109 protein-coding genes, 1 tRNA gene and 7 pseudogenes are annotated in these 112,636 nt (G+C 67.0%); 61 read left to right on the plus strand and 56 right to left on the minus strand.

Annotated elements, in window-relative coordinates; all coding sequences use genetic code 11:
* Positions 1-183 precede the first annotated feature (183 nt).
* The 7 genes from AB0N89_RS02105 to AB0N89_RS02135 are packed head-to-tail and all read right to left on the minus strand — an operon-like array spanning position 184 to position 7,614.
* A complete protein-coding gene (locus tag AB0N89_RS02105; protein WP_364199260.1) occupies positions 184-1,383 on the minus strand; it encodes a 3-deoxy-7-phosphoheptulonate synthase in 1,200 nt (399 codons plus the stop codon).
* A 27-nt stretch (positions 1,384-1,410) separates the two neighbouring features.
* Positions 1,411-2,820 (minus strand): amidase, encoded by a 1,410-nt coding sequence (locus AB0N89_RS02110; RefSeq protein WP_364199262.1) that lies wholly within the window; start codon positions 2,818-2,820, stop codon positions 1,411-1,413.
* Positions 2,820-3,833, minus strand: coding sequence for a class I adenylate-forming enzyme family protein (locus tag AB0N89_RS02115; protein ID WP_364199264.1), 1,014 nt, complete (start codon positions 3,831-3,833; stop codon positions 2,820-2,822). The genes AB0N89_RS02110 and AB0N89_RS02115 overlap by 1 nt, the downstream gene beginning before the upstream one ends.
* Complete coding sequence (locus AB0N89_RS02120) at positions 3,830-4,132, minus strand: acyl carrier protein (protein ID WP_364199266.1); 303 nt, start codon at positions 4,130-4,132, stop codon at positions 3,830-3,832. Before AB0N89_RS02120 ends, AB0N89_RS02115 begins: the two co-directional genes overlap by 4 nt.
* Complete coding sequence (locus AB0N89_RS02125) at positions 4,129-4,536, minus strand: hypothetical protein (RefSeq protein ID WP_364199268.1); 408 nt, start codon at positions 4,534-4,536, stop codon at positions 4,129-4,131. The genes AB0N89_RS02120 and AB0N89_RS02125 overlap by 4 nt, the downstream gene beginning before the upstream one ends.
* Positions 4,537-4,564: 28 nt before the next feature.
* Positions 4,565-6,301, minus strand: coding sequence for a prenyltransferase/squalene oxidase repeat-containing protein (locus AB0N89_RS02130; RefSeq protein WP_364199270.1), 1,737 nt, complete (start codon positions 6,299-6,301; stop codon positions 4,565-4,567).
* Complete coding sequence (locus AB0N89_RS02135) at positions 6,298-7,614, minus strand: phenylacetate--CoA ligase family protein (RefSeq protein WP_364199272.1); 1,317 nt, start codon at positions 7,612-7,614, stop codon at positions 6,298-6,300. The genes AB0N89_RS02130 and AB0N89_RS02135 overlap by 4 nt, the downstream gene beginning before the upstream one ends.
* Before the next feature lie 390 nt (positions 7,615-8,004).
* Here AB0N89_RS02135 and asnB point away from each other — a divergent pair, with 390 nt between their 5' ends.
* Genes asnB through AB0N89_RS02175 form a run of 8 tightly spaced genes read left to right on the plus strand, consistent with a single transcriptional unit; the run spans position 8,005 to position 15,185 of the window.
* On the plus strand, positions 8,005-9,834 hold the full coding sequence (gene asnB, locus AB0N89_RS02140) for an asparagine synthase (glutamine-hydrolyzing) (protein ID WP_364199274.1): 1,830 nt from the start codon (positions 8,005-8,007) through the stop codon (positions 9,832-9,834).
* A gap of 20 nt (positions 9,835-9,854) precedes the next feature.
* Complete coding sequence (locus AB0N89_RS02145; RefSeq protein WP_364199275.1) at positions 9,855-10,919, plus strand: ornithine cyclodeaminase; 1,065 nt, start codon at positions 9,855-9,857, stop codon at positions 10,917-10,919.
* Positions 10,920-10,956: 37 nt separating this feature from the next.
* A complete protein-coding gene (locus tag AB0N89_RS02150; RefSeq protein ID WP_364199277.1) occupies positions 10,957-11,967 on the plus strand; it encodes an iron-containing redox enzyme family protein in 1,011 nt (336 codons plus the stop codon).
* Positions 11,967-12,245, plus strand: a complete 279-nt coding sequence (locus AB0N89_RS02155; protein ID WP_364199279.1) for a CDGSH iron-sulfur domain-containing protein — start codon at positions 11,967-11,969, stop codon at positions 12,243-12,245. The genes AB0N89_RS02150 and AB0N89_RS02155 overlap by 1 nt, the downstream gene beginning before the upstream one ends.
* Before the next feature lie 57 nt (positions 12,246-12,302).
* Complete coding sequence (locus AB0N89_RS02160; protein ID WP_364199721.1) at positions 12,303-13,289, plus strand: pyridoxal-phosphate dependent enzyme; 987 nt, start codon at positions 12,303-12,305, stop codon at positions 13,287-13,289.
* 14 nt (positions 13,290-13,303) lie between these two features.
* Positions 13,304-14,227, plus strand: a complete 924-nt coding sequence (locus tag AB0N89_RS02165; RefSeq protein WP_364199281.1) for an ornithine carbamoyltransferase — start codon at positions 13,304-13,306, stop codon at positions 14,225-14,227.
* A gap of 33 nt (positions 14,228-14,260) precedes the next feature.
* A complete protein-coding gene (locus tag AB0N89_RS02170; protein ID WP_364199283.1) occupies positions 14,261-14,881 on the plus strand; it encodes a LysE family translocator in 621 nt (206 codons plus the stop codon).
* 4 nt (positions 14,882-14,885) lie between these two features.
* Complete coding sequence (locus AB0N89_RS02175; protein WP_364199727.1) at positions 14,886-15,185, plus strand: hypothetical protein; 300 nt, start codon at positions 14,886-14,888, stop codon at positions 15,183-15,185.
* Positions 15,186-15,614: 429 nt separating this feature from the next.
* On the opposite strand, the pseudogene AB0N89_RS02180 reads toward AB0N89_RS02175, so the two are convergent.
* A pseudogene (locus AB0N89_RS02180) lies at positions 15,615-15,869 on the minus strand (aldo/keto reductase); the annotation flags it as partial.
* Here AB0N89_RS02180 and AB0N89_RS02185 point away from each other — a divergent pair.
* The gene (locus AB0N89_RS02185; protein ID WP_364199723.1) at positions 15,757-16,419 is read left to right on the plus strand and encodes a response regulator transcription factor; all 663 of its coding nucleotides are present in this window, start codon (positions 15,757-15,759) and stop codon (positions 16,417-16,419) included. The pseudogene AB0N89_RS02180 and the gene AB0N89_RS02185 overlap by 113 nt on opposite strands.
* Here AB0N89_RS02185 and AB0N89_RS02190 read toward each other — a convergent pair.
* Positions 16,389-17,723: a UDP-glucose/GDP-mannose dehydrogenase family protein gene (locus AB0N89_RS02190; RefSeq protein ID WP_364199285.1), complete on the minus strand. Its 1,335-nt coding sequence runs from the start codon at positions 17,721-17,723 to the stop codon at positions 16,389-16,391. The two genes, AB0N89_RS02185 and AB0N89_RS02190, sit on opposite strands and share 31 nt — an antisense overlap.
* Before the next feature lie 195 nt (positions 17,724-17,918).
* Here AB0N89_RS02190 and serC point away from each other — a divergent pair, with 195 nt between their 5' ends.
* From serC to AB0N89_RS02220, 6 genes are read left to right on the plus strand one after another with little or no spacing between them, the layout of a single operon-like run.
* Positions 17,919-19,082 (plus strand): phosphoserine transaminase, encoded by a 1,164-nt coding sequence (gene serC, locus AB0N89_RS02195; RefSeq protein ID WP_364199287.1) that lies wholly within the window; start codon positions 17,919-17,921, stop codon positions 19,080-19,082.
* Complete coding sequence (locus AB0N89_RS02200; protein WP_364199289.1) at positions 19,075-20,229, plus strand: FAD-dependent oxidoreductase; 1,155 nt, start codon at positions 19,075-19,077, stop codon at positions 20,227-20,229. The genes serC and AB0N89_RS02200 overlap by 8 nt, the downstream gene beginning before the upstream one ends.
* Positions 20,230-20,268: 39 nt before the next feature.
* Positions 20,269-21,039 (plus strand): class II aldolase/adducin family protein, encoded by a 771-nt coding sequence (locus tag AB0N89_RS02205; RefSeq protein ID WP_364199291.1) that lies wholly within the window; start codon positions 20,269-20,271, stop codon positions 21,037-21,039.
* Complete coding sequence (locus AB0N89_RS02210) at positions 21,032-21,544, plus strand: NUDIX hydrolase (RefSeq protein WP_364199292.1); 513 nt, start codon at positions 21,032-21,034, stop codon at positions 21,542-21,544. The genes AB0N89_RS02205 and AB0N89_RS02210 overlap by 8 nt, the downstream gene beginning before the upstream one ends.
* On the plus strand, positions 21,541-22,245 hold the full coding sequence (locus AB0N89_RS02215; RefSeq protein ID WP_364199294.1) for an HAD family hydrolase: 705 nt from the start codon (positions 21,541-21,543) through the stop codon (positions 22,243-22,245). Before AB0N89_RS02210 ends, AB0N89_RS02215 begins: the two co-directional genes overlap by 4 nt.
* Positions 22,235-23,485 carry an MFS transporter gene (locus AB0N89_RS02220; RefSeq protein ID WP_364199295.1) on the plus strand — a complete coding sequence of 417 codons (1,251 nt, stop codon included), beginning with the start codon at positions 22,235-22,237 and terminating at the stop codon, positions 23,483-23,485. Before AB0N89_RS02215 ends, AB0N89_RS02220 begins: the two co-directional genes overlap by 11 nt.
* Here AB0N89_RS02220 and AB0N89_RS02225 read toward each other — a convergent pair.
* On the minus strand, positions 23,407-24,189 hold the full coding sequence (locus AB0N89_RS02225; RefSeq protein WP_364199297.1) for an AfsR/SARP family transcriptional regulator: 783 nt from the start codon (positions 24,187-24,189) through the stop codon (positions 23,407-23,409). The two genes, AB0N89_RS02220 and AB0N89_RS02225, sit on opposite strands and share 79 nt — an antisense overlap.
* A 304-nt stretch (positions 24,190-24,493) precedes the next feature.
* On the opposite strand from AB0N89_RS02225, the gene AB0N89_RS02230 reads away from it, so the two are divergent.
* Positions 24,494-25,537 carry a class I SAM-dependent methyltransferase gene (locus AB0N89_RS02230; RefSeq protein WP_364199299.1) on the plus strand — a complete coding sequence of 348 codons (1,044 nt, stop codon included), beginning with the start codon at positions 24,494-24,496 and terminating at the stop codon, positions 25,535-25,537.
* Here the strand turns inward: AB0N89_RS02230 and AB0N89_RS02235 are convergent.
* From AB0N89_RS02235 to AB0N89_RS02245, 3 genes are read right to left on the minus strand one after another with little or no spacing between them, the layout of a single operon-like run.
* Entirely contained in the window at positions 25,525-25,953 is a 429-nt protein-coding gene (locus tag AB0N89_RS02235) for an NUDIX domain-containing protein (RefSeq protein WP_364199301.1), read from the minus strand. The genes AB0N89_RS02230 and AB0N89_RS02235 overlap by 13 nt on opposite strands.
* A gap of 35 nt (positions 25,954-25,988) precedes the next feature.
* Positions 25,989-26,756, minus strand: coding sequence for a class II aldolase/adducin family protein (locus tag AB0N89_RS02240; RefSeq protein WP_364199303.1), 768 nt, complete (start codon positions 26,754-26,756; stop codon positions 25,989-25,991).
* A gap of 17 nt (positions 26,757-26,773) precedes the next feature.
* Complete coding sequence (locus tag AB0N89_RS02245) at positions 26,774-27,958, minus strand: glycosyltransferase family 4 protein (RefSeq protein WP_364199304.1); 1,185 nt, start codon at positions 27,956-27,958, stop codon at positions 26,774-26,776.
* A 439-nt stretch (positions 27,959-28,397) separates the two neighbouring features.
* Here AB0N89_RS02245 and AB0N89_RS02250 point away from each other — a divergent pair, with 439 nt between their 5' ends.
* The 6 genes from AB0N89_RS02250 (at position 28,398) to AB0N89_RS02275 (ending at position 32,662) form a co-directional block, all read left to right on the plus strand.
* Positions 28,398-29,069, plus strand: coding sequence for an HNH endonuclease family protein (locus tag AB0N89_RS02250; RefSeq protein WP_364199306.1), 672 nt, complete (start codon positions 28,398-28,400; stop codon positions 29,067-29,069).
* 105 nt (positions 29,070-29,174) lie between these two features.
* A complete protein-coding gene (locus tag AB0N89_RS02255; protein WP_364199308.1) occupies positions 29,175-29,669 on the plus strand; it encodes a hypothetical protein in 495 nt (164 codons plus the stop codon).
* Positions 29,670-29,934: 265 nt separating this feature from the next.
* The gene (locus AB0N89_RS02260; RefSeq protein WP_364199310.1) at positions 29,935-30,147 is read left to right on the plus strand and encodes a hypothetical protein; all 213 of its coding nucleotides are present in this window, start codon (positions 29,935-29,937) and stop codon (positions 30,145-30,147) included.
* Positions 30,148-30,678: 531 nt separating this feature from the next.
* Complete coding sequence (locus AB0N89_RS02265; RefSeq protein ID WP_364199312.1) at positions 30,679-30,822, plus strand: hypothetical protein; 144 nt, start codon at positions 30,679-30,681, stop codon at positions 30,820-30,822.
* A gap of 75 nt (positions 30,823-30,897) precedes the next feature.
* Positions 30,898-32,154 carry a hypothetical protein gene (locus AB0N89_RS02270; RefSeq protein WP_364199314.1) on the plus strand — a complete coding sequence of 419 codons (1,257 nt, stop codon included), beginning with the start codon at positions 30,898-30,900 and terminating at the stop codon, positions 32,152-32,154.
* A gap of 7 nt (positions 32,155-32,161) precedes the next feature.
* Positions 32,162-32,662: a hypothetical protein gene (locus tag AB0N89_RS02275; RefSeq protein ID WP_364199316.1), complete on the plus strand. Its 501-nt coding sequence runs from the start codon at positions 32,162-32,164 to the stop codon at positions 32,660-32,662.
* Here AB0N89_RS02275 and AB0N89_RS02280 read toward each other — a convergent pair.
* Complete coding sequence (locus tag AB0N89_RS02280; protein ID WP_364199318.1) at positions 32,655-34,067, minus strand: MFS transporter; 1,413 nt, start codon at positions 34,065-34,067, stop codon at positions 32,655-32,657. The two genes, AB0N89_RS02275 and AB0N89_RS02280, sit on opposite strands and share 8 nt — an antisense overlap.
* A 4-nt stretch (positions 34,068-34,071) precedes the next feature.
* The gene (locus tag AB0N89_RS02285; RefSeq protein ID WP_364199319.1) at positions 34,072-35,697 is read right to left on the minus strand and encodes an NAD(P)/FAD-dependent oxidoreductase; all 1,626 of its coding nucleotides are present in this window, start codon (positions 35,695-35,697) and stop codon (positions 34,072-34,074) included.
* Between the two features lie 212 nt (positions 35,698-35,909).
* On the opposite strand from AB0N89_RS02285, the gene AB0N89_RS02290 reads away from it, so the two are divergent.
* A complete protein-coding gene (locus AB0N89_RS02290) occupies positions 35,910-36,506 on the plus strand; it encodes a response regulator transcription factor (protein ID WP_364199321.1) in 597 nt (198 codons plus the stop codon).
* A 25-nt stretch (positions 36,507-36,531) separates the two neighbouring features.
* Here AB0N89_RS02290 and AB0N89_RS02295 read toward each other — a convergent pair whose 3' ends face one another.
* The gene (locus AB0N89_RS02295) at positions 36,532-37,032 is read right to left on the minus strand and encodes a hypothetical protein (protein WP_364199323.1); all 501 of its coding nucleotides are present in this window, start codon (positions 37,030-37,032) and stop codon (positions 36,532-36,534) included.
* Between the two features lie 286 nt (positions 37,033-37,318).
* Here AB0N89_RS02295 and AB0N89_RS02300 point away from each other — a divergent pair, with 286 nt between their 5' ends.
* Positions 37,319-37,519: a hypothetical protein gene (locus AB0N89_RS02300; protein ID WP_364199325.1), complete on the plus strand. Its 201-nt coding sequence runs from the start codon at positions 37,319-37,321 to the stop codon at positions 37,517-37,519.
* A 56-nt stretch (positions 37,520-37,575) separates the two neighbouring features.
* On the opposite strand, the gene AB0N89_RS02305 is transcribed toward AB0N89_RS02300, so the two are convergent.
* On the minus strand, positions 37,576-38,484 hold the full coding sequence (locus AB0N89_RS02305; RefSeq protein WP_364199326.1) for an IniB N-terminal domain-containing protein: 909 nt from the start codon (positions 38,482-38,484) through the stop codon (positions 37,576-37,578).
* Between the two features lie 268 nt (positions 38,485-38,752).
* Between AB0N89_RS02305 and AB0N89_RS02310 the strand changes: the two genes are divergently transcribed.
* The 3 genes from AB0N89_RS02310 (at position 38,753) to AB0N89_RS02320 (ending at position 42,834) form a co-directional block, all read left to right on the plus strand.
* Positions 38,753-41,134, plus strand: a complete 2,382-nt coding sequence (locus tag AB0N89_RS02310) for a helix-turn-helix transcriptional regulator (protein WP_364199328.1) — start codon at positions 38,753-38,755, stop codon at positions 41,132-41,134.
* Positions 41,135-41,357: 223 nt separating this feature from the next.
* The gene (locus AB0N89_RS02315; RefSeq protein WP_364199330.1) at positions 41,358-41,618 is read left to right on the plus strand and encodes a hypothetical protein; all 261 of its coding nucleotides are present in this window, start codon (positions 41,358-41,360) and stop codon (positions 41,616-41,618) included.
* A 214-nt stretch (positions 41,619-41,832) separates the two neighbouring features.
* On the plus strand, positions 41,833-42,834 hold the full coding sequence (locus tag AB0N89_RS02320) for a ferritin-like domain-containing protein (RefSeq protein WP_364199332.1): 1,002 nt from the start codon (positions 41,833-41,835) through the stop codon (positions 42,832-42,834).
* Positions 42,835-42,905: 71 nt separating this feature from the next.
* On the opposite strand, the gene AB0N89_RS02325 is transcribed toward AB0N89_RS02320, so the two are convergent.
* Positions 42,906-43,370 carry an ATP-binding protein gene (locus tag AB0N89_RS02325; protein WP_364199334.1) on the minus strand — a complete coding sequence of 155 codons (465 nt, stop codon included), beginning with the start codon at positions 43,368-43,370 and terminating at the stop codon, positions 42,906-42,908.
* A 395-nt stretch (positions 43,371-43,765) separates the two neighbouring features.
* Between AB0N89_RS02325 and AB0N89_RS02330 the strand changes: the two genes are divergently transcribed.
* From AB0N89_RS02330 to AB0N89_RS02340, 3 genes are all read left to right on the plus strand, one after another.
* Positions 43,766-44,434: an alpha/beta hydrolase fold domain-containing protein gene (locus AB0N89_RS02330; protein ID WP_364199336.1), complete on the plus strand. Its 669-nt coding sequence runs from the start codon at positions 43,766-43,768 to the stop codon at positions 44,432-44,434.
* 236 nt (positions 44,435-44,670) lie between these two features.
* Complete coding sequence (locus tag AB0N89_RS02335; RefSeq protein WP_364199337.1) at positions 44,671-44,895, plus strand: hypothetical protein; 225 nt, start codon at positions 44,671-44,673, stop codon at positions 44,893-44,895.
* Entirely contained in the window at positions 44,895-46,688 is a 1,794-nt protein-coding gene (locus AB0N89_RS02340; RefSeq protein WP_364199339.1) for a hypothetical protein, read from the plus strand. Before AB0N89_RS02335 ends, AB0N89_RS02340 begins: the two co-directional genes overlap by 1 nt.
* On the opposite strand, the gene AB0N89_RS02345 is transcribed toward AB0N89_RS02340, so the two are convergent.
* Positions 46,627-48,732 (minus strand): catalase, encoded by a 2,106-nt coding sequence (locus tag AB0N89_RS02345; protein WP_364199340.1) that lies wholly within the window; start codon positions 48,730-48,732, stop codon positions 46,627-46,629. The genes AB0N89_RS02340 and AB0N89_RS02345 overlap by 62 nt on opposite strands.
* A gap of 123 nt (positions 48,733-48,855) precedes the next feature.
* On the opposite strand from AB0N89_RS02345, the pseudogene AB0N89_RS02350 reads away from it, so the two are divergent.
* Positions 48,856-49,913: pseudogene (locus tag AB0N89_RS02350) on the plus strand (FUSC family protein).
* Between the two features lie 72 nt (positions 49,914-49,985).
* On the plus strand, positions 49,986-50,657 hold the full coding sequence (locus tag AB0N89_RS02355) for a PhoU domain-containing protein (RefSeq protein ID WP_364199341.1): 672 nt from the start codon (positions 49,986-49,988) through the stop codon (positions 50,655-50,657).
* Positions 50,658-50,716: 59 nt separating this feature from the next.
* Here AB0N89_RS02355 and AB0N89_RS02360 read toward each other — a convergent pair whose 3' ends face one another.
* The 6 genes and pseudogenes from AB0N89_RS02360 to AB0N89_RS02385 form a co-directional block, all read right to left on the minus strand.
* Positions 50,717-51,280, minus strand: a complete 564-nt coding sequence (locus tag AB0N89_RS02360) for a hemerythrin domain-containing protein (RefSeq protein ID WP_364199342.1) — start codon at positions 51,278-51,280, stop codon at positions 50,717-50,719.
* A gap of 63 nt (positions 51,281-51,343) precedes the next feature.
* Positions 51,344-51,960, minus strand: a pseudogene (locus AB0N89_RS02365) (DUF6766 family protein).
* Between the two features lie 153 nt (positions 51,961-52,113).
* Positions 52,114-52,398: a hypothetical protein gene (locus tag AB0N89_RS02370; protein WP_364199344.1), complete on the minus strand. Its 285-nt coding sequence runs from the start codon at positions 52,396-52,398 to the stop codon at positions 52,114-52,116.
* Positions 52,399-52,472: 74 nt separating this feature from the next.
* Positions 52,473-53,084, minus strand: a complete 612-nt coding sequence (locus AB0N89_RS02375) for an NAD(P)H-dependent oxidoreductase (RefSeq protein ID WP_364199346.1) — start codon at positions 53,082-53,084, stop codon at positions 52,473-52,475.
* A gap of 26 nt (positions 53,085-53,110) precedes the next feature.
* A complete protein-coding gene (locus tag AB0N89_RS02380) occupies positions 53,111-54,214 on the minus strand; it encodes a glutamate--cysteine ligase (RefSeq protein WP_364199348.1) in 1,104 nt (367 codons plus the stop codon).
* Positions 54,215-54,488: 274 nt separating this feature from the next.
* On the minus strand, positions 54,489-54,644 hold the full coding sequence (locus tag AB0N89_RS02385; RefSeq protein ID WP_364199350.1) for a hypothetical protein: 156 nt from the start codon (positions 54,642-54,644) through the stop codon (positions 54,489-54,491).
* 249 nt (positions 54,645-54,893) lie between these two features.
* Between AB0N89_RS02385 and AB0N89_RS02390 the strand changes: the two are divergent.
* Positions 54,894-55,280 (plus strand): annotated as a pseudogene (locus AB0N89_RS02390) (alcohol dehydrogenase catalytic domain-containing protein); the annotation flags it as partial.
* A gap of 68 nt (positions 55,281-55,348) precedes the next feature.
* On the opposite strand, the gene AB0N89_RS02395 reads toward AB0N89_RS02390, so the two are convergent.
* The gene (locus tag AB0N89_RS02395; RefSeq protein WP_364199351.1) at positions 55,349-55,759 is read right to left on the minus strand and encodes a DUF6292 family protein; all 411 of its coding nucleotides are present in this window, start codon (positions 55,757-55,759) and stop codon (positions 55,349-55,351) included.
* Between the two features lie 132 nt (positions 55,760-55,891).
* Between AB0N89_RS02395 and AB0N89_RS02400 the strand changes: the two are divergent.
* Positions 55,892-56,913: pseudogene (locus AB0N89_RS02400) on the plus strand (biotin carboxylase); the annotation flags it as partial.
* Positions 56,914-56,938: 25 nt separating this feature from the next.
* On the opposite strand, the gene AB0N89_RS02405 reads toward AB0N89_RS02400, so the two are convergent.
* The gene (locus AB0N89_RS02405) at positions 56,939-57,604 is read right to left on the minus strand and encodes an HAD family hydrolase (protein ID WP_364199353.1); all 666 of its coding nucleotides are present in this window, start codon (positions 57,602-57,604) and stop codon (positions 56,939-56,941) included.
* A 95-nt stretch (positions 57,605-57,699) separates the two neighbouring features.
* Here AB0N89_RS02405 and AB0N89_RS02410 point away from each other — a divergent pair, with 95 nt between their 5' ends.
* A complete protein-coding gene (locus tag AB0N89_RS02410) occupies positions 57,700-57,921 on the plus strand; it encodes a helix-turn-helix domain-containing protein (RefSeq protein WP_364199354.1) in 222 nt (73 codons plus the stop codon).
* 340 nt (positions 57,922-58,261) lie between these two features.
* Positions 58,262-58,699 (plus strand): hypothetical protein, encoded by a 438-nt coding sequence (locus tag AB0N89_RS02415; RefSeq protein ID WP_364199356.1) that lies wholly within the window; start codon positions 58,262-58,264, stop codon positions 58,697-58,699.
* A 26-nt stretch (positions 58,700-58,725) separates the two neighbouring features.
* On the opposite strand, the gene AB0N89_RS02420 is transcribed toward AB0N89_RS02415, so the two are convergent.
* The gene (locus AB0N89_RS02420) at positions 58,726-59,331 is read right to left on the minus strand and encodes a response regulator transcription factor (RefSeq protein WP_364199358.1); all 606 of its coding nucleotides are present in this window, start codon (positions 59,329-59,331) and stop codon (positions 58,726-58,728) included.
* Positions 59,328-60,491: a histidine kinase gene (locus AB0N89_RS02425; RefSeq protein WP_364199359.1), complete on the minus strand. Its 1,164-nt coding sequence runs from the start codon at positions 60,489-60,491 to the stop codon at positions 59,328-59,330. The genes AB0N89_RS02420 and AB0N89_RS02425 overlap by 4 nt, the downstream gene beginning before the upstream one ends.
* A gap of 139 nt (positions 60,492-60,630) precedes the next feature.
* Between AB0N89_RS02425 and AB0N89_RS02430 the strand changes: the two genes are divergently transcribed.
* On the plus strand, positions 60,631-61,101 hold the full coding sequence (locus AB0N89_RS02430; RefSeq protein WP_364199361.1) for a hypothetical protein: 471 nt from the start codon (positions 60,631-60,633) through the stop codon (positions 61,099-61,101).
* 45 nt (positions 61,102-61,146) lie between these two features.
* Positions 61,147-62,541 (plus strand): S8 family serine peptidase, encoded by a 1,395-nt coding sequence (locus AB0N89_RS02435; protein ID WP_364199363.1) that lies wholly within the window; start codon positions 61,147-61,149, stop codon positions 62,539-62,541.
* A 508-nt stretch (positions 62,542-63,049) separates the two neighbouring features.
* Here AB0N89_RS02435 and AB0N89_RS02440 read toward each other — a convergent pair.
* From AB0N89_RS02440 to AB0N89_RS02475, 8 genes are all read right to left on the minus strand, one after another.
* Entirely contained in the window at positions 63,050-63,205 is a 156-nt protein-coding gene (locus AB0N89_RS02440; protein WP_364199350.1) for a hypothetical protein, read from the minus strand.
* 150 nt (positions 63,206-63,355) lie between these two features.
* Complete coding sequence (locus tag AB0N89_RS02445) at positions 63,356-63,628, minus strand: GlsB/YeaQ/YmgE family stress response membrane protein (RefSeq protein ID WP_364199365.1); 273 nt, start codon at positions 63,626-63,628, stop codon at positions 63,356-63,358.
* A gap of 56 nt (positions 63,629-63,684) precedes the next feature.
* On the minus strand, positions 63,685-64,257 hold the full coding sequence (locus tag AB0N89_RS02450) for an alkaline shock response membrane anchor protein AmaP (protein ID WP_364199367.1): 573 nt from the start codon (positions 64,255-64,257) through the stop codon (positions 63,685-63,687).
* Positions 64,254-64,781, minus strand: coding sequence for a DUF6286 domain-containing protein (locus tag AB0N89_RS02455; protein ID WP_364199369.1), 528 nt, complete (start codon positions 64,779-64,781; stop codon positions 64,254-64,256). The genes AB0N89_RS02450 and AB0N89_RS02455 overlap by 4 nt, the downstream gene beginning before the upstream one ends.
* Positions 64,778-65,182, minus strand: a complete 405-nt coding sequence (locus AB0N89_RS02460; protein WP_364199371.1) for an Asp23/Gls24 family envelope stress response protein — start codon at positions 65,180-65,182, stop codon at positions 64,778-64,780. The genes AB0N89_RS02455 and AB0N89_RS02460 overlap by 4 nt, the downstream gene beginning before the upstream one ends.
* A gap of 5 nt (positions 65,183-65,187) precedes the next feature.
* The gene (locus AB0N89_RS02465) at positions 65,188-65,364 is read right to left on the minus strand and encodes a hypothetical protein (RefSeq protein WP_364199372.1); all 177 of its coding nucleotides are present in this window, start codon (positions 65,362-65,364) and stop codon (positions 65,188-65,190) included.
* On the minus strand, positions 65,361-65,693 hold the full coding sequence (locus tag AB0N89_RS02470) for a hypothetical protein (protein WP_364199374.1): 333 nt from the start codon (positions 65,691-65,693) through the stop codon (positions 65,361-65,363). Before AB0N89_RS02470 ends, AB0N89_RS02465 begins: the two co-directional genes overlap by 4 nt.
* Positions 65,690-66,160 (minus strand): Asp23/Gls24 family envelope stress response protein, encoded by a 471-nt coding sequence (locus AB0N89_RS02475; protein ID WP_364199376.1) that lies wholly within the window; start codon positions 66,158-66,160, stop codon positions 65,690-65,692. The genes AB0N89_RS02470 and AB0N89_RS02475 overlap by 4 nt, the downstream gene beginning before the upstream one ends.
* Before the next feature lie 200 nt (positions 66,161-66,360).
* Between AB0N89_RS02475 and AB0N89_RS02480 the strand changes: the two genes are divergently transcribed.
* The 4 genes and pseudogenes from AB0N89_RS02480 (at position 66,361) to AB0N89_RS02495 (ending at position 71,111) form a co-directional block, all read left to right on the plus strand.
* Positions 66,361-66,705, plus strand: a complete 345-nt coding sequence (locus AB0N89_RS02480; protein ID WP_364199377.1) for a DUF1731 domain-containing protein — start codon at positions 66,361-66,363, stop codon at positions 66,703-66,705.
* Between the two features lie 38 nt (positions 66,706-66,743).
* Positions 66,744-67,091: pseudogene (locus AB0N89_RS02485) on the plus strand (TspO/MBR family protein); the annotation flags it as partial.
* A gap of 102 nt (positions 67,092-67,193) precedes the next feature.
* A pseudogene (locus tag AB0N89_RS02490) lies at positions 67,194-68,129 on the plus strand (diacylglycerol kinase family protein); the annotation flags it as partial.
* Positions 68,130-69,092: 963 nt separating this feature from the next.
* A complete protein-coding gene (locus AB0N89_RS02495) occupies positions 69,093-71,111 on the plus strand; it encodes a hypothetical protein (protein ID WP_364199379.1) in 2,019 nt (672 codons plus the stop codon).
* 728 nt (positions 71,112-71,839) lie between these two features.
* On the opposite strand, the gene AB0N89_RS02500 is transcribed toward AB0N89_RS02495, so the two are convergent.
* The 4 genes from AB0N89_RS02500 to AB0N89_RS02515 all read right to left on the minus strand — a co-directional run bounded on the left by AB0N89_RS02500 (position 71,840) and on the right by AB0N89_RS02515 (position 75,646).
* Positions 71,840-72,361 (minus strand): hypothetical protein, encoded by a 522-nt coding sequence (locus AB0N89_RS02500; RefSeq protein ID WP_364199380.1) that lies wholly within the window; start codon positions 72,359-72,361, stop codon positions 71,840-71,842.
* Positions 72,362-72,399: 38 nt separating this feature from the next.
* Entirely contained in the window at positions 72,400-73,524 is a 1,125-nt protein-coding gene (locus AB0N89_RS02505; protein WP_364199382.1) for a helix-turn-helix transcriptional regulator, read from the minus strand.
* 663 nt (positions 73,525-74,187) lie between these two features.
* Entirely contained in the window at positions 74,188-75,273 is a 1,086-nt protein-coding gene (locus tag AB0N89_RS02510) for a Shedu anti-phage system protein SduA domain-containing protein (protein WP_364199384.1), read from the minus strand.
* A gap of 163 nt (positions 75,274-75,436) precedes the next feature.
* On the minus strand, positions 75,437-75,646 hold the full coding sequence (locus AB0N89_RS02515) for an ArsR family transcriptional regulator (RefSeq protein WP_364199385.1): 210 nt from the start codon (positions 75,644-75,646) through the stop codon (positions 75,437-75,439).
* A 471-nt stretch (positions 75,647-76,117) separates the two neighbouring features.
* On the opposite strand from AB0N89_RS02515, the gene AB0N89_RS02520 reads away from it, so the two are divergent.
* Together AB0N89_RS02520 and AB0N89_RS02525 are read left to right on the plus strand one after the other, a co-directional pair.
* Positions 76,118-78,100 (plus strand): hypothetical protein, encoded by a 1,983-nt coding sequence (locus AB0N89_RS02520; protein WP_364199387.1) that lies wholly within the window; start codon positions 76,118-76,120, stop codon positions 78,098-78,100.
* A 392-nt stretch (positions 78,101-78,492) separates the two neighbouring features.
* Entirely contained in the window at positions 78,493-78,867 is a 375-nt protein-coding gene (locus AB0N89_RS02525; protein WP_364199389.1) for a hypothetical protein, read from the plus strand.
* A gap of 146 nt (positions 78,868-79,013) precedes the next feature.
* Here AB0N89_RS02525 and AB0N89_RS02530 read toward each other — a convergent pair whose 3' ends face one another.
* Together AB0N89_RS02530 and AB0N89_RS02535 are read right to left on the minus strand one after the other, a co-directional pair.
* Complete coding sequence (locus AB0N89_RS02530) at positions 79,014-79,883, minus strand: hypothetical protein (RefSeq protein ID WP_364199391.1); 870 nt, start codon at positions 79,881-79,883, stop codon at positions 79,014-79,016.
* Positions 79,884-80,006: 123 nt separating this feature from the next.
* Positions 80,007-81,185, minus strand: a complete 1,179-nt coding sequence (locus tag AB0N89_RS02535; RefSeq protein ID WP_364199393.1) for an HNH endonuclease — start codon at positions 81,183-81,185, stop codon at positions 80,007-80,009.
* Here AB0N89_RS02535 and AB0N89_RS02540 point away from each other — a divergent pair.
* On the plus strand, positions 81,180-81,962 hold the full coding sequence (locus AB0N89_RS02540) for a NaeI family type II restriction endonuclease (protein WP_364199395.1): 783 nt from the start codon (positions 81,180-81,182) through the stop codon (positions 81,960-81,962). The two genes, AB0N89_RS02535 and AB0N89_RS02540, sit on opposite strands and share 6 nt — an antisense overlap.
* A 47-nt stretch (positions 81,963-82,009) precedes the next feature.
* On the opposite strand, the gene AB0N89_RS02545 is transcribed toward AB0N89_RS02540, so the two are convergent.
* Together AB0N89_RS02545 and AB0N89_RS02550 are read right to left on the minus strand one after the other, a co-directional pair.
* A complete protein-coding gene (locus tag AB0N89_RS02545; RefSeq protein ID WP_364199397.1) occupies positions 82,010-82,870 on the minus strand; it encodes a helix-turn-helix transcriptional regulator in 861 nt (286 codons plus the stop codon).
* A 200-nt stretch (positions 82,871-83,070) separates the two neighbouring features.
* Positions 83,071-83,421 (minus strand): helix-turn-helix transcriptional regulator, encoded by a 351-nt coding sequence (locus tag AB0N89_RS02550; RefSeq protein WP_364199399.1) that lies wholly within the window; start codon positions 83,419-83,421, stop codon positions 83,071-83,073.
* A 365-nt stretch (positions 83,422-83,786) separates the two neighbouring features.
* Here AB0N89_RS02550 and AB0N89_RS02555 point away from each other — a divergent pair, with 365 nt between their 5' ends.
* Positions 83,787-84,068, plus strand: coding sequence for a hypothetical protein (locus AB0N89_RS02555; RefSeq protein ID WP_364199401.1), 282 nt, complete (start codon positions 83,787-83,789; stop codon positions 84,066-84,068).
* A gap of 188 nt (positions 84,069-84,256) precedes the next feature.
* Positions 84,257-85,729 carry a helix-turn-helix transcriptional regulator gene (locus AB0N89_RS02560; RefSeq protein ID WP_364199403.1) on the plus strand — a complete coding sequence of 491 codons (1,473 nt, stop codon included), beginning with the start codon at positions 84,257-84,259 and terminating at the stop codon, positions 85,727-85,729.
* Here AB0N89_RS02560 and AB0N89_RS02565 read toward each other — a convergent pair.
* The 3 genes from AB0N89_RS02565 to AB0N89_RS02575 all read right to left on the minus strand — a co-directional run bounded on the left by AB0N89_RS02565 (position 85,718) and on the right by AB0N89_RS02575 (position 88,146).
* Positions 85,718-86,068 (minus strand): signal peptidase I, encoded by a 351-nt coding sequence (locus tag AB0N89_RS02565; RefSeq protein WP_257487374.1) that lies wholly within the window; start codon positions 86,066-86,068, stop codon positions 85,718-85,720. The two genes, AB0N89_RS02560 and AB0N89_RS02565, sit on opposite strands and share 12 nt — an antisense overlap.
* Complete coding sequence (locus tag AB0N89_RS02570) at positions 86,065-87,621, minus strand: transcriptional regulator (protein ID WP_364199405.1); 1,557 nt, start codon at positions 87,619-87,621, stop codon at positions 86,065-86,067. The genes AB0N89_RS02565 and AB0N89_RS02570 overlap by 4 nt, the downstream gene beginning before the upstream one ends.
* A gap of 144 nt (positions 87,622-87,765) precedes the next feature.
* A complete protein-coding gene (locus AB0N89_RS02575; RefSeq protein ID WP_364199407.1) occupies positions 87,766-88,146 on the minus strand; it encodes an XRE family transcriptional regulator in 381 nt (126 codons plus the stop codon).
* A 344-nt stretch (positions 88,147-88,490) separates the two neighbouring features.
* Here AB0N89_RS02575 and AB0N89_RS02580 point away from each other — a divergent pair, with 344 nt between their 5' ends.
* The 5 genes from AB0N89_RS02580 (at position 88,491) to AB0N89_RS02600 (ending at position 93,877) form a co-directional block, all read left to right on the plus strand.
* The gene (locus AB0N89_RS02580) at positions 88,491-88,826 is read left to right on the plus strand and encodes a WhiB family transcriptional regulator (protein WP_364199409.1); all 336 of its coding nucleotides are present in this window, start codon (positions 88,491-88,493) and stop codon (positions 88,824-88,826) included.
* On the plus strand, positions 88,823-89,152 hold the full coding sequence (locus AB0N89_RS02585) for a hypothetical protein (RefSeq protein ID WP_364199410.1): 330 nt from the start codon (positions 88,823-88,825) through the stop codon (positions 89,150-89,152). The genes AB0N89_RS02580 and AB0N89_RS02585 overlap by 4 nt, the downstream gene beginning before the upstream one ends.
* Entirely contained in the window at positions 89,149-89,850 is a 702-nt protein-coding gene (locus AB0N89_RS02590; protein ID WP_364199412.1) for a hypothetical protein, read from the plus strand. Before AB0N89_RS02585 ends, AB0N89_RS02590 begins: the two co-directional genes overlap by 4 nt.
* Positions 89,843-91,972 (plus strand): cell division protein FtsK, encoded by a 2,130-nt coding sequence (locus tag AB0N89_RS02595; protein ID WP_364199413.1) that lies wholly within the window; start codon positions 89,843-89,845, stop codon positions 91,970-91,972. The genes AB0N89_RS02590 and AB0N89_RS02595 overlap by 8 nt, the downstream gene beginning before the upstream one ends.
* Before the next feature lie 147 nt (positions 91,973-92,119).
* A complete protein-coding gene (locus AB0N89_RS02600) occupies positions 92,120-93,877 on the plus strand; it encodes a recombinase family protein (RefSeq protein ID WP_364199415.1) in 1,758 nt (585 codons plus the stop codon).
* On the opposite strand, the gene AB0N89_RS02605 is transcribed toward AB0N89_RS02600, so the two are convergent.
* Positions 93,859-93,942: transfer RNA gene (locus tag AB0N89_RS02605), tRNA-Leu, on the minus strand. The genes AB0N89_RS02600 and AB0N89_RS02605 overlap by 19 nt on opposite strands.
* Positions 93,943-94,216: 274 nt before the next feature.
* On the opposite strand from AB0N89_RS02605, the gene AB0N89_RS02610 reads away from it, so the two are divergent.
* On the plus strand, positions 94,217-95,239 hold the full coding sequence (locus tag AB0N89_RS02610; protein WP_364199416.1) for an LLM class flavin-dependent oxidoreductase: 1,023 nt from the start codon (positions 94,217-94,219) through the stop codon (positions 95,237-95,239).
* Positions 95,240-95,281: 42 nt separating this feature from the next.
* Positions 95,282-95,938 (plus strand): S1 family peptidase, encoded by a 657-nt coding sequence (locus AB0N89_RS02615; protein ID WP_364199418.1) that lies wholly within the window; start codon positions 95,282-95,284, stop codon positions 95,936-95,938.
* On the opposite strand, the gene AB0N89_RS02620 is transcribed toward AB0N89_RS02615, so the two are convergent.
* Positions 95,931-96,275, minus strand: a complete 345-nt coding sequence (locus AB0N89_RS02620) for a hypothetical protein (protein ID WP_364199420.1) — start codon at positions 96,273-96,275, stop codon at positions 95,931-95,933. The two genes, AB0N89_RS02615 and AB0N89_RS02620, sit on opposite strands and share 8 nt — an antisense overlap.
* Positions 96,276-96,449: 174 nt before the next feature.
* On the opposite strand from AB0N89_RS02620, the gene AB0N89_RS02625 reads away from it, so the two are divergent.
* Positions 96,450-97,289, plus strand: coding sequence for an LLM class F420-dependent oxidoreductase (locus AB0N89_RS02625; RefSeq protein WP_364199422.1), 840 nt, complete (start codon positions 96,450-96,452; stop codon positions 97,287-97,289).
* A 63-nt stretch (positions 97,290-97,352) separates the two neighbouring features.
* On the opposite strand, the gene AB0N89_RS02630 is transcribed toward AB0N89_RS02625, so the two are convergent.
* Positions 97,353-97,490: a hypothetical protein gene (locus AB0N89_RS02630; RefSeq protein ID WP_364199424.1), complete on the minus strand. Its 138-nt coding sequence runs from the start codon at positions 97,488-97,490 to the stop codon at positions 97,353-97,355.
* 318 nt (positions 97,491-97,808) lie between these two features.
* Here AB0N89_RS02630 and AB0N89_RS02635 point away from each other — a divergent pair, with 318 nt between their 5' ends.
* On the plus strand, positions 97,809-99,437 hold the full coding sequence (locus AB0N89_RS02635; RefSeq protein WP_364199425.1) for a GMC family oxidoreductase N-terminal domain-containing protein: 1,629 nt from the start codon (positions 97,809-97,811) through the stop codon (positions 99,435-99,437).
* Between the two features lie 17 nt (positions 99,438-99,454).
* Positions 99,455-101,029 carry a succinic semialdehyde dehydrogenase gene (locus tag AB0N89_RS02640; RefSeq protein ID WP_364199427.1) on the plus strand — a complete coding sequence of 525 codons (1,575 nt, stop codon included), beginning with the start codon at positions 99,455-99,457 and terminating at the stop codon, positions 101,027-101,029.
* Here the strand turns inward: AB0N89_RS02640 and AB0N89_RS02645 are convergent.
* A complete protein-coding gene (locus AB0N89_RS02645; protein WP_364199429.1) occupies positions 101,026-102,306 on the minus strand; it encodes an MFS transporter in 1,281 nt (426 codons plus the stop codon). The genes AB0N89_RS02640 and AB0N89_RS02645 overlap by 4 nt on opposite strands.
* A complete protein-coding gene (locus AB0N89_RS02650; protein ID WP_364199430.1) occupies positions 102,303-103,964 on the minus strand; it encodes an amidohydrolase in 1,662 nt (553 codons plus the stop codon). Before AB0N89_RS02650 ends, AB0N89_RS02645 begins: the two co-directional genes overlap by 4 nt.
* 209 nt (positions 103,965-104,173) lie before the next feature.
* Between AB0N89_RS02650 and AB0N89_RS02655 the strand changes: the two genes are divergently transcribed.
* Positions 104,174-105,079 (plus strand): Lrp/AsnC family transcriptional regulator, encoded by a 906-nt coding sequence (locus tag AB0N89_RS02655; RefSeq protein WP_364199432.1) that lies wholly within the window; start codon positions 104,174-104,176, stop codon positions 105,077-105,079.
* Here the strand turns inward: AB0N89_RS02655 and AB0N89_RS02660 are convergent.
* Together AB0N89_RS02660 and AB0N89_RS02665 are read right to left on the minus strand one after the other, a co-directional pair.
* Positions 105,076-106,611, minus strand: coding sequence for an AMP-binding protein (locus AB0N89_RS02660; protein ID WP_364199434.1), 1,536 nt, complete (start codon positions 106,609-106,611; stop codon positions 105,076-105,078). The genes AB0N89_RS02655 and AB0N89_RS02660 overlap by 4 nt on opposite strands.
* Before the next feature lie 16 nt (positions 106,612-106,627).
* Positions 106,628-107,476, minus strand: coding sequence for an SDR family NAD(P)-dependent oxidoreductase (locus AB0N89_RS02665; protein WP_364199436.1), 849 nt, complete (start codon positions 107,474-107,476; stop codon positions 106,628-106,630).
* A 119-nt stretch (positions 107,477-107,595) separates the two neighbouring features.
* Here AB0N89_RS02665 and AB0N89_RS02670 point away from each other — a divergent pair, with 119 nt between their 5' ends.
* Complete coding sequence (locus tag AB0N89_RS02670; protein WP_364199438.1) at positions 107,596-108,219, plus strand: TetR/AcrR family transcriptional regulator; 624 nt, start codon at positions 107,596-107,598, stop codon at positions 108,217-108,219.
* A gap of 162 nt (positions 108,220-108,381) precedes the next feature.
* The gene (locus AB0N89_RS02675) at positions 108,382-109,119 is read left to right on the plus strand and encodes a hypothetical protein (RefSeq protein WP_364199440.1); all 738 of its coding nucleotides are present in this window, start codon (positions 108,382-108,384) and stop codon (positions 109,117-109,119) included.
* Between the two features lie 166 nt (positions 109,120-109,285).
* Here AB0N89_RS02675 and AB0N89_RS02680 read toward each other — a convergent pair whose 3' ends face one another.
* A complete protein-coding gene (locus tag AB0N89_RS02680) occupies positions 109,286-109,525 on the minus strand; it encodes a hypothetical protein (RefSeq protein ID WP_364199442.1) in 240 nt (79 codons plus the stop codon).
* A gap of 607 nt (positions 109,526-110,132) precedes the next feature.
* Here AB0N89_RS02680 and AB0N89_RS02685 point away from each other — a divergent pair.
* Entirely contained in the window at positions 110,133-111,371 is a 1,239-nt protein-coding gene (locus AB0N89_RS02685) for a DUF222 domain-containing protein (protein WP_364199444.1), read from the plus strand.
* Positions 111,372-112,636: the final 1,265 nt, after the last annotated feature.

Consider the following 112,636-nt stretch of genomic DNA (forward strand, 5'->3'; position numbering starts at 1 on the left):
TCGGACCCTCCTCTTCCGCCTCGCCGACTGACAGGACACGACCTGGCCGCGATCATTGCCCGGCAGCATCGTACGCCACTGTCGTACGGCCCGTGCCCATAAAAAAGGCGGGTGTTCCGAAGATCACCCGCCATTACCCAAAACCCGGCTCAGCCGCGAACGACCTTGCCCGCCGGGCGCGGATCAGAGCGATCGGGTGAAATGCCGGACGACCCGCTGCGCCTGATCCGGGTTCAGCCGGGGGTCGCAGGCCGACTCGTACCTGTCCAGGTCGAGGGCGCCGGACAGCTCCGCCGCCGTGTCCACGCATTCGGTCACCGGGTCGGGGCTCACTTCGAGATGGAGCCCGCCCGGGTGGACGCGGTGCTCCCGCAGGATCCGGCAGAACCGGGCGATCTCGGCCTGGATCTCGGTCACCACCCGGGTCTTCTGGCCGGCCGTGGTCTTCTTGGTGTTGCCGTGCATGGGATCGCACAGCCACGTCACCTGCCCGGCGCGCGTGCCGAGTGCCGTCACCAGCGCGGGCAGCCGGTCCGCGATCTTCTCCGCGCCCATGCGGATGATGAGGCTCAGCCTGCCCCGGCGATGTCCGGCGGCCAGCCGGTCGACGATGGCGATCAGCTCTTCCGGTGTCGCGTTCGGGCCGATCTTCACGCCGACGGGATTGGTGATCTGTTCGGCGAACGCGAGATGCGCGTGGTCGAGCTGCCGGGTGCGCTCACCGATCCACACCATGTGGGCCGAGGACGCGTAGTTGCCGCCCCGGGCCGGGTCCGGGCGGAGCAGCGCGTGTTCGAAGTCCAGCAGGAGGGCTTCGTGGCTGATGTAGGTCGGCGCCAGCAACGAACTGATCCCGCTGCCGCCCTCGAGAAGCAGCAGTTGCCGCATGAACAACGCGTCCAGGCCGCTCGCCGCGAGGTCGTAGGCGGTCAGCATGCGCGCCGGATCGGCTCGCCTGGCCACGGCCGTGGGCGTCACGCCGTTCACTGCGTCGCCGCGGTAGACCGGGATCTCCGTGCCGTCCGCGAGGACTTCCGTCGCGCAGGAGCGGGGTTTGGCGAACTGCCCGGCGAACCGGCCGATGCGGACGGTCGGGACCCCGGCGGTTTCGGCGGTTTCGCAGAGATGGTGCAGCTGGGAGGCCTTGGCCTGGACCCGGTGCCGCTCCGAGTCGGAGAACAGCTCCGCACAGTCGCCTGCCTGGATCACCACGGCTTCCCCGCGGGCGACGAACTCGAGTTCACCCGCCAGCGCGTAACAGGAATGCGCGTCGACGAGCGGAGGTCTGGTGCGCAATTCGTTCCGCACGGCGGCGAGCTCCTCCGGTGCGGACCAGTCGGGTTGGTGGGCGGCGGCGATTGCCGGCATTGTCCGGGGGATCATCGCGGTCTCCTGGTCGGGTGGTGGTGATCACGCGGGGCGAAGCTCCGGCGGTTTCAGCCGGAGCTGTACCCGCCGGGCCAGGTCGATCAGCCGTTCTTCACTGCCGGGCGGCCCGACGATCTGCACCCCGAGCGGCGCGCGGTTCCTCCGGCTGAGCCGGGCGGGCACGGCGATGGCGGGCAGTCCGGCGAAACTGGCGATCGGGGTGTACCCGATGCGCCGGTCGTAGTCGGCTTCGCCCGGGGCCGGGATGGTGGTGGCGGCCGGGCTTCCGGTCCGCAGATCGGGTGGGGGAGAGGGATCCAGCGGCAGCAGCCAGGCGTGCATGCCGTCCCCGAAGCGGGTGGCGTTCGCCTGACGGCACGAGTGCATCGCGTCGAGGATCTCCATGTACTCGGCGTCGGTCACTCGTGCGCCGACCTCCAGCGCCTGTTCGGTGCTCCGGTGCACCGGCACGGTGATCCAGTGCCGCCACTGCCGGTAGCCGTCCCACGCCTGCCGGGCGCAGAGCTGCCAGGCGTCGCCGCGGCGTCGCCAGAGATCGTCCCCCACCCGGAGGTCGGTCAGCTCGTGGCCGTCGTCGGACAGCGCGACGCGGACCAGGTCCAGCGTCTCCAGCATCTCGGGATCGCACGAGCCGTCCCGGACGTCGGTGGGCACGCCGACGCGGTACCGGGCGGGCACCGGTCGCCCGGCCTGGCCGAGCAGGGCGCGAAGCCCGAGACGCTGCCACAGGAACGCGAGGTCCTCGGCCGTGCGCGCCACCCAGCCGACCGCGTCCATCGGTGGTGACAAAGGGAAAATGCCGTGCAGTAGCCCGGGATCGTGCGTCATCCGCAATCCGACGGTGCCGCAGTGCCCGGCGGGCCAGCGCACCGAACCGAGGACGTCGGTGCCCATCGCGAGATCGCAGAGACCGGCCGCGACGGAGACCCCCGAACCCGTACTCGAACCGGCGGGGTCGATGTGCGGGAAGTAGGGATTCACGCAGCCCGAGCCGACGCCGATGTTCAGCTCCGTGCTCACGACCTTGCCGATCACCTGGTCCTCGGCGCCGTCGAGCCGGGAAAGCGCCCTCGCCGACGCCACCGGATGGTGCCGGTAGTGCCGCAGGCCCAGGGAAGTCGGCAGACCGGCGACGTCGATGGTGTCCTTGACACCGATCCGGATCAGCGGTGTCCCCGGTCCCGGGCCGCGTCGTGAGGTGACCGCGCGGTAGCGGGCGTCGGCCACGGAATGCCAGGTTTCGTTCTGCTCCGCCCATTTCCGGTCGTCCCACTCACCCCGGTCGTGCAGGTCGCAGCGTTCGGCGAGCGGTAGTTCGAGCAGATCGGGCAGTTCCGGGCGATCGTCCGGGTAGGCGATTCCCGCGTGGTCGGCGTAGCCGCCGAGCGAAGTGGCGGGATCGGACGGGCGCGGACGGGGTGCCGCGGCCATCAGCTCGCTCCTTCCAGCGCCGCCCTGGGTTCCTGCTGGGTGAGCGCGTACAGGGCGGTGACCGCGATCTTCCCGGTCGCGGTCCGGGGGATGCGCCGGACCTGGTGCACCGCTCGCGGCGGGGTGACGTCGTGCATGACTTTCCGCAACCGGGCGAAGATCTGCCGGTGGGAGAGGTCCTGATCGAAGCTGTAGAACAGTTCGTAGTGCTCGGCGCGGACGGGATCGTGCACGGGCAGGCAGGCCACGTCCAGACCGTCGACCGAGTTCCGCAGCGCGGTCGCGAGTTCCTCCAGGTTGACCCGCTCGCCGTTCACCTTGATCAGCGCGGAGGCCCGCCCGTGGAACTCGAAGGACCGGTCGTCGCGGTGGATCACGTCGGGCAGCTGCCACGTGTCCGGCCGGGCCGCCATGTCGCTGCGGCGGGCCAGCCGCGGGCTGCGGATGTTGAGCCACTGTCCCGGACCCGCGCTCGGATCGGCGAACTCGACGTCGGGCAGGAGCCGCCACCGTCCCGTCCCGGTGCCCGGCGGTGTGATCTCCCGGTGTGCGATCCCGCCGGTTTCGGTGGACCCGAACAGTTCGAACGCGCGGAAACCGGTGCCGGACAACGCGGCCAGCACCTCACCGGTGGCCTGCACCGTCGGCCCGGTCCCGTGCAGGGCGACCGCCGAGGGGAGTGCCTTGAGCTGGCCGAGCAGATGACGCAGCACCAGCCAGCTCGACGGCAGGCAGACGAACAGCGTCCGTTTCTTCTCCACCTCGGGCGGCAAGCCGGTGGGCGCGTGGGTGAGATGGTGCACGGGAACGCCGCGAAGCTCCGGCAGGACCTGGGCGAACAACCGGCCGAACAGGTGCTCCACCGGCGCGAAACTGACGATCTGCTCGACCTCGCCGACGAGTTCGTCCGCGATGAGCCCGGCCTCGGCCCGGAGCTGGTCCGGGGTGCGCAGCCAAACGGCGGGGGAACCCGTGTGCCCGGACGTGCGGAATGCGATTTCCGGCGCCGTCATCGAGACCCTCCGAAAACGGCCCGGTCCTCCAGCTGGGAATGGACGAATTCGGCGATGCGGTCCAGCTGCGCGAAGGTGTAGCGGACGTCGTGCTCGACGAAGTCGACCTCGATGCCGAACTCCTTTTCCATCGCGGTCACGCATTCCATCGCGCCGAGACTGTCGTAACGGTCGCCGAGCGTTTCCGGGAGCGGAGTGTCGGCGGGCAGGCCGTCGATCTCCGGGCCGAACAAGCCGGCCAGCACGGTCCGGGTCCGGGTCTGGAGCGAGTCGAGGGTGGGCACGGAAGATAAGGTCATCGGTTTCCCCTCAGTGTGGCGTCCGCGCGACGAAGTCGTCCCTGGGCGCCGAAGTACACGGATTCCTTGGGTGTCGGCCGGAATTCCAGATAGAGGAACGGAGTTCCGGCGGTCATGCCGAGCGAGTCGGCGAGCACGGTGGCGAGTTCGTCGTAGAAGGCTTCGTCTCGTCCGACGGACACACAGCAGACGACACTGGCGTGGTGCAACCCTTCGTCTTCGTGTGGCAGGGCTTCGACCGGAAGGCCGCCGACGAACACCGTGCCCTCCTCGGTCCGTTCGAACCGCACGACCACATGCCTGCGGTCGCTGTCGTGTTCGCCGAACCACCGGGTCAGCCGGACGGCGATGGCCCGGCGTTCGGCAGTGGACAGCGCGAGCGTGCGAATGGTGATGGTGGGCATGATTTCCCCAGGATGGAAGGGTTTTCCTTCAGGACAGGGTGAGCGCGGGCAGGTCCGCCCGGAGTCCCTCGATCCGTTCGCGGAGCAGTGAGCCGAGACAGTCGGCCAGCGCGCCGCCGCCGGTCGGCGCGAGCGGGGTCCACCCGATGCCCTCCGGCCGGACGAGCCGGTCGAGGAAGACGGTCAGCCGGGCGGAATCCACGAAGATGCCCTGCCGGTCCGCGGTCACGACGGCTTCGTAGGTGCTCAGCAGGTCCGGCATGCGCGAACCGACGTTGGCGAAGCCGCCACTGGGCACCCGATGGCGTTCGAGCAGAGCGGCCAGCTCGCCGGACGCGGCCTGGCCCAGTTGTTCCCGGATCCGCAACGCCTGCAGCCCGGCCCTGAGCGTGGGAGGCGCCCCCGGGACGTGCCGATGGCCCTGTTCGTCACGGCAGCCCAGGACGAACTCCGCCAGGCGCGCGGTGTCCAGTACCTCGGAGACCGGAATCCCGAGCAACCGCAACGCTTCCACCGCCGCCGCGGTGGAGACCAGATCCGATCCCCGGCCTTCCCAGTAGCCGAAGCCACCGTCCGGGTTCTGCAGATCCGCCAGCCAGTCCGCGATTCCGGCCGGCGCGGTGGGGTCGGCGTCGGCCGCTCCCGCGGCGAGCGCCCACAGGGTGCACCGCACTTCGCTGCCCCGGGCGGGCATGTACATGACCCCGCCCTCGTTCGGCAGGCGGCATCCGGCGAGCCAGCTGCGCCACTGCTCCTGCCTCGGGTCGTCGGCCGCCGTCGTCAAAGCGGTCGCGGCGGTGCTCAGCGCGTCCCCGGCCTGGTCGGGTTCGCGGTAGGTGAAACCGCCGGAGGGGCAGGAGAGCTCGTGCAGCCTGCGCAGTACGGACCCGGCGTGCGGGCCGGTGTCCGCGCCCAGCGACCGGATCGAGCCGATCGCGCAGAACGATGCCCAGACGTCGGCCACGTCGTAACCGGCCCAGCGGACGAACGCGCCGTCGGCCGTCCGGCGGTCGAGCACCCAGTCGAGGCAAGACCGCCGGTCCGCCGGGGCCGCGCCCAGCGCCTCCAGCGCGGCTGTCGCCCGATAGGTGGCCCACAGGCACGGGACGTCCGCCGACGGACCGAACCGGAAACCGCCTTCGGCCTGTTGCTGATCCCGCAGCCAGCGCACGAGCGCGGGACCGTCCCAGGGAAGCGGCAGCTCCGGTTCCACGGTCCGCAGGGCCCGCCAGGACATCACCCCGTAGAAGCAGGCGCGGACGTCGGAATCGGCGGCACCGGCGTGTTCCGGCGACCAGCCGAGACCACCGTCCGGCGCCTGCAAGGCGCGAAGCCAGCTCACCAGCCGATCGAGGTCCGGCGGGGCGTCCCCGCACAGTTCGACCACGCTGCGCACCGAGAAATGCGTGGCCCAGACGTCGGGGGCCTGGCCGGGCAGCATCGCGTACGCGTCACCTGACCAGGTCTCGCGCAGCCAGCCCCGTGTCGCGTCGAGTTTGGGGATCTCGGCGCCGAGTTCGGCCATCGCCTGGGTGCAGTAGAACGTCGCCCACGCGTCGGAGGCCATGCCCTTGCTCCAGGCGTAGCCGCCGTCGGTGTTGCGCCGGCTGCTCAGATAGTCGATCGTGGCCGCGCGACCGGGGAGATCGCCGGTCCGGTCCAGCCAAGCGGCCGTGCGGACCGCGGCGTAGGTGCACCACAGGTCGGCTTCACCGGTGGAGACGGCGATCCCCTTCGGCGCGTGGGGAGCGAGGCGCGCGGTCATCCGCCCGCTCCCAGTACCCGGAAGTTGGATCGCTTCCAGCTCTTCTGCGACGCGCCGCTCTTGGTGCTCGCGGGCAGCTGGTTGACGAAGAGCACCTCGTCCCATTCCAGGCCGAGCACCTCGCGGGACGAATGCTGGAGGCGGTCGGCCATCGTGGCTTCCCCCGCCCGGTCCCAGTGCACGTCCCGTTCCAGGATCAAGCGGGCGAACGCGCCGGGCGCGTCGGTCTCCATCAGATAGCCGGTCGCCTCGGTCTCGCCGTAGACCACCTCTTCGACCGCGCGCACGGTGAGCTTCGCGCCGCGCACGGCCACGGCGTCGGAACCGCGTCCGACCACTTCGATCACCGGGGCGCGGTCACCGCAGTCACACTGGGCGCCCAGGCGCACGTCGTCCCCGGTGTCCAGGCGCAGCACGCACCGGGCATGCAGGTTGAGCGGGGTGACCACGAGCCGTCCGGCGCCGGATTCCGGCAGCGGGCGGACCGTTCCGTCGTCGTCGGCGAGTTCGAAGTAGTTGGTGGCGGTCAGCAGGTGCAGGCGGTCCCGGGCACAGCCGGCGGCGAGGGTGCCGGTCTCCGTGCTGCCGTAGCTCGCGTCCAGCGCGGAGGCGTTCCACCACCGGCCGAGGCGGGTCCGGAACGGCGCGGTGCTGACTTCGCCGAGCAGCATCATCCGATTCACGCCGGCGCTCAGTTCCGCCAATAGCCCGCGTTGTTTGACCAGTCTGCTGAACTGCAGTGCCACACCGGGCGCGGCGAAAACAGTGGTCGGCCGGAAGGACCGGCACAGACCGATCAGCCGGTCCCAGTCGGAGATCCCGGTGGCGAACGGATAGGCCCGTGTATGGGGGCGCCCGAGGTACTCGCAGACACCCACGATAAGGTCCGCCACGGGAACGATGTCCGACGGCAGCATAATCAATACGCGTTCATTTTCCGGTAACAGATCGCGCCAGGCTTCGGCCACCGAAACGGTGTTCCAGATTATGTCCTCCGCCAGCCGAGGGGTCGGCGTCGGAAGTCCGGTGGTCCCGGTGGTTTCATAATATTTGGCCGCCGCGTCGATCGGGGTCGCCAGGAATTCATAAGGGGTTTTCTTGAGGCGATGCTTACTGGTGGTGCCGAGCTTCTCGAACTGGGCAAAGGAGTACTCCGGGAGGCCGGCGTAGGCCTCGGTCTGTCCGGCACGCTGCCACGTCTCGGATAGTTTTCGCAGGTAGAAGCCCTTGTCGGGCAGGCTCCGCTGCTGGTCGCGGATCTCGTCGCCTGCGTGCCGCACCAGGCGCAACCGATCACTGCTGTTGATGATCAAGGACAATTCCTCCCCAGGAATTAACTCAGTCGATGATCCCCTTGTGTCCCCATGGCGATTCGAACGCCGACGAAGTTTAGCATTAAACGCCAACTTCACGCAAGTTGTCCGGCGAGACAACGCGACCTTTGTCTCCATCGCCGCCGACGTCACTCTGGTGGCGGTACGGGCCCTGTTGGGCGCTGAGTACAGTCCTCGACCAGATGAATTATCGGCAGTTGCCGTCGTGCGTTCGTCTGCACTATATCGCCGACATGGTCGGTCAAACACCCTCTTTCGTCCACCCCGTCGCGCCGAGCCAATGGCACGTGTCGCGAGGGTGAACGACTCGTCATGGCAGCGTGCGAGGGAATCGAGCAGACCCAGCATGCCTCTAAGACAGGGAGCGTCATGTGCGGAATCGCCGGCTGGATCGATCTCAGCCGTCCCAACGAGTGGAAAGAAGCGGATCTCGAACGCATGACCAGCACGCTGGCCCGCCGCGGGCCGGACGACGAACGGCTGTGGTCGGACCGGTATGTGGGACTCGGTCACCGCAGACTGGCCATCCTCGACGTGCGCCGCGGTGTGCAGCCGATGGTCGCGGGCGCGCCCGAGGATCCGCACGCCGTGCTCTGCTACAGCGGCGAGGTCTACAACTTCCGCGAATTGCGGGCGGAACTGGCTTCACGCGGCCATGTCTTCCGCACCCACGGCGACACCGAGGTGGTGCTCAACGCCTATCTGGAATGGGGCGAGAGCTTCGTCGAACGCCTCAACGGGATGTTCGCCTTCGCGCTGTGGGATCCGCGCGTGCGGAAGCTGCTCCTGGTCCGTGACCGGCTGGGCATCAAACCCCTCTACTACGCGCGGTCCGGCGACGCGGTGTTGTTCGGGTCCGAACCGAAGGCGGTGCTGGCCCATCCGGAGTTCACCGCCCGGCTCGATCACCAGGGGCTCGCCGATCTGCTGGGCCTGGTCAAGACTCCCGGCGTGACCCCGTTCCACGACCTGTACGAGGTGCCGCCGGGGCACGTCCTCACCGTCGACGGCCACGGCAGCAGGCTGTCCCGGTACTGGAAGCTGCCGACCGCTCCGCACGAGCAGGACATCCCGGACACGGTCGCCCATGTCCGCGAACTGCTCGTCGACATCGTGCGCAGGCAGTTGATCACCGACGTTCCGCTGTGCACCCTGCTCTCCGGTGGCCTGGATTCGAGCGCGCTGACCGCCATCGCCACGGCCGTCCTCGACAAGGCGGGCGAAGGCCCGGTCCGGTCGTTCTCGGTCGACTTCGTCGGCAGCGCCGAACACTTCCGCGCCAGTGCCTTCCGGCCCGAACGGGACAATCCGTACGCCCTCCAGGTCGCCGGGCATCTCGGGACGGCACATCGGACCATCGAGCTGCCGGACGAAGCCCTCACCCAGGACGGGAACCGGGACGCGGTACTCGGTGCGCACGACCTCCCGCTCACCTTCGGCGACGTCGACACCTCGCTGTACCTGCTCTTCGCGGCCATCCGTGAGCAGTCGACCGTCGCGCTGTCCGGTGAGTCCGCGGACGAGGTGTTCGGCGGCTACAACTGGTTCCACGATCCCGACGTCGTCGCCACGGCGGACTTCCCCTGGCTCAGCACCATGCAGTTCGTCCCCGAGCACATGCTGACCGCCGAGTTCCGCGAGCACACGCGGTTCGGCGAGTACCGGGCCGACCGCTACCGGCAGGCGATCGGCGAGGTCGAGTACCTGCCGGGAGAGGACGCCGAAGACCGGCGGATGCGCGAGTTCGGCCATCTGCACCTCACGCGCTGGCTGCCGGTGCTGCTGGATCGCAAGGACCGGCTCAGCATGGCCGCCGGACTCGAAGTGCGGGTGCCCTTCTGCGATCACCGGCTGGTCGAGTACGTGCACAACATCCCGTGGAAGATCAAGACCAGCGACGGCAGGGAAAAGAGCGTGCTCCGCGGCGCGTCGGCCGGTCTGCTGCCCGATTCGGTCCTGAACAGGAAAAAGAGCCCGTATCCGACCACCGCCGACACCCGGTACGAACAAGATCTGCGACGGCGCGTCGGCACCCTCCTCGCGGAGAACCGTTCGCCGGCACTGGACATCGTCGACGCGGGCGCGCTGCGCGAGTTGCTGAGCAGGCCGGACGGCCACTTCGACACCCAGCTCCGGCGCAACCCGCTGGAAACCGTGCTGAGCCTCGCCCAGTGGTACCGGGAGCAGTGGAACTCGTGACCAGACCGCCGGGAGGAAAGATGGAGAACCTGTGGCTCGCCGACGTGCTCGCGAGGCCCGCCCCGGAGTCGGTGCGGTTCCTCAGCCGGGCCGACGTCGTGGAGTGCCTGGGGAGGATCGACGTCGTGGCCGCGGTCAAGGACGCGCTGGTGAGTCATCACTTCGGCCGGTCGATCCTGCCGAGCGAGGCGTACCTGTCCTGGACCAACCGGCACGGCGCCTACAGCCGCTCGATCGGCATGCCGGGCGCGGTGCTCGAAAACGGCGCCGAGGGCGCCTACGGCATGAAGATCATCAACGCCAGCGTGTCGAATCCGGAGTTCGGCCTGGAAAGGGCCGGTGGGCTCGGACTCTGCTTCGACGCGCGGACCGCGCGGGTCACCGCGGTGATGGAGGTCGGCGTGCTCAGCGCCGTGCGGACGGCCGCCGTCACCGCGATCGCCGTCGAAGCCGCCGGGTACCGGGCGACGCGCTCGCTGGCCGTCGTCGGGTGCGGGACTCAGGCGCGGGTGCATCTCGCCCTGCTCCTCACGCGATGCCCGGAGCTGAGCCGGATCACCCTGTGCGACGTGCGGGGGCCGGTGGCGGAAAGTCTCGCCGCCGAACTCGCCGCCCGGCATCCGGGAGTCTCGTTCTCCGTCGCGGCCACACCCGCCGAGGCGATGGCCGACGCGGAGACGGCGTTGTTCCTGACCACCGTCGCCGAGGGGTACGTCCAGCCGGAGTGGGTGCGGCCCGGGTCGCTCCTGGTCAACGTCTCGCTCGGCGATCTGACCGACGAGGTCCTGGCCGGCGCGTCCGCCCTCTTCGTGGACGACGTCCAGCTGATCGTCGAAAACCCCCGGCGTCCCTTGGGCCGCCTGGTCAACGAAGGGCGAATCGCAGCGAAGGCGCAGGAAGACCGGCCCTCGATCACCGCGACGCTCGGCGAACTGCTCGCCGGCGACACCGTCGCGGAGCGGCCGGACACCGGCTACGTCGTCGTGAACCCTTTCGGGCTCGGCATTCTCGATGTGGCGCTGTTCGGCGCGGTCCTGCGCCGGGCGAGCGGCGCGGACATCGGGCAGGCGCTGGAGCTCGTGTGATCCGGAAGTTCCACCGCCATCGATTCAGGGAGTTCAGGTGCGGTTGCCCAACCATCGCGGTCCGGTGAGCGAAATCCTCGTCCGTGTCTTCCGGCGTTCTCCGGAGGACGGCGACGAAGCAGTCCTGGGAGCCATTTCGGCGATCGAGGTGGAGTCCATCTCCGACGAGGACCTGCAGCTGAGTTTGTTCTTGTGCTACGGCCCCCAGTACTGCCTTTTCGGCGAAGCGGCGCAGACCTGGGAATGGGATACCTCACTGGTCGAGTTGCGCAAGCGGCTCGAAGCCCGCTTCGCCCGTGAACTACGGGAAACCGCCGGCCCGCTTCCGGTGGTGGACGTGGAAAAGCTCCCCGGGTTCCTGATGGAACTCGGGAAACCGAGCCCGGGACGGTCTCTTTCGCGGTACCTCAAGCAGGACGCCACGATGGAGCAGTTCCAGGAGTTCCTCATGCACCGGTCCGTCTACAGTCTCATGGAGGCGGACCACCACAGCCTCGTCATCCCGAGGGTGCGCGGTGGCGGTAAACCGGCCCTGGTGGAAATCCAGGCCGACGAGTACGGTGGCGGAATTCCGGGTCGCCTGCATTCCCAGTTGTTCGAGCTGACCCTCGCCGAGCTCGGCATGCGCACCGAATTCGGCGCGTATTTCGAGGACGTTCCGGCTTGTTCGCTGGCGAACGTCAACGTGATATCCTATTTCGGTACCTACGGTCGTCACCGGGGAGCGCTGCTCGGAAATCTCGCGATGACGGAAATCGGCTCGCATTACGTGAATCGCAATTTCCGGAACGGTCTGCAGCGGTTGAACGGGTCGGACGACTCGTGGTTGTTCTTCCAGGAGCACATCGTGGCCGACGCCGTCCACGAGCAGCTCGCCGCCTACGACATGTGCGGCAAGTTCGTGCGGGACAACCCGCGTGAGCTGTCCGACATGGTCTTCGGTGCCGTCGTGACGGCCGAACTGGGCGCACGGGCCAACGAGCACCTGCTGTCCTCCTGGGAACGCGGGGATTCTTCTCTCCGTGTCGTGACTTCGGCGGCGGGCTGATGGCGGGCCGGGAATCGGATCGGGAAGTCCTCGCCGGGCAGCAGAACGGGTCCGCGGCGCGGAAGCCCGCTCCGGCCACGGTCGTGGTGTGCGAGGACGGGCCGGTCATCATCCGCGGCGACTACGACCTGCGCAGTCAGACCGACGAGCCGATAGATCCGCAGCGAAAGACCATCGCGCTCTGCCGTTGCGGACGTTCACTGCAGAAGCCGTTCTGCGACGGAAGCCATATCTGGGCTAGGGGCGTGACCCATGGAGATCGGTCGAACCGGACGTGACCAGTGAACTGGTACAAGGGGGAGGGGAAGACGTTGCCGAGTGAACTGCACGGCCCGGTGCCGGGGAGGACCCCGATGCTGAACGCCGTGACGAGATATCGCGGCAGAACGACGAATCTCTGGCTGAAACTGGAACAGGAGAACCCGTTCGGGTCCATCAAGGACCGAGTGGCGTACTCCCTGCTCTCCTCGATCTTCGAGTCGGGGGTGCTCTGCGGCGGGATCATCGAGTCGACGTCCGGGAATCTCGGCGTCGCGCTGGCCAGGTACTCCCAGATCTGCGGGGTGGAGTTCACCGCGGTCGTCGACCCGCGGACGTCGCGCAAGCTCGTGCGGCAGATGCGGAGCGCGGACGCGAAGATCGTGGAAGTGACGAATCCCGACGAGACGGGCGGCTACCTGCTTTCCCGGCTGGCCTACATCCGTGACCGGATGGCGGTCGAAGACCTGCTCGTGTGGCCGAACCAGTACGAGAACCCGGCCAATCCCCGCGCGCATTCCGAGGGGACCGCTCCGGAGATCGCTTCCGCGGTCCCGCACGGAGAACTCGACGTCTTCCTCGGCGTGTCGACCGGGGGGACGGTGCGCGGGTTCACCGACTACGTCAAGCACAACGGCTTGCCCTGGCGTTGCGTCGCGGTGGACGAGGTGGGCTCGGTGGCGCTCGGCGGCCCGCCGGCGTCCCGCAGCCTCAACGGGATCGGCGCGAGCCGGACCTCGTCCTTCGTGGACGGACGGGATTGCCTGAACGTGAAGGTGACCGCGGCCGAAGCGGTGGCCGCGTGCGACTGGGTCGCGAGTGAACTGGGCGTCCGGGTCGGCGGCAGTTCGGGCGCCGCGGTCGCCGGTGCCCTGCGGTGGATCGGCGAGGGTCTCGGCGCCGAGCACGTGGTCGTCGTCTGTCCCGACGGCGGCGATCGCTACGAGGACACGATCTATTCGCCGGACTGGCGCCGCGCGAAAGAGCTCACGTCGAGGGCGGACCGGGAATTCCCCGAGGTGTGCTCGACGCGGGTCGTGGACAATTCGCTGGTCTTGATCTGACGGGGGTACGCAGCATGGTCGGTTTTCTTTCTCTCGATGACGTCGACACCGAGGAGCTGCACGGAATCGTCGAGCGTTCCGCCGACGTGCTCGATCGGCCGGAGCCGTTGGCACAACGGCTTTCCGGCAAGGTTCTCGGCGTCTACTTCGCCAAGACCTCGACGCGCACGCGGACGGCGTTCACCTCGGCCGCGTTACGGCTCGGGGCCTCGGTCATCCCGTACGGCCCCGGCGATCTCCAGCTCAACACCGGCGAGTCCTTGCACGACACCGGCCGGATGTTCGGCGCGATGCTCGACGGTCTGGTGATGCGCACAGCGGGCCCGTTGGAGGACATGCGACTGGTGGCCCACAGCAGCGGTTTGCCGGTCGTGAACGCGATGGCGGCGCAGGAACATCCGACTCAAGGCGTCTGCGACGCGGCGTCGATGCTTCGGCACTTCGGCCAGGTGGACGGCCTGTCGGTGCTGTATGTCGGCGAAGGGAACAACACGGCCGTAGCGCTGGGAAAGATCCTGAGCACCTATCGTGGTGTCACAGTGGTTTTCGCCACGCCGAAGGGCTACGGACTCGACGCCGCGCTGCTCGGTTCGTTGCAGGACAAGGGCGCGGCCTCGGGCTCCCGTTTCCTCGAGACCCACGACCTCGACGCCGTCGACATCACCGCCGACGTCGTCTACACGACTCGGTGGCAGACCACGGGGACGGCCAAGCCGAGCGCGGACTGGCGGGAGGACTTCCGTCCGTTCCATGTGGACGACGAAGTCATGGCCCGGTGGCCGAAGGCGGTATTCATGCACGACCTGCCCGCGCACCGCGGTGACGAGGTCAAGGGATCGGTGCTCGACGGGGACCGCTCGATCGCCTGGGAACAGGCGCGGATGAAGTACGGCAGCGCGGTGGCGATCCTGCAGTGGATCTACCGCGACGCTCGATGAACAACTCGTGTGTGAACAACGCGGGGGGACCGCTTGACGACAGCTACTTTGCTCGCTTTCACGGCCGCGGCCGCGGTCATCGTCATCGTGCCGGGGCCGGATCAGGCGTTGCTGCTCCAGACGAGTGCCGCCGCCGGACGTCCGGCGGCGGTGCGCACCGCGGGCGGTGTCCTGCTCGGCATCGTCCTGTGGGGCGTCGCGTCGGTCGCGGGGCTGGCCGCGCTGCTGGCCAACGGCAGCGTGGCCTTCCGGATCGTGACCGTGATCGGCGCGGCCTACCTGATCTGGCTCGGGATCACGGCCTTGCGGTCGGCGGTGACGGCGGCCGCGTCCGCGCCGGAACACGAAGATCGCGGGAGCAAGGGCTTCTTCCTGCGTGGGCTGCTCGTGAATTGCCTGAACCCGAAGATCGGCCTGTTCTACCTGTCGATACTTCCGCAGTTCCTCCCGGGCTCGGCCGCGTCGGCCCTGGGCGCGGAACTCGTGCTCTTCGCCATCTACGTCACGGTGAGCGCCCTGTGGTTGTTCGGGTTCGCGTTCGCGGCCGGAAGTCTCCACCCGTTCCTGAACCGGCCGCGGGTCAAACGATCGTTGGATTCGGTGGTGGGCGTGATCTTGCTGGGACTCGGAGTCGTGGCCTTGGTGGGAGTGTGACGGTGTGGTCGTACAACAAGAAGAATCGGCGCTGTGGCAGGAGAAGTTCGTCGAAACCGGCAGCGAGGTGGGGCGTGCCGTCGACGCTGTCGAACGGGCTCGGGGCGTGTTGCGGATGTCCGGTGATCCGCTGATGGCCGCGGTCGACAGCGCCCTCACCTGTGCCGTGTCGCTGATCGAACTTCGGCAGCGCGGAACGCAATGCGACATCGACACGCTTCACAACGCGCTGGACGCTGCCCGTGCACTGGTGGGCGAAGTGACCTTCGCCGTGCGGGACAGCTATCCGGGTTCGGGTTCTTGACGAACGGGTTGTGAAGCTCCTCTGAAGTGTGATGGCCCTTCCCTCGCGGGAAGGGCCATCACGTGCCGAGAAGGTCAGTGATCCCAGCGAATACCGGCAGGCGGAAAGCAGGATTCCGTATCGATCCGAGGCGGTCGCCGACCATGCGATCGTCGATCGGACACCATTCCTCGAAACAGGGAGCGAAACAGGCTCAGGCCACCGCAAGCTTCGAACTGAGCGGGCCGCCGGAAGACTTCCGATGAGGGCGATCAAGCAGCCGGATGCTCTCGCAGGGTCTCCGAAGGCTTCATTCGTGGCGCCGGCTAGCCCCGAGCGACCTCGGCGGTGTGCGGGGGTGTAGCGCTCACCCGCCACCTGGCTGCTCAGCGGGTCGAGCGCGGCCAGCGCTTCGGCGTCCAGGACGAGCTCCAGCGCGGCCGCGTTCTGCTCCAGCCGGCCCGGGCTGCGGGAGCCCGGAATGGTCGCCACCGCCACCCCGAGCCGCTCGGCCTGGGCGTACACCCAGGCCAGCGCCACCTGGGCCGGGGTGGCACCGAGCCGGTCGGCCACCTCGCGCACGGTCCGCGCGATCTTCTCGTCGGCTTCGCCCGCCTCGCCGGTGAAGCGGGGGTTGGTGCGCCGGAAGTCCTTCTCTCCCAGCGTGGAGCGGTCCAGGGTGCCGGTCAGGAACCCTCGCCCCAACGGCGAGTACGACGGCATCGAGGTGACCAAGCTCCTCGCAGGGCGGGGCGTCCCGGACCCGATCGAGGTAGTCGTGATCACGACATTCGACCTCGACGAGTACATCCATGGCGCGCTCCGGGCCGGCGCCCGAGGCTTTCTGCTCAAGGACGCCGGGACGGCGCTGCTCGTCCAGGCCGTCCATGCAGCCGCCGCCGGCGATGCCCTGATCGCGCCGAACATCACCCGGCGACTGCTGGCCACGCTCGCCGCCAGGGAACCGTCGAGCCGGCGGACCCAACCGATCGAGCCGCTCACCGAACGCGAGGAGGAGGTGCTGATGCTGGTCGCCCGCGGCCGCACGAACGCCGAGATCGCCGCCGAGCTCTTCATCGGCTTGACGACCGCCAAGACCCACGTCGCCAGCCTGCTGGCCAAAATCGGCGCCCGGAACAGGGTCGAGATCGCGATGTGGGCGTACGACACCGGCCGGGCGGGGGACCCGCGGCCGGGCACGGAGGACTCGATGTGCCGAGACCGCTATCGGCGGGCGGGACGTCCGAGCGCGTGAAAACTCCAGCCCGCCTCGTGCCACCGCCTCGCGTCCAGGGTGTTGCGGCCGTCTATGACCTGGCGTGCGGCGACCACGGCGCCGATCACCGCCGGGTCGAGTTCGCGGAACTCCGGCCATTCGGTGAGATGCAGGAGCACGTCGGCGCCGATCGCCGACTCCAGCGCGGAACTCGCGAAGGTGAGGTTCGGAAAACTCTTGTACGCGTTGTCCGCGGCCTTCGGGTCGTACACGGTCACCTCGGCGCCCTGGAGCTGGATGGAAGCGGCGACGCTGAGCGCGGGTGAATCGCGGATGTCGTCCGAGCCGGGTTTGAACGCCGCGCCCCAGGCGGCCACCCGTTTGCCGCGGAAGGAACCGCCGCATCTTTCGCGGGTGAGGTCGACCATCCGGCGCCGTCGGCGGAGATTGACGGCGTCGACCTCGCGCAGGAAACCCAAGGTGTGACCGACGCCGAGTTCGCCGGCGCGGACCTGGAAAGCCCGGAGGTCCTTGGGCAGGCAGCCGCCGCCGAAACCCAGGCCGGGCAGCAGGTACTGTCCGCCGATGCGCGGATCGTGGGCGAGCGCGCGGGCCAGGTGGGTGACGTCGGCGCCGGTGCTCTCACAGACCTCGGCCATGGCGTTGATGAACGAGATCTTGGTGGCCAGGAACGCGTTGGCGGACACTTTGACCAGTTCCGCCGTGGGAAGATCGGTGACCACCAAGGGGACGCCGCGGTCGAGGGGGATCCGGTACACCTCGCGCAGCAGCGATTCGGCACGCGGCGAACTCACACCGAAGACGAGCCGCGCGGGGTCGAGCGTGTCGCCGATGGCGAACCCCTCGCGCAGGAATTCCGGATTCCAAGCCAGTTCGACGTGCGCGCCGGCGGGCGCGTTCTCTTTCAGGCGGTGAGCGAGCCGCTCCGCGGTCCCGACCGGGACCGTCGATTTCCCGACCACCAGGCTCGGCCCGCGCAGAACGACGGCCAAGCGATCGATCGCCTCGTCGAGGAAACGGAGATCGGCCGCCCTGTCCGTCTTCTTCTCCGGCGTTCCGACGCAGAGGAAATGCAGGGTGAGCGCGTCGGCGGTGAACCTTTGGACATCGCTGTACGAGGAAGTGAATCTGAGCCTGCCGGATTTCAGATGACGGCGGACGAGACGCTCGAGGCCCGGCTCGTAGAACGGGGGTGTGCCGGCGGAGAGCGCGGAAATCTTCTCCGGATCGGTGTCCATGCCGAGGACATCGAATCCCATTTCGGCCATGCAGGCCGCGTGCGTGGCACCCAGATAGCCGGTCCCGAGAACGGTTATTCGCATGACTGATATCCCCTCGGTGGCTTGGGTTGCCGGTCCGATATTGCTTCGTTCCGCTTGCCGGGGTCAAGCCGTAATTCGCCGATGATCAACCATTTTTCACTGTTCCACACGACTTCCACAGGTCATCCACAAATGTCCCACAGAGAAGCACCGGTGAACGTCGACGGTCGCGGAAAGGCTCTACGATCCGGTGCTGTGCCCGACGATCGAGTAGTGGATTTCAGCCTTCCTGACGGCCTCTTGCCCGCCGACGGCAGATTCGGCTGTGGCCCGGCGAAAGTGCGACCCGAACAACTGGACGCGCTCGCCTCGCGCGGCGCGGGCTTCCTGGGGACCTCGTACCGGCGGGGCTCGGTGCGCGCGTTGCTCGGCAGGGTCCGCGCCGGCCTGCGGGAGCTGTTCGCCCTGCCCGAGGAGTACCAGGTGGTGCTCGGCAACGGCGGTGGCACGGCCTTCTGGAACATCGCCACCCACGGACTCATCCGGCACCGCGCCCAGCACCTGTCCTTCGGCGAGTTCTCCGGCCGGTTCACCTCGGTCGACAGGGGCACGCCCTGGCTCGCCGAGCCTTCGGTGATCGAGAGCCCGCCGGGAACCCACCCGGAGCCGCGCGCCGAGCCGGACGTCGACGCCTACGCGCTCACGCAGAACGAGACCTCGACCGGCGTGGCCATGCCGATCCGGCGAGTGCCCGGCGCCGAGGGCCTGGTGCTGGTCGACGGGACCAGCGCCGCGGGCGGCATGCTCGTGCGGCCGGAAGAATTCGACGTCTACTACTTCGCTCCACAGAAGTGCTTCGGCGCCGACGGCGGACTGTGGATCGCGCTGATGTCCCCGGCGGCGGTGGCCCGCGCCGAGGAGATCGCGGCGAGCGGTCGTTATCTCCCCGAGTTTTTCAGCCTGCCCGCCGCTCTCGAGCATTCGGCGCGGGACCTCACTTTCAATACCCCCTCGGTGGCGTCGCTGTTCTTGTTCGCCGAGCAGATCGACTGGCTGCTCGGTCTCGGCGGGCTCGCCGGCGCCGCGGCCAAAGCGGCGAAAACGGCTGAGCTGGTCTACGGCTGGGCCGAGGATTCGCCCTACGCGACGCCGTTCGTCGCCGACCCGGCCCAGCGCTCGCCGGTGGTCGCGACCGTCGAGTTCGCCGGACACGTCGACGCGGCGGCCATGGTCGCTGGGCTGCGAGCGCACGGAATCCTCGACCTGGAGCCCCATCGCAGCTTCGGCTGGAACCAGATCCGCGTCGGCATGTTCCCGGCGATCGACATCGCCGACGCCGAAGCGCTCCTGTCCTGTATCGACCACGCCGTCGCACTGCTCGGCGACACCGCCGGGCGAGGAAGGAGAGCCAATGCCTGAAGCACCTACCGCGGTGGTGATCGGCGCCGGGATCGTCGGCGCGTCCATCGCGCACAGCCTGGTCCAGCGAGGATGGTCGGTCACCGTCGTCGAGCAGTACACGCCGGGACACGTGCGGGGCTCCAGCCACGACACCTCCCGGGTACTGCGGCTGTCGTACGGCGGAGGTCGCGACATCGACGCCTGGTACACCCGCCGCGCCTGGCGGGCCAGGGAACTGTGGCAGGAGATCGGGGCGGAGGAGGGAATCGACCTCTTTCACAACGTCGGCGTCGTGTGGTTCGCCCGAGGGGACGCCGAATTCGAGGAACAGAGCGCCCGCGGTCTCGAAACGCTGGGACTGCCGGTCGAGCGGCTCGAACCCGAAGCCGCCCGCGACTTCTTCCCCGACGTGCGTTGCGACGACCTCGAATTCGTGCTCCACGAGCCGAGCAGCGGGGTGTTGCGGGCCCGGCTGGGCGTACTGACCCTGATGCGCCGGACACTGCGGGCGGGAGCCCGGCTGCGCGTCGCCCTCGCCCGGCCGGACTCACGGGGCCGGGCGATCGTGGACGGCGAGGTGCTGCCCGCCGACCGCACGATCTGGGCCTGCGGCCCGTGGCTGGGCCGCTGGTTTCCGCAGCTGGTGGACATCGAGTCCATCCGGCAGAACGTCTTCTACTTCGGCGTCGAACCGCGGTGGCGCACGCCGGGCTTGCCGGTGTGGGTCGATGGCGGCGCGTACGGGGCCGGGGATGTCGACGACAGCGGTTTCAAGGTCGGTGGTGCGCTCGGAGCCGCACCGGTCATCGATCCCGACCTGGCCGACCGCCGTCCCGATCCGGAGGCGGAGAAGGCCGCCCGCTGGGCGCTGGGGCACCGGTTCCCGGCGTTGGCGGAGGCGCCGCTGGTGTCCCGACACGTCTGCCAATACGAACTGACCGCCGATCAGCACTTCCTGCTCGCCCCGGTGCCCGGTTCGGAGGGTGCCTGGCTGGCCGGAGGGGGCGGGCACGCGTTCAAGTTCGGGCCCGCTTTCGGCGAGTACACCGTCGACCTGATCGAGGGCGGCGAGCAACCGCTGCCCGAGTTCGGGCTGGGACCGCGGGAACGGTTCCAGAGCAAGGAGAACACGACACCGGGACAACTGGCTCGCCTGCACCGCTGAGTCTCCCGGTCCGGAAAACCCTGATGAAGGAGAGAGAGCATGTTGTACGAAGCCGAGCGGCAGCTGCTGGTGGAAAGCATCAACGACATGGCCCGCTGGGGTTTGATCGAGACCACCGGCGGCGGTTTGAGCGTGCGGGCCGACAACGGTGACATCATCGTCACCGCCACCGGTTCGGCCTTCGCGCGCTGGAAGGTCACACCACGCGACATGACGGTGATCTCGGCGACCGGCGAGCTGCGGGAACGCACCGGAGGGGTGGCGCCGGTGGGCGCGCTGATCCACATGGCCGCCTACGAGATGTTCCCGGACTGCCGGGCGATCGTGCACGCGCACAGCGCCTACGTGCTCGCGTTCGCCTCACTGGGCATGGGCATCCCGTCCTGCGTCAACCAGCTCGACACCCTGGGCGAGGTGCCCTGCCTGATCGCCGACGACACCGCGGTCAAGGGCGGGGTGCTCAGCGGGGAGTCGGAGCGGCCTGAGGTCGAACTGCCCGACGGCATCGCCCAGCGGCCGGAGATCGCGGCCGTGGACACCTATCAGCTCATACCGCAACTGAAGGAGAAGCTGGGCCCGCGGGCGGACGAACTCAAGCGGCACGGCCTCGCGTGTGTCCTGTATCGCCATGGCGCCTTCACCTTCGCCCGTGGCCTGACCGAAGCGGTGGAGAACCTGGCCAGAGTCGAGATGAGCGCGCGGACGGCGGTCTTCCAGGCGATCCTGCGCGGCGGGCTCGCCGGGATCGAACCCAACCTGCTCTTCCCGAAACCGGGACTGTCGGTCGAACAGCAGCTCGCGGATGTCTGACGGCTCCGCCGAGAGCGCGTACTACGCGCAACTCGCCCGGACCAGGGGAGCGGCCGGAGCGGTGCAGCTCGACGGCGCCGGCCGCGTACTCCTGGTCCGGCCCGGGTACCAGCCGGTCTGGGACCTGCCGGGAGGCGTGATCGAGGCAGGTGAGTCCCCGATGACGGCGTGCGTCCGCGAAGTACGGGAGGAACTGGGCTTCACACCGGTGCTCGAACGGCTGGTCGGGGTGGTGTGGTTCCCGCCCCGGCCGCGCCGTGCGGCGTCCAACCTGTTCGTGTTCGCCGGCCGCCTGTCCGAGACCGTGAGGGCGTCGATCGAGCCGGATCCCGGCGAGATCGCCGAATTCGGCTTCTTCCCGGTGTCGGACCTGCCGGAGGTGGAACCGCACACCGAACGCCGGGTCCGCTCGTGCGTCGAGGGCTATCTCGGCGGCGAAACGGTCTACTACGAAGAATCCACGAAACCTACCTGGTACGGCGATTCCGGGGAGGCGAAGGAATGAAGCCCCGTGCACCGGTCGACACCGTGCTGCTGGACGCCGGGGGTGTACTGATCATGCCCGCCGCCGAGGCCGTGCTCCGGAGTCTGCGGGACGCCGGGGCGCGGGCCGACCTGGCCCTGATCGACCGCGCCCATTACGCGGCCACCGCGGTGAACGATCGGTTCCCGCCGCGGAACCGTTTGTCGTACCTGAAGGCGTTCGCCCAGGCGTGCGGGGTCCACCCCGACCGGGCGGAGCGGGTGATCTCCGAACTTTCCACCGCCTACGATGGTCCTAAGTGGACTCGCCAACTCTCCGGGGCCGCGAAGTCGTTACGCACTTTGAGTTTGGTGCCGGTCTCGCTCGGAGTGGTGTCCAATTCGATCGGGGTGGTGGCCGAGCAGCTGCGGGGGGCGGGTATCTGCCAGGTGGGGCCCGGCGCCGGGACCCCGGTGTCCCTCGTGATCGACTCCGCGCTGGTCGGCGTCGCGAAACCGGATCCCAGGATCTTCCACCTCGCGTTGCGGGAAATGGGCGCCGAGCCGGAACGGACCGTCTACGTCGGTGACACCGCCCGGATCGATGTCGACGGCGCGCTCGCCGCCGGCATCCGGCCCTTGCACCTCGACCCGCATCGTGACTGTCCCGATCCGCCGGGGAGGCACGAACATCTGCGCGGTCTCGGCGACCTGGCCGCGTGGGTGCGCGCTCATGGGCACTGACGACGTCCGCGCACCGAACCGCTGGGTGCTGCTCACGGTGAGCCTGATCGCCTGGGCCGTCGGTGCCACCGCGGTGTTTCACCTTTCTTTGGTGCTGCCCGCTTTGCGTACCGCGACCGGAATGTCGCTGGCGCTGGGGGGCGCGCTGGTCGGGGTCGCCAACGGCGGGCTGACAGTTGCCATGCTGGGCTGGGGTGTGGTCGCCGACCGCTTCGGTGAACGCCGCGCCATGGCGTGCGGACTGGCCCTGTGCGCTCTGTTCCTCTGCGTGGCCGCGGCCACCGACAGCGTCGTGGCCCTGTTCGCCGTTTTCTCTCTCGTCGGGATGACCGCGAGTTCGGTGTACGCGCCGAGCGGGCAGGCGGTGGTGCGGCGGTTCCCCGCCCGGCAGCGGGCCTTGGCCCTCGGTCTGACCCAGACCGCGACACCGCTCAGTTCGGCGGTGGCAGCGGCGATCGTGCCGGGGGTCGCGGCCCGCTACGGCCTGGCGGCCGTCTGGCTCGGGATGGCCGGGCTCTGCCTGCTGGCCTCAGTGCTGGTGGTGCTGTTCGGCCGGCAGCCGCGGCCGGCCGCGAGCCCGGCGGACACGGTGTCCGGCGGATCGGGGAAGGTGCCGTGGCGGCGGATCTATGGGGCCTGCGCGGTGCTGATACTGCCGCAGTCGGCGCTGCTCACGTTCAGCGTCAGCTATCTCGTCGACGATCGGGGCTGGCACCCGGTCCAGGCGGGATGGCTGCTCGGCGGGGCACTCCTGCTCACCACGCTCACCCGGCCGCTGGCCGGCCACCTCGCGGACCGCCTCGGCGCTCCGATGGGAGTGATGCGGATCTTCGCCTTCGGCAACGCCGTCGTGCTGGCGCTCGTCGTGATCGGCGCGGTGACCGGGACCTGGCTGGGCACGGTGATGGTGCTCTTCGCCTGCGTCTCGACGGTCACCGGCTATGGGCTGGCCTCCACGGCCGTCGCCGGATTCGCCGCGCGGGCCCGGCTGGGACGGGCGCTGGGGGTGCAACACACCTTGCAGAGCCTGGTGACCACTTTCGGCCCGGTGGTGTTGAGCGCCGTCATCGGCAGAGCCGGATACGCGGGGGCGTTCGCCGTGATCACCATCGCTCCGCTCGCCGGCGGGGCGCTGCTGCCGGTGACGGCCGAACGGGCAGGTCAGTCCCGCCAGCAGTGTTCGAGTACTTCGGTGGACGGCGCGTCGGCGAGGATGGCCTGGTGGACTCGACGCAGATAGGTGGAGGGTTCCACCCCGGTCTGCGAGACCAGGGTCCGCCGCGCGTCCAGATAGGCGCCCAGCGCCTCGCCTTTACGCCCGGATCTGTACAGCGCGAACATGTACTGCGACCAAGTGAGTTCCGAGATCGGGGAAGTCGTGACCAGCTCGCGCAGTTCACCCACCACCTCCTTGTGCAGCCCCATCCGGAGCCGTGCCTGGATGAGGTCGTTCAGCACGTCGATCCGGCGCCCTTCCAAAGCGGTGATGGGCGCCGCCAGCGCGGGGGTGACGCGGACGTCTTCGAGTGGTTTTCCACGCCACAGAGCCAAAGCGCTGCTCAGGCAGTCGACGGCGAGTTCGTGTTCGGATCGCCGCAGCGCGGCCCGGCCCTGTGTCGCGAGCCTGTCGAAGACGGACAGGTCGAGTTCGTCGGAGCGCACACGCAGCAGGTACCCGGGCATCCTGGTGATCAGCCTGTCCCGGCCGGCGTCGCCGGCGGACTCGAGCAATCGGCGGAGACCGGCGACATAGCTGTAGACGTTCGCCGTCGCCGAGCGCGGAGCCGGGCCGTCCCACAGCATCCCGGTGAGCCGGTTCACCGAGACGATATGGTTGGCGTTGAGCAGTAATACACTCAGCAGTGCTCGTTGTTTCGGTGTGCCAAGGCCACCCGCCCGAGTCGTCGGGCCGGCTTCGACGGGACCCAGAACACGGAAATCCATTGGTCATGCCCCCCATGCCCCCGGGAACCGCCCGGGGATCGAACTGGCGACTGCGCGTCCACGTTGTGACACTTTGTGCCAGAGTGTCACAACGTGGGGGTTCGTGCAACGCGCCCGAACTGCCGTTTTCAACCGAATGGGCCTTGACCGCGCGGTGTGCCGCGCGTTCACGGCGTAGTCGGCACTTTCTCGCCGAGTATACCCCCGGGATTCGGAGTCGGAATACATTTCGGGGCCGTTCTGGATGACGTAAGCTGACCATCGGGGCTATTCATTGCGAAATCTTCTTCGCGGAAGGCGTGTCATGATCTTCACCGATGAGGAACTCCTGCGGATCCCGCAGGATCGGATGGCGGCCGCATATATGGAGTACAGGCGGTCCGGATATGAGTTCGTGTATCGCGCGGCCTTGGAGAACGGCGTGCTCGGCGAACTCGTCACGCCGGGGACCGTAGCGCAATTCGTGGTCAGACATGGTGTCGTGCCGGGAAAGACGGTGGTGGCAGAGCTGCTTCTCGAAGCGCTGAACAGGTGTGGAGCGGTTCGCCGCGTCGGCGATCGGCCCGCGCGTTTCGCCGCGGTGACCGATTATGTTCCACCGCGATCGATCGACGATGAGCTGATCCGTTTGGCCACCGGGAAACCGAGTTACCGGGAACTCGGCTACAGCGGGAGTTTCGGTCGTGTGGTGGCGTCGCTGACCTGTGAAGGAAAGCAGGCACTGTCAGGTTTCGACGCCTCGAACGCCGATCTCTGGGATCAGGGAATGCAGCTTCCGTATTATCGGTACGCGCGATTGTGCGCGGTGCGCACCCTCGTTTCCGCCGGTGTCGATTTACTCGATCTGGCTTCCGGAACCGGATTGGGGTTGCTGGAACTCGCGCGTCACGCGATCGGCGGATCCCAGGGCCGGTTCGTCGGGGTGGAGGTCAGTCCCGATTTCGTCCGGGTCTCAGCAGAACGAATCGCCGGTACCCCTCGGATCCGCGTCGTCCAAGGGGATCTGGAACACCCCCTCGCGCTTCCCGGAGCGCGGCGTTTCGACGGTGCGATGCTGGTCGGCGCCTACCACTATCTGCGGGATTCGGCGCCGTTGTGGCAGAGCCTGGCGCGGCTGGTGCGGGCCGGTGGCGTGGTGTGCCTGGCGATGGCGTACTTCCGCACCGGCAGCTATGACCAGGAGCTGGTCGATCTCCGTTACGCGCAAAGGCATCCGGTCGCGCGTCCGCGCACCCGCGCGCAGGTGATCGCCGAGGCGGGGGCGGCGGGTTTCGAGCTGGAGCGCGAATTCTGGTTCGGCTGCTTCGGCTGGCTCGCCTTCCGCGGGACGGCCGCTCAGAACGCGTAGGGCAGCGCCTCGTGGCCGAATTCCAGGTAGGCCACCCGGCCCGTGTCACGCGCCCGGCGGCAGGCCTCGATCCGCCGGGCGATGTGCGGGGCCATCAGTTCCCGGAACCCGAGCGTGTCGACGAACCGGCAGTCCGACAGCTCGTCGGCGGGAAGCCGGATCGCGGGGACCAGCTCGTCCGGGATCCGGCCGTCGAAGACGAACACGTTCGCGTCGTCGCGGCCGTCCCGCGGCGGTATCCAGTCGACCCCGGCGAGTGGGCCGAGCACCGGGGCGATCCCGAGTTCCTCAAGCAATTCCCGCTCGCACGCCGTGAGCGGCGACTCGCCCTCCTCGATCACCCCGCCGGGCAGGCCCCAGCCCGGTTTGTAAGTGGGTTTGACGACGAGAATGCGCCCGCGGTCGTCGAAGAGCATGCCCGCGGACGCACCTCTGGTGCCCGGCCGCGTGCTCAGCGGCTGCTGCCCGAGTAGACGCCGTCCGACCAGGTGGCGCCGGGGTGGTGCACCGCGTCGGGTTTGATCCCGCTGATCCCGCCGTGAAGGGTGGCCTGGAACAAAGCGGTCCGGGCGCTGACCTCGATCCGCGTCAGGTTCTCGACGGCCTCGTCCAGGTGGCGGGCGAAGACGAAGACGCCGTGGCGGTAGACCACGAAGCCGAGGCCGTGCCGGTTCAGTTCGGCGGCGCGGGGGCCGAAATGCTCCAGCATCTGCGGGTTCACCGTGTGAACGTAGCCCGCGATCACGTCCGGGCGCGACCCCATGCATTCGGCGACGTCGATGGTCACCCGTCCGGCGAGGACGTCCTCCTTGACCGAGGGATCATCGGAGGAGAAGCAGGGCACCTCGCCCATCGTGTCGAGCTTGTTGGTGCAGGAAGGCACGCCGAGCCCGAGCGAGGCGAACGCCAGGCTGTACGGCGCGTGGGAGTGCACGATCGCGTTGCAGTCCGGGAATTCCCGGTAGATCGCCAGATGCAGTGGCGCGTCCGGGGGCGCCAGATCAGTGGCGCGTTCGACGATCGCGCCCTCGGGGCTGTAGACCATCAGGTTGCGGGCGGTGATATCCCATCGGACGAACGCGGAACTCGCGGTGGTGCTGACGATGTTCCCGGTGCCGGCCCGGACGCTGACCGAACCGCCCGCCGGGTCCAGGGTCCCCCAGCGGGTCATGTCGCTGACGGCCCGGATGATGTGGTTGCGTTCGGCTTCGTGACCCATCTGGTGATCCTTTCGATCTATGCCGTCCGGTCAGGTACCGGCGGCCGCGGGAGGTTCCGGTTCCCCGCCCGAACCTCCCGCGCGAGCCGGGCGTAGGCGAGGAAACAGCGGGTCTGGGAGAACGATCGGGCGTTGATCCGGGCGCGGCAGCCGAGGGCTTCGAGCCTGCTCTCCGACCATCCGGCGGCTTCGGCCAGCGCGGAGGCGAGCCCGGCGGGATCGTCGGCGGAATAGACGAGTCCGGTGACTCCGGGTATCACGAGCTCGGTGCTGCCGCCTCGATCCGGCACGATCTGCGGGATCCCGGCACCCCCGGCTTCGAGCACGGAACGGCCGAAACCTTCGATGTCGCACGCGGCGACGAGGACGTCGGTGGCGGCAGGCCAACGGTGGTCCGGGACCTCGCCCCGGAAGCGGATGTCGCGGCCGGGACGGAGCCCGTCGGCCAGCCGCCGCAGCTCCGGTAACGCTGAACCGGTCCCGTAGATGTCGAGGCACGCGTGCGCGGCGAGGTCGTCCGGTAACAGCGCGAAGGCCCGGATCACCTTGTCGATCAGTTTCCACGGCTCGGTTCGGGCGACCACGGCGAACCTGCGTGGCGACAACGGATCCCGCGGTCCCCGGTACAGGCCGAGGCGGACGGCGTTGTGAATGGTGATCGCTTCGACTGGTTTCGCGGACAGTTCCCTGATACTGCTCGTCGCGGCCCGGCTGACACCGACCCACCGGCTCGCGCGGGAGAGCACGTCCCAGTCGAGTTCGCCAGGGAGCCGGGGGACCAGCCGCCGTCGCCGAAGATCTACGGTGCGCAGACGCTGGTCCGCCACCAGGATTCCCCGCAATATCGAGACGACCGGCACGTGGAACGACTCCGCCGCGACGATGTCGACCATCGCCGTCCGGTGCGCCCCGATGAGCACCGTTCCGGCCGGATCCTCATCGAGTTCGGCGCACAGCGCCCGTTCGTAGGCGTCGTGATCCGCGACCTGCCGGACCCGGACGCCTCGCGGATCGGGCGCGGGCGCGCGGCCGCCGTTCCACCAGATGACGACGACCTCGATCCCCAAGAGCGCGCGGAGACCCCGGGCCAGCTCGACTGTCGATCGCTCCGCACCACCGGACGCCGTCGTCAGCCAGGTGAGCACCACACGCCGCAAAGGCGCTTGGCTCGCCGGTGATCGCGGAACCCATCGTGTGGCCATTGGGCTCACTCTGCCAACCGGATCCACAGCAGACCCACGCGAACACCACAAAGATCCTACAATTCTTGCAGGCGTTCGGTGTGTCCACCGTGGACCACAAGGGAACAGAGCACTGCCCGCCTGCTGCTCCGACCGGTACCGGTGCGGGAGCGGTCGCGATGAGGTTCTGTGCCACCGGCTCTTGAGACCTCGGTTGCGACCATGCTCCGGGTCGACTTTGACCGCCGGGCGGAAGAGGCCCGGCAGTCCGTGCGGGCGCTGGTGCGGTTGCCGAGGCGCGACACGATGCACGCGGGATCCGCCTGGAATGACGCACAGGGGCCTACCAGGCCGAGGTGGAAAGAAAAGTTGCGCTGTTCGCCGGTCACGCCGGAGGCACGGCTGCCGTTTTACTGCTCTCTGCAGGGGAATGACGTCAGTTTCGACAGGGAGGAACAGCGTGGTCAGCGAAAGGTGGACGTTCGCGCGGGCGGGGGTCGCGGCCGTGCTGCTCGCTTCGGTGATCTCGTGCGGGGTACCTCCGGCTACGCCGTCTGCTCCGGCGGGCAAGTCGGTCGCCGGGGAGGCGCCTGCGGTTCCCGTGGCCGAGGCACGGAAGCTGCTGGGCACGGTGCAGGTCGCGGTGCGCGGGGTGCTGGACGGGTATGACCGGGACAAGTTCCCGCACTGGAAGACCGTGTCCGGCCGCTGCAACGTCCGGGAGGAAGTGCTCAAACGCGCCGGCGAGAACGTCGAGGTCGACGCGGACTGCGCTCCGACGTCGGGGTCCTGGCACAGCCCTTACGACGGCGAGACGTGGCGGAAGGCCTCCGATGTCGATGTGGACCACGTGGTGCCTTTGGCTCATGCCTGGGTCAGTGGCGCGAAGTCGTGGGATCAGGCCAGGCGGGAACAGTTCGCCAACGACCTGACCCGTCCGCAGCTGCTGGTGGTGACCGACAACGTGAACCAGGAGAAGGGCGACAAGGCACCGGATGAGTGGAAGCCACCACTGGTGTCGTTCTGGTGTGCCTACGCGACCGCCTGGATCGTCGTCAAAGCCGGGTACGGCCTGTCGATCACCGTGCCGGAACGAACCGCGCTGGCGGGCATGCTCGACCGGTGCCGGTGAGATGATCTGCTCAGACGAGTCCCGGTCTCGGGAGAGGACCCCCGTCGGCTTGGGGGATCCCACGTAGTCCTGGGGCCGATGCCACGTGGATGAGGAGGCGTGACCATGAGGCGGCAGATGAGCCGGCGGATGGTGAGCATGGCGGTGGGTGAGTTGGTCAGTGTCGTGGTGTTCTTCGTCTTCTTCGGGCTGGCTGAGGTGCCACCGACGGCCGCGAACGTGTCGGGGTTCCTGCTCGCCGCGGTCATGCTGGTACAGGGCAGCGTCTACTGGATGGGTAAACGCCGCCAACTCGAAGGTCGCCGTGGCGCCGTTACCTTCGTGGTTCGCGTGTTGCGGGTGCTGGCGCCGGTGAACGTGGCGCTGATCGCGATCGGTGTCGTTCCGATCCTGATGGAGGCGCCGTCGGGATCGTCGGGTCGTTTCTGGCTGGGCGCCGCGTTGTGGCTCCTTGCCGTCGCCGAGTACGTCAACTATTTCCATGTTCAGCTGGCCTACGGGCGCCGGGCGGATCGCGTCTGGATCCTTCGCAATCGACGGCTCAGGAGATCTCATCTGGCTCGCGACATCTCGCGACTCCGATCTGCTGGGCAGGTTTGAATCTGGTCAGGGACGCAACAATTTGTCGTGCCGGTGGAGTTCTGTTCACCGGTTTCGCGATATGGTCACTCGTCAAGGGGTGATGAAATTTCGCGGATGATGTCGCGTGGTGGAACCTCCTCGGGGAGATGGAGTCCACGCCTGCCGACCATTCAGGGAACTTCACCCGGTTGCTTCGGAACGCGGCCTCTCGGGTGGCTGCGCCGCCGCCCGTCGCGCTGAGCCCGGATACCTGGCGCGGGGTGTGGGCAAGGCGGCGGGGATCGTGGCCGGAGTATTCACCTCCGAGGCCGTGAGCGACCATGTCCAGTCCTACGGTGGCGGTGACACCGACGCCAAGGTCGGCGGGGCCCTCGCCGCCGGCTCGGTCAACGGCGCCGTGGAGCACACCGTCGCCCACGGGACCGAATGGCTCCTCGACCGGTTCGACAAGCTTCCGCCGGAAGCGCAGGACCGTCTCATCGAGTTCCAGACCTAGTACTGACCCTCGGTCCGCTCGCGCGCCAACGGACTCCGCGTCGTGACAGCGGAGAACCTCGATACCGGCTCACCGGTTCTCTGAGGATTGGCGCTTCGCTCACCCGGGCGACCGGCCGATCACGGTCGTCGCGGGGGGATCCGGTGCTGCCGAGAGGGTTCTTGCGTCCTCTCGGGGAAAGCACTGATCACGACAGGAAACTCGAACCGTGGCCGACCGGGTGCCCGAGCCGCGGGCGCGCGCCCCGAGTCAGGTGTCGTCGCCGGAACCCGATCACCCCGGCCCGGGGGTGATGTGGAACCACGGGTCTTCGGTCTTGCACATCGGGGGCAGAGAAGCAACGAGCATTCGAGCGAATCGACTGTCCGTGGCGGATTCTTCGAAGGCGACTCAGGCTTTCACGAGGATTTAACCGGTCTTCTGTCTGCGCTCAATGACAAAGTGTGTTTGACAGAGTCTTTGCAATGCCTTTACTTTGGTGGGGCGATGATCAATCCGCATCGCGTTCCCCGAGCACCTCGGAGGCAGGGTATGAACGAACTGGTCAAGAAAATCGCCCAGGACGGTGTGTGGACCAAGTGGGTCGCCGCGAACTCGGCGCCGGCCGCGAACAAGGACGGCTGCATTTCGCGGGCCAAGGAGGGGTGCATTTCGCGCTCGCAGAGCCGCTCCTGACAGACTCCCGGGCCGGTGGCCGGCGATCGCGACGCGGTCGCCGGCCACCGGTGCGGCATCACACGACGGGTGACCATGACGAGCCAGTTCACGACCGACGTGGCCGAGATGATCGACCAGGTCCGCGATATCCCGCTCTACCGTGATTCCGTACGGACCGGGGATTTCCCGGTGCTGGAGAAGTCCGCCATCGCGGACGGGTTCCCGGACAACTGGATGACGCCGAAACTCAGGGCGGCGCTCGACTCGGGGGAAGCCGAGTTCGTGCTCTCCACGGGCACGAACCACGCGCGAATGCAGTTGATCCGGCCACCGTACTTCCTGCTCAAATCCTATTACCGGCTTTGGAGCGAGCATCCCGCGCTCGCGCGCACCTGGGAGCTCGGCTGTTCGAGGGTGTCGATCACCACGGTGCTCGCGACCGAACACGTGGCGAGGGTCAACGCCAAGGCCCGCGGTGAGACAGCCGCCGAGCACCCGGCCCTGGCCGATCGGCGCCTCGACGACCGCACCGTCTATCTGAACCAGACGCTGGATCCGGCGTTGTGGCGCCGATCCGACGTGGAGCGCATGCTCGACGAGATCGAGCAGACCCGGGCGGCCCATCCGGAGGGGCGTTACCACCTGGACTGTTCGAGTTATCACCTCGCGCACCTCGTGCTCAAGGCACGCGCGTGGGGCCTGGACGACCGGTTCCCCGAGCCGGACAGCATCATCCACGCCTACGAGTACACCCCGGACAACGTCTCCCGGTTCCTGCGCGCGCGGTTCGCCTGCCCGATCGTCGATCTGTTCGGCAGCACGGAACTGGGCTATCTGTATTACAGCGACGGTCAGGCCGCCTATCGTCCGTACCTCGACCAGATGAAGGTCGAGCTCATCCCGGTCGAAGAGGGCAGCACCCTGTTCAGCGTGATCGTCTCCAGCGTCCGCAATCCGTACATGCCGCTCATCCGCTATCGGTCCGGGGACTGCGCGCGAACCGTCGACGGCAGCCCCGACCCCACCCGGATTTCACGGTTCTGCGGCAGGGAGAAAGAACTCGTCCGGGTCGGCGGCACGCTCGTCTGCCACGGCGATCTCGACCGCTGGACAGGCGAATGCGCGCCTTCGATCTTCCTCTATCGGCTCCGCGTCGGTGAGGGCTCCGACGCGGAGCTGGAATACACCACGTTCGACGGGGAGCCGATCGACGCGGCGGTTTCCGCCACGCTCGTCGACGCCCTGTCGGAAAACCTGGAGCTCTCCGTGACGCCGATCTGGCGTGAACACATCCCGATCGGGAAATCGGGAAAGTATGCCTGGCTTCATCCCGAATCCCGAAACGCTTAGGAGAATCGTGCCCCTTGTCTCCGAGACCGACCTGCGTTCTCTGCTCGGTGAGTCGCTGTACACCGAGGTGGTCGAGTACTTCACCGTGAAGACCGGCGAACCGGTCGAGTACGTGGAACGCCAAACACTCGAATGTCTTCGCTACCTTTATCTGGTCTCCGCGCACCAGGACGAACTCGCGGGCCTGTTCCTGCCGGTCGAGCAGGAGATCGACGAGATCTGGCACTACCTGATCCTGCAGACCAGCGAGTACCGGGAACTGTGCGAGCGGCTTCCCGGGCGTTTCTTCATCGAGCATCGCAGCATCAGCTATGGCGAGTACCAGGAGGAACCGCCCCGAGAACAGGCGGCGGCCGAGGCCCTGCGCTGGATTCCCTTGTACGTCAGCGAATTCGGCCCGTTCGACGATGGCGCTCTGCCGCACTGGACGATGGTGCGGTTCCTCGTCGAGGAACTGGGCATGTCCCTGGAGCAGATCGCCGACCTGGAGTCGGCCACGGTCAGCTGAGGGCCTTGCCGCGGAAGACGTATGAAACCGCGACGCAGGTGAGCAGCTGGGCCACCAGGACGAAGCCGAAAGCCGTCGCGTGGCCGTGACTCAGCGCCACCGAGAACACGGTGCCGAGTACGGCCACACCGACGGCCATCGACCCCTGTTGCGTGGTCACCAGCACTCCGCCCCCGACACCCGCGTAGGCGCTGGGCACCGCGCCGAGCACCGAAATGTTCGCGGCGCCCACCACCAAGGCCTGCCCGAACCCGATCAGCGCCAGCCCCGGCAGCGCGGTCCACACCGCGCCACCCAGCCAGCCCAGCGGCAACGCGGCGAGCAGCCAGGCCACGCCGAGTGCCTGGACCAGCGCGCCACCGGGAACGACCTTGGCGCCGAATCCGGCGCGCAGCGACGGAACGGTGAACGAACCGATCAGGAACGCCAGCGACATCGGGACCACGGCGAGCCCCGCGGACAACGGGGAGAGGCCGAACCCGTGCTGCAACGTCAAAGGCAGGGCGAACAGGAAACCGCCCCACGCGGCGAGGAAGGGGCCGAGCATCAGCAGCCCGCCACGCACCCGCGGCTCGGTGAGGACGGCGGGCGGCAGGAGCGGCACCATGCCGGTCCCGGCCACCCGCTTCTCCGTGCGCCACAGGACGACGGCGGCCACCGGCGCCACCAGCAGCGGCACGATCACCCACCACGGCCAGCCGAGCACCGGGCCGCGGTTCACCGGCACGAGCACCAGCAGCACCAGCGCGCCGAGCAGCGCCGTACCCCTCAGGTCCACACCGACCGGGTGGTCCGACCTGGACTCGGGCACCAGCAACGAGGTCAACGCCGCGGCGGCCAGCCCGAGCGGCAGGTTGATCAGGAACAGCAGGCGCCAGGACATGCCCCAGAGATCCATCTGCAGGAGGACGCCCCCCAGGAGAAGCCCCAGGATCGCGGCCAGTCCGCTGACCGCGGCGTACCGGCTCATCGCGCGGGCCCGGCGTTCGGTGGCGACGGCCGCCTGGATGGTGCCGAGGACCTGAGGCGGGATCAGCGCCGCCGTGGCGCCTTGCGCGATCCGCGCGGCGACCAGCCACCCCGCCGACGGGGCGAGCGCGCACAACGCCGACGTGAGCACGAATCCCAGTAGCCCGAACACCAGCACCCGACGTCGCCCGAACGCGTCGCCGAGCCGTCCGCCGAGCACGAGCAGCAAGGTGAACGCGATGCCGTAGCCCGCGACGACCAGTTCGAGATCGGCGTTGCCCGCGCCGAGATCCCCGGCGATCGTCGGCAGCGCGACGTTGACGATGAAGGAGTCCATCATCGGCAGCAATGTGGCCAGCAGCACGACACCGAGCCCGAGGGAGGACAAGAGGGAATGTCCGGCGCGCCCGGGCGGAATGGTCGTCCGATCACTCATCGCGTCACCGGCCAGGCCCGCTTCCGCGGGAGAGGGCGAACCCGCGGTAGCCGTCCGCGGCCACGGAATCGCAGATGCGGCGGTAGACGTCGAGCCCGCCGGCGTACGGCATGAACACCCGCGCCTTGCCGTCGATGTTGGCACCGAGATAGTAGGAGTCGGTGTGCTGGTAGAGCGTCCGGCTCGCGGCCGCGGCCACCTGGCAGGCCCAGTCTTCCTGGGATTCCGGCTCGGCCTCCGCGACGAGCAGGTCCGCGGAGCGCAGGGTCACCAGCAGGTCTCTTACCCAGCCGACGTGGTGTTCGATCGCCCGGAGCATGTTCGACAACACCATCGTGCTGCCGGGACCGGTGATCGTGAACAGGTTCGGGAAGCCGGCGACCGCCAGGCCGAGATAGCTCTTCGGCCCTTTCTCCCACTCCCGGGTCAGCGACGAACCGTCCCGCCCGGTGATGTTCATCCGCGTGAGCGCACCGGTGAAGGCGTCGTACCCGGTGGCGAAGACCAGTACATCGAGTGGGAAGGTCTCGCCGGCGGTGCGGACCCCGCCCGCGATGATTTCCTCGATGGGCTCCGCGCGAAGGTCCACCAGCCGTACGTGGTCCCGGTTGAAGGTGGCGAAATAGTCGTCGCTGACGCAGAGCCGTTTCGTGCCGATGGGGTATCCCTTCGGCACGAGCCGTTCCGCGGTCTCGGGATCGGTCACCGTCGCGCGGATCTTGTCCCGGACGAAGTCGGCCAGCAGCGCGTTCGCTTCGAGATCGCGTCCGGTGTCGGTGAAGGCGGCCACGATGGACGTTCCGCCGAGGGCCCAGCGTTCCTCCAACACGGCCAGCCGGGTGGCGGGGCCGGTGTCCAGGATCGGTTTCCCGGTGCCCGGCACCACGTGCCCGAACCGGGTCGTGCTCGCGAGAGCCACTCGTTCGTCGTACTTCGCGGGCTCGGCGGCCTGCTCGGCTTCGGTCAGCGGGCGGTTTCCCGCGGGCACGCTGAAGTTCGGTGTCCGCTGGAAGACCACGACATCGGCGGCCTTCTCGGCGATCTCCGGGAGCACCTGGATCCCCGAAGATCCGGTGCCGATGATCCCGACGCGCTTGCCCGCGAGATCGACCGGTTCGTGTGGCCAGCGGCCGGTATGGAAGCTTTCGCCACGAAACCTCGAGATCCCCGGGATTTCCGGTGTGTGCGCGGCGGACATGCAGCCGACGGCGGTGACCAGGAAGCGGGTCCGCACCGTGTCTCCGTGCTCGGTGCGCACCGACCAGACGCCGGCCGAGTCCTGGAAGTCCGCGGCCACGACCCTGGTGCCGAACGTGATGAGCGGCAGCAGCCCGGCGCGGTCCGCGAAGTGCTCGGCGTAGCGCAAGATCTCCGGCTGGGCGGCGAACCGCTCGCTCCAGACCCAGTCGCGGTGCAGCGTCCGGTCATGGAGGAAGCAGTAGTCGACACTCTCGATGTCACACCGCGCGCCGGGATACCGGTTCCAGTACCAGGTTCCGCCGACACCGCTACCGGCTTCGTAGGCATGGCAACGGAAGCCTGCCTTTTTCAGCTCGGAAAGCAGGTGCAGCCCGGCGAATCCGGCGCCGATCACCAGGACGTCGTAGTCGATTCGCCCGCGGTCACCCAAGAGGTCCTCCTTCAAGCGCCTCCGGAGCGCCCTTGCCCTGTCGTCCTGGCCGACCCTACCGGTGAAAAGGATCTTTTGGACAGATCGGTCACCCGACTGTCGAAGTCCTGCGGCTTTTCGTGCGCTACGCTGACGCCGTGGAACGAGCCGCCCGCCCGTCCCCGCCGGCCATTACGGGCGCCGAGCCACGTCAGGCGGGGGAGGGCGATCCGGTGACCAGGGTCTTGATCTGTGACGACCGGCGTCACGTCCGGGAAAGTCTCACCCGCGCGGTGGCCGGCGTGCCCGGTGTCAAACACCTCGACTGCGTCGCGCGCGCCGACGAGCTCTCGATCCGGTATGCCCGCGCGCGGGCCGATCTGGTCCTGATCGGCACCCGGCGAGCCGCGCCGGACGGCCTCGAATCCGCACGGTCGCTCATCGCGGCCCATCCCGGCGCCAACGTCGTCGTGTTCGGTGAACCGGACGACGTACCGGCGATCGTGACCGCCATCGCCGACGGTCTGCGCGGCTACTTACGCTGGGAGGTCTCGCGGCCGGAAGTCATCGCCCTGTTCGCCGCCACACTGGCGAAAGTGTCGATCCCTGCCCCGCGAGAACCTTCGACGTCCGGTGTGAAGCTGAGCGAGCGTGAACTCCAAGTGCTTCACGGGGTGAGTGAGGGAAAGAGCAACGAGGAGATCGGCCGCGAGCTGTCCCTGTCCGGGAACACGATCAAAACCCACGTCCGTGGGCTGTTCGGCAAGCTCGGCGCCCGCGATCGAGCGGAAGCGGTCGCGCAGGGTTTCCGGTGTGGCTTCGTGAGCTGACGTCACCCCGGCCGGCGTCCGCGCCTCAGTCGTGAGCGGCGTGGTAGTCGATGGTGCAGTCGGCCAGTCGCCGCGCGGCGTCCGACGCGTGGGTCGAACACAGTGATCCGGTCACCCCGTCCTGGTCGGTGGCCGTCGCGGTGGCCGGTTCAGCGCAGGGGGTGTGGAGCCGGTCGTAGTCCCAGGTGTGGGAGCAGCCCTCGGTGGTGCACCAGGACCGGTCTCCGAGCGAGCGCAAGGTGACGCCGTGGACCGGGCAGATGCCCCAGGGGACGTCGCACAGGTTCGGATCGCGGGCCACTCGGACGCGGGCGAGGTGGTCGGCGCTCCGGCTGATCTCGTCGGTGCATTCGGCCAGTTCGCCGGTCGCTTGGAACAGGGGCCGGGCCAAGCGCCGCAAGTGCGCGTCTGGGGTGGTCCGCAGTCGCGCGGCCATCTCCGCGGTCCGTTCGGCGAGGTCGTCGGCTTCGGCGGCCAGCGCCCGCAACTCGGCCGGCATGGGTTCCGGGGTCTTCGGCTCAGGCATCTTGGTCCCTGCTGGGTGATCGGGCTTTGGTCGGCGAGGAGGCTGCTGGTGCTGATGGCGGAGCGGCTGCCTCCAGAGGGGCACTGTGTCGTAGTGCCCGGGATCCGGTTCCCTGCCTGTCAGGTCTTCGGATCCGTCGGGGGATCGTGCCTCGGCGAATCGGCTTCGTTCATCATGTCTCCTGTTCCCCTCAGGCGGATCGCGCGAACGGGACGCGCGCGGTCGCGGCTGCCTGCAGGTACCCCGGAAACCGTCCGGTCAATCCGTGTGTTCGCGCGGGCGGTGCGTGATCGGCAGATCCGATCCCGGCACCGGGAGCTGCGTTCGTGACGACGAAGTGCTCGCCTCGCTCGAAAACGACACGCGCCTCGCACCAAAGATCGAGGACGTGACCGAAGAACTTGCCCGCCAGGTCGAAACGAAGCGGCTGAACCAGCTTGCCTGTGCCGCGCCGTTCGATGTCACTCGTTCGGTCCGCGGCGGATGAGAGGGCGGGGCGCCGGTTCGACCGGCGCCCCGCCCTGTGATCGTGCTCGCCGAGGATCAGTCGGTGATGTGGAGGTCGTTGCCGGAGCCGACGGTGAGGTGGCTCAGGTCGGCGGCGATGCCGCCGCCGAGTGCGCCGTTGCCGACGTTGCTGACGACGTCGTGGACGTCGTTGACGGAAGCCGCGTGCGAGCCGATGTCCCCGATGTGGTTGGTGACGTCGCCGACGTGGTTGGTGACGTTGCCGACGGCCGAGTCGTTCGCGACGTCGTCGAGGTGGGAGGTCACGCCGGACACCTTGCCGGCGATGTCGCCGACGCCGTGGGCGGTCACGTCGCCGATGGTGTGCTCCAGGCCGGTGTTCACGCCCAGGGTGCTGGTGAGGTCGCCGACGGTGGAGCCGACGCCCTGGGTGCCGTCGATCGCCGAGTCGAGACCGGAGACGTCCTGCAGCCCGGAAGTGAGGTTGCCGCCGTCGAGCGCGCCGGTGACGTCGCCGCCGGTGACGTTGCCCGCGACATCGCCGACGGCGCCGGTGACCGCGCCTACCGGGGCGATCTCCTCGCCGCCGATGTTGTCGATGTTGCCCGCGAGGTCGCCCGCCGCGGTGAAGGGCGCGGCGGCGTTCTGCGTGATCGCGGTCATGCCGCCGACGGCGCCGAGCACGTTGTTCTCGGAGGTGGCGTCGCCGAGGGCGAGGTTCTGGGTGAGCGCCTTGAGCTGCTCGATGGCACCGGCCTGGCCGTTGGTGATCGAGTCGAGGTCGAGGCCGTTCTCGCCGCCGAGGGTGTTGGTGGGGGCGTAGTCGAGGACGAGCGGCAGGATCTCGTGCAGGTCCGCGCCGGAGATGTCGCCGAGGCCGGCGTCGTTCAGTGTCTGCTGCGGGTTGTTCCCGAAGGAGTCGCGAGCCGACGGGTCGTTGAGCAGGTTGAGCGTGAAGTCGTACAGGGACTGCGTGGGGTTCATCGACCGGGCTCTCTGTGGGGACCGTTGTTCCTTGGACGGACCGAAGCTAAGCCCCGGCCCGGGGACGGGACATCGGGTACGACACCTAACGGTGATCTTGTGAACCACCGAGGGGGTCTGATCACCCGTTAGGGGATTCCGTTGGTTTGTGACCGGCGTCTCATTTGTCGACTGGGGGTCACGACGCCCATCTATCGGGACCGCCGGTCTCGAATCCTTCGTGGGTGACCACTTCCGGGGCACCGTTTCGAGGGAGGTACTCGGCGTCATGGACGAGCTGTTGCCGTCGCAGCTGAGAGAGGTGCTGGCCGCGATCGACACCGACCCGGAGGCCGGGGTCCGAGTTGTCCTGTCTGGGCCACCCGGGTACGGGAAGTCGACGGCGCTGGCCGCGGTCGCGCGTCACTATCGCGCCGGCGGCGCCACCGTCCTTTCCCGCGAGGACCTGAGCGCGGCGACGGCCACCGACGCGGTGGTCCTGATCGACGACGTCGACACACTCACCGCCGGTGAGCGGGACCTGCTGGTGGGCCTGGCGGCCGGTGTCTCCCGGCTCGTGGTCACGCATACTCCGGGCGCGGCGGGGTTCGTGGCCGCGGAGCTGCTCACCCCGGCCACCCGGCACATCCGCCTGCCCGCCTGGACCGTGGGGGACGTGGCCCGGTTCGCGGGCCGGTCGCTCACCTCCGAGCGCGCGGCGGCCGTCCGGCGGGCGACCTCGGGGGTACCAAGACTGGTGGCGCGCTGCCTCGCCATACCCGTCGTCGACGAGCTGATCGACGAACTCCGCGGCGAGCTGGACCAGCTGGGCGAACCGGGAACGACCTACTTGATCGTCGCCGGTGTCGCGGGAGGCCGGGACATCGAACTGCTCGCGATCGCCTTGGGCGGATCCCGCGACGACGTCTCGGCGGTCGTCGAGCGGGTCCGGGGTGCGGGACTGCTCGACGCCGACGACGCCGTCCCGCCGGTGGTCGCACGGGCGGTGCGCGCCCACGTCGGTGTCGACCGGGCGTTGACCGTCCTGGTGCGGATGCTCGAAGCCCTGCTCGCCGGGGGACAGCCGGTCCTGCCGATCGCTCGTGAGCTGCAGCGGCTCGGGGCCGGGGGAGCGGTCGTGCGGGCGGGTCTCGAAGCCGCGGCCGCCGAAGTGGTCTTGGACGACCCCGCCATCGCGACCGATCTCTACGCCGCGGCGGTGCGGGGTGGCAGCTCACGGACGCGACTCGCGCCTGCCTGGGCGCGAGTGGCTGTCCTGTCGGGACAGCTCGACCTCGCGTTGCGGCTGGGTGACGAACTGCTCGGCTCGGCCGACCCGGTGGCGCGGCGCCGTGGCGCTCTCGTCGTGGGGACGGTCATGGCCCGGCGCGGCGATCTCGCCCGTGGCGCTGAACTCTTGCGCTGGTCCGGCGAGCCGGGAGCGCTGCTGCTCGCGGACCTCGCCGGCATCGCGCTGGGCGAGGTCGCCGCCGACGGACAGACCGTGGCGGAAGAGCCTGTTCCGGCGTTCGGGCATGTCGCCGGGCGGATGCTCGACGGGATCCGCGAGTCCATCACCGGGCGGTCCGGAGCCGCGCTCACGACCCTGCTGGCCTCCTCGGACACGGCCGAGGCCACCGGTATGGCACATCTGCTGCCGGATTCCCCGGCCGCGCTCACCGCGACAGTGGCTCTGCACGCGGCCGAATTCGATCTCGCCCACGGCGTCCTGACCCGCGCGGCCGCCGATGATCGGCACGAGCTTCTGCTGGGCTGGACCGCGATGCTCCGCGGCGACCTCGCCACGGCCGAGACACACCGTTCGTCCCTGCAAGAGCAGACCGGTCGGCTGTCGCCGCGGGACGAGCTCTTCCTGCGCGCCCTCGAACTCGGACTGGCCCGCCGCGCCGACACCCCGGACGCGACCCGCGAGGCCTGGGCGGGTGCCTACGAGGCGATGATGAGACAGCCGGTCACCCTGTTCTCCTTGCTGCCCCTGGGAGAACTGCTCATCGCGGCGGCACGGGTCGACGAGGGATTCCGCGTCGCCGCCCACCGCGAACAAGCCTTCGAACTGCTCGACCGGCTCGGCAGACCGGCGCTGTGGTCGGCCTGGCTGCACTGGTCCGTGTTCCATGCCGCCGTCGTCTCCGGCGACCGGGATACGGCCGGCGACGCGATCGAGAACCTCACCGGGCACTCCACGAGCGGGCGCCTGCTTCCCGCGTTCACCGCCGCGGGTACCCAGTGGCTCGCGGTCCTGGACGGCGTCATCGATGTCGAGGCGGTACTGGCCGGGGCGAGGCTGCTTCACCGCGCCGGGCTGAGCTGGGACGCCGCCCGGCTGGCTGGGCAGGCCGCGATCCGTGCCACCGACCGAACCGCCATGACGACCCTGCTGCGCGCGGTCAAGCGATTCCCGTCCTCGGCGATCGGCGTCGCCGAAAACGCGACGCCCGCCCCCGCCGAGCTCCCCACTTTGACCCCGCGTGAAAGCGACATCGGGCGCCTCGTGGTCGAGGGCCACACCTACCGGGAAATCGGCGATCTCCTGCACATCTCCGGAAAGACCGTCGAGCATCACATGGCCCGCGTCCGAGCCAAACTGGGCGCCCATGACCGGCGCACGATCGCCGCGTTGCTGAGTGGGATGTTCGGCGAAAGGCAATGACAGCCACTCCGAGCTCGACGGTGCTTTTCGAGCCGGGCGGTAGGAAATTCGGCTATGGGGGTCCTAAATTCTTCCTGAGGGAATCTCCGGCGTCACCCACAGGCGTGATCATTTTCCCGGCGCCCACTCCTTGGCGTCCCTGCTGCGAATTGTTCATGGTCCGGATCAGGGCGTGACCGTTTTGACGAGGGTCGAATTCGATGTTCGCCCGAGGACAAGGAGCATGATCGTGAGCACTGTTCGCCGTCGCATCATCGCCATCGTCGCATTGCCCGCAGCGGCATTCGGCATCCTGCTGGCGGGCGCTGGAACCGCCTCGGCGGCACCGGCCGCCTCAGCACCTGCCGACCACGGCCATCATCACCACCACCACGGTCTCGGCCTCAATCTGAATCTCAGCGTCCTGCTGGGCCTGCACGGTCACGGCATCGGCTGGGACCACGACGGGTGCGACGACCACGGTGGTCTGCTGGGTCTCGGCTGATCCGGGCCGGCGGGTGGCCTCGCACGATGTTCGGTTCGTCGTGCGAGGCCACCCGCCGGGAGCGGGATCCGGATCGGACCAAGCTGTCCGGCCGGCGAGCACGAAAGCAGACTGTCCACGTAGTTCAGCTCTGCCCGCCGGCGGCAAAGGTCCGGCGGACGGGGTGCGCCCGTCGTCGTGCGTAGCCAGGACACGGGCGGGAAGGAGATCGTACGTGTTTGGCAAACGCTATGCCGCATCGATGATCAACCGGAGTGCGGAGAATCAGCAGGACCGGCGCCGATTCCTGCGCGCCGCCGGAGTAACCGGCCTGGGCGTGGTCGGTGTGGGGGCGCTCGGCGGAATCGCCGGCCCTGTCGCCTCCGCGGGAACCGTCCGGCAGGCCGCGGGCGAAGCGGCGTCCGAAGGCGTCAGCGACGGCGCCGTACTCAACTTCGCGCTCAACCTCGAGTACCTCGAAGCGGAGTTCTACCTGCACGCCGTCACCGGCAAGGGGCTCGCCGACTCGCTCACCACCGGAACCGGCACCCGTGGCGGGGTGACCGGTGGCCGTGCTGTGAAGTTCAAGACCAAGGCGGCGAAGCAGTACGCCCAGGAAATCGCCGGCGATGAAAAGGCCCATGTCGAGTTCCTGCGCACCGCTCTGGGCTCGGCCGCGGTGAGCCGTCCGGCCATCGACCTGCAGTCCAGTTTCACCGCCGCGGCACAGGCCGCGGGTCTCGTCCGGAAAGGACAGAGCTTCGACGCGTTCGCCTGCGAGGAGAACTTCCTGCTCGCCGCGTACCTGTTCGAAGACCTCGGCGTCACCGCGTACAAGGGCGCCGCTCCGTTGATCACCAACAAGACCTACCTCGAAGCCGCCGCAGGGATCCTGGCCGTCGAGGCGTACCACGCCGCGAACATCCGTTCCGCGCTCTACCAGCACTCCGGCGGCATCCTCGGGCTCGGTCTGCTCGGCCGCGATCTGCGGGAGGCGAGCGTGAAGCTGTCCGACGCCCGGGACAGCCTCGACGGCAAGACCGATCTCGACCAGGGAGTCGTGGATGGACAGGGGCGAGCGAACATCGTCCCGACCGACGTCAACGGCATCGCCTACAGCCGCTCGCCGGGTCAGGTTCTCAACATCGTCTACCTGACCCCCAAGGCCGCCACTTCCGGCGGCTTCTTCCCCAAGGGTGTCAACGGAGAGGTGAACACCAGCGACCCGAACGGCTGATCACACGTCTGACCGGTCCGGGTGGAAGACGCAGTCCACCCGGACCGGCCGGACACAGTCCAGCAAGGACTTCAGCGCTCATCGTGCCTTCGTGCGGGAACGAGCGCCCACACCACTTTTCCGTTTCCCTCGGGCCGGGCACCCCACTCCAGCGACAGGTGCGTGACGAGAAGAAGCCCGTGATAGCCGTGAACCGATCCGCTGCCGGATCTCGTCTTCAGGCTCTCGAGGTCCGGGTCGTCGTCGGTGACTTCGATCAGGACACCACGGATCTGCCTGGTGATCCGGAGTTCACCGGGCGTGGTCGTGTATCGGTAGGCGTTGGCGACCAGTTCGTCGAGTACGAGCAGTACCGCGCCCAGCGAATCTTCTTTGCCGTGACCGAATCCCAGGCAGCCGGCCACCGTCGAGCGCACACGGCGTTGCTCGGGTCGCTTCGCCAGGGCGAGCTTGATCTCCGCTGTCCAGGCCACGCGTTTGATCAGCCGGTCGAGTTCGAAGTCGATGTCTTCCGGGAAATCCGAGTCCTCGCGCATCCCGCTCCCTCGTCGGCACAGGTCTACGAGTTTTCGGGGCAACGACGGAAGCGGGCGGGTGGCGTCACTCGTTCGGTGCGACCAGCGATAGGCCGGAAACGGCCACGCGTCCCGCGGCAGCGCTTTCATCCCGGTCATCTCACTCCATGGCCACGGCGGCGACTGGAACCCGTCTGGGCACCGTCCGGATACGAATCACGTGTATGAGGCTCGGGGACAGGCTCACGGCGATGGCCATGCACGCGTCGGCGCGGTGGACCGTGCGATACGGGGAACCGTTGCGGTTCGCCGGGGGTGATCTGCCGAAGCCGGAGGTCGTCCGTGTCCCGACCCGGCATGGCCGAGTCCGCGTGTATGTCCACCGCCCGCCGGCTTCACCCTTCGATGGTGCGTACGTGCACTTTCACGGCGGTGCCTGGCTGATGCGCTACCCGGCCATGGACGACTGGTGGTGCCGCTATGTCGCGGCCACGACGGGTTTGACGGTGTACAACGTCGACTTCCGGTGCGGTCCTTATGCCGCGTTCCCGGTGGCGCAGCACCAGTGCTTCGACGTCGCGTCCTGGGCGGCCGGCGGGGCGAGGGTGGTGGTCGGGGGTTTCTCTTCCGGCGGCGGGCTCGCGGCGGCCGTCTGCCTGCAGGCCCGGGACGGGGGCGACTGGCTGCCCGCGCTGCAGATGCTCGGCGTGCCCGCGCTGGATCTCGCGAGCGATCCGGATCCGGCCGCGGGCGGGATGATCTCGCCGGGTCTGCGTGACCTGGTCCGCCGGGTGTACTTCCCGGACCCGTCGACCCGGCGTCATCCCTACGCGTCACCTTTGCTGGCCACTGATCTGACCGGATTGCCGCGCGCAGTCATTCTCACCGGCGAGCACGACGCTTTGCGCGGGGACGGTGACCGGTACGCGGCCCGGCTGCGCGAAGCCCGCGTCGACGTCGTGTACGACCAGACACCCGGGGTGGATCACTACTTCCTCACCGACGACCCCGTCCGGGCCCGCACGACCATGGCCTGGGTGGCTGACGAGATCCGCCGGGCTGTTTCAGACGCCGACCCGGAATGACGTCGCCGCTCGCACGGGGCCTTCGAAGATGCCCGTGGCGTTACACGAGATCGGAAAAATCACTCGGTCGGGTCCGCTATTCGACTTTGGGTACGAATTTCGCGCCCGGGTAGTTCGGTAGTGGGAATCCGGAATTCACTCGAAGTTGCGTGGTAGCGGTCTCCTGCCAGGCGGGAAATCGTTTCTGGCAGACTGGCCGATCTGGTCGGGCAGGGGGACGAAACCGAAAGGGTGCCATGATTGTCCAGCTGAGTGTGCGTTCGGCGAATACGGACGACGACCTTGTCGCCCTGCAGCAGGTCCGAGCCGCTGTCGCCGAAGGAGAACCGGGTGGCGCGTTCGAAACGATTTCCGCCGGCGCCGACTCGGGCGGCGTCGGCATCGAGATCGACGCCAGTCGGATCAAGGACATCGACGCACTCGTGAAAAGAATCCCCGACGGGATCGATGGCGCCGCCTGATGATCGACTACACCGGATCCAGTGCCGTACTCATCGGCGTTTCCCACTGCGAGGACGAGAATGTCCCTGAAGTTCTTTCGGCCGCGCGGAGCCTCCAGGAGATGCGGGCGCTCCTGACCGACCCGGACCTGTGCGGCTGGCCGGAAGATCGCGTCACGGTCATCGGGAATCCACTCACTGCGAGCGAGCTCGCCCAGCGCCTGGGCGAGCTCGCCGAGCAGACCACGGGAACGCTGCTGATCTACTTCGTCGGACACGGCGCGCTGGCAGATACGGGGGAACTCTGCCTCGTCGTCGGCGAAACCGAGATCGCGTGCCCGGATCTGACCCACCTGAAGTTCCGCCATTTCCGGTCAGTGGTGGTCGACAGCCCGGCGAAGTCCAAGATCGTCATCTTCGACTGCTGCTACTCCGATAAGGTGATCGCGAAGCTGAGTGCGGACGACACACTGCTCGCCGGCTGGACCGAAATCTGGGGCGCGTACACACTCGCGGCCGCGGACAGACAGACGCGGACACCGCCCGCGGACAGCGAGCAAGGCACCCTGTTCACCGAGGCATTCGTCGGGGCGGTGCGCAAAGGACTGCCCGGGGACCTGAAGACCCTGACCTTCCACGACATCTATCCACAACTGCTGCAGCGAGCCTTGGCAGCCGAACTTCCCCAGCCGAGTCAAGGCGGAACCGACACCATTCTGCGGTATCCGTTCTCCCGTAACGCCGCTTTCGGCAAGGCCGCCGGACTCGCGCCGGAACCGACGCCCGAACCTGTTCTCGAACCGCCGCCTCACCACCCTCGCCGACGCCGTCGCGCCTGGGGCGTCGGCATCAGCGTGCTCGTCGTGTCGGTGGCCGTGGCCTGGTACGCCCTCACGCCGGAACGGAAAGACAAGAACACGCAGAACGCGATCCCGTCGTCAGCGGTCCCGGCGACGACGGGAGCGCCGGCGCCGGTCAGCTCCGCGCCGCCGACGGCCGGATCACCGACAAGCAAGCCCTCGACGTCCGTCCGCGCCGCCGCGGCCGCCGCGCCCGGAGACCTCGACGCGGTCAATTCCGGTGGGCAGGTCACGGTGAGCTGGACCGCGCCAGACCTGGCGGGCGGTCAGTTCGTGTCCTACCAGGTCAGCGGCACCGGACTCGGCGAGAGGTCCGTGACGACCACGGACACGACCTACACGGGCGTGCCCGGCGGTTCGAACATCACCTTCACTGTCTGGGCCATCACCAAGACCGTCACCGGGCAACGACTCACGGGAGCTCCCGCGGTGAAGAAGCTGGCGATCCCGGCGTCACCGCAGATCACCATCAGCCGCGGCGCCGATACCGGCAGTGCGAAATGCGAGAAGCCGGATTGCTCGTGGATCAACGCCCGGTTGACCGGCTTCCAGCCAGGGACCACCTACCAGATCTACCCCTACGCCAACGGGCTCGTCTTCAGCGAACCGTGCGTGGCCACGGCGGACGCGAACGGTTCGGCCACGTGCGACGACGTCCGCTACGACGTGCCCGACACCAACGTCTTCGAATACGTGAACACACCGTCGGGCCGGATCCAGTCCAACGTCCTCCACTGGGAACGCCGATTGCCCGGAGCCGACGTCCACGACACCTCGGTGTGGCGGCGAGGCCAGGTTGTGCCTGAAGGCCCGCCTGGTCGATGTGGCTGGTCAGGTCCCGAGTCCGCGGCGGAAGCCGTGGGCGACGGCTCGCCTCAGCCGGGAACACCCGTCAAGCGGGGATCGCGTCGGTCTTGCGCAGCCAGGAGCGATGTTCGCCCAACTGCGCGATGAACGAGGCGAAGAAGCCGTCGGGGAGGCTCGATTCGGCCGCGGTGGTGGTCACCACGCCCTGGTCGATCAGCGTTTCCCTGTCGTCGGCCAGCTTCGAGGTCACCCCGGCCCGGCGCAGCAGATCCAGACCGGAGCCGAACGCGGCCACCGGCTTCCCGTGCTTGTAGGCCTCGGCGACGAAGTGCACCGCGTAGCCGTCGCGTTCGAGGACGGAGATGGAAGCCGGGCCGCACGGTACGACGACGGCGTCGTAGAGCACCGAGGCCATGGTGTTGAGCTGCCGGTCGGGCCGCAGCGGATCGCCCTCGCCACCGGGCCTGAGTTCGGCCTCGGTGGGGGACAGGACTTCGGCGATCGCGCCTTGCTCGGTCAGTGCCTCGACGACGCGGCCGACGCCGATCGTGTCCACGCCGTCGGCGGCGAGTACGGCTACCTTCCGGGTGGTCGCCGCACCGGAGGGCTGATTGAGCTGGGAAAGCGCGGGGGAGGTGCGGTCGTGGTGCGGGGTGGCCGGCGCGGCGGGCACGCTCACCCCGATTCCCTCGGCCACCCTGGCCGCCAGGTCGTGGTCGACGTTGTTGAGTTCGGTGACCGTCCTGGCCCGGACCTCCCGGTCCCCGACCTTGCCGAGTTCGAACCGGAACGCGGCGACGATGTGCTCGCGTTCGACCGTGGACATGCTGTTCCAGAACAGTGTCGCCTGGCTGTGGAAGTCCTTGAAACTCTCGCTGCGTTCCCGGATCTTGTGGCCCGAAACGGCTTCGGTGTAGTGCCGGAAGACGTCCGAATCGGCGATCGCCGGGCAGCCGCCGCCGAGCGAGTTCGGGAAGTAGCTCGTCCGTCCCTTGTGGACCCGGTGCTGTCCGTGCCCGTCGCGCTGGTTCGTGTGCACCGGTGCGATCGGCCGGTTCACCGGGAGCTGGGAGAAGTTGGGACCGCCGAGCCGGATCAGCTGGGTGTCGAGGTACGAGAAGTTCCGTGCCTGCAACAGCGGATCGTTGGTGAAGTCGATGCCGGGGACGATGTTCGCGGTGTGGAAGGCGATTTGCTCGGTCTCGGCGAAGAAGTCGTCCGGGTTGCGGTCGAGAACCATCCGTCCGACCGGCCGTACGGGCACCTGTTCTTCGGGGATGATCTTGGTGGCGTCGAGCAGGTCGAAGTCGAAGTCGTGCTCGGCGTCCTCGTCGACCAGCTGGACACCCAGTTCCCACTCCGGATACTGCCCGGCCTCGATCGCGTCCCACAGGTCGCGCCGGTTGAAGTCGGGATCCTTGCCCGCGATCTTCTGGCATTCGTCCCACACCAGGGAATGCGTGCCGAGGACCGGCTTCCAGTGGAACTTCACGAAGGTGCCCTTGCCCTCGGCGTCGACGAGCCGGAAGGTGTGGACGCCGAAGCCCTGCATCATCCGGTAGCTGCGCGGCAACGCCCGATCGGACATCAGCCAGAGCACCATGTGCAGGCTCTCCGGTTGCAGTGAGACGAAGTCCCAGAACGTGTCGTGGGCCGACTGGGCCTGCGGGATCTCGTTGTGCGGCTCGGGTTTGACCGCGTGCACGAAGTCGGGGAACTTGATGCCGTCCTGGATGAAGAACACCGGCATGTTGTTCCCGACCAGGTCGTAGTTTCCCTGACGGGTGTAGAACTTGGTCGCGAAGCCGCGGACGTCGCGGACGGTGTCGGCCGAGCCCCGTGACCCGGCGACGGTGGAGAACCGCACGAACACGGGGATCTTCTCGCCGCTGGTGAGGAACTCGGCGACGGTGAGGTCCGCGAGCGTGTCGTCGTAGGCCTCGAAGAAGCCGTAGGCACCCGCGCCGCGCGCGTGCACGACACGTTCGGGGATGCGCTCGTGGTCGAAATGCGTGATCTTCTCGCGCGCGTGGAAGTCTTCGAGCAGGGTCGGGCCCCGGGCCCCCACCGTCAGCGAGTCGTCGGTGTGATCGACCCGGACGCCCTGTTGTGTCGTCAACGCGGTGCCGTCCGGATCCACCCGGTTTCCTCGCAGTTGGTCGTCCTTCGCGTCTTCTCGATGCTGTGCCACAGGTCCCGTCCCTTCACGATCGTGGGTTCCCTCGCGGCTACCCCCGCTCGCCGCCGGTAAACGGATACGTGTGCGGGACGGGGACTCCGGGTAACCGCCTTCCGAGATCACGAGGGAGGTGCGATGGGTGACGTCCGGAACCGCTGGACGGCGCCGTTCGGGTGGGTCGCCAGGGTGTTCCGCGTTCCCGGGGAGGAACGCCGGAGTCTCGTCCAGACCGCGAAGGCGGCGGCCGCGGCGGTGATCGCGTGGGTCGTCGCGACCGCTGTTCTCGATCTGCCACAACCGTTCCTGGCGCCGTACGCGGCTGTGTTCCTCGTACAGGCCACCGTCTACCGGTCGCTGCGCGGCTGGGCGCAGCAGGTCGGTGCGGTCGCGTGGGAGTACTGCTCGCGGCGGGAGCAGGTCACTTCGTCCCGTCGGTGACGGTCGCGCTCGGGCTGGTCGTCTTCAGCGGCCTGCTGATCGGCTCGTGGCGGGGGTTCGGCGACTCGGGTGTGTGGGTCGGGGTCACCGGCATGCTGCTGATCTCCTACGGCAGTGCGACCGAGCCCGTCCTGCTCGCGGACAGGCTGCTGGAGACCGCCTTGGGGGCGGCGATCGGCGCGGTGCTGAACGCGGTGATCCTGCCGCCGCTGCACGGGGAACGCCTGCGCGCGGCGACGTCCCGCCTGGCCTCGGCGATCGCCGGCGTCCTCGACGAGACCGCGGCACTGGTCCGCGGTGGCGAGCCGCCCGAAGCGGCCGATCTCCTGCACGACCGGATGCTCGACGTCCGCAGCCTGGTCGCCGAGGCGGAGGACGCCATCGGCTGGACCCAGGAAGGCCGGTACCTGAACCTCCGCGGACGGCGTGAGGCCAGGGAGGAGCCGCTGGCGAACCTCGTCTCCCTGTGGCCGCCGCTCGCCCAGCTGATCGACGCGGTGAGCGAGGCGGCCCGGAGCGAGCAGCCGTTCCGGCACCCTGGCGAGTACGCGCGCGGGGTGGTCGGCGACCTGCTCGAAGCGCTCGCCGAGGTAGCTCGTTCGGGTGATCCGGACCGGCTCGATCGATGCTGCAAGCTGGTCGAGGAGGTCGACCACCTGCTCGTCACGCCCACGACCGAGGTCACGACGTCGATCGGCCTGGGGGCGATGGCGCTGCCCGCCCGCCGTCTCGTGCAGCGGATCCACGCCGATTAAGCCGGCGCGGCGGCGGGTAACCACACTGGTGATCAATGACGACAAGCGGCTCGGTGCCGCGAAGGTGCTGACATGAGGGAACGATTCCACGGTGAACTGAGCGTCCTCGGCGACCTCTTGACGACCATGTGCGGCATGGCGCGCGAGGAGCTCCGCCTGGCCAACCGGGTGTTTCTCGACCGGGACACCGAGGCGGTCGCCGAACTGGCGACGGTCGAGGCGAAGCTGAACGCGGCGCGGACCGAATGCGAAGAAACCGCGCAGAAGCTGCTCGCCCTGCAAGCTCCCGTCGCCGGTGACCTGCGGGCCGTGCTCGCGGCGGTGTTCTGCGCCGACCGGCTGGAGCGGATGGGCGACCTGGCCCAGCACATCGCCGAGCAGGCGGCGCGGGAGCCCGAGTTCGCCGTCCCCGGCCATCTCGCCGGCCGTTTCGGCGAGATGGCCGGTCTGGTGAGCTTGATGGCGGAAGACCTCGGCGCGGCCGTCGAAGGGCCGACGGCCGAGGTGTTCCACTCGCTGGCCCGGACCGATGAGCGCGTCGACGCGCTGTACGAGGAGCTGATGACGCTGGTCACAGGTCCGGAGTGGACAGACGGCGTCGCGCCCGCGATTTCGGTGGCCCTGCTGGCACGGTTCTACGAACGCTTCGCCGACCAAGCCGTCTCGGTGGCCCGCCGGGTGGATTTCACGCTCACCGGGGAACTGCCGGAATCCTCCGTCCGGGACGCTCCCGCCGAGCTTTGAGCGCTAGTGTGAAGGCCCCTTCTCTCGGCTGAGCCGAGAGAAGGGGCCTTCACGGGAAATCAGGTGGTGCGGCCTTCCAGCGCGTCCCGGATCTTGTCGATGAAAGCCGTCCCCGGCCCCAGGATCCGGTTGGCGGGCGGCTGGTCAGGAGCGGCGGGATGCGGCCGGGTCGGCGCGATCTCCTTGGCCCGCAACACCTTCTCACCCAGCTCCCGCAGATCTTCCGGAGAACAGGCTGCCTGGAGCTTCGGGAGCAGGTCGCTCTCTTCCTCTTCGATGTGGTGCCGGACGTCCTCGATCAGCTTGGAGACGAGTTCGTCGAACCGTTTGTCCTTGGGTTCCAGGCCGATGAGCTCGCTCATCACTCGTTCGGCTTCGGCGTGCTCTTCGAGTTCGTGCCCGACGACGTCGTCCCCGTCCGGGATGTGCTTTCGCGCGGCGGGATACATGTGCTGTTCCTCCGCGACCGAATGCCGGACGAGTTCGGCGATCACGTGGTCCGCGAGGTCCTTGCGGTGCTGATCACCGCCCTTGCCGGACTCGAGTTCCTTGAAGATCCGTTCGAAGGCGCGGTGATCCTCGGTGATCACCGAGACGAGGTCGTGGTTCGTGGTGGTGGTCATGGACAACTCCTGTCCGTGGTCGTCAGTCCGACCTCCACCGAGTACCCGCATCCGGCTGTTCAATCACCCGGATTCGTCGGTGGCCCGATGCGGCGCGCCGACGGGTTTCGATTCGGGGGAGCCACGTTGGCGCAGGTACAAGCTGAACACCGCCATCGAACCGATGGCGAGGAATTCCGACTGCCAGTTCTGGAGTGCGCGGTTCCAAAAGTCCGAGGACGCCAGGTAGCCGAACCACGACACCGGATCACCGAATTCGACGATCTGCTCGGCGTTGTAGGTGCTCATCCCGGCGATCGATTGGGCGAGCCAGGACAACAGGAAGAGTCCCAGCATCACCAGTCCGAGTGACATCGAGAAGACTCCCCGCCGCCAGCCGTCCGCCCGCGCCCAGTTCGGCGAATCGACCGTCGCGTGCCGCCCGACCTGCTGGTCCTCGTCCGTTTCCAGGCCGGCCCGGCCGAGGGGTTGGATTCGGGGGAGCCCCGTTGCAGCAGCCACACGGTGGCGAACACGTACAGGAAGAACTGGAGGTATTCCGATTGCCAGTTTTCGGCGACGTCGACGGCGAAAGCCGCGGAGGTCACGTAGTCGAGCAGACCGACGGGTTCGGCGGCGTGACTGAGCCGCCCATCGTTGTAGTCGGCCAGACCGGACAGTGTCTGTCCCGCGAGACTCACCAGGAACAGCAGTCCGAAAACCAGCGAAAGCGCGTTGTCACGAAGAAAGCGTCGCTGATCCGACCCTTCACCGGTGCAGCAGACCCAGCATGACGCAGTAACCGAGTACGGCCACGACGAAGACGAGGTAGACGGTGAACACCGGACGCGCTTTCATGGGCCACCCACCGCGCAGTCGTAGACTTGCTCGTTGCGGTGGTGGCACCCCGCGCCGGTGATCAGCCAGCCGGTGGCGGACTCGTGCAGGAAGAGGGTGTCGCGCGCGGTCTTCACCTGGGCTTCTTCGCTCCAGACGGAAACCGTCTCGGGCGCTCCGACCGGAATTTTCGCGGTGGCGAGACCATGTTCGCAGCTTTCCGGCGTCCAGGACTGCCGTGACCGGGGCGCCAGCAGGGCGCACGCCCGCTCGCTCCCGTGCACCCGGCGAGCAGCAGGCATGCGCTGAAGCCAGGGTTCTGCCGATCATGGCGGGGGGATACCCCGCCATCCGGTCGCCTGCACCTAGCGGTCGATCATGACGCGGGGTACTGGTTGTCCCGGAGAAGGTTCGCCAGGTGGACGGCGTTGGCCGCCAACGTCGAGTTGGTCGACTCGACCGCTTCGGGCGTTTCTTCGAGGTCGTTGTAGTCGCCGCCCTTCATCGCCTCGCCGTTCCAGTAGGTCCCGCCCTGCGCGGGCACCGTGAAACCGGTGTCGTTGAGGGCCTGGAACAGATCGGCGGTGATCTTGTGCGCGCCGTCCTCGTTGCCGACGACGGCGGTGACACCGACCTTGCCGAACGTCGTGGGCCTGCCCTCATCGTCCGTTTCGGACAGTTCGGCGTCGAGCCGTTCCAGGACACGCTGGGCCACACTGGACATGTGGCCGACCCAGGTCGGCGTAGAGATCAGCAGGATGTCGGCGGCTTGGATCTTGCGACGGATTTCGGGCCAGGCGTCGCCTTCGCCCATGTCCGCTTCCACACCCGGCTTGACGTCGTGGTCGACCACGCGCACGAGTTCGCCGGTGGCGCCGTGTTCGGCCAGCTTGTCGAGCAGTTGCCGGGCGATCAGCTCGCTGCTGGACGGCGCGGGTGACGGTTTCAGCGAGCAAACCAGTGCGAGGGCCTTCAAGGGCTGGGTCATCGTGTCCTCCTGTCCATGCCCGCGGGCTACCCGGACGAAGATCCCCGGAAACCCGGCCGCTCGGCCAGCAGGTCCACGACGTCCTCCGCGCGTCGCCGTTTCTCGAATCGTGCCCGTTGACGGTCGGCGCCGCTGCCGTCGGTGCTCAACCGGGCGCAGCCGTCGCGGACGAACTCCAGGTCACCGGTCTCTTCGAGAGCATCGGCGGCGAAGGCGACGACGTCGTCGAGTACGTCGTTGGCCGGGGCGAGGTCGCCGGTCCGGAAATGCGGGCAGCGACCGGAAAGCCCTTCACGCGACGCACGCCAGATCTGTGCCCGCAAGACCTCGTTGGACAGGTCCGCGGGATGCCTCTCCGAAGCGAGGATCGTGCCGGCCAGGCCGCGGATCAGCATCGCGAGCAGAACCGCTTCGCCGGGAGTGGCCGCGACGTCGGCGAACCGGAACTCCACGGTCGGTTGCTTCTCGGAAAGCCTTACGTCCCAATAAACCATCGCGCGATCGAGGATGGCGCCCGCGCGGAGCCAGGCGTCGACGATGCTCTCGTAGTGGTCCAGCGAGTCGAACCGCGGCGGCGAACCGGCCGAAGGCCAGCGGTTCCACTGCTGGTATCGCCAGCTCGCGTACCCGGTGTCGTATCCGTCGCAGATAGCGGAGTTGGCGGTCACGATCAGCAGTGCGGGCAGGAAGGGCCGGATGTGGTTGATCACCCGGATCCCGGTTCCCCGGTCCGGGATGGCGATGTGGACGTGACAGCCGCAGGTGTGCGACGTCCGCGCGGTCGCCCCGAAATGCTCGGACATCCGCTCATAGCGCGGATTCGGCGTGATGGTCGGCAGAGCCGTCTCCGCCAGTGGTGCGCAGCCGCTGGGCAACAGGCGGCAGTCTCGGCGGGCGGCGGTCCGCGCCAGTTCGGCCCGCAGCGTCGTCAGCTGACGCTCGGCTTCGTCGCGGGTCGTGCAGATGTCGGTGGCGGATTCGGCCTGGGACCGGGTGAGCTCCTGCTGGAGTTCGCCTTCCTTCTCGTCCGCGGCGTCCACGACGGCGTCACCCGCCGGGGAAAGATGGCCGTCCCGGTCCACCACGAAGAACTCTTCCTCGACCCCGAAAGTGAGCACGTCGTCGGTCACAACCGCTGATACCCGTGGCTCACCGGGCACAAACTTCGCTTTCGCAGGTCGCGGGCGGGGGCATTCAAGGGCCATGAGGCCCAAGGTCGTTGCCGTCGGTCACGCGCTCGCCCAGGCCCAAGCGAACAGCCTGGTGATGGCCATCGAGCTACGCGCTTCGCAGCGGGTGCTCGGAGAACTCGCGTCTTCGTGACCCACGCGGTCAGCCGACCGGTCGAACGTGGCCCCGGTCCGAGGGAACCATGGACCGGGGCCATCGCAGGACGAGGAGAAATCAGAACCAGTGGGCGCGACCGCCGACCTTGCGGCCTGTGCCGCCGAGGATCGCCAGAACGACACCCGCGACAGCGAGAACGGCGCCGATGGTGGTCAGCACGGGAATGCCGACGATCAGGCCGATCACGAGGATGATGACTCCGAGCACGATCATGGTTGTTCTCTTTTCTTGCGCGGCAGGAAAACCTGCTGCTGCGGTGGGGACTCGCTTCTTGTGCCCGTGGCGGCGGCACGCCAAACCCGTGGACCGAAGGGGAGACCGCGACGCCCATCACACCGGTCCGTCATCCCCTCACCTCAGCTGCTCGACAGAATGGTGGTTGCCGTTCCGTACTGAAGAAGTGTAGGGCGCTGATCACCGGGTAGCCGATTGATGTCATCGACTTGAGCGAAGGAGCCGATTATAAAGGCAGTGGTGTACCAGGGGCCGCGCAGTGTCGAGGTGCGTGACGTTCCCGAGCCGAAGATCGAAGAGGCGACCGATGCCATCGTCAAGATCACGACGACGAACATCTGCGGTTCGGACCTGCACATGTACGAAGGGCGCACGAACGTCGAAGAGGGAAAGATCCTCGGTCACGAGAACATGGGCGTGGTGGTGGCGGTGGGACCTGGGGTCACCCGGGTCAAGGAAGGCGATCGGGTGTCCGTCCCGTTCAATATCGCGTGCGGATCCTGTCGCAACTGCGAGCGCGGCTGGACGTCGTTCTGCCTGCGGGCCAATCCGATCGAGGGGATGGATGGCGCCGCGTACGGCTACGCGAACATGGGCCCTTACACCGGTGGCCAGCGGTTGTTCGACCTCCATCCGCGCGTTCCGGTGTATCCGCTGCTGGTGGAGGCGGTCCGGGAACTGGCCTAGGCCGGAAGGGCGGCGGCGTATCCGGCCAGACGGCCGGCGAGGTCGGAGCAAACCGGGAACGGGGAATCGTCCTTGTCTCCCTTGGGTTCCCCCGCGTAGGCGTCTCGCGTGTACGCGGCCACCACCCGTGGCGAAGGGAGGACCTCGGCGCCGAGGCGTTCGACCACGACCAGGTCCTCCCGGCTGTCGGTTTCGAGAGCGAGGGCCCAACCTGTGCGTTCGTTCCACACCAAGGCGACGTCACAGCCAGGGTGGCCGGGGAGCCGCCGGTCCAGGGCGATGTAGGCCCCCGCCGTCGGATCGAGCTGAGCGTAGTAGGCGTTCCCGCTCAGCCTCAGTTCCTCGATCACGAGCCGTACGTACCGGTGCAATCCCCGGAGGGCCACTTCACCGAACTCGGATTCCATGCCGTTCGTCCCTTGTTCGTCTCGTCGCGACGCGGCGCCGACTGCTCGACGCGGCAACGGGAATCACCCGTCCGAGCGCAGAATGACCCGGGCCAGGCCGGTTCAAACCCCGATTTTTGTCGCGCTGCCGGGCCGTTGCTCGCCGAACGGTATGGTCTGCCGCACGTCCCGCTGGAGGCTGTCCTCAAGTGCGAGCACAAGTATTGGAGCTGGATAGTGCAGCGCGAGGTGGCCGACGAAATCCCGGACTTCGGCATCGTCGACCTCGAAGCCGGCTGGCCTGCCGCACCGGAGGGCGTGGGATTCCCGATGTGGCTGAAGCCGGTGAAGTCGTTTTCGTCCGAACTGGCCTTTCACGTCGCCGACGAGCACGATCTGGCCGCCGCGGTGGCCGAGCTTCGCGAAGGCATCGGCCGGGTGGGGGATCCGTTCGACCACGTGCTGGGCAAGGTCGACCTGCCTCCGGAGATCGCCGAGGTCGGCGGCGCGGCCTGTCTCGCCGAGGAAGAGCTGCGTGGTGTCCAGGCGGCGGTCGAAGGATATGCCTATAAAGGACAGGTGGTGGTTTACGCGGCGCTGGACTCGGTCGACTATCCGGGCCACTCGTCGTTTCTGAGACACCAGTATCCCTCGCAGCTGCCCGAAGATGTCGTCGAGCGGGTGATGACGCGGATCGGTTTCGACAACGCCACGCTCAGTATCGAGTTCTTCTACGACCCCGAATCGGGCAAGCTGGGTCTGCTGGAGATCAACCCGAGGCACTCGCAGGCACATGCGGAGTTGTTCGAGTTCGTCGACGGCGTGGCCAGCCACGACCTGATGGTCCGGCTGGGGCTCGGCGAGCGTCCCGAACCCCGTGGCGGCAACGGTGACTACCGGATCGCCGGGCGCTGTTACCTGCGCAGTTTCTCCGGTGACACGGTCGTCGTCCGTGTGCCGACCGAGCCCGAGATCGCCGCGTTGGAGCGTGAACTCGCCGGAACGGTGATCGACGTCGTCCCGAAGGCGGGCGAGCGTCTGTCGGACTTGCCCCGCAGGACAGTTACAGCTACGAGCTGGCTCAGATCCTCATCGCGGCGCAGAGTGTGCGCGAGCTGGAGGAGAAGTACGACCGGTGCGTCGAAGGCCTGCGGTTCGAGTTCGCCGCGCTGTGACACCTGACCAGGGCACTTAACCTTTTCACGCGAGCGGCGTCTGGTCCAAGGCTGTCGTGAGGTCGGCGGGTGTGTCGTAGAGGGCGACGGCGCCGGCTTCGAGGAGTTCGTCGTCTCCGAAGCCTCCGGAGCGGACGACGATCGCCGGCATCCCGGCTTTGCGCGCGGCCTCGACGTCCCAGACGGAGTCGCCGATCATGACGGCAGGGGCGTCGGGTGGTGCGCCGATTTTCCGCAGGGCGGTGTGGAGCAGGTCGGGTGCGGGTTTGGAGGCGTCGACGTCGGCGCTGGTGGTCCAGTCGTCGGCGATATCGCGGGCGTCGAGTTTGTCCAGGTAGACGTCGACGTGGCGTTGCTGTCCGGAGCTGGCCAGGACGAGCGGGTGGCCGCGTTCCTTGATCGCGAGCAGCAGGTCGCGGGCGCCGGGCAGCAGCGACATTTCCTCGAGCAGCGCGTCGGTTTCCTCGCCTTGTAGTTCCCGCGCGCGGTCGCCGACCCGTCGTTCGAGGTCTTCCCCGCCGAGAGCGGTGAGCAACTGGTCCCCGCCCATGCCGATCAGCCGGTGCAGCCGCCACACCGGATAGATCTCGCCGACTCGGCGCAGTGCGCGGTACCAGGCGAGTGCGTGCTGGTAATTGGAGTCGATGAGCGTCCCGTCGATGTCGAGGACGGCGATAGGGGAGTCGGTCACAGAAGGTGATTACCCGCGGCCGTGGTGCTCTAACCACGGCGACCGCGACATCACCGTGGCCGACATCGCCGCCGCCGCGTACGTCACTCCGCACGGTGCAGCTGGCCTTCCGCCGCCACCTCGGCACCACCCCCATGGCCTACCTCCGGCGCGTCCGGCTCGACTACGCCCACACCGACCTGCGGGCCGCCACGCCCGGCCAGGACACCATCACCCGGATCGCCGCCCACTGGGGATACGGCCGCGCGAGCGTGTTCGCCGCCCGCTACCGGGAAACCTTCGGCGAATTGCCCTCACACACCCTGCACAACCGATAGCCCGAGGCGTCAAGCCCGCACGACATCGAGGGCGCCCCCACCGAGTCCAACTCGGGCACATCGTCGACCGCGGAACCTTCAAGCCGCCATAGTGACAGATAGCGTGGTCAGCGACACCAGCGCAGAAGTGGGAACGGGTATTACATGGTTCGTGGGGACGCCGCGCTTGTGAACGACCGGTATGCGGTATGACAGCGCGTAGCCCGCTTTAGTAAACCGATAGCTGGTCGCGGGCCAGGCTCCAGCCGCTGAGGAGGTCGATATCTTTTGGGGTGTCGGGATGGGACGATGCGACGGTGGTCGGGAATGGCCGTGACACCGTCGTGGGGAAGGGCGCAGGATGTTCGGTTCGAAGAAGAAGGTCAACGACCTGATGGCGCAGCTCAGGCCCGACTTGAGTCGGGAAGCGCTCGGTGTCGGGCCCGACTTCCCGGGCGTCGCCCCGAACCCGCTGCTGAGCAGTGATGCGCGCAGGCGCACCGCGGAACTGCGTACGGGGGCGCTTGCGCTCGGCGTTCTCGTCGGCTGGCGGGAAGTCAACAGCAATCCGCGTGTGGTCTTGATGTTCGACGTGGAGACCGCCGGCGGTATTTCGTTCCGCGGTATCGCGGACGAGGACCTCACGATCACCGAGCTCACCCGGCTCGCTCCAGGACAGACGTTCCCCGTGCGCTTCCGGCCGGCCGTCATGGACCATTACGTCGCCCTTGCCCGGGACGCGGACCCCGCCAGGGTGCAGCAGCTTTCTGACGAGATCGCGCGCCGCAAGCGGGCTTGACCTGAAGCTTTTGGCCGGATCGCCGGTCAGAGCCAGCCGTTGACTTCCGCGAGCCGTGCCGCCTCCGCGCGGGTGCGGGCCTGGGTCTTGCCGATCGCCGACGACAAGTGGTTGCGCACGGTGCCTTCGGTGAGCCCGACGGCCGCCGCGATGTCCGCCACCGTGCCGCCTTCGGCGGTGGCTCGCAGGACGTCGGCTTCGCGGTCGGTGAGCGGACTGGCGCCGCTCGCCAAGGTCTGGGCGGCCAGCGCCGGGTCGATGAAACGAAGCCCGGCGTGGACCCGGCGTATGGCGTTCACCAGCTGTTCGGGTGTGGAATCCTTGACCACGAACCCGGCCGCTCCCGCCGTCATCGCTCGTGACAGGTAGCCGGGGCGGCTGAAAGTAGTGCAGATGAGCACGCGGCACCCCGGTAGGGCTCGGCGCAGTTCGGCGGTGACGGAAAGGCCGTCGCGGCCGGGCATCTGCACGTCCACCAGGGCGATGTCGGGCGAGGTGCGCTTCGCGGCGGACACGACCTCGGTGCCGGAGCCGACTTCGGCGACCACGTCCAGGTCTGATTCCATGCGCAGCATCGAGGCCAGCGCGCCGCGGACGAGGGCCTGGTCGTCGGCCAGCAGAATGCGGATCACGCCGGGCTCGCTTCGGCCGGGGAAGGGCCGTGGGCGATCAGACGGAAGCCGCCACCGGGGGATTTGCCGTACTCGAGGGTGCCGGACGCCGCGGTGAGCCGCTCGGCGAGGCCGGTCAGGCCGTGTCCGGGGGCCACGGGCTCGGACAGGGTGCCGTCGTCGGTGACTTCCACCCAGTCGCGGCCGAGCCGGACGCGGCAGGTGCGGGCGTCGGAGTGCCGCAGGACGTTCGTGACCGCTTCCCGCACCACGTAACCGAAAACGCCCTGCAGCTCGGATCGCACCTCGTCGGCCGCGGTGGGCAGTTCGGCGAGTATGCCGGCGGCTCGCAGGGCCACTCCGGCACCGGCGATCTCGTTGGCCAGTGACACCACGCGATAGCCGGAGACGGTGGCTCTCACGTCGGTGAGTGTTTGCCGGGACAGGGTTTCCAGATCGCGGATTTCGGTGAGCGCGGGTGCCGGGTCGCCGGCGGATTCCAGGATCCGCCGGGCCAGGGACAGTTTCACGGTCATCGTCGAAAGGCTGTGCCCGAGGACGTCGTGGAGGTCTCGTGCGACGCGTTCCCGCTCCTGGTTCACCGCCATCCGCCGGACCTGCTCGCGCGCGGCCCGCAGCTGTCCGATGGTGAAGTTGAGCGCGAACACGACGCCGAGTGCGGCGGTGACGAGGACGAGCGTGGCCACCGGACCCCACGCCACGTGGCCGTCCCGCAGCTGCATCCAGCCGATCTGCCCGACAGCCACGGCGGACCCGAGCGGAAGGGAGACACGCAAGGGCAGCACCATCAGCCCGACCGCGATGGCGTAGGTCAGATCGGTCAGATACGCGGGCGTGGCCAGCAGCAAGGCGGGCGCGACGCCGAGGGCGAACATCGCGGCCACGATCGCGATCCGCCGCTTCCGCGGCGCGAGCGGACCGAACCACGGCCCGAGCAGGCAGGTGACGCCATAGCCGACGACGAACGCGATCGCCGTCCCGGCGAGCGGTTCGTCCGCGCGGGCGGCGATCTCGGTGATCCGCGCGATCAGGAACAGCGACGAAAGACTGGTGATCGCGACGACCGTGCCGCGGCCACGGCGGTTGCCGCGACCGTCCTTCCAGAAGTCCCAGTCCGGCCACTGCCGGACGGAGAACTCGTCGGGTTCTCGTTCACGCACGTCGGCCATGCTACGGCTGCGGTTCCCCATGCCGATCATGGTCCGGTCCTCGGCGGGCCGATGCCTCGCTCATCCGTCACCGGACGGGGTATGACAGATGGCAGGGGTCCGCGCGGGCGGACGATGATCCAGTAGGAACATGTTGACCGCGAGGAAAACCAGTTCGCTGGGCCATGAGTACACGCTCACCCGCGACGACTCGGAAGTGGGCACGTTCTCTTTGCGGAAGGGCCGCGTCGGCGCGCGGATCGTCTTCGACGGGGCGGAATACCGAGTCCGGAGGCATCGGTTCAGCGGGGTCCACGAACTGCTCGCTCCGGATGGGACGGTCCTGGCGGCCACCGGCCGGGTGAGCCGCAGCTGGACCCTCACTGTGTCCGGGCGGGACTTCGAGTTCCGGCGGACCGCGGCGGCCGACCGGGAATACACGATGCTCGGCCGCGACGGCGCGACGGCGGGGACCGTCAGCCGGAGCGGGTCGGCCGTGTCGGGCGACCTACCGGGACTGACGCCGGAATCGCAGGTTTTCGTGCTCGTGGTGGTGCTCCTGCGCCGACGTCGCAAACGTGCCGCGGCGGCGGTCCGCGGTGGCTTGCTGTCCGGAGGCTGAACGACCGGACGCACCGCACTACAGGACGACCGGAAGGAATCCACAATGTACAGAACTCGAAACAAGCGGCGGAGAAGCGGACGGTCGGTGTTCGCCGGTGTCGCCGTTCTGACGGCGATGACCCTCACGGCGCCTCCCGCCTCCGCGGCCGGCGATCCGCCCCGGGCCCAGGGCAGTCAGGCGGTCTGCGGTGGCACGCTAGCGATGTTCGGTTGCCGATCACAGGTCGCCACGGTCGACGGGGCGATACTGCGAGGCACCAAGCCGATCGGCTGGGGAGCCGACGATCTTCGGGCCGCCTACGGGCTTCCCGCGCGGTCGCCCCACCGTGGCACCATCGCGCTGATCAACGTCGGCTCGTATCCGACGCTGTCGGACGACCTCGCCGTCTATCGGAAACAGTACGGGCTTCCCGCCTGCGGCCCCGGCGACGGTTGCTTCCGGCAGATGGACTTCACCGGAGGCCCGGCCCTGCCCGCTCCGGGCACCGACGACGAGAAGCTGATCGCGCAGGGCTCGGCCATCGAGACCGCCCTTGACGTGGACATGGCTTCGGCCACCTGCCCGTCCTGCCGGCTGCTGTCGGTGCAGATCCCGATCGGGAACGGGCCGACGGACCCCACCAACGCCGCCGGTTACGACCGTTACGCCGCCGCGTTCGGCAAGGCGGTCCGTACCGCGATCGACGCGGGTGCGGATGCCGTCAGCATCTCCTATGCGCTTCCTGGCAGCGAGAACACGCTGCACGGTCCGATCGCGGAGGCGCTCGACCACCGTGGGGTGGCGATCACCGCGGCGGCCGGGGACCTGGGCTTCAACGGGAACGGCAACACCGGGCCCGGTGTCACCATTCCCGGCTTCACCGGGAGCGCCGCCGTGTGGCCGCAGGCGCTGCCCACCGTGACCGCGGTCGGAGGCACCACGCTCGTCGGCAAGAATCATCGTTACCTGCAGGGCGCGTGGGCGCAGGGAGGTTCCGGCTGCACGCCCGGCGTCACCCCACCGGAAGATCAGCCCGCGACGGTTTCGGCGCTGTGCCGGGGTTCCCGGGCGAGTACCGACGTGTCCGCGGTCGCCGAGAACCTCGCGATGTACACCTCGTACCGGCCGGCGGATCACGCGGAGGCCGGCTGGCTGGTACTCGCCGGGACGAGCGCCGCGGCCCCGCAGATCGCGGGAATGTACGCGGCAGGCGGGAAACTGCGGGACGTGCACGGGCCCAACACGCTGTACCGGGCGCCGTCACCCGCTTTCTCCGACATCGAATCCGGTGCCAACCTCATCCCACCGTTCAGCGGAACCGACGGCCATTGTTCCGCCACCCGGGCGCAGAAGCCGGACGAGTCCCTCACCCGGTTCGACGACCGCATGTGCCGAGCGGGGCGAGGTTGGGACGGACCCACCGGCCTCGGTGTCCCGCACGGCCTGCTCGCGTTCTGAGCCGCCGCACTCCTGAAGGACATTCCGCGGCGTGGCCGGCCCGAGGCAGCGGTGGTGTCCGTCGAGTGGTGCCGCGCGGCCTCTCGTCTCGACGGGCATGACCTCGACATCGCCGGACATGGCAGCCGCCGGGGGAGTGGGCAGGCTTGGTGGTTTCGGTCTCGGCGAGGTGTGGATCACTGCATGCAGGGGTATACGGGCGCTGCCGCGCGGTCGCGTGCGGCGGTCAAGGGTGGCGCCGGTTGAGCCAGCAGCCGGCGCCACCGCTCAAGGCTGGAGCCCCGGTTCTCGGATTCGGCTGACGAACCCAACGAACGCGGGTACCCGGATCGGGGTGTGGCCTACCGCGTTGGCGGCGAACCACCGGCGTAGCCGAGTCGCGGACGAAGCGTCGCGTGGTTCGAAGTCCGACCTGGGAAGGTTGGCCGAGCTGTAGCGTTCTATGAGGTCGAACGTGGCCCCGGTCCGAGGGAACCATGGACCGGGGCCATCGCAGGACGAGGAGAAATCAGAACCAGTGGGCGCGACCGCCGACCTTGCGGCCTGTGCCGCCGAGGATCGCCAGAACGACACCCGCGACAGCGAGAACGGCGCCGATGGTGGTCAGCACGGGAATGCCGACGATCAGGCCGATCACGAGGATGATGACTCCGAGCACGATCATGGTTGTTCTCTTTTCTTGCGCGGCAGGAAAACCTGCTGCTGCGATGGGGACTCGCTCCTTGTTCCCCTGGCGGCGGCACGCCAAACCCGTGGACCGAAGGGGAGACCGCGACGCCCATCACACCGGTTCGTCATCAGGGATCGCGATCGCTCAGGCGCGGGGCCGACTCTTACGGCCGGTGACCTTGTTGTAGAGGACCAGGACGATGATCGCGCCGATGATCGATCCGATCCATCCGGCAGGCTGGAAGCCGCGAAAGCCAACGGTGAGCAGTCCGAACAGCAGTCCACCCACGACCGAGCCGACAACGCCCAGGACGATCGTCCGCAACAGCCCGATGTCGTCCTTGCCCGGCACGAGGGCTCGCGCGATGAAACCAGCGATCAGTCCGAACAGGATCCAGCCGAGAACAGTCCAGAGCATCATTCCACCTCATGATCAATTGGGGACTGCCTCATCGAGTGAGGCAGGTGATTTCCTTACAGCGCGCGGGCCCCCGGCTTGGCGGAGAAGCGAAACTCGATGGTTGCGGGCAGGGTGTCGATGTCGAGTGCTTGACGAAGCCGGGGGAGGCCATCGGTGTCGATCCGGTGCCGGATCTGGGTGAGGTCACCGCCTTGCTCGGCGCTGATCACCAGCGCCACGGCGGGAGTGTCGCGGGTCCCGGCGAGGGTGGCGTGCGCGGCGTGGACGCCGGGATAGGTCGTCACCTCGGTGACGAAGGGCTCGATCGCGGTGCTCGCGGCCAGTTCGGTGCGGCCGAAGGCGGGATCGGTCTCGAAGTTCCAGGTGTGGGTCTTGGGTTTGCGGGTCAGCTGTGCCAGGAGCCATCGGAGCATGAGCAGGCCCAGTACGACGGCGGCAGCGGCGGCGATGTAGAGCGTCCAGGTGGGCGCCTGTTCTGTTCCGGCCACCAAGGTGGATTCGGGCCGCACGACGGTGACCGTGCCGAAATGAGTCAGCAGAGCGAACGCGCCTGCCGCGACCAGCAGAAGCCCGGCCAGGGCAAGAACGGTGCGATTGACGCGGGCGGGGCGATTGAGACTGGTCACGACGCCTTCCTGACCGCACGGATCTTGACCCTGACCGTCGGGCGGACAGCGGGGTCGATCTGGTCGAGGCGCTCTTCCACCGACCGGCGAACGGCGTCGGCGAGGCCATCGATGGTCGTCCGCCCCGTGGTCACGGTCGCGGCGATCGTGCGAGGTTTGAGTTTCACCCTCGCGTCTGACACACCGTCCACCGCGGAGGCCGCGACGCGCAGAGTGGAGCGGTAGCTCCGGCGCGAGGCACCGGAGTCCAGATCGCCCCGCAGCGGCAGGACGACGGGCTTGCCCGGGATGATCGCGGCCAGGACCAGGATCAGCCCCAGCAGTACCGCGGCCGCGCCGACGATGGCTGTCACGGTGTCGGTCCAGCGTGTGCCGTGCAGTGCGGCGGCGACGGTGTCGTAGCGGATCCAGGGAGTCTCCCCGAGAAGCATCTGGATCGTGACGACCGCGACGAGAGCGCAGGCGGCGAGCAGGACGAGCGCGGTGAGGGTCGCGGGGACGCTTCGGCGTGGGTGGCGTTTCACTGAACCCTCCTGGTCTCGGTGGTGGCGGTGTGCAGCGCGGTGACAGTGATGTCCACGCGCGACACCGTGAGTCCCGTGAACTCTTCGACACGGCGCATCACGTGCCGGCGCACTCGCTCGGCGGTGCGAGAGACCGACATCGGATAGCTGATGGAGATCCTGAGGGCGAGCGTGGCGGCCCCGCCGTCGACCTTCGCGGTGACCTTGACGCTGTTGCCGGGATCTTCCGCGCCGACGGTGACTCCGAGAACGCGGCTCGCGGTGCCGCCGACGCCGTCGACCTCGGCCACGGCGTGCGCCGCGATACGTTCCACAGTGCTGTCGGAAATGGTGAGTAAGCCCCGGTCGCCGGAATCGTCTGGCTCCGTTTCGATGACCGGGTCGGGCAGGGTGGCGCTCACGGTGATCAGCCCCTGTCGCGGCCGGTGAGCTGCGACAGGTCGAGCTTGCCGTCGAGGACACGGCCGACCAGCAACCCGAGCGCGCCAAGGACCAGGACGATGAAAAAGGCGCCGAACCCGCCGAAGGCGGCGGCGAGCCCGAGGGCGAGACCGGTGAACAGGCCGAGTTGCGTGGAATTCACTGGTTCTCCTTGGCAAGGGTGGTCATGTCGGGATCCCTGACCGTTGCGCCGGCCGGAGAGGCGAGATCGCCGATCCACACGTGGACCGGTCGGTCGATCGGTCCCACCGCGGTGCGGACGTCGTCGCTGATCTCGACGGCGGTCGCGGGGTAGCGGCCGATGACGCCGACGGTGATCTCGTCGTCGCGGACGCGGATCCCCGGGATCCGGCGTCCGCGCAGGAGGGTGGCGATCTCGCCGAACCGCCCGCTGTGCAGACCCGCGATGCGGCTCCGGGCCCGCACAGCGGTGGCGATGCGGTCGGCGTCGACCTCGACGCCGAGGCTCACTGAACGCGGCCGGTGTCGGACTTGCCGTCCTCGGCCTCGTCGTCACCCGGTATGTGCACGTCGGAGACATTGATGTTGACCTCGACCACTTCGAGCCCGGTGATCTGCTCGACCGCGCCGATGACGTTTCTGCGCACGGCACGCGACAGGTCGGCGATGGACACGCCGTACTCGACGAGAATCTGCAGGTCGACCGCGGCCTGCTTCTCGCCGACCTCGACCGACACACCTTGGCTGGCCGACGCGGTGGCGCCGGGGATGCGCTCACGGATCGCGCTGAACGCCCGGGCAGCGCCACCACCCAGGTCGTAGACACCGGAGATCTCGCGGGTAGCCAATCCGGCGACCTTCGCCACGACGGTGTCGGCGATAGTGGTGGCGCCCCTGCTCGGCTCCAACGCGCTCGTGCCGGACTTCTCGACCGCGGTCGACTGGCCGGATTCCTTGGTGGTGGACGAATTCGTCATGACGTCTCCTCGGATCGGTTCCTGCGGTGTCTCGTCGGAAGCTCTCGGTGTTCCATTTTGCTTCGACATCACCTAGGACCCGGCTTTGAGAAGATCGTCACGACCCGATCGTGTGACCCCGGTCCCAGGCAGCTGACGCAATAAGGTGACATCTCGGTGGTCGTCTCGGTACCGGCACGCAGTGGATGCCGTGGATCGGCTTGGACGATCTGACCGACATCCACACCCGGACGCTCACCGACGACACGATGACCGGACCGGTCAATGCCGTCGCGCCCGAGCCGGTCCGCAACGCCGACTACACGCGGGCGCTCGGACGGACTCTCCGGCGCCCGCCCCTGATGCGGGTTCCCGAGCTCGGGCCCCGGCTGCTGCGCGGCCGTGCCGGAGCGAGCGAACTGGCCCTCGCCAGTCACCACATGCGACCGGAACGCCTGATCGAAGCTGGGCACGTCTTCCGTCATCGGGAGCTCGCGGACGCGCTGTCCCACCACCTCGGCACCACGACGTCCACTGGTATGAGAGAACAGGAGGAAACCACGTGACCACGGTTCACGGCGGTTCCCGCGGAATCCCCGCCCCGGTGGTGGCCGTCGCCGCGGCAGGCGCCCTCGTCTCGGCGCAGGCCAAAACCATCTACAGTGGACTCGTACTCCCTTCCTGGGCGCCTCCGCCTTGGCTCTTCGGTCCGGTGTGGACCGTCCTCTACCTGATGATCGCCGTCTCCGGATGGTTGTTCTGGCGAGCGAACGACAACGAACGCGGGCTGGGCAGGTACGCCGCTGCTCTGGTCGCGGCGTTGACCGCGCTGGTGCATCGCGGGATCCACCGTGTGCTCGCGGCGACCACCGTGGTCATGGCGCTGGCCGCCACCGTCGCGTTGCCCGACGTGCGCTCGTTCGTGCTTCTGGCGGTCATACTCGGGTTGCTCGCGTTCTCCACGGCGGCGGTGAAGGTGGCGGTCGCCCACGATCTGGCCCCGGCCGTCACCACCCGGCCGGCCGGTCCGGCGAACCACGGCGTACTGCTGATGAATCCCCGGTCCGGCGGAGGAAAGGTGGAACGTTTCGGGCTCGTGGGAAGGGCACGCGAACTCGGGATCACCCCGGTCGTGCTCCAGCGCGGCGACGACCTGCGGGCCCTGGCCGAACACGCCGTGGCCGAGGGCGCCGACGCCATCGGCATGGCCGGCGGTGACGGGTCGCAAGCTCTGGTCGCCGACGTCGCCAGGCGACACGACATTCCGTTCGTCTGCGTACCCGCAGGCACTCGCAATCACTTCGCACTCGACCTCGGACTCGACCGGTCCGATGTGACGGCCGCGCTCACTGCCTTCGGTGACGCCCTCGAACGGCGCGTCGACCTCGCCATGCTCGGCGATCGCGTGTTCGTGAACAACGCTTCGCTCGGCGTGTACGCCGCCATCGTGCAGACCGAGAGCTACCGCGACGCCAAGCCGGCCGCCGTCGAGGAACTCCTTCCCGACCTGCTCGGCCCGGACGGTCAGGACTTCGACCTGCGCTTCACCCGCCCGGACGGGAGCAGCGCCGACCTCGTGCTCGTGTCGAACGGCGCCTATCGCCTTCGCAGCCTCAGCGGGTTCGCCACCAGGAGCCGCCTGGACACCGGCGTGCTCGGCGTCGCGACCCTGACGGTGAACCGCGCGCGGGACGTGCCGGCCCTCATCGTGGCCGAAGCAGGTGGCCGCCTCGGCCGCTTCCCTGGCTATCAGGAGTGGACCACCCGCGAGTTCGAGGTCGATTCCGGGCAGCCCCTGGTCGACGTCGGCATCGACGGCGAGCCCCTGCGGCTGCCACCGCCCTTGCGATTCCGCTCGCTTCCCGGCGCGCTTCGAGTGCGCATTCCCATCGGCACACCGAGTACCGCACGCGCGGCAGTGACCCCGGTCGGCATCCGGCAAGTGGTCACGGCCTTGTTCCGAATACTCGCAGGACATCCGGCGCGGTGAGCGCGTCGCTATCGATGCGCTCACCGCGGCCGCGCGTGTCCTGTCGGATGCCGGTCTGCGGTCGACGAGGTCGATGCCTGCAGATCAGTGCCTCGGTATGGGCTGCCGCTATGCCGCCGGAGGGCGGTCATTGGCCTCTGAAATAGAAGAAACCTTCACTCGGTAGTGTTGAGTGAAGGTTCTAGCAACTGGTGAGATCTCACCTAAAGCGGTGTCCGAGGGGCGTGTTGCTCACTAACCACACGCCTCTCATTGACGTGACACCTGGTAGTTACTAGAGAGCGTCGGCCGCCAGAGAACATCGACAGCCAGCAGACGAGCACATCTGCGTCAGGGGACCTGCCCGAGCTCGCGCTGTTCGAAGGGACCTGAAGCCGGAAAAACCTGGTAGCGCACTGCACTGTAGCTGACCGGTTGGCCACTCCAGCGCAGCCCTAGAGTTAGTCAGCGCGCACTATCCGCTTCAACGCCATCGCCCAGCACATCGGCAAACGGATGGGCGACCGAGCATCACGCCGCGAATTGAGCGTCCTCTGTGTCAGACAGCGAGCCGCATGAAGCCAGAGCCCGGTACGTCGACCACAGCGACATACTTCACCTCGGCGGCTCATTGTCCGAACATAACGTCCATCGAGAAACAGGACGCACACCCTCGTGCGGGCGAGCATCCGTTCGACTGCCGCTTGTCCCGGCACAACCGCTCGGCTTCGTCGACGATTGGCACCACGGCGTTGCCAGCGCGTCTGACGAAGTTTGGTCGACGTGGGGCCGGCCAGCGCGTCCGCGCCGGAGGTCGTGACGGGGCGTTTGAGCTGATGGTGCGGGGTTCCCGGACCGGTCAGATAGCACCCGTAGACCTTGCCGCCGACGACCTGCCGGATGTCGGCCACCAGATGGGCGGTGATCCAGTCGCAAGTGTCGGCATGGCCGACCGCTGGACAAACCTGCCGTTAGAGTCGAGACATGTCATTGGTGCGTGACCATGCCGACTGGATCCGACTCTGTGACGAGGGCCGCCTAAGCGACAGCCAGCAAGTTCTGCTCGAGACTGTCCTGGCAGCGTGCGACCCAGAGGTAGTTCTTACTCGGCATGTTGCGGGCACCGGCGCTGCGCTCACTGCAATTGCCCGGGTTGAGTCCGCGCTGGAATCCAGGGCGCGGCCAAGCCGGGTGAAACCGCAGCCATACGCGAGCGTGACTCTCGACTTGATCTCCACAGCGCTGGCGGTGTTCGAATCGACGAGGTCGGTGTTCGTGCCAGGCACGCTTGACAGCGCAATCAGTGTGCTGAGCGCTCTCGATGCGGGCGGTCAGGCAGGGTTAAAGGCTGCTACTGACTGTGCAAACGCGGCCATGCTCTTGGCGGCTCGTATAGCCGAGTTGCGGAGCGCCGTTCGCGATCATCTCGCGGCTGCTTGGCGGGGAGCGGTGACAGTGAAGCAAGCGGAACGGCTGGCGCTGGAGATGGCCGCGCTCTGCGTGATGGAGAACCGGTGGCATCCGCAGCTTACTAGCGACGTACGCACTGCGTTAAGTCAAGGATCGATCGACGCCGAATATTTGGCAGAAGTCCTGCTGCCCGCCGAGAGGGACTTCCGGGTAGCAGTCGTTGTCGAAGGCACCTCCAGCTTGGAATCGCTGGCCAGGTTGATGGACCCATCCGCAGATCCGATAGAAATTATGCCTGGCGAAGCGTTGGTTGGATGGGGCCACGGAAAGAGTGACCTGCAGCGGCTGGTCGACCTGGCGGACGCTGCGTCTATTGCGCGCCGCGACTGGTCGGGCGATCAGGCGAACGGGCATGTGCTGCTGACCTTCACGGTCCGCGCTCGCGACTCCGGCGGTGCCATCCTGCTCGGTCGGCGGCAGGCATCAGAGTTGCTCGACCAGTATGTTGCGGGACAGCGGATCGCAGAGATCAGACTGCGGGCCGAGAGTCTTGCCTATGAACCGGGGACCGGGCGCGTGCTGAGGCTCGCGATGCCTGTCCTGGGAACAGGCCGGGTGCGGCCGCTGAGTACCACCTGGCCACCGGCACTGCGAGAGAGTTTGCGGACTTCGCACATCGCCCGGATTACGGAGGCCCCGATGGCGTCTGCCGGCCTGTGCTGGGCCGCCCTTGAAGCACTCGAGGTTAAGCCGAATGGGAAAGAAAAACTAGCCCGCGCGCTGAGTCTGCAAGCTCTCCGCCAGCAGGTTGTGGACCTGCACCAACGAACACGCACCGCCGTCGCGGCAGCGCTAAGAGCTACACGTGCCGCTCACTCCAAGGCAAATGCCAGTTATCAAGAGCTGGCCCGTGCTGTCGAGTCGGCGAGGAGGGAGAAGTCTTCGGCCCTAGCGGAGAAGGCGGCAATGGCTCGTTCCACAGAGCGTGCCCGCTACGAGGAGTTGGAGCGTGCGCTTGAAGCCGAAGCGCTCCTCGCGCAGGTGGATGTGTGGACTGGTGTCGGGCACGACGGGCGACTGCGTGATCCGAGTCGGTGGTTCGATGTGCTCGCAGCACCAGCCGATGCGGAACCGGAGCTGCGCGCTGCCGCTGATGCCACTGCGTGTCTTGCTGACTGCCTCCGCGGGCAGGCTGCATCTCGACTACGGGCCTGGCTAGGACTATTGGCTACTCCCAAAGCCCTCGCCGGATGGATCGAAGGGACGGCGGCCCGGTGCGAAGGACACCTCGAATGGCTGTATGCGCTGCGCAACATCGCACTGCACGACGGTCGGTTCGAATCCACCACGGACATCCTGGACGCCCACGCAGGGCGCGCTCTCCTCGACTTGGCACTCGAGTTCCTGGGCAACTGGTACGAGCAGGCGACCAGCGTAGTTCCAGAGCGAGCCGCATGGCCAGCGCTTGAGGTCATCGACCACCTCGCCGAACGACAGGAAAAGGTGGTAGCCGCGTTACGCAGCGGTACGCGAGCAGGCTTGCATCTGACTCACCTGACCAGCCCGACCTCGACCGGACTGGACCGTAGGTAACCGGCAAGCCAGCTGGGTTTGAAGGTTGGGAGTGTCCTGCCGATTGAACGAGCACGCCATGGTGGCCGGCCGGGGACTCGAACCCCGATCTCTCCCATGTGGACTGGCGCGATCGTGAATCGCCGCACCTGACGTGCACCAGCCCCTTCTACCACCCTACAGGCTCCACTGCCCAGCCGGAAGGAGTCAGAACCGCCGCCGTCAGACGGCTCGCGAAGACTTCGCTTCCCTGGTTGTATGGACGACTGGTGGGAAGCTAGCAATATTGAAGCCAAGTCGTGGCGAGTTATTGAACCAGAGACGAGGACCAGCAGAGCCCTGTGAGACCTGGGACCAGCCTTGCGCCTGAGTAATACTCCTGATGTTCTCGCCCGCCGGGTGAGGGTCTTTTCGGTCAGGTAGGCGAAGCAGCCAGTCGAGATTACGAACGGGCGAGAGTCTGCGACGAATGCTGACGAACGTGGAAAATACGCAAGAACCACACTGCCTGAAAACCCGGCTGAGCAGCTCGGACTGGCAGCTATAGCGGTCTGTCAGGAGTATGCCAGGCCACCCCGGCCGACGAGATAGGTTATACCTCGTCGCCCGCCTAGCGAGAAACCAGCAACATCGAAGTGCACCCGAGTTCACCTGCAACCTTGACCAGTCTGACACCTTGCATCTATCAGATCGCCGAGTTGATGCAGTACGGAACCCTGATTAACCTATCAGGCTGCCTGGTCTCTCTTCTAGAGGATGTCGTTGGCCCTGGCCCAGGCTTCAAAGCCGCCTGGAGAAAACGGGAGACGATACTTGCCGAGTAGCAATTCATCCACCATGGCGGACGCAAATTTGATGGTGAGTTCCTTTTGTCTAATGGCCTCGCATAGAAGAGCTAATGTTGGCTTCAGCTTAATGTCATTGGCGCGCGCGGCTCGGCGCCCTGCGCCGTCATCTACAACTGCCCACGCATCTTTGCCTATGCTCTTAGTTAGCGCAAGAACGGCAGCCTCGCCGCGATTTCGCTTGCCGCGTACCAGCAGCGATGAGAAGTCTGCAAAGCTTGCGACTTCTTCGGCGGTGCGGAGCTCGCGAAGCTCGATCCAGTCAGTATTCAGTGTTGCTTTTAGTCTCTCGTCTCTTGCCGCCATCTCGTTTAGCTCGATGGAAACCATGTCTGGAATCAGAACTCTGCGCGTTCCGGCGATGATCTTGAGGACGCCCAGAATGTCACGCTGAGCAAAGTGGGCCAGGGGGCTCGTATCGAACACAAGGAATCCATCTGGGAAGCTACTTTCGTTAGGTTCCATTAGATTAGATCCCAGATGGCCCCTTCTGGAATTGTTGGCAGTTCAGGTAATTCGTCCTCGGTCCACTCGTCGAATAGTAACTCCGTTGCCCGAGCGGCAGTGATCACCTCGGCTCTGAAGAGGTTTAAGACTCCCTCTTCATATAAGCGTGACATGTGAGGCGCCTTGAACTCGTCTTCGGGGATCAGATTGAAGTCAACGATGTCAGCTCTAGTTGTTCTGAAATCGCGAATCCTCGCCCCTTCTTCGGCGCTGACTATTTCAAGCTCTCGGAGTCGTCGGCTTAGTGTGGACATGTCGACCCTGAACTTGCTTGCAGACTTCACGGCTGCTACTCGAAGGTGATCGTCGTCATCGGTGGCGTCTTTGATTGCGGAGCGCCAGAACTTTACGATCCCCTTCTTGGGAAGAAGTGTCGCGCGAGCGAAGTCGTCAAGTCGCAACTCAAGCGCACTCTCGTTTCCGCTAACGATTCGCCAGTCGATAGAGTACTCATCGGCAATCATGAAGTGACCTAGTTCATGAACTAGTGCTAAGCGTCGTCGTCCGACTTGAAGCTGACCGTTCACAAGCGCGATTCCACCTTCGGCTAAAAGTAGGGAGGCGGCGTCAGCTGCATCCCTGCCGAGGTCGAAACAAAAAGCAAGGAGTCCGAGCTTCGCTACCGCTTCTGAGATTCGGTAGAACGGTTCCTCGTCGTCCAATCCGAGCCTGTGGCGGACATCTGTCGCCATACTTTCAGCTTCCGCCCTAGATGTAGGCGGTCCCATGGTCGCGACACGAATCCCGGGAAGATCCTTCCCGTGCTTTGCCACGAACTCGACGTTCCAGCCCAGACGTTCGATCATGCGATCGATGCGCGAGGTTGCTTCGTCGTGTCCGTGCGTGTTGCGATGCGAGACGATTGCCGGAGGAGCCTGCATGACGAACCACTCGATACGCTCGCCTAGCTCGTCGGCGATACGCGCCAGCTCAAGCGCGGAGACACGACGGAGGCCAGTCTCGACCTTCGCTAAGGCGGACCGGTCCAGCAATACGGCGGAGGCCAGCTGGTCCTGAGTCATCCCAGCACGCTGCCTGGCTTCGGCAATCTTCTTTCCCATGGTCACTCCGTCGACCGTCACTGTGCGATTTTAGAACAGCCGACACCTCTGCGGCTAGTCATCTCACTCAGCGACCCCTGTTCAGGCGTATAATCTCGCCCCATCGCGCATGGTTGCGCAGAGCGTCCGGTCAGATACTCGGCGCGCATACAGGCGGGCGCCTAGTGTCAACTCGACTTGCACTCTTCTCGGTCGCCGTGAGGGGCCGCAGCGTTACACGTGTGGGCCCCGCGTCGTCGTGACTGGATACCGCCCTCATGCTGTGACGGAGAGTTGCGGGTTGCATTTGCGAATACTTCAGACCTTCCTGGTGGCAGGTCAAAGATCGACGACGAACTCGTACGAAAGCCACCGACGTAGACCGCCATCGTGAGCGGCACTAGCGCCCGATCTCGGCAGAGAGCGTGATACAGCTCTCCGGCCTAAAGAGCGACACGTTCGCGTCTGCTGCTGCGTACTGTCCGTGTGCGATGGGGCACCGAGCACGTTGCTCGGACGATCACGGCGACGCTGCTGGCAGGCTGGACCGGCGGCGTAGTCAGCGTGGCGCGGCAACGATGGGTCGTGAGCCGGGGACCGCACAAGGGGCGCACCGCTAAGACTCACCTGCTCGGCCGACCTTCGTTCGGCCTGCGATAGGGGTGATTGCAGGCGGCGGGTCCGCTCGAGGGCGGCCGGAGCGGGTCAAGCGGCAGGACGGGTTGTGGTCTTGCTGTTGTGTTCGGCTTCTTCGAAGGTCAGTGCGCGTTCGGCTACGTCGAACAGATCCTTATACGTAATGACCTCAACTCGGGACAAGTGGGCGTTGTACGAGCGGATGGTCTGGTTGACGACGCGTTCGTCGATGGCTTCAAGGTGGTCGGGGTGTCCGATAACGACGGTGGCATGAACGCGTCGCAGGTCGTAGTTGACGCCTTGGTCGTACAGGTGCGCCGTGGTGAGCGTGGCGCCGGTCTCGTCGAGGCCCCTCAGGTAGTTCATCGCTTGGCTGGTCGCCTCGTGGACGTCATTTCCCACGATGTGGTGGTTACGCCAGGGATGCACGAGCTTTGGGATCACGGGGCCCTTCAGCTCAACGATGTGCAGTGTTCCGTCGGCGCTGAGGAGAGGGATGTCGTGCTGATCGAGAGGCACCAGATTTCGTCGAGACGCCACGCCGACGTATCTCCCACCAAACAACCAGTATGCGTCTTCGATTTTTCTTTGGAGATCAGTTTCGGTCGTCGTGGGTTGCCGCACGAGTTGCTGTAGTTCGGCTACGAGCTGACGACGGTGTGTGAGGGTAGCTTCGCGGACTGCCGAGATGCCGGCGTTCGTGGCCGCGATGGCTCTGGCGAGTTGCTCCAGGTCGCCAGTGCGTTGCAGGGCGGTTACGAGCTGGGTTGGGTCGACTTCTCCGCGCTCGAGCATCATGAGCAGAGTGGCGGTCGGCGACGCGGTGTCGACCACGCGGAATCTCCCTTTTTCGGATACTTGGGCTTCGAGGAAGGCCACGAGACGTACGATCTCGTCGTTTTCGCAGCTCCATCTGCGCTGTGGGTTACTGAAGTCGAAGCCGGGTTTGGTGGGGTGACGCGGGAAGCTTCGGAAGCAGAGCTCTCGTCGACGGACGTCCTGAGTGTCCTCGTCGCCGAAGGTGGAGAGGGTGACGGTCTTGCATACTTGCGGGCCTTGTTTCAAGACGGCTCCGGTTGCGCCGAGCTGTCCGGGTCCCTTGTTCTCCCCGGCTACCCAGATGGTGAAGTCGTCGCCGGTTGTGCTGCTTTCCATGGGCATCTCCTGTGCGAAAGGTTGCGGGCAGAAGTCGGCAACGCTGCCGCAAGCGTTTCAGGAGGAACTTGTTCGTGACCGTCACAGGTCTGCACAGTAAGTCGGAGAACGGGCGAATCGTTGCCGTCTCGTCGGGGTGAATGTCTATTCGCAGGCTCGGACCTCAGTCGCCGTTCCGTGCGGTTCGACAGCACGAACCGGGCTTCCGTGGGATCTTCAGGTGGGCGGACATGGTGAACTGGCCGCACTCGACCTGCTCGACGATCTGCCCGACAGTCACCGGCTCGCCAGCGGAGGCCAGCAAGTTCAGGATCTGTAGCCGGACCAGAGCGGCGAGCGGCCGAAACCAGTCGGCAAAGGTTTCGGCGGCCACTGAGGTCCGATATGACCCCCGCCTCCGTAGATCGTAGATCGTCGGAGGAGGGCGCGGAGACCTACCGTTCGTGCCCGCGGCGGACGGCCACTCACCCGGGCCCGGGGCATGTTGCCTTGCTAGCAAGGTTGGGCGCGAGGCGATGGGTGCGCCGAAGCCCAGCTGATGCAGTTGCAGTCTCTCCTTTAGACGGGGATCGTGCTACCGTCTCGGGACGACGTGAGATCGCGTCGCGGCTGGCTGAACACGGGCGCCGATCCGTGGAATGCAGCAAGTACCCAAGGCGGTCGCGGATCAACTTGCGACCCAGAGGTCACGCATATGCCGCGATGGGCAATCTCAAGCCGCTAGAGCTGATGGCAGGCCAGACCTGTTGGACGTTCGAGCGTGAGCTGGTCGGCGTCCGGCTCCCGTGTGAACTATCCGCGGGAGGCCGTCTCCTGCGGTATCAACACCGAAGGAGTCTCCTCTGTGACCAGCGAAAACAAGTCGCCAACTGAAGTGCGTGGCGAAGTAACAAAGATGCAGCGCCCTCTCCGACGCATCCCCTCCCTTCCGGAGGCGGACTCGATCAGGGCCCTTCGTTCGAAGGCGAAGAAGCAGCTCGGCATGAGTGACCGGGCTGCGGGAGCCATGTCAACACTGTGGGTTCACCCCGACCAGATCCTTCCGCAGCTCGACAACCTGCGACGGCTGCGGATCCCCGGTGGCGACCTCGTCTACATCGAAGGGCTCGCCTGGACGCCGCGGCTGATGTGCGACTTCTGCAACCCGCGCAATGCCGCTGACTACACCTACCCGGTCGCCGGCACCGCGGTCCTCGACGACGACGGGGTATTCACCGCAGAAACCGAGGCCAGGACTGCTGAGCTCGCTTTGTCGGTTTCCGGCCGCGACAATCTGGAGATCGCGCTTGAGCGGGCGATGGAGAAGACTCGCCTCAAGAACACCCCGTACCCGCCGATCGCAGACCAGGGCATCATGGACGCTCCCTTCGGTGTCATGGCTGTGCTCGGCTTCAGCGACGGCAGTCAGGATCTTGCCGTTCCCTATGTGCGTGAGGGCTCGAGCCGTGTCAGCTGGGCTCAGAAGGTCCTGGGGATCACCCCCGAGGACACACTTCTCCGGATGCCGTCGACCGCGAAACCGATGAGCGAGTTCATCGAGGAGATCAACACGATCGTCGGCAAGCCCGCTGACGAGATCACGGACGAGGAACGTGGCCGGGTTCGGTGCGCTACGACAAACTTCATCCTCATCGTCGGATTCGAACCTGACGAGCCAGGAACGGTAGATCTTGCAGAAGCGATCAAGGTCAAGGTTGCGCAGGAGCACCTGAACGTCAAGGTCGACTGGACCGAGGACGCACAGAACTCCGTCCTCGCCGACGACTGCCTCGCTGCAGTGCACCGAGGCGGCCTTATGCAGAGCGAGACCGAGTACCGATGGCTGTCTGGGGGCCTTCCCCACGATTACGCGGTAGATGCCGGCGCGGCCGAGCACCGCGATGATCGCTTCACCCGGCTGATGTGGCTCTTCACCACGGAAGACTCCATGGTTCACCAGGTGATCCGGCAGCCGATCGCCTTCGTCCTCCGAAAAGAGAGACACGGCCGGGTCCAAGTCCGCCGGACCACCAAGATGCCCTTCGCCATCGAGCTCGCTGCCCGGGAATTCCGGGGCTCGCAGCGATATCCGGATGCTGCTATCGAACGCATCACCAAGGTCATGACCAATGGCGGGCCGCTCGCGATGAAGACGTCCTGGCGCCCGACTTCCCGAAGCCTCACAGCTCTCACAAAGGCAGCCCTTGCCGACGCAGAAACTGGAAACCTCGGTCCGGCGTCGATCGAGCTGGCCATGCGGGCGCTCTACTACGTCGCAGTGCACGACGTTCTCAGGGTTCCGCGAAACGATCTTGGCGCGAACTCTGACCGTCGGAAGATCGCTGAGATCCTCGAGTCGATGGCTCTAACCGCCCGTGGCGTCCGGCAGCTCGCCGACATCATCAAGGATGGGCGCCGCGGCGCCCATCCGGTCGTCCGGGACGAGGAACACGGTCAGCCAGTACTCAGTGGAGACGGCAAGACCGCGGTGACACTGTCGAACACGATGCTCCGGTACACCTTGTTCCCGAAGGACGGCCGCAAAGACGACCAAGACGGCGCGGACCCCTACATGGAGGCTCAGAAGTCGATCGGCAAGGCCCTCAAATCGCTTGAGGATGGTATCTCCGACCTCGAAGGAGTCACGGACGAGGACGGCGCCAGCGTGGTCGAGCAGCAAGGGGTTCACCGCACCACCGCGAAGACCTGGCGAAAGATCCTCAGCGAAGCACAGGAGAAGATCCAGGAGTGGTACGAGGCTGGCGTCGAATACAGCGCCACCGCAAATGAACCGCCTCAACCTCTCCTCGAAGAACTGGAAAACGAAGAAGAGACGAACGACGAGTAGTTCCACGGTCACCTGGCGGCGGGAGCTTCTACCCGCCAGGTGACCCAACTAACTTCATCACGACGCGCAAGCGCGTCGGGGCATCCAACTAATCCGGGCCGGACCTGGAAACGTTGATGTTGAGCCCGCCACGAAACCGCAGCGACATGGTTTCCGAGGCCCAGTTTGTCCCGAATGGCTCATGCGTGCCGCCCGGCCAACCGCAGGCCAGACCTGCCAGCGGCCTCGCGGGGCACCGGGTACCCCGGTTCCCGCACGGCAAGAAGCGCTGACTCCTTGCCCTTACAGGAACCACGAAGGGATACCTCCATGCACCTCACCTCACTCCAGCGTGTCAACCCCCGACCACCGCAACGCATCGGACGTCCTGTGCGTCGAGACGGGGGCCACTCATGAAACTCTCGACGCAGCGCGAGATCACCGAACTTATCGGTCTCCAATCTGGTGGCAGCCACGTTGCCATCGGAGGCCAGATCCATAACCTCAACGACCTGCGCGGAGGAGTCGGTCTCATCGTCGCCGAGAACGCCGGCGGCCGAGTCCTCTATGTCGGATCTGTCTACCGCCCCCGACAGCGCGACGGTCTGCGAGCCCGGCTTCGAGAACTCCTCCGCACGCCGGCACGTGACGACCGCTGGGACACCATCACTGTGTTCCCCCTGACAGACCAAACACCCGAACAGGATGTTCGCCAGCTCAAAGGAACCCTTTCGATCTGGCTCGTTCCTGTCGAGAGCCAATCGTGGCCTTGCGTTCGCCGCGGTTAACGGAGCTGGCTCCCCGCGGTCAGCTTGCCGACGACTCCTAGGAAGAGCTCCGGCAAGCTGACCGCGTCTAGGGAAGCGCCAGCTGCTGCAAGGCTGCGGTTCTAACGCCCACCTGAAACAGCTGTCGGTACAGTGCTTTGCCGTGTTCAGGTCCGTTGACTGCCCGCCCGAAGGAAGCCTTCGACCTCGCCGATGGAAGCTTCGGTCGGGAAGTGGAACTTCCCGTACTCCTGTGCGCTCTCCATGGTCAGCTCAACGAAGTCAAACAGGTTTCCGGGGAAGAGTTCCTCGACGGCCTTCTTACGGCCCTTCTGAAACTTTTCGGCATGCTGCTGGTCTTCGACCTTGTACTTCGGGTTGATCACGAAGACGCTCAGGATGCTCTGGCCGATCCAGGCGTCGGCCCGGAAGTTCGCATCGGCGAGCGGGTGCACGCGGACGTCGAGTCCTCGTTCACGGAGCGCCACGGCGGTGTACATCTCCCGCATGAACCCGTAGTAGGCGAGTCCGACCCGCCAGTCGAGCGATCCCTTCGCGAGGGCATTTGCCTTGTGCTCGAGCCCCTTCCACGTTGGGTGCTCCGCCCTTAGACGCTTAAGTTCCAGCTCGTAGATCCTCTTTTGGCGCTCCAGCCGCTCGGAGCCGAACATCTTCAGGCCGACGTCCGTCTCGTAAGCGAACTTGTCGAATTCGCTCCAGAGGGGCGGTCGGCCGAGATCTTCCATCAGCAGGTGAAAAAGATGCACGAACGCGAAGTCCGGCTCCCAGTTACTTGCTAGGTCAATGTGTGCAATGTCTTTCTTTTTGATACCTTCGAGAGGGTGTGCGTGGTTCTCCTTAACCCACTCGAACGTATCAAGAGTGCAATTGTATATTTCCTTGGTGACGTGGTCGCGCATCGTCGATACAACTCCATGCGCGATACGCTTTGGGTTGTTTTCCCAGCTGAGGTACACGCCCTTTGCCTGGGGGGTGACCAGGAAAGTGTCACGTACTTCGTCTGCGGTGGTCTCCATCTCTACTGTCCCCTCGCCGTGTGAACCCGGTTCCGGCAACCTAGCGCCAGGGGCCGAGAAAATCTCGGCGATTGCTAGAAGGCGGCGATGCGAATCCAGCTGTCGTGGCGCGTTGCGACGGCGCTAGCAGGGTGACACTTTCCGCTGTTCAACCAGGTCACGCAGTTCGGGTGGGGTAAGCCACTGCCGGCCACGATGGATCATGCGATGGCAGTTGGCGCAGAGCACAGCGAGATCCTGCAGGCGCGTGGTCGTGGCCCCCGTGACGTGCAGCGGGACCACGTGGTGAACCTCCGCGTACCTGGCGCCCCGGTCACCATAGGTGCGCTCGAAGTCGAACCCACAGACTTCACACTCCAAACTGCCCCTCGCGGCAAGAACGGTTTCGAGCTTCTTCGCGCGCAGGCGAGGGTTCCGCTCCCGCCGCAGGTGAAGCAGGAGCAGGGCGCGCCCCTCGCTGATCGCTTCTTCTTCGTCAAGGTCCGCAGCGAGGGGCAATTCGGACAACGTGCCGGTCGTGATGCCGCCCCGGATCGCCTCGGCCTGGGCATGCATCTCGGCGGGGTGATCCAGGAACGCCTGCAGGATCTCCCGGTCGAGCTTGCCGCCACGGGTCGGCTTACCGGTGTACGCCGGGTGCTGGGTGGCGATGTCCGAAGTCTTGCGCTGCACACTGTTGGGATTGCGAAAGGTCGGCCCTCGCGACTCCAGCGGATGTAGTGGCAGTGACTGCAGAAGTCGCGATAGCTCCACGGCACGTGGGTCATGCGAGCGCACCAGCCGCCAGTCATTCCGGGCGACAACGTCACAAGCCAAGACCAGCTCAGCCTCAAGCCAGACTGGACTGCGCTGCGGCCGGACCTCGAACCCGCGGTCCTGCAGCAGCTTCACGACAGTTTCGAGTCCACCAGAAAATTCGGAGGCAGGAAGGGCATTTCTGCCTGGCAGGTAGCCATGGGCAACGCCGGCAATCGCCTTCGAGTCGTACTCCCTACCCTCGTGTACCAGCAGGTAGGTACGCGCCTGGCCGAAGCCATACCGGTCGAGGAATCCTTCGCGCCCGAGATCGTCGTGCTCCCTGATGGCTGCGAGAAGGGCATCCTGAGTAATGTCGCTAAGGCTCACGGCACACACGTTAACTTGCACCACCGACAGCTTCGAGCCGGCTAAGAAGGGGTAGTGACGACGCCCCCGGTACCCGAACCCGGCCAGCTCTGCCAGCCCGATCCGCGGAAGGCGGGTCCTCAGCCAGCGCACCCCATCATCGCTCCAGAAGACGACGCTGACCTTCAGGCTGTGCATGTGTGGCTGAAGATGCGACCGATCACTGACCTGCTGCGATCCGCAGTCGACGACGCCATCCGATATGTACTCGATGGCGCGCGCACCTGGCGCTTTGACCTCACTAGCCCTGAGGTCGACTCCGACGAACGTTCATCCGTGGGCACCAAGCTTCAGTACCACGTGATTCAGTACCTTGAGCTGCGGAAGGAGCCACCCCTCGATACAACGATTCTGGACATCCCTGTCGAGATCAAGGGCACGGTCAGGAACACCTGGATGATCCCGCGCGAAGGCCAGTGCGAGATCACCCTCATGATCCAGATCGACGCCAAGCAGCACCGCTTCCAGGCCCTGCTAATGCGCACCCATCGAGCGTGGCTCACCGGGAAGAAGGGCAACCGCGACCTTAAACGTTCGCCGCGGGCCGATGCTGTCCGCGACTACGCGCTTGAGGTCGTGCCGTGGACTCCACTGCCGCCTGAGCCACTGCGCCTGCTGAGCACGGAACAGCTTCGGGTGGTGTTTGGCCCCGATGGCATGCGCAAGCGGATGATCGCGCTGTTCGGGTACTTGCCAGAGCAGGTGATCCCGCGGACCACTATTACGACGGTGGGCGCCGGCCTCGGAGATCCTTTGAAAAGAGCACGTGAAAGCAAACCTGCCGTACTCGCAGCGCATGGCCTCGTTGTCCTGGTAGGAACCTGGAAGGCGGATCTTCAAGCAGCTGCAAGGCTTGGCTACGATCTCAGCAACGAAGCTTGGGTCGCCGTGCCGCAACACAAGTTTGCTACCTAGTACCTCATCTCTCCGGGCATTTCCTTGTCGAAGCCGAGGCTGGATCGTCATCGCCGTTCGAGGTTGGCCAGGCGGTCGGTGAGCCACTTCCGAGTCTGCTGACGAGTGAAGGACTTGTCGGCGATGCGTTCTACCAGCCCAGCGTAGAACGAGACGTCACGGTCGTTTTCCAGGAAGAGGCTTGTCGTGAGCTGCTGGAGGTGGAGCACCGGACGATGTTGATCATGTTCGTAGATCGTGAACCTCGTGCAGATGTCCATGACGATAGCGGAGTCGGTGGGAACAAGGTGAATGCGAAAGTTCGGCAGCGACGACACGAGCAGAAGATGGAGCACTTGCTCGTGTGCAAGTGAGAGGTCCTGGCCGGGCAGGTCAAGCGTGTTCTGGTGCACGTAGAAGGTGAAGGGTCCCGGCATTTTTAGGGAGGCGGGCTGGTTAGCAAGTCGAGCGCGGACTGTCGTATCGAGGGCGGTTCCGCCCTCGTGCCCGACCCTGGCGAGCGCTTCGCGTATGTAGGGCTCGATCTGGAGTTTCCGTGGGATGTCGACAGGGTCGTATGTCGTGATGGACTGGCTGCCGGTGTCGAGCACGTTGATAAGTGGGACCTCGTCGGGGAAGCCGGCGGGGTGGCTTCTGACCTGGTAGCCGTCGTCGGGGCGACGGTCGAGGGCTACCAGGTCGTCGAGTTCCTGTGGGGTGGCTTTCGCTCGGGCGAGGTAGATGGCGATGTCGCCGGCTTGGTAGTTGCGGAGGCCGCTTTCCAAGCGCGAGATGGTGGAGGCGGGCCAGCCGAGCATGCGGCTCATGTCGGTTGCGAGGTAGCCGGCGCGCGTGCGGATTCGCCGTAGCTCGGCGCCGAGCTCCCTCTGCTTTGCGGTCGACAGCTGCGGTGTCTTCTTCGCTTTCACCGGTTCCTGCTCAAGGTCGTTTCGGGAGACGGGGTCGTCCCGCGAGGGCATGAGGCCGTCACAGGCGCTGTGACGGCACGAGATAGCGGCCTACCTGCAGAAACAGCGTGTGTGACAGCTGTGTCAGCTTGCTCCGCGCCCGTCACGTCGGCCGTGAATCGGCTCTGGGAAGGGCAGTTTCGAGAGGTAACGGTCAACCGTCACGTCGGCGAAGGAGGACCGCCGTGTCGTGCGGTGACGAGTTGCGCGGCTGTGCTGGCGACGGCTTGGAGGGCAGTTACGTGTGCGGTCAGTCGGTCGAGTCCGAGCGGGGTAAGGCGCAACTTGGTGCGGCGACCTGCGACCCGGACGGACACGTAGCCAGCCGCGGCGAGGCGCTCGACGTGGAGAGCGACAACGGTCGGCTTGACACGCAGAGCGTTCGCCAGAACCGCGTCTTCGTACCAGTGCAGGTCAGCGAGAAGACACATCACGAACAGCCGGACCGGCAAGAGGAGAAGCGGATCGAGGTCGAGGTGAGAGGACGGAACCGCAGGGCGTGCCGGCTGCATTACCACTCGCCGTCCGCCGGTGCGGCAGAGTCAGGGTGGCAGACGCGGAGCGCTGGGGTCGATCCGGCTGGGCTTCTCAGCAGGTCAAATCTGCCAGGGGCCGAGGGGTCGCCGCCGCGCCTGGCTGCGCTCTGCGCTGCGACACCACCGCGAGGGAGCTGGCGCGCGGAATATCGGGGCTCAATCGCAGGGTCGGAGGATGGCGCGATGATCAGCTGGCTCGTAGTTAGGGGGTCTGCTGCACGTCGTGAATGGTGGGCGCGGTGTCGTCCCGCGTCCACCGACGTAATGGTCCGGCCGTCCCGCTCGGGGGTAGCACACGCGCGTTGACGTGGGCGCGACTGCGGGACGGCCGGAGTCTGAGGGTGGCCGAGGAGACGGCACCAGCGGTGAGCCTTCCGGTGTCGTCCGGGCTCAGCCGTGGGGTTGGCGGGGTGGTCGAGGATCCGGAGCGCCACGACGCACGCGACGCATGGAGGTCCAGGCGGTGCGAGGCACGAGCCGATGAGGACGACATGACCGCAGACCGCCAGGTAACAGCCCTCTTGGAGTTCAAGCCCCTGGGCGAACGCTTCATCGGTGACGGCGTGATCGAGGCTGTCGCCTGTGCAGCGGTACCAGCGAACGTAAAGGCGGGGACGCCGTGACCTGCTTGTTCCGCTCATCTCGCCGCTCCTGAGTCCGTCCGTTGTGTTGAAATCATCAAAGTTGGATCAACGGAGAGAGACCAGGGCGGAAGTGTCGGAGTTTAGTGACAGGTCGGTGGCATACTTCGTCATCACCTGCACATATGGTTGGTATGCTGAGTTGCAAGTCAAGCAGCGCGAGGTGAACGATGGTCGGCGTCCGACGACGCGATGGGCTGGTTTCAGCTCGTAAGGCTGTGGGGCTGAGCCAGGAGAAGCTCGCCGAGATCATGGACGTCGATCGCCGGACAGTCATCCGCTGGGAGGCGGGTGACTTCGCGCCACTGCCGTTTCAGCGGCCGAAGCTGGCGAGAGTGCTGAGACGTTCCCAGGACGAGTTGCGCGTGCTGATCGAGGGCTCACCGGCGGCTGATCTGCCGCACGAGCTTGAGCCTGCGTTCAGCTGGCTGGATCGTCGCGTGGGTTGGAGCCCTGGCACTACGCGCGAACGGGTAGGGGCACGTGTATCGCCAGATCGGCAACCTGGACCGCGGATCGATCGAAGCTGTGCTGCCGACGCGTTGGCGAGCTATTACGGCGAGCTGCCTGCCGACTACGCGCTCTACCAAGCGCGTTACGGAGGGAAAGGCGTCCGGACCAGCATTCTGAGTCGGTCAGAGTGGCTGGACCTGAGCTGCCAGCTGACGCCGGAGAACGACCAGCTGCTTCTGGGGCCTGGCCTTGAGAGCCACTCTTGCGGCATCAACGAGAAAGCGGCCGTTGGGAGGCTCGCGGAAGCGGCTGAAGGCGGCGTTCGGGTGGCTGACGTGCCGATCTACCGTCTGGCGGAGTTCGATATGGGCGGTGGCGCCCTATCGGGCAGTTTGGACGTCGTGCCTTTCGTCGAGTACGCCTTGACCTTGGATCTGCTTGAGCGCGAGTTGTCCGAGATGCTGGTGGTAAACAGAGACTTGCGGCCTGGTCACGCACCCTTGCGAGACAAGTACTTGCCGGACGTCGCGACGGTGCTCGACCTGTCAGGCCGGCTGTGTGCGGGCGGTGTGCTTGCCCTGACCGCGATCGCTCGGCCCGCGGATCCGTATCGCGGTGGTCGCGACTACCTGCTGCTCATTCAGGAGCGGTCCAGGAACGTGCTGAACGCGGCCGGTAGCTTGGCCGTGATCCCAAAGGCGTTCCATCGGCCATCGACCGATCAACGCGCGGATGCTCGGATCGGAGCGACCCTGCGGCGTGCACTGGAGAACGAGCTGTTCGGACGGGTCGACGTCGACAATACCGCGGGCAGCCAGAGAGCAGCCGATCCGATGCATCCGCGCAGGTTGTCCGCGCCGATGAGGTGGCTGACCGAGCAGCCGGGGCGGCTACGGATGGAGTGCACCGGGTTCGGTCTCAACCTCGTCAGCGGGAACTACGAGTTCGCCAGCTTGGTCGTCATCGACGACGAAGAGTTCTGGTCTCGCTTCGGCGGCGAGGTCGAGGCAAATTGGGAGTCGGCTGAGTTGCGCTCGTATTCGACGCTCGACGGCGATTTGATCGGCAGACTGATTGCCGATGAATCGTGGAGCAATGAAGGTTTGTTCTCGCTGCTCCAGGGGTTGCGCCGGCTCGCTGAAATTGGTGGCGATCGGCTGACAGTTCCAAGCGTTGAACTATGTCGCTGAAGGCCAGCGCACAGTCATGACAACCGAGTCCGCGATTGCTTCCCATGAATGGTCGACTCCTGGCCCCCACATGACGTAGTCACCTTGCCGAGTCATGGTCTTGCCGCCGCCGGTGACGTCCACGCGGAACTCGCCGGAGATGAGCAGCACGAGCGTGGTCCGCTGGTCGTCGGACGTCCACTCTGGGCGCTTGTCGCCTGCAGGATGGTTGGCCCACTTGACTTCTACGTCTTTCGACGAACGTACGCCCTGGGACGGGTCGATGAAGTGCCCGACCAACCAGCCGCGGGTGTCAGCTGCGTCTTCGTTGGCGTTTCCGGCGGTCCAGCCGTCGCTCACTTGCTGAGCTCCCATTCGATCGGCGGCAACTTCACGCGTTCTCCTCCGATTTCCGCCAGGCGCCTTAGACCTTGCATCATCGCGAAGAGTCCCTCATTGCTCCACGCTACATCACTCAGTAGCTCGGTGACGAGATCTGTATCGGTCGTTGAATACTGACGAAGTGTCGCTGATTCCCAGTTCGCTTCGACCATGCCGCCGTAGCGTTGCCAGAACTCCTCGTCATCGATGACGATCAGACTGGCGAATTCGTAGTTTCCGCTGACCAGGTTCAGGCCGAAACCTGTCGACTCCATCCGCAGCCGCTCTGGTTGCCCGGTCAGCCAGCGCATCGGTTCGGAGTGGCGTGCCGGGTGCATGGGATCCGCTGTCAGCATCTCGCCGAGCGTGTTGTCGATGTCCGGGCGTCCGAACAGCTCCTCTTCCAGCTCTCGCCGGAGCGTGGCGCCCACCTGAGCGTCCCGGCGGACGTCGGTCAGTGGCTGGTGGAAGCCCTTCGGGATCACTGCGAGCCGTCGCGCGGCGTTCAGAACATGGCCTGAACGTTCCTGGACGAGCAGCAGGTAATCGGCATCGCCCCGGTAGGGGTCGGCCGGGCGGGCGATGGCGGTGAGCGCGAGTACGCCTCCCGCGCAGAGCCGGTTGGCGACGTCGAGCACTGATCGAAGGTCAGGTAGGTGTCGGTCGCGAAGTGGCATGGACGGTGAGTCTGCCGCGATGGCATCCATGAGTTCGCCTTCGAGCAGGTCCATTGTCAGCGCGTAGTGCGCGAAGTGAGTGACGCCGAACGAACCGCCGAGCTGGTGTTTGCGGATGTCCGCGCCGAGCAGGCGGTAGATCGGACTGTTCACGAGACGGGTGTTCATGGCCAGCGTCTCCGCCAGGCGCTGAACGGCGAGACCCGCCGCGCGTTCATCGAGTTCGAGGCTCGCATCCGGCCGGGCGTTCGTCGCCGTGAACCGCTCTTGCTCTGGTCGTAGCTCGCAGGCCACATCCAGCCAATCGGCGCAGGTCAGGACGCTGGTGTTCACGGTGGCAGCGCCGATTCGCCCGCCGTACAGACCGTGATTCTCGATTTGATGCCCGTAGTACTGGCGGAGAGCGTCGACGACCTCCCGCTGGCTCACCCAACTCCGTCGGGTTCCGCGGTTGTGGAGGTCTTGGACGGACACGTCGGCGACGCGCGCAGCGACCGCGCGGCGAGCCGTGCCGGGAGTCCAGCGGGCTGAGCGGTCGAGCCATTCGAGAGCTGCCCCGATGTGCGGATCTGTTGTGAGTCGCTCGTCCTCGCCGGCGCCCGATGCTGCCTGAGCGGCCGGCGCTTCGCTGACCAGCTCGGCGAAGCGTGCACGCTCCGCCGCCGACGCTTGTTCGAATGCGGTGTCGAGCACTTGTTGCATCTCGGACTGCTGGACCAAGTCCGGTTTCTTGCGCCATGACGCCACGGTGCGCGCGGCAACACCTAGCTTTTCGGCAAACCGTTCATTGCTCAGCCTCAGTGCGGCTTGAAGTGCCGACGCTGATCGGCCGGTCCATTCGCTGGCCCGGCTCATCGGCGCGCTGAAAAGTCGATGTGCAGCGGATATGCAGTGGTTGTGCAGTGCCCCCGCACTGGTTGTGCATGGGATCGTGCGCTGATTCGGCCTTGAATTCTAGGTATGGAAATCACCTGGATCACCAGCCCGAATCGCCCGCCTTCAACGCTTCGAACGGACATGCTCGACCACGATCGCGAGGTTCGACTGAATGTCTTCGAGACGCTCAGTGAGCTCAGCCATCCGCTGCTCGAGAGCGTCCAGTCGGGGCCAGAGATCATGCCCGTCGTCGGCCGGCTCGTCTGGGTGCGGTGGAGTGCGGTTTTGCAGCACTGCCAACAGATGCTGCGGGTGCCAGCCCAACGTCGTCGACAGGGCTTCGAGCGTGCGGGCGCTCCGGCGGCGCTCCACGGTGTGGTGCTGCAACTCGCGCACTATCGCCTGCGACACGTGCGACCGCTCAGCAAGCTCGCGCTGCCGCCAGCCGAGTTCGCTGACGCGCATGTTGATCGCCTTCGCGACTGCCGCCCAGTCTTCCGACACGTATCCCTCCGCGCTCCGCCTCAGCGCTGAGATTAGCGGCTCATCGAGCTTTCATCGCGTCGCCTAGCGCATTCGCGGCGGCGCGTCGGACGAACGCGCGTTTCAAAGCGCTGAAATCAACAACATAGTCTTGAAATCATCAGATTGGTCTTTCTTATGAACTCGCAAATGACTTTCCACACCATTCAGCAGGCCGCCTGGATTCTGGGTGTTTCGCGCTCTGCTGCGAGTCGGGCGATCCGTACCGGGCAGCTGAGGACGATTCGCTCGCGGTCTGGTCTGCGGGTGTCGTCGACCGAACTCGCTCGGTTGCTTGGCACCACGAAGCAGGACGGAGGTGCGGCATGCACGCCGATGACCTCCGGCTGATCGGGATCACGTGGCGGCTGGACCGCCTGCGGTGGATTCCCTCGGACGTCCTGACCGCCATCGTCACCAGCGAAGGGGTCTGCATGTGGCCTTCGGCGGAGGACGAACCGCCACCGGCGCAGGCCGATCAGCAGCTCGCCGACCGACTGTGCGGAGGATGCCCGGTCCGGGACGAGTGTCTGGAATTGGAGCTGCGTACTGCCGGGGCGGACACAGCCGGGGTCTGGGGCGGGATGACCGACGACGATCGCCGGGAGCTTCATCCGCACTGGCTTCGACGCGGTGAACGGGTCGAGCGAGGTGCGCGATGAACGGCCTCACCTTGACGCCAACGCAGATACTCGCCGGAGTCGGCGTGCTGGTCGTGCTGTTCTGGGGTTGGCGGGCCGGCGCTCGCCGGGCGAAAGCCGCGGCAGAGAAGACGCGCAGCGGTGCACGCCTGGTCTCCTTGGCTGGCCGCGTTCTTTTCAACGCTGGGTTGATCGTGGCTGTTCAGTGGGTCGTCATCTCGCATCCGAGCAGCACGTGGCTGCGGCTCGCGGTACTCGGACTACCCGCGCTGTTCGCGTCTCATGCGCTGACTCGCGCTATGACCGTGACGACCGTCGACACCTCGAAGCGGGGTGGTCGCCGATGACACGAGCGCAACAGCTGGCCCAGGACGCGGCCGAGGCCGCAGAGGTACGGGCGTACGAGACCGATCCGGACGTCGTGGCGCTCCGGATAGAACGGGTACGTCGGCAGGTCGATTGGATGTGCTGGACGGGGATTGTGCTCGGGCTGGCCTTCACGATGACGAACGTTCAGACCTTCGCCTCGGCTGGGACCAGGCCGTGGTCACTGCCGTGGCTGGCTGCGTGGGTCCTGGACCCGACGGTGTCTCTCGTACTGCTAGCGATCCTTCGCGCGGAGCAGGTGACTGCCCGGTACCAGGTTCGCACCGGTGGATGGGTTCGGCGGGCGAAGTGGTTCACGCTCGCCGCTACCTACGTCATGAACACGTGGACGTCTTATGCGAATGGAGATCCAGCGGCGATCGTCCTGCACTCGGTGCCTCCGCTGGTCGTCTTCGCCGCGGTCGAGGCGATCACTGATCTGCGCGACAAGCTGACCGATGCTGCCATCGTGGCTGCCGGTGAACGGCGAGGTGTTCAGGGCGAGTCCATGAACTCCGGGCGCCGGAAGCTGTTCGCCGACTACCTGGCCGACGCTCGGCGACGCTGGACACCCGATGTCGACGTCACGCCGGCGTGGATTCGGCAGGCGACCGGATGTTCGCGCGGGTTGTCGCCGCGGTTGGCGCGTGCGTTGCGCGCGGAGGTGGCCGATGACTGAGTCGGGCGCACTACCAGTGAAGGCAGATCCAGTGCTGGATGGCGAGCTGGTCGATGACACGTTGCCGCAACCGCGTCGGCGCGCACGTCGCAACCGGCTGGCGATGTGGTGGCTGCATTCGCGGCGCGTGCCGTTGTGGCTCAAGAACAAGCCGCAAGCGGTTCAGGCCGCGAAGGACGCGGTTGCCTGTCTGGTCATGTCGCCCGTGCGCTTCCTCGGGGCGGTTGTCCGAGGGGGAGTGGCTGGCGCGCGTTGGTGGCGTGGCTGGGTGACGGTGCGGGACTATCGGGCTGCGGCAGAGGAGTCCGAGAAGCTGGCCGACAAGTTCACAGAGATCCGCGGGCTCACGCTGTTCCGCTGGAAAGTCACGGGCTTGGTGCTCGCCGGCGTTGCTCTGGCGGTCGCGATGGTGGATCTCCTGTACGGAGCCGATCCACTGTGGATCGCGGGAGCTGGTGGCTCGATCGCCTTGGCGATTCTCGGTCGACGTAAGGACGGGAGTCCAGGACGGAAACCTGCGCTCGCAGGTCCGCGCACGCTGACCTGGACGATGGACCCGCAGGTGCTGGTGGACGCGTTTCGGGATGCGAAGCTCATCGGCAAGGACGAGTCGCTGAGGCTTGTCGAGCGGGCAACGCGGGTTGGCGATGGCTGGGCCGTCACAGTCGACCTTCCCGCCACCCGCAAGGCCGCGGATGTCGTGAAGAACCGGGACGCGCTCGCGTCCGCCTTGGCGGTCGATGAGGTGCAGCTCATCGTGGAACGCGTCCGAGGCAACGGCGGTCACGCTGGTCGGGTCTCGATGTGGGTTGCCGACGAAGACCCATACGCGTCGCCTCCGCTACGGACGCCACTACTCGGGGCGGCCCAGTGGGATGCGTGGCGTCCGGTTCCCTTCGGGCGAGACGCGCGGGATCGACGGATCGATCTCCCTCTGGTGTGGACGTCGTTGCTTGTGGGCGCGATTCCGCGACAGGGCAAGACATTCGCTGCGAGGCTCGCCGCTTCTGGACTCATCTTGGACGCGTGGGTGCGGCTGTACGTCGCGGACTTCAAGGCGGGCAAGGACTGGGACTCGGCAGGCAAGGTCGCGCATCGGTTTATGGCGGGCGACGAATCCGAGCATGTCCTGGCCCTCATCGGCTGGCTCGCCGAGCTGGTCGCAGAGGTTCAGTCGAGGTTTCGGCGGATGCGGGATCTCGATGACCTGACGTGCCCGGAGTCGAAGGTTACGCCGGAGATGTCTCGCGATAAGGCGCTGGACATGCCGATTACGGCGATCTTCATCGATGAGGTCCAAGTTCCGCTTGAGGACCGCACATCTATCGAGGTGCAGGGGAAGAGACTGACAGCGGGCGAGTACGTCGGAGAGTTGCTGACGTGGTTGGCGAAGAAGGGGCCAGCTGCCGGAGTTGTGCTCGTACTGGCGACACAGCGGCCGGACTCGAAGACGATTCCGTCCGGCCTACGTGCGGTGCTCGGCTCGCGGTTCGCGCTCCGGGTGATGGACTGGCGTGACTCGAACATCGTGCTCGGCGAGCAGATGAACACGCGCGGGTTCGATTCGTCTCGTCTGCTGCCGTCGCACAAAGGCGTAGGGATCCTGCGCCCGGACGGCGACACTGCGGCCGGAGCCGATGTGCTCGCGATGACCGTCCGGACCTACTACATGCCGAACGAAGACTGGCGAACGATCTGCGAGCAGGGGCGGGCGCTGCGGGAAGCAGCGGGAACGTTGACCGGGCACGCGGCAGGCCAGGACCTGACGCCAGTGCTCGACCACGCTTTGGTGGTCAAGGAAATCGGTACAGGTGGCGGCAGTGACGCGGTTGGCGAGCTGCCTGAACCGTTCGCATCGATTGTCGACTACCTCGGCGACGACCTTGGTCCGGAGGGGCGCGAGTTCGTGCCGACTGCGGAGCTCTTGGATGCGTTGAAGATCGATCGGATGACGCTCGCGCAGCAGATGAGTGAGGTGGGATGCCGGCCGACGCGGGATCGGATCACGACCGAAAGCGGCGAGACACGGCAGGTTCGCGGATACCGGACAGCTGAAATCAAGAGTGCAGTAGACGAGCTGACCAGGCAATACGGTAACGGCGGCGGGGGTGGCCGGGTATGAGTGCAAGCCCTTCAAGTGCGGAGCCAGTTAAGGTTACTCTGCCAGGTGAAATGTTCGAAGTGACGCCAGCCGCTGCCCGTGCACTCCTGGCGATCTTGATCGAGCTGAGCGAGGTTCAATTGCTGGACCGGACAGAGGGGGCCGAGCATGAAGGCTGATTTCATCAATGATCCGTGGGCGGCGCTGGACGAGATCTTGGGCGTCCAGGCTGTTGAGCCGGTCGACGACGGGATCGGCGCTGTCGCGTTCTACGGTCGATGTTCGACCGAGGACAACCAAGACCCGGAGACGTCTCTTGGCTGGCAGCTCGGTAACGCTCAAAAGTTCGTCGAGCCGATGGGCGGTCACATCGCGGCTGAGTTCTTCGACATCGGGCAGTCGCGTTCGGTGCCGTGGGAACGACGACGGGAGGCTTCGCGGTTACTTGCCGAGCTGAAGGAGCCGCGGCGCAGTTGGAACGCGGTTGTGGTCGGTGAGGGAACACGGTGCTGGTTCGGTAACCAGTTCTCTCTGATCGCGCCTCGATTCGCTGCCTACGGGGTCGAACTGTGGGTTCCTGAACTGGGTGGGAGGTTCGACCCGCGGAACCCTTCACACAAGATGCTCATGAGCGTGCTCGGAGGGATGAGCGAGTCGGAACGGCAGCACGTTCAAGCTCGTGTGCGAGCGGCGATGGACGCTCAGGTGCTCAACGAAGGGCGACATCAGGGAGGGCGAGCGCCGTACGGGTATGTCGTCACCGATGCCGGTCCGCACCCGAACCCAAGGAAGGCGGCCGAAGGCTTTCGACTGCGAGTGCTGGTGCCGGACGAGTCGGCTGACGTCGTCCGGCGAATCTTCGAGGAGTACTTGAACGGCAAGGGGGATCGGGCGATCGCAAACGGGCTCAATCGTGACGGCGTGCCGTGTCCCTCCGCGCGGCGGCCGGATCAGAACCGCCATCGACTCGCGGACGGCTGGCAAGGAAGCACGATCCGGTCGATTCTGGAGAACCCTCGGTACACGGGTTATGCGTTCTTCGGGCGATGGTCCCGGCAAGAGATGCTGCTGAACCCGGATGATGTCGCAGCGGGCAACGTGACCAGGTTCCGGAGGGCGGCACCGGATCGTGTCGTGCGTTCGCGTAAGCCTGCGCATCCCAAGATCGTGTCGGTCGAGGATTTCACTGAAGTCCAGTTGCTCAGGCGGTCACGGGCGGCGGGCGGCCTGGCTGCTCGCCGGAAGCTGGAGCGCGGACCTCGGGCCACGAAGTGGGTGTACGCGTTCCGCGGCCGGGTTCGGTGCGGGCACTGCCTACGCAAGATGGAAGGGACGCCCCGCGAGAGCCGGATCTACTACCGGTGCGCGGCGCGGACACTCGTACCCGGCTCGCCGGCTCTCGCGGATCACCCGAAGAACGTGTACCTGCCCGAGGCTGCCGTTATCGAGCCGGTCAACGGGTACATCAGTCAGGTCTTCTCTCCAGAGCAACGCGAGAAGACAGTGCTTGCGATGCTCGGAGTGGCGGGCGAGGTCGCTGTGAATCCGGAGCGATCAGAGGAAGCGCGGCGGCGGCTCTCGCAGGCCAAGACTCGACTCACAAGACTTCAGGAGGCGATCGAAGCGGGTGCGGATCCTGGAGCTCTGATCGAACCGTTGAACCGGGCGAAGGAGGAGAGCGACGCCGCCGAGGAGGATCTGGCGCGTGCTCCGGCTGAGGAGTCGATCGGCAGAGCCGAACTCGAAGCGATGGTCGACGCGTTCGGTGAGCTGGGGCGTCAGGTCGGGAACGCGAGTCCGAGGAAACTTCAGGAGCTCTACGGCGAGATCGGCCTGGAGATGGTCTATAACGCAAAAGAGCGGACGGTCGATGTGACCATCCGCCCACCCCGTAGGGTTAATGCGTGTGTCCGAGGGGGGACTTGAACCCCCACGTCCGTTAAGGACACTAGCACCTCAAGCTAGCGCGTCTGCCATTCCGCCACTCGGACTTGCTGATGTGAGAAGAGTATACGTCGCCTGGAGGCCCTTAATCAGGGGGGTACTTATGGTCACGCAGCCACACATTGAGATGATGATCGGTTACCCTGTGGCACCGTTCGGGGCTCCGAGGGTGTGAGCAGTGAGGGCAAGTCTGCAGGTCGGAGACGTAAAAAGCGTAAAGTGACGAGCGGTGACGAACAGTGATAGACGGCGAGGGTGTGCGACGCGGGTAGGGGGCGATCGGCGGGGAATCAAAACCGGTCATCGGGCGCTTACACGGGCGTGAAGAAGATTGGCTTCCTCTCGTTCGGCCACTGGTCGGCGAGTGCGCACTCCGAGACCCGGTCCGCCGCCGACTTCCTGCTTCAGTCGATCGACCTGGCCGTAGCGGCCGAGGAGCTCGGCGTGGACGGCGCGTATTTCCGTGTCCATCACTTCGCGCGGCAGGCGGGGAGTCCGTTCCCGTTGCTGGCGGCGATCGGGGCCCGGACCTCGAAGATCGAGATCGGGACCGGCGTGATCGACATGCGCTACGAGAACCCGATGTACATGGCCGAGGACGCCGGCGCGGCCGACCTCATCTCCGGCGGCAGGCTCCAGCTCGGTGTCAGCCGGGGATCCCCGGAGCAGGTGATCGACGGCTGGCGCTACTTCGGCTACGGGCCCGCGGAGGGGCAGACGGCGGCGGACATGGCCCGGCAGCGCACGGAGGTGTTCCTCAAGCTGCTCGACGGGGAGGGCTTCGCACAGCCGAACCCGCGGCCGATGTTCGCCAATCCGCCGGGGCTGCTCCGGCTCGAGCCGTATTCCGAGGGGCTGCGTGACCGGATCTGGTGGGGGTCCAGTTCGAACGCGACTGCGGTCTGGGCGGCGAAGCAGGGCATGAATCTGCAGAGTTCCACGCTCAAGGACGACGAGACGGGGGAGCCGCTGCACGTCCAGCAGCGCAAGCAGATCGAGGCCTACCGCGAAGCCTGGAAGGAAGCCGGTCACGAGCGGGAGCCGCGGGTGTCGGTCAGCCGCAGCATCTTCGCGTTGACCAGCGACCTCGATCGCGCCTACTTCGGCCGCGACCGTGACTCGCGTGACCAGGTCGGCATGATCGACGAGACGACCAGGGCGATCTTCGGTCGCTCCTACGCCGCCGAGCCGGACGAGCTGATCCGGGAGCTCAAGGCGGACGAGGCGATCCAGGCCGCGGACACCTTGCTGCTGACCATTCCGAACCAGCTCGGCGTCGAGTACAACGCGCACGTCCTGGAGAGCATCCTCACGCATGTGGCGCCGGAGCTCGGCTGGCGCTGAACGGGCTAGAATCGAGGCAATCCCCGGCCATCGGAGGGTCCCATGAGGCTGCCCCGATTCCGCTCCTTGCCCTGCCTGGTCCTGGCTCTCTGCCTGGCCTTGCCACCCATCGCGCAAGCGCACGCTCCCGCCCCGCTCGGCGGCGGGAGCGTGCTGCAGCCCCGGTGTACGGCCGGATTCGCCGCCGTCTCGGGCGCTACCGGCTACCTGATCGCGAGTTCCGCCTGCGGCAGGCCCGGCGACACCGTCCGCAGCGCGGGTCGCGTCGTCGGAGTGGTCGTGGCGGACCAGGTTCCACCGACCGGCGCGATCGTCATCCGGGTGACCAACACGGCCGACTGGCGGCTCGTCGGATCCATACCTCCCACGGACAGCCGGGTGACGATCGCCGGTTCGGCGGAGGCCCCGGTCGGCGCCTCGGTGTGCCGGTACGGCCCGACCACCGGCTGGCATTGCGGCGTCATCCAGGCGAAGAACCAGACGGTCACCTTCCCCGGCGGAACGCTGACCGGGTTGACCCGGACGTCCGTTTGCGCCGAGCCCGGTGACAGCGGCGGGCCGTTCGTCAGCGGAACACAGGCGCAGGGGGTGCTGGTCGGCGGCAGGGGGAATTGTTCCAGCGGCGGCACCACGTACTTCGCCCCGGTCAACCGGGTCCTGTCGGCCTACGGGCTGACCATCCTCGCCGGGGCTAGCTGAAGATCACCGAGCGCAGCACAAGTCTGTCCGACCCGCGGCCACCGTGGGGGCGGAGTGAAAAGAAGGCGTCGCTCGAGCAGTCGTCGTCCATGAACACCACCGCCGTCGAGTCGGTGAAGTTGCGCGGATGGAACGCGTCGACGTCCCAGTCGGCGATCTCGGGGATTTCGATGCACACACCACTGGGCGGGTCGATCAGATAGCCGACCTGGATCTCTTCGTGTTCGTCGTAGTAGCGGTAACTGAATTCGCCTTCGGCCGCGGAGGCGGTCGTCGGAATCGTGAGGAGCAGGGCGAGAACCCCTGTGACAGCGAGGAAAACGCTACGTGCGCGCATGCGGATGCGTCCTTTCGGAAGTCGGGATCCTTCGACGTTAAGACGAAGATCGACATCTCCGATAGGTCTCGCGGTCACGTCCACTCGCCGGTGCCGTCGGCGGACCTGATCGTGGGTCGGCCGACCTCGATCGGTGACCGATGCTCGAGGAACTCCAGGTTTACGATCAAGATCATGCGATTCGCCATCAAGACTTCGCCCCAGGACACCGTTTGGTCCGACATGCTCGCCGTCTGGCAGGCCGCCGACGAGATCGAACTCTTCGAATCCGGCTGGACCTTCGACCATTTCTATCCCATTTTCTCCGATTCGACCGGTCCGTGCCTGGAAGGGTGGGTGACCCTCACCGCGCTCGCCCAGGCCACGAAACGGCTCCGGCTGGGCACGCTGGTCAGCGGGATCCACTACCGTCACCCGGCGCTGCTCGCGAACATGGCCGCGACGCTCGACATCGTTTCCGGTGGACGGCTGGAGATCGGGATCGGCGCCGGCTGGAACGAGGAGGAATCCGGCGCGTACGGCATGGAACTCGGCACCGTCAAAGAACGCAGCGACAGGTTCGAGGAGGGCTGCGAGGTCCTCGTCGGGCTGCTGACCCAGGAGACCACTACGTTCCAGGGGCAGCACTACCAGCTGACCGACGCCCGTTGCGAACCGAAGGGCGTGCAGAAGCCGCACCCGCCGATCTGCATCGGCGGCAGCGGCGAGAAGCGGACCCTGCGCACGACCGCGAAGTACGCCCAGCACTGGAATTTCGTCGGCGGCCCACCGGAAGAGTTCGCGCACAAGCGTGAAGTCCTGCACCGTCACTGCGCGGACATCGGCCGGGACCCGAGCGAGATCACGTTGTCCTCGCACGTCCGCCTCGGCGCGGACGGCGACTACGCCAAGGTCGCCGCGGACGCCGCCGCCCTCGGCGAGGTGGGTCTCGACCTGGCGATCATCTACTTGCCGCCGCCCCACACTCCCGCCGTTCTGGAGCCGCTGGCGAAGGCTCTCGAACCGCTGCGCTGAGCGGACGAACCCGGCCCGCGCGTGGACGTTGCGTCCGCGTGCGGGCCGTTCGCGCGTCCAGGGTCATTTCTTCAGCGCGAGGCCCGTCAGGACCCCGGTGGCGCAGGCGCCGAAGCCGATGAGCAAGACCCAGAATTCCAGCGTCAACACGACATAGGCCACGGCGGTGCCCGCCAAGGCCACTAGTACGACCCCTCGCATCCGTCGACCCTCCCCGTCGAAGCGTTTGCGATTAATCACTTTACGGAGGCGTGGTCACTCTGGCAACAGGCGAGACTACCGAAAGTATCCAGCTCGTCGGAAATGCCTGTTCGCGGCGATCGTCGCTACGGATTTCGCAGCCATGATCGACCGGTGATGTGGCTGGAATAATCGGATTAGGTCCAGTTTTCAACTATGCGACTAAGTGGTCCGCGTGTACAGCGAGAAGCGCCATTGCGTAACCGGCCGGTCTCGCTATACGGTGGCCGAACTAGAACAGGTTATAGTTCTGGACGGTGGGCGGACCGAGGAGCGGACATGGCGAACAGGGCTGCGCGCGGCGACGAGGCCGACTACGTGGTCGTCGGATCGGGCAGCTCGGGTGCGGCGATCGCGGGCAGGCTGGCGGAGTCCGGTGCCAGCGTGATCGTGCTCGAGGCGGGGAAGACCGACGAGCGGATGCTCGTCAAGAAGCCGGGGCTGGTCGGGCCGATGCACGCGGTGCCCCAGCTCAAGAAGCCCTTCGACTGGGGCTACTACTCGGTGCCACAGAAACATGTTCTCGATCGCCGGATGCCGGTGCCGCGCGGCAAGGTGGTCGGCGGCTCCAGCTCCATCAACGGCATGGTCTACGTGCGCGGCAACCGCGCCAACTTCGACTCCTGGGCCGCCGAGGGCAACGAGGGCTGGGACGCCGACAGCGTCAACGCCGCGTACAAGCGGATGGAGGACTTCGAGGACGGCGAGAGCGAGTTCCGCGGCGCGGGCGGGCCGATCCGGGTCACCCGCAACAAGATCCCGCAGGAAGGCACCCTGCAGTTCGTCCAGGCGACCGCCGACGCGATCGGCTGCGAGATCCTCGACGACTACAACGCCGAGTCGCAAGAGGGCGTCAGCCGGATGCAGCAGAACGCCGCCGACGGCCTGCGCTACAGCGCCTCGCGCGGTTACATCCACGGTCTCGCGCCGGTGACGCTGCAGGTCCAGTCCGGGGTGCTGGCGAAGAAGGTCCTCATCGAGAACGGCCGCGCGGTCGGCGTCGAGGTCGTCGACGCCGACGGAAGCTGGCGCACCCTGCGCGCGGGCAAGGAGGTCATCCTCTCGGCGGGCTTCGTCGGCTCCGCGCAACTGCTGATGCTGTCCGGGGTCGGCCACGCCGAGAACCTGAAGGAACACGGCATCGACGTCGTCGCGGACCTGCCGGTCGGCGACAACCTGCACGACCACATGTTCCACGCGCTGACCTTCCGCGCGTCGTCGAGCAAGAACAAGGGCACGCCGCCGTACTTCGCGACCGGCATGGTCAAAGAGCTGATGAAGCCGGGCACGACCTTCCTGGCGAACTCCGTCTTCGAGGCGGTCGCGTTCCTCAAGACCTCCCAGGCGGCCTCGGTGCCCGACCTCCAGCTGCACCTCCTGCCGTGGGCGTACGTGACGCCCAACCAGGACGCGCCGATCCGGCACGACGTCGACAAGCGGCCCGCGCTCACCGTGCTGACCACGCTGATCTACCCGAGGAGCCGCGGCACACTGCGGCTCGCCTCGGCCGATCCCACGGCGGCGCCGCTCATCGACTTCCAGTACCTGTCCGACCCGGCCGACCTCGAAGTGCTCGGCGAGGGTTCGGAGATGGTACGCGAGATCTTCGCTTCGAAGGCGTTCAACGGCTCGATCAAGGAAGAGCTCCACCCGGGCAAGGCACTCCGGGGCCAGGAGCTGCGCGACGCGATCCTCAACCGCGCGACCTCGGTCTACCACGGCGTCGGCACCTGCCGGATGGGCGTCGACGAACTCGCCGTCGTCGGTCCCGACCTCAAGGTCCGCGGCGTCGAAGGACTGCGGGTCTGCGACGCCTCGATCATGCCGTCGATCACCGGCGGCAACACCAACGCGCCCGCCATCATGATCGGCGAGATGGGCGCGCAGCTCGTGCTCTCGGACAACTGACCGACGGAAAGAGGGCCATGACCGTCACACCGCTCGCGCTCACCCGTCCGGCGTCGGTGACCGACGCGTTCCTGCGGCGGCTCGCCGCCCGGGTGCCGGGCTCGTCCGGCACGACCTGGAAGCTGACCGAGGTCTACACCGGCGACCTGCTCGTCGAGCTGCCCCAATCGACGCCCGCCGACATCGAGCAGGCGTTCGCCACGGCGCGCGCCGCGCAGGAGAAGTGGGCCGCCACGCCGCTCAAGAGGCGGCTGGAGGTGTTCAAACGGGCGCACACCCTCTTCGTCGACAACGCGCCGGCCGTCACCGACCTCATCCAGGTCGAGAGCGGCAAGAACCGCCGGATGGCGATCGAGGAGACCTGCGATCCGGCGATGGTGATGAGCCATTACCTGACGCGGGCCGCGAAGCTGCTGGCGCCGACCAAACGCGGGGGACCGGTCCCGTTCGTGACGACGTCGACCGAGGTCCGGCAGCCCAAAGGCGTTGTCGGGATCATCGCGCCTTGGAATTTCCCTTTCGCCACCGGCATTTCCGACGCCATCCCGGCGCTGATGGCCGGGAACGCGGTCGTGCTGAAGCCCGACAACAAGACCGCGCTCTCCCCGCTGTACGGCGTCGAGCTGCTGGAGCAGGCCGGATTGCCCAAGGGGCTGTTCCAGGTGGTGTGCGGCGAGGGCCCGGACGTCGGGCCCACGCTCATCGACCACGCGAACTACGTGATGTTCACCGGTTCCACCGCCACCGGCCGGGTGATCGGCGAACGGGCGGGCCGCAACCTCATCGGCTGCTGCCTCGAACTCGGCGGCAAGAACCCGATGATCCTGCTCGAAGACGCCGACCTGGCCGAGGCCGTGCAGGGCGCGATCTTCGGCGCTTTCGGCAACACCGGGCAGATCTGCATGCACATCGAGCGGATCTACCTGCCGGAATCCCGCTACGAAGAGTTCAAGACCGCGTACGTGGCCAAGACCAAGGCCCTCGACGTGCGCGCCGCGTACGACTTCGGCCCCGACATGGGCTCGCTCGTCTCCGCCGACCACATGAGCCGCGTCAAGTCACATGTCGAGGACGCCGTCGCGAAGGGCGCCACCGTCCTTTGCGGAGGAAAGCCCCGGCCCGACCTCGGCCCGGCGTTCTTCGAGCCGACGATCCTCGAAGGCGTCACGAAGGACATGCTCTGCGGCGTCACCGAAACCTTCGGACCCGTTGTCGCGCTGCACAAGTACGCCACGGTCGACGAAGCCGTAGCGCTGGCCAACGACACCGAATACGGCCTCAACGCCTCGGTCTGGGGCGGTGACGTCGGCGCCGCGCGCGCGGTGGCCGCGCGGATCGAGTCCGGCAACGTCAACATCAACGACATCCTCGCCACCGCGTACGCCGCCAAGGGGACGCCGTCCGGCGGCGTCAAGAACTCGGGCGTCGGCGCCCGCCACGGGGACCAGGGCCTGCTCAAGTACACCGACGTCAAGAACGTGGCGGTGCTCAAGAAGCAGGTCATGGGCCCCCGCGGCGGCCAGACCTACGAGAAGTACGTCGAGGGGATGCTCTCCGGGCTGAAACTCATGCGGCGGCTCCGCATCCGCTAGACGTCATCGGTGTGCTGCGGCGCGGCCAGCACACAGGCGATGCTGAGCACGCACATGCCGATCAGCAGGCCGATCGCCGGCCAGACGCTGCCGGTCGCCTGGAACAGCAGCGTCGACGCCAGCGGGGAGAGGCCGCCGAAGAGCGCCCCCGCCAGCTGGTAGGACAGCGAGATGCTCGTGTACCGCGCCCGCGGGCGGAACATCTGCGACAGGATGGCGGCGATCGGGCTGTAGGTCGCCGTCATCGCCAGGCGCATCGCGACGAACGCCGCGATGATGAGCACCGCGTTCTTGGTCGAGAGCACCAGGAACTGCGGGGCCGCGAGCACGGCGACGCCGATCAGGCCGATGACGACCACCCGCACCCGGCCGAAGCGATCCCCGAGCCAGGCCGCGCCGAAACTCACGGCCAGTTCCACGAAAGCGGCGATGGTGAGCGCGTTGAGCACGAGCGATTCGGAGACGCCGACGGCCGGATCGGTCGCGTACGCCGTCGCGAAAGTGGTGACGAGGTAGTAGCCGCCGACCGCGACCGGCAGCACGCAGATGCCCAGCAGGATCGGCTTCCAGTTCGTCCGCACCGCGTACAGGATCGGGACGCCGGTGTCCTCGCCGGTCTCCTCGAAGACCGGCGACTCCTCGACCTTCAGCCGCACGATGAGCCCGACCCCGATGAGCAGCACGGACGCGAAGAAGGGGATCCGCCAGCCCACCGTGCCGAGCCATTCGGTGCCACCGGTGCTCAGGAGGCTGAACAGGCCGGTGGCCAGCAACGCGCCCGCCGGATTCCCCGCCTGCGCGAAGGCGCCGTAGAAGGTCTTCTTGTCCGGCGGCGCGTGCTCGACCGCCATCAGCACGGCGCCGCCCCATTCGCCGCCGACGGCGAGCCCTTGGACGAACCTGAGCACCACGAGCAGGATGGGCGCCCACGTGCCGATCTGGACGTATCCGGGCAGGCAGCCGACCAGGAAGGTCGCCGCCCCCATCATGGTCAGGGTCACCACGAGCGCGGTCTTGCGGCCGACCCGGTCGCCGATGTGCCCGAACACGATGCCGCCGAGCGGCCGGGCGAAGAACCCGACCGCGTAGGTGGCGAAGGCCGCCGCGACCCCGGTCAGCCGGTCGCCCGTCGCGGGGAAGAACACGGTGCCGAAGACCAGGCTCGCGGCCGTGGCGTAGATGTAGAAGTCGTACCACTCGATGGTGGTGCCGACGAAGGCCGCGAGACCGGCCCGGCGGGCACGACGGAGTGACCGGGTGTCGGTTCGGACGGTCATCGGGCCACCTCGCCGTCGATCCAGGTTTCCAGCACCTCGATGCCCGCGATCCGGGCGGGGTCGCAGGTGAGGGGATTCTCGCCGAGGAGCACGAAATCGGCGCGTTTGCCGGGGGTGATCGAGCCGAGGTCGCGTTCCCGCCCGAGCACCCGGGCGCCGGCGATGGTGTGCGCGGCGACCGCCGACCGGACGTCGATCAGCAGCTCGTCGCCACCGAGCCGGTGACCGCGCCGGGTCGTCCTGGTGACCGCGGTCTGGATGGCTTCGAGCGGGTTCGGCTCCGCGACCGGGGCGTCCGAGCTGAGCGTGACCGGCACGCCCGCCGCCTGGAACTCGCCGAGCGGGTTGAACCGCTCGCCAGGAGTGCCGACGGCGTCGGTGACGCCCTCACCCCAGTTGAAGTAGTGCTGGGGCTGGTTGACCGGATGGACGCCGAGCGCGGCCATCCGGTCGATCTGCTCCGGGGACGGCAGCCCGCAGTGCTCGATGCGGTGACGGGCGTCGGGCCGGGGAGTGCGCCGCTGCGCGTCCTCGATGGCGTCGAGCACCATGGAGATCGCGTCGGGGGACTGGGCGTGCGTCGCGGTCTGGAGACCGGCCTCGTGCGCCTTGTCGATCAGCGCGGAGTAGTCCTTGGGGTCGTGGTAGAGCTGACCCGTCCGGCACGGGTCGCCGACGTAGCCGTCCGGGAAGTACGCGGTCCAGCCGCCGAGCGTGCCGTCGGCGTAGAACTTGATGCCCGCGAACGCCAGGCGGGCGGTGCCGAAAGCGCCGTGCAGTCCCATTTCCAGGGCCTGGTCGAGCAGATGCGACAGCAGGTACATGTGGACGCGGGTCTTGAGCCGTCCGGCTTCGTCCAGCCGCAGGTACATGTCGAACTCGCGGCGCGTCACCTGCGCGTCGCCGATCGCGGTGACGCCGGCGGCGAGGAACTTGTCCTGCGCGGCGGCCAGTTGCCGCGCGTGCTCCTCCGGCTCGTCCTCCAGGTGGAAGTTCGGCCCGTGCCGCCCGACCTTGACGCCGGTGACCCCGGTGAGGATGTTGCACGCCGCGTCCGAGAGCTCCCCGGTGAGTTCGCCGTGCTCGTCCCGGAAGAACACGCCGCCGTCGGGGTCCGGGGTGTCACGGGTGACTCCGTTGCGCCGCAACGTGAAGCTGTTGACCACGCCGCCGTGTCCGCTGGCGTTCATGAGGTAGACCTCGCGGTCGACGGCGACCGCGTCGAGCTCTTCGGAGCGGGGATGGCGTTTCTCGGCGAGGTTGCGGTGCTCGTAGCCGTACCCTCGGACGGGCCTGCCCGACGGCGTGTTCTCGGCCGCTTCGGCCAGCAGCGCGACGATCTCGGGGATGGTCGAAGCCCGCTCGGGCCCGCAGTCCACCCAGGTCATCATCTGCCCGTACATCAAGGGATGCGCGTGCGGATCGATGAAACCGGGCAGGAGCGTGCCCGGCAGCCGCCGCACCTCCGGGTCCGGACGGCCGAGGCCGGCGGCGCGGGCGCGGCACTCGTCCACCGAGCCGACGGCGGCGATCTCCTCGCCGAAGACGAGGACCGCGGCGGCGCCTTCGGTGGCGTCGTCGACGGTCACCAGCTCTTCGGGAAGCAGGATCGTCGCCGTCGCGTCGAGGACGGAACGATCGAGGGGCAACAAGCGCATCGCGCGGACTCCTGGGATTCGGTGGTGAAGTGGGGCGAAAGTAAGCGACAAAAACGATGAACGCAATCAGATCGCTCGTGTACGGACGGTGTACACGATCGATCTGCGCATTGTCGGTCGCATAACGCTTTATCTCTGCTGCCAGGAGGGGGCTATCGCCGGTGATATGGTGCGGCTCGCCGTCGGAAACTCAGCAGAGGAGAACCGCCGTGGACGACGCGCTGGTCGCGGCTTTGCGGTCGGACGGCCGGATGAGCGTGGCCGATCTGGCCAAGCGGGTCGGCGCGTCACGTTCGGCCGTCTCGGCCCGGCTGGAGCAGCTGAAGGTCGACGGTTCGCTCAACGTGGTCGCCGCCGTCCACCCCGAGTTCCTCGGCCTCACCGCGTACGCGCATCTCGCGATCCGCACCTCGGGCCGGTCCCAGGCGACGACGGACGCCATCGCCGCGCTGCCCGCCGCCGCGTTCGTTTCCGCGGTGAGCGGGGAATACCAGACCGTCGCCGAGCTGCGCCTGCCCGATTCCCCGGAGCTCTATCGCACGGTGGCGGCCATCCGCGGCCTGCCGGAGGTGGAGCGGGTCAACACGCTCGTCTACGTGGACGTGGTCAAGGGCCTGTTCATGCCCGGCCGTCCGCTGCCGCCCTGGTTGCGGGTGGACGACCGCGACCTCGCCATCATGCTGCGGTTGCAGGCCGACGGGCGGGAGAGTTTCGCGTGCACCGCCGAGCACGTCGGGCTTTCGCCGTCGGCGACCCGCACCCGCGTGCGGTACCTCGTGGAGCACGACGTCATCCGGATCGCGCCGGTGCTCAGCCGCGCCCGCCCGGACGCCGGCCTGGTCTGCGGGATCGGCCTGAACGTGCGCGGCGCCGGGGACGCGGTGACCGCGGCGCTCGCCGCGCGCGACGACACCGAGTTCCTCGCCAGGACCATCGGCCGGTTCGACGTCGTCGCCACCATCGCCGCGCAGTCCGCCCGCGACCTCGACCGGACGCTCGAAGAGATCAGCGGCAGGGCGGACGTCGTGACCGCGGAGACGTGGGTCCACCTCCGCATCGCCAAGGAGCGCTACGAGTGGCCCTTGCCGACCGCGGAGGAACTCGCGCGACGCTAACCGTTGTCCAGCAAGGCCTTCCGGATCTCGGTCTTGAGCACCTTCCCGATCTTCGAGCGCGGGAGATCCGGCCAGATCAGGACCTCCTTGGGGGCCTTGATGCTGCCCAGCCGTTCCTTGACCGCGGCACGGAGTTCGTCGGCGGGAGCTTCCCTGCCCGAGTGGAGCTGGACCACTGCGGTGATCTGCTCGCCCCATTTCTCGTGCGGCAGCCCGATCACCGCGCAGTCCCGCACGGCGTCGTGGGTCATGAGCGCCTGCTCGACCTCGGCCGAATAGACGTTGAAGCCACCGGTGATGATCATGTCCTTGGCGCGGTCGACGATGTAGAGGTAATGCTCCTCGTCGAGGTAGCCGATGTCGCCCGTGCGATGCCAGCCGTGCGTGCTCGCTTCCGCCGTCGCGCCGGGATTCCGGTAGTAGCCGGGCATCACCAGCGAACCGCGGACGACGATCTCGCCGCGCTCGCCGGGCGGGAGCAGCTCGCCCGAGTCCGACATGATCGCGACCTGGGTGAGCGGGGTGGGCCTGCCTGCCGACGTGAACCGTTCGAGGGCGAGCGATCCGTCGGGACGGACGTGCTCGGCGGGGGAGAGGGTGGAGATCATCATCGGCGCTTCGCTCTGCCCGAACAGCTGCCCGAAGACGGGGCCGACCCGGGTGATCGCTTCGGCGAGCCTGGTGGCCGACATCGGTGCGGCGCCGTACCAAAGGCATTGCAGTGAACCGAGTTCGGTGCCGTCCAGCGCCGGGTTGTCGAGCAGGAGATAGATCAGCGTCGGTGGCAGGAAGGTGTGCGTGATCCGGCGGCGTGCCACCTGGGCGAGGAACTCGCCGAGATCGGGGGAGGGCATGACCACGATCTCCCCGCCGAGCGTCATGACCGGGAAGCAGAGCACGCCCGCCGCGTGGGTCAGCGGCGCGAGCGCCAGGTAGCGAGGTCTGCCGGTGAACGGGTAGCTCATCAGCGTGAGCGCGGACATCGTCTCGACGTTGGCGCCGGTGAGCATCACCGCCTTGGGACGGCCGGTGGTGCCCCCGGTGCCGACGAGCATGACCAGGTCGTCCGGTGGCGTCTCCTCCCATGGCTCGGCGCTGACACCGTCGATCCAGTCGGAGAACGGGACGGCGCCGGGCATCGAGCCGTCGAGACAGACCACTGTGGACAGTTTCGGCAAGCCGGGCAGCATCCGGGAGACGAGCGGTGCGAACGACTCCTGCACCAGCAGGCAGGTGCAGTCGAACAGGTCGAGCAGCTCCCTGTTCTCGGCCGCCTCGTTGCGCGGGTTGACCGGGCACCACACGGCGCCGGCCCGGCTGATGCCGAAAACGCAGCCGAACGACAGGGGATCGTTCGCGGACAGGATCGCCACCTTGTCGCCCGGCCCGACACCGGACCGGGCCAGCGCCCGTGCGACCCGCCACGACAGTTCCCGTACGTCGCCGTAGCCGAGGGACACGTCGCCCATGGTGAGGCAGGGCGCCGCCGGATCGAGGGAGGCGCCCTTGTCGAGGTAGTCGGTCAGTCGCACGCGCTCGGCCTTCCGGTCACATGCCCATGCCGCCGTCGACCGGGAGCCCGGCCCCGGTGATGAACCGTGCCGCGTCGGAGGCCAGGAACACGACGGCGTCGGCCATGTCCGCGACCTCGCCGAGCCGTCCGGCTGGGGTCTGTCCGACGACCGCGCCGATGGCGTCCTCGACGCTGGGGAACAACCCGACGTCGACGACGTCCTGAGCGAGCTGATTGCCCATCTGGGTGGGGACGAGCCCGGGGTAGACGCAGTTGACGCGGACGCCGTAGCCGAGCTTCCCGGCCTCCATCGCGGCCACCCTGGTGAGCCGGTCGACCGCCGACTTCGTCGCCGAATAGCCCGCGATCCCGGGGAAGGCGATGGTCGCGGCGACCGAGGCGATGTTCACGACGGCGCCGCCGGCGCCCGCGGGACCGCCGGGCCGCATCGCGCGGAAGGCGTGCTTCACGCCGAGGGCGGTGCCCAGCACGTTGACCTCGAGCATCTTGCGCACGTCGGCGGGGTCCAGTTCGGCGACGAGCCCGGTGATCTCGACACCGGCGTTGTTTACCACGATGTCCAGCCCGCCGAGTTCGCCGATGACCGCGGTGACCGCCTGTTCCCAGCTCTGTTCGTCGGTGACGTCCAGCCGGACGAAGCCCGCGGTGGCGCCTTTCTGCTTGAGCTGGTCGGCGGTGGCGCGCCCGAGGTCCTCCTGGACGTCGCCGATGACCACCGAGGCGCCCGCCAGGGCGAGCGCTTCGGCCATTCCGGCTCCCAGGCCCTGCGCTCCACCCGTGACCAGGGCTTTCCGGCCCGAAAGGTCGTACGAACCCATGGACTTCTCCTCCTTGAGACGGTCCGCGGTTGCGGCGTGGGTCACATCCTGAGCTTATTTTGGACGATCGTCAAGATTTTCTTGGACAGTCGTCAAGATTTCCGCGACGCTAGACTGTGGAGCCCCGCGACTGGCGCGGACTCCCGGACCGACAGGAACTCGTGGTGACCGAGACGACCGAGCGGATCGCACGCCGGAGCGTGGACAAGTTCGCCCAGCGCCGGGCGGAACTGGCGGAGTCCACGCTGCAGGCGTTGTCCGAACTGGGGTACGCCAGGACGAGCCTGCGGGAGATCGCGCAGAAGTCGAACTTCTCGCACGGGGTGCTGCACTACTACTTCACCGACAAGGTGGAACTGCTGACCTACTCGGTCCGCAGATTCGAAGAAGTGTGCGTGACCCGGTACGACGAAGCCGTCGCCGCGGCACGATCGGCGGAGGAGCTCGAACAGGGTTTCGGCGCCGCGATGGCGGGAACGCTGCGGTCCGACGCCGTGATGCACCGGCTGTGGTACGACCTGCGGAACCAGAGCCTGTTCGAAGAGGCGTTCCGCGCCGACGTGCTGGAGATCGACGCGCAGCGGCAGGCGATGATCTGGCGTGTCGTCGAGCGCTATGCCGAACTCGCCGGCGCGTCCCTCGTCGTGACGGAACCGGTGGCATATGCCGCTTTCGACGGCTTGTTCCAGCAGGCGCTGCTGCATCATCTCGCCGGTGAGGAGAGCGCGGGGGAGACGCTCGCGGCGGACGCCGGGTCGCTGCTCCGACGGTTGGTGAGCGGCGGCTGACGTCGTGCCGTGATCGTGGAAGCCTTGTAACACCTGAGAAGTCGCGACGACTCCTGTGCGTAGCCGTCAGCCGACGAAGGGGCCTACCGGGCGATGTCACGGACGAACAGGCGCAGAGGCAGACCGGCGCCTCCGCCCCAGTGGTATGCCTCGCCGCTGTTCGTGGCGATCGTCAGCGTCGTCGGTCTGGCCGCGAGCGTGACTTCCGTTCTCATCGCGACAGCGGCTTTCGATCAGGGCGCGGCCGCGGTCGCCGCGAAGCTGCGGATCGTTTCGTACGAGGCGACTTCTCTCGACAAGATCCCGATGAAGATGTCGGAAGGCGAAGAGGATCCGGCGCTCGATACCTCGATCAGCGCCGCCGCGGTGGAGGTCACCGTGGAGAACCCGCACGATCGGCCGGCGTTGATCACCCGGGTCGATGTCGAGATTCGCGCCGTCTACGCGGTGCGCGCCTGCGGCGGCGGTGGTCCGCTCAGCGCCGCCGCGAAGTTCGACATCCTGATCCCGGCCGACCGGAACGTGGCCGGCCAGGTTTTCGGGCAGGACAAGATGGTCGAGGTCGAGGGCAAACGCAAGGACCGCTTCGCCGTTTCCGTGGGACCGGAGCGGCTGGCCGGGAGTGACCTCGTCCAGATCTACCACGTCGATCTCCTGCTCCGGCTCCAGTCCGGGGAAACGGTGCGCGCCGACGACATCATGCTCGTCCCGCCGGGCTCCGCCGCAGATGACGACCGCGTCGTCGCCACGTTGGGGACCACGCACACCGGCTTCAACGGATCACCCGAGTGCTTGCGCGGTGCGCGTGACATGGTCGACGCCGCTGTGGCTACGAAGGCGGCGAAGCAGTCTCCGCGGCTTGCGGCGTTGTATGCCAAGTTGCATGCCGTGGGGTACTGAGGCGCGTGTTCGAGGCCCTGTGCCTTCCGAAGTGGCCTGTAACGGCCGTCGACTTGGATCGGCGACGCGACGAGCATGTGCTGCGCTGGTGGAGAAACATCGCCGCGGGGTAAGTGCAGTGGGCCACCGGGTTCGATTCGGTGGCCCACTGTGCCAAGGCATTCGGTCAATCGGTGGCGTTGATCGCCGCGCCGTCGTAGAGGACCGTGCCGGCGCTGTCGTAGACGCGGACCTTGAGCCGAGTCATCTCCCTGCGAGCGTCCACCAGCACTCGTTCGAACTCGGCGCGGCTTTCCTCGGATCCGGCCTCGTGGAGGCTCAGCCTTCCGTTCGCGTCGCGCAGGCTCACCATGTCGACGGCTATTTCCGCGGCGTAGGTGCCGTTGACGATGTCTGCTTCGCCCACGGTGCCGTCGGTACCGACCAGCTCCAGCCGGGCGGCTTCGGGATCGAGCGCTCCCAGTAGCCAAGCGGTATCGCCAGACCGAGTACGGGCGCTGGGTGAAGTCCCTGTTGTGCCCTCCGAGGCTCAGGTTCAGCCAGGTACCCAAGCCGCTCTCGAGATTGCAGATTCCGTCGGCACCGCTGTCGTTGCAGGCGAGAAGCGCTCCGCGTTCGGCGGTGGCCCCGACCCCTGGCGCCCGGATGCCATCCCTGGGCGGGCGGCAGATTCTTTGTGTAGCCTCGGGCGGTCTTTTCCTCCAGGGTCGTGATGAGAGCGGATTCGAGCTGTTCGGCGGGTGACGTCACTGCGTGCTGTTCTCCTTCTTCGTACGGGCCCGTGGTTGCACTCTTGCTCCTGGCCGAGGCGGGCGCATCGGGGAAATTCCCTGAGTTCCGATGATCGGCATCGCAGGTTTTCCGGGCTGGGAGTAAGCGCTTACTTGGCTCTTGTTGTTCATGTCGGTCGCGAGCGATTCTGTCTCCATCACCCTTCAGTGGGAAATGCGCGGTTTTCTTGGTGACGTAAAATTACGAACACGTGTTCGACTGATGTGGCGTATTATGGAGGGGTGTCCGAGACTTTCCTCCTCGAACTCCCGCAGGAGTTGTGGCGTGTCGGCAAGCTGGAGCTTGCCCATGGCGTGCGACAGTTCCTGCGGGTGATGCGGATCGCGTCCGCCGGACTGGGGCAGTACTTGGCGGAGGTGGAGTCTCGGGGCGCGAAAGACTTGTTCGGGTATGGGTCGACGGCGGCGTGGTTTGCCGATGTGGCGGGATTGTCGCGGGGTGAGGCGGGCCCGATGGTGAGTCGGGCGATCGCGGTGAACCCGGCTCGTGAGTTGGACGGCACCGAGGTTCCGGCTGTGGCGCCTGCGACGGCGGTGGTGGCTGCGGAGGGGGTGATCGGTGAGCATCGGATCGATCAGATCCTGAAGAGGCTTCCGGCCGACACCTCCGCTGAGGATCGGGAGAGTGCGGAGAAGATCCTGGCCGACCTGGCCCGCGACGCCGGCCCCCGGCAGTTGGCGAAGGCCGAGGAGGACATCCTCGGCTGGCTCGACCCTGACGGGAACGAGCCGAAGGATCCGGAGCCTGCTGAACCGCGCCGGGAAGTCACGCTGGAGCGCCGTAAGGATGGGTTCTGGAAGCTGACCGGTTTGCTGGATGATGAGCTGGGTGCGCGGACGGCGGCCGCGTTGGAGGCGTATGCGAAGCCGCGTCCGGTGGACGAGTTCGGGCAAGCCGACCTGCGCATGAAATGCGAACGCCAAGGTGACGCGTGGGCCGAACTCCTTGACCTGGCGATCGCGTGCCCGGATCAGCCGGGCACCAGTGGGTACCGGACGTTGGTGCATGTCACCATCGGGCTGGAGGAACTCAAGACCGGGATCGGGAAGGCGTGTCTGGGCTTCGTCGGGACGATGACGGTTCGCGAGGCGCGGATGGCCGCGTGCGACTGCTTGATGCTGCCGGTGGTGATGAACGCCGCCGGGGAACCCCTCGACGTGGGACGGCTACGGCGCTTCGTCACACCCGGTCAACGAAGAGCGCTGAACATCCGGGACCGGGGCTGCGCGTTCCCGGGATGTCATCGAAGACCCAGGAACTGCCACGCCCACCACATCGAGCACTGGGCAGACGGCGGACCCACCGACCTCCGGAACCTGGTCCTGCTCTGCGGCTTCCATCACCGCCTCATCCACCACGGCGACTGGCAAGTCCGGATCGCCGCCGACGGGTTACCCGAGTTCATCCCACCCCAATACTTGGACCCGTTACGAAGAACCCGGCGCAACACCCACGCATGATCCGAGGAGCCCGCCGGCCACACCGGCGACGGGCCCCTCGGCATGCCCAAGGGGTGCAGAGGTCCTCGTAAGTCGTTGTGCACGCGCATCCGAAAGCACTAGGTGGATCGGCGCTTTGGCTTAGTCGCATCGACAACGTGGGTAGGAAACGCAAAGTTACTGGAATTCATCCGTTCGAGAGGTGAGTGTGGAGGGGCGCCGAAGGGCGGGCGCCTTATGGGGTAACGGAAATAGTGCAGACAGCCGATCCAGAACTACCTGGTACTAACCGAATGGAACCGGGGTCGCGCTCGGCCGTCCGAGACGAGGTCTCGGACGTGTTTTCTTGCAAGGCAACGATGATCTTGTCGGAGCCGCCAAGTTCCTATTGAGGGCTGACGCTCGTTAGAGTGCTCGTCAGCACCTTCGCCGATGGGAAGCTCGGCCGCAAACGAGATCCGAGCTTGCTACAGGAGGGAGGTGATCCCTGGTGGCAAGACGCTTTCACTTCACTGTGAAAGTGACTGGCCCGGTCACCGTCAAGGTGACCGGGACCGCCATCCTGGCTCTCGTGCTAGGTGCAGCAGTGCTGTACCTGGTCCTGCGCGGAGCCTGAGGAGATGCGGGGAAGCCGTGCGGCTGGCCAGAGCCTGCGGCTTTCCCGCGTTGGGACGTGTCCAGAGAACCAGTCGGCAACTACCGGTTCGATTAGGAGCTTAACGCCAGGTCGGCAGGCGACCGCAAGAGCGCGGAGCGATTCCCTGGTCTCTTCACTCTATTTGAGCAGTGTTGTGCAACGCAGCCTCCGAAACGCCAAGCCCGCTCCTGACCGAACCCGCCGCACCCGACCGCCCGCCCCGTGGCGCGCCAGCATGCCCTGAGCGGCAAGGAGTTCGTCGTCGACGGCATGTACCGCGCCTCCGGAGTCCGTCGATCGCGGCCAGCGCGTCGGGTCCGTGGAGGGCGTGCCAGTTCACCAAGGGCTCGTGTTCCATCGTGACGACGGCATCGGGAGGCAGCACCTGGTATAGCCCCGGCCAGCTCGTCACGATCGGGTTGTTGCCGGGGAGCCGACGCCGTGCAGGGCCAACGGCCGGCCGAGCGCGCGGAGCCGCCGGTGGGCCGCGACGATCGCCGTGCCGTTGCCGACCGGGACTCACAGGGACGCCGGAGCGGCACCCAACGGGCAACGATCGCGCGGGCGGACTCCCGGCAGCAGCTCGTCGGCCTCGCGCTGCAGGTCGTCGCACATGCCGATGTTCTTGGGCGGGCGGGCAACCCCGCGC

This window comes from Amycolatopsis sp. NPDC089917 (assembly GCF_040684635.1).
GTDB lineage: Bacteria > Actinomycetota > Actinomycetes > Mycobacteriales > Pseudonocardiaceae > Amycolatopsis.

Bases quoted from the DNA above. Each gene is read 5' to 3' on its own strand.
- AB0N89_RS02105 (WP_364199260.1), bottom strand. From the start codon at position 1,383: ATGATCCCCCGGACAATGCCGGCAATCGCCGCCGCCCACCAACCCGAC.
- AB0N89_RS02110 (WP_364199262.1), bottom strand. From the start codon at position 2,820: ATGGCCGCGGCACCCCGTCCGCGCCCGTCCGATCCCGCCACTTCGCTC.
- AB0N89_RS02115 (WP_364199264.1), bottom strand. From the start codon at position 3,833: ATGACGGCGCCGGAAATCGCATTCCGCACGTCCGGGCACACGGGTTCC.
- AB0N89_RS02120 (WP_364199266.1), bottom strand. From the start codon at position 4,132: ATGACCTTATCTTCCGTGCCCACCCTCGACTCGCTCCAGACCCGGACC.
- AB0N89_RS02125 (WP_364199268.1), bottom strand. From the start codon at position 4,536: ATGCCCACCATCACCATTCGCACGCTCGCGCTGTCCACTGCCGAACGC.
- AB0N89_RS02130 (WP_364199270.1), bottom strand. From the start codon at position 6,301: ATGACCGCGCGCCTCGCTCCCCACGCGCCGAAGGGGATCGCCGTCTCC.
- asnB (WP_364199274.1), top strand. From the start codon at position 8,005: ATGTGCGGAATCGCCGGCTGGATCGATCTCAGCCGTCCCAACGAGTGG.
- AB0N89_RS02145 (WP_364199275.1), top strand. From the start codon at position 9,855: ATGGAGAACCTGTGGCTCGCCGACGTGCTCGCGAGGCCCGCCCCGGAG.
- AB0N89_RS02155 (WP_364199279.1), top strand. From the start codon at position 11,967: ATGGCGGGCCGGGAATCGGATCGGGAAGTCCTCGCCGGGCAGCAGAAC.
- AB0N89_RS02165 (WP_364199281.1), top strand. From the start codon at position 13,304: ATGGTCGGTTTTCTTTCTCTCGATGACGTCGACACCGAGGAGCTGCAC.
- AB0N89_RS02190 (WP_364199285.1), bottom strand. From the start codon at position 17,723: ATGCGAATAACCGTTCTCGGGACCGGCTATCTGGGTGCCACGCACGCG.
- AB0N89_RS02200 (WP_364199289.1), top strand. From the start codon at position 19,075: ATGCCTGAAGCACCTACCGCGGTGGTGATCGGCGCCGGGATCGTCGGC.
- AB0N89_RS02205 (WP_364199291.1), top strand. From the start codon at position 20,269: ATGTTGTACGAAGCCGAGCGGCAGCTGCTGGTGGAAAGCATCAACGAC.
- AB0N89_RS02210 (WP_364199292.1), top strand. From the start codon at position 21,032: ATGTCTGACGGCTCCGCCGAGAGCGCGTACTACGCGCAACTCGCCCGG.
- AB0N89_RS02215 (WP_364199294.1), top strand. From the start codon at position 21,541: ATGAAGCCCCGTGCACCGGTCGACACCGTGCTGCTGGACGCCGGGGGT.
- AB0N89_RS02220 (WP_364199295.1), top strand. From the start codon at position 22,235: ATGGGCACTGACGACGTCCGCGCACCGAACCGCTGGGTGCTGCTCACG.
- AB0N89_RS02225 (WP_364199297.1), bottom strand. From the start codon at position 24,189: ATGGATTTCCGTGTTCTGGGTCCCGTCGAAGCCGGCCCGACGACTCGG.
- AB0N89_RS02230 (WP_364199299.1), top strand. From the start codon at position 24,494: ATGATCTTCACCGATGAGGAACTCCTGCGGATCCCGCAGGATCGGATG.
- AB0N89_RS02235 (WP_364199301.1), bottom strand. From the start codon at position 25,953: ATGCTCTTCGACGACCGCGGGCGCATTCTCGTCGTCAAACCCACTTAC.
- AB0N89_RS02240 (WP_364199303.1), bottom strand. From the start codon at position 26,756: ATGGGTCACGAAGCCGAACGCAACCACATCATCCGGGCCGTCAGCGAC.
- AB0N89_RS02245 (WP_364199304.1), bottom strand. From the start codon at position 27,958: ATGGCCACACGATGGGTTCCGCGATCACCGGCGAGCCAAGCGCCTTTG.
- AB0N89_RS02255 (WP_364199308.1), top strand. From the start codon at position 29,175: ATGAGGCGGCAGATGAGCCGGCGGATGGTGAGCATGGCGGTGGGTGAG.
- AB0N89_RS02265 (WP_364199312.1), top strand. From the start codon at position 30,679: ATGAACGAACTGGTCAAGAAAATCGCCCAGGACGGTGTGTGGACCAAG.
- AB0N89_RS02270 (WP_364199314.1), top strand. From the start codon at position 30,898: ATGACGAGCCAGTTCACGACCGACGTGGCCGAGATGATCGACCAGGTC.
- AB0N89_RS02280 (WP_364199318.1), bottom strand. From the start codon at position 34,067: ATGAGTGATCGGACGACCATTCCGCCCGGGCGCGCCGGACATTCCCTC.
- AB0N89_RS02295 (WP_364199323.1), bottom strand. From the start codon at position 37,032: ATGCCTGAGCCGAAGACCCCGGAACCCATGCCGGCCGAGTTGCGGGCG.
- AB0N89_RS02305 (WP_364199326.1), bottom strand. From the start codon at position 38,484: ATGAACCCCACGCAGTCCCTGTACGACTTCACGCTCAACCTGCTCAAC.
- AB0N89_RS02310 (WP_364199328.1), top strand. From the start codon at position 38,753: ATGGACGAGCTGTTGCCGTCGCAGCTGAGAGAGGTGCTGGCCGCGATC.
- AB0N89_RS02315 (WP_364199330.1), top strand. From the start codon at position 41,358: ATGATCGTGAGCACTGTTCGCCGTCGCATCATCGCCATCGTCGCATTG.
- AB0N89_RS02325 (WP_364199334.1), bottom strand. From the start codon at position 43,370: ATGCGCGAGGACTCGGATTTCCCGGAAGACATCGACTTCGAACTCGAC.
- AB0N89_RS02335 (WP_364199337.1), top strand. From the start codon at position 44,671: ATGATTGTCCAGCTGAGTGTGCGTTCGGCGAATACGGACGACGACCTT.
- AB0N89_RS02340 (WP_364199339.1), top strand. From the start codon at position 44,895: ATGATCGACTACACCGGATCCAGTGCCGTACTCATCGGCGTTTCCCAC.
- AB0N89_RS02355 (WP_364199341.1), top strand. From the start codon at position 49,986: ATGAGGGAACGATTCCACGGTGAACTGAGCGTCCTCGGCGACCTCTTG.
- AB0N89_RS02360 (WP_364199342.1), bottom strand. From the start codon at position 51,280: ATGACCACCACCACGAACCACGACCTCGTCTCGGTGATCACCGAGGAT.
- AB0N89_RS02370 (WP_364199344.1), bottom strand. From the start codon at position 52,398: ATGCCTGCTGCTCGCCGGGTGCACGGGAGCGAGCGGGCGTGCGCCCTG.
- AB0N89_RS02375 (WP_364199346.1), bottom strand. From the start codon at position 53,084: ATGACCCAGCCCTTGAAGGCCCTCGCACTGGTTTGCTCGCTGAAACCG.
- AB0N89_RS02385 (WP_364199350.1), bottom strand. From the start codon at position 54,644: ATGATCGTGCTCGGAGTCATCATCCTCGTGATCGGCCTGATCGTCGGC.
- AB0N89_RS02395 (WP_364199351.1), bottom strand. From the start codon at position 55,759: ATGGAATCCGAGTTCGGTGAAGTGGCCCTCCGGGGATTGCACCGGTAC.
- AB0N89_RS02415 (WP_364199356.1), top strand. From the start codon at position 58,262: ATGTTCGGTTCGAAGAAGAAGGTCAACGACCTGATGGCGCAGCTCAGG.
- AB0N89_RS02430 (WP_364199361.1), top strand. From the start codon at position 60,631: ATGTTGACCGCGAGGAAAACCAGTTCGCTGGGCCATGAGTACACGCTC.
- AB0N89_RS02435 (WP_364199363.1), top strand. From the start codon at position 61,147: ATGTACAGAACTCGAAACAAGCGGCGGAGAAGCGGACGGTCGGTGTTC.
- AB0N89_RS02440 (WP_364199350.1), bottom strand. From the start codon at position 63,205: ATGATCGTGCTCGGAGTCATCATCCTCGTGATCGGCCTGATCGTCGGC.
- AB0N89_RS02445 (WP_364199365.1), bottom strand. From the start codon at position 63,628: ATGCTCTGGACTGTTCTCGGCTGGATCCTGTTCGGACTGATCGCTGGT.
- AB0N89_RS02475 (WP_364199376.1), bottom strand. From the start codon at position 66,160: ATGACGAATTCGTCCACCACCAAGGAATCCGGCCAGTCGACCGCGGTC.
- AB0N89_RS02495 (WP_364199379.1), top strand. From the start codon at position 69,093: ATGTCATTGGTGCGTGACCATGCCGACTGGATCCGACTCTGTGACGAG.
- AB0N89_RS02510 (WP_364199384.1), bottom strand. From the start codon at position 75,273: ATGGAAAGCAGCACAACCGGCGACGACTTCACCATCTGGGTAGCCGGG.
- AB0N89_RS02525 (WP_364199389.1), top strand. From the start codon at position 78,493: ATGAAACTCTCGACGCAGCGCGAGATCACCGAACTTATCGGTCTCCAA.
- AB0N89_RS02530 (WP_364199391.1), bottom strand. From the start codon at position 79,883: ATGGAGACCACCGCAGACGAAGTACGTGACACTTTCCTGGTCACCCCC.
- AB0N89_RS02535 (WP_364199393.1), bottom strand. From the start codon at position 81,185: ATGCACAGCCTGAAGGTCAGCGTCGTCTTCTGGAGCGATGATGGGGTG.
- AB0N89_RS02550 (WP_364199399.1), bottom strand. From the start codon at position 83,421: ATGCAGCCGGCACGCCCTGCGGTTCCGTCCTCTCACCTCGACCTCGAT.
- AB0N89_RS02560 (WP_364199403.1), top strand. From the start codon at position 84,257: ATGGTCGGCGTCCGACGACGCGATGGGCTGGTTTCAGCTCGTAAGGCT.
- AB0N89_RS02570 (WP_364199405.1), bottom strand. From the start codon at position 87,621: ATGAGCCGGGCCAGCGAATGGACCGGCCGATCAGCGTCGGCACTTCAA.
- AB0N89_RS02580 (WP_364199409.1), top strand. From the start codon at position 88,491: ATGCACGCCGATGACCTCCGGCTGATCGGGATCACGTGGCGGCTGGAC.
- AB0N89_RS02585 (WP_364199410.1), top strand. From the start codon at position 88,823: ATGAACGGCCTCACCTTGACGCCAACGCAGATACTCGCCGGAGTCGGC.
- AB0N89_RS02590 (WP_364199412.1), top strand. From the start codon at position 89,149: ATGACACGAGCGCAACAGCTGGCCCAGGACGCGGCCGAGGCCGCAGAG.
- AB0N89_RS02595 (WP_364199413.1), top strand. From the start codon at position 89,843: ATGACTGAGTCGGGCGCACTACCAGTGAAGGCAGATCCAGTGCTGGAT.
- AB0N89_RS02600 (WP_364199415.1), top strand. From the start codon at position 92,120: ATGAAGGCTGATTTCATCAATGATCCGTGGGCGGCGCTGGACGAGATC.
- AB0N89_RS02615 (WP_364199418.1), top strand. From the start codon at position 95,282: ATGAGGCTGCCCCGATTCCGCTCCTTGCCCTGCCTGGTCCTGGCTCTC.
- AB0N89_RS02620 (WP_364199420.1), bottom strand. From the start codon at position 96,275: ATGCGCGCACGTAGCGTTTTCCTCGCTGTCACAGGGGTTCTCGCCCTG.
- AB0N89_RS02625 (WP_364199422.1), top strand. From the start codon at position 96,450: ATGCGATTCGCCATCAAGACTTCGCCCCAGGACACCGTTTGGTCCGAC.
- AB0N89_RS02630 (WP_364199424.1), bottom strand. From the start codon at position 97,490: ATGCGAGGGGTCGTACTAGTGGCCTTGGCGGGCACCGCCGTGGCCTAT.
- AB0N89_RS02635 (WP_364199425.1), top strand. From the start codon at position 97,809: ATGGCGAACAGGGCTGCGCGCGGCGACGAGGCCGACTACGTGGTCGTC.
- AB0N89_RS02640 (WP_364199427.1), top strand. From the start codon at position 99,455: ATGACCGTCACACCGCTCGCGCTCACCCGTCCGGCGTCGGTGACCGAC.
- AB0N89_RS02645 (WP_364199429.1), bottom strand. From the start codon at position 102,306: ATGACCGTCCGAACCGACACCCGGTCACTCCGTCGTGCCCGCCGGGCC.
- AB0N89_RS02650 (WP_364199430.1), bottom strand. From the start codon at position 103,964: ATGCGCTTGTTGCCCCTCGATCGTTCCGTCCTCGACGCGACGGCGACG.